We start from the raw sequence: 113,870 nt of genomic DNA on the forward strand, positions 1-113,870 counted from the left end.
GCTGCGCAGGCGCCGCAGCACCATCAATGATGCGGCCAGATAGAGAGTGAATGCGGCCAGGCCGGTCCAGCTTGCAAGGTCCATAAGTGTCTGTTTTTGGCGAAGAACCGCCGAAGTGTGTCACAAGGTCTGGCGGTTTTGAAGCGGGACCGATTCGCAATCGCGAACAGTTCGCCGTAGCGTAGTGGCCGCAGCCCGGTGATCAGGGTGTGTGATCGGGCACGGAATGCCTGCACAGAATGCGAGTGCCACGCTATACTGCGCGGCCGCGACAGCTAAGCCGGAACCGGAGACAGTCATGTTCGAGAATCTCACAGAGCGCCTTGGCGACTCCCTGCGTGGCCTGGCGGGCCAGACGCAGCTCACCGAGGACAACATCCGCGACACCCTGCGTGAAGTGCGCAAGGCGCTGCTGGAGGCGGATGTGGCGCTGCCTGTGGTCAAGGACTTCACCGAGCAGGTGAAGGAGCTGGCCATGGGGCAGGACGTGCTGAAGAGCCTGAATCCGGGCCAGGCGTTCGTGAAGATCGTCAACGATCAGCTGATACATGTGATGGGTGACGAAAATGTCGGCCTGAACCTGGCGACCAAGCCCCCGGCCATCATCATGATGGCGGGCCTGCAGGGCGCGGGTAAAACCACCTCGGTGGCCAAGCTGTCCCGCCACCTGAAAGAGCGGGAAAAGAAGAAGGTCATGGTGGTGTCTGCCGACGTCTACCGTCCGGCGGCGATCGAGCAGCTGCGCACCCTGGCCGCCGAGGTGGGCGCGGAATTCTTCCCGTCCACAGCGGATCAGGACCCGGTGACCATCGCCAATGACGCCCTGGCCGAGGCGCGCCGTCGCTTCGTGGACGTGCTGATTGTCGATACTGCCGGCCGTCTCGCCATCGATGACGCCATGATGGACGAGATTCGCCGTCTGCACAGCGCCATCAGCCCGGTAGAAACCCTGTTCGTGGTCGATGCCATGACAGGTCAGGATGCCGCCAATACCGCCCGCGCCTTCAATGACGCCCTGCCGCTGACCGGTGTCATTCTGACCAAGGCCGACGGTGACTCGCGCGGTGGTGCGGCGCTGTCAGTGCGCGCCATCACCGGCAAACCGATCAAGTTTATCGGTATTGGTGAGAAGACCGATGCCCTGGAGCTGTTCCACCCGGAGCGGATTGCCTCCCGTATTCTCGGCATGGGCGACGTGCTGTCGCTGGTCGAGGAAGCCGAGCGCAACCTGGACAAGACCAAAGCAGAGAAAATCGCCAAGAAGTTCAAGAAAGGCAAGGCGATGGACTTTGAGGATCTCAAGGACCAGTTCCAGCAGATGCGCAATATGGGTGGCATGACCTCCCTGCTGGACAAGCTGCCCGGCATGGGCGGCCTGGCCAAGATGACCGAAGATCAGGTGGCCATGAAGCAATTCAAGCACATGGAAGCCCTGATCGACTCCATGACCCCGGTCGAGCGCCGCAACCCGGATCTGATCAAGGGCTCCCGCAAGCGCCGGATCGCCGCCGGTGCGGGCCTGGAAATGCAGGATCTCAACCGCCTCATCAAGCAGCAGAAGATGATGGGCAAGATGATGAAGAAGATGAAAGGCAAGGGTGGCATGCAGAAGATGATGCGTGGCATGGGCGGCATGATGGGCGGGCAGGGCGGCCCCGGTGGCATGGGCGGTGGCGGCATGGGTGGCCCCGGCGGAATGCCTCCGGGCGGTTTCCCCGGGCTGTAAGGCTTGCGGGGTGAAAAACCCCTTTCAAATGGACGGCGAGGTCGCTACAATCTGCGGCCTTTCCAGATCGGGTATGTCCTACCGGCATGCTGGATCAGGGCCCGAACGCCCGTCGGCGCGGGGCCACGAGCAGATTGACAAGGCAGAGAAACCGTATGGTAACCATTCGTCTGGCCCGTGGTGGGTCTAAAAAGCGTCCGTTTTACCACGTTGTCGTCACCGACAGCCGCAATGCACGCGATGGCCGTTTCATCGAGCGCCTGGGCTACTTCAACCCGATCGCCCGTGGCGGCGAAGTGCGTCTGAAGCTGGATCAGGAGCGCGTTGCTCACTGGGTTTCCCAGGGTGCTGGCACCTCCGATCGCGTTCAGACGCTGCTCAAGGAGCACCGCAAGCAGTCAGCCTGATGCTTGCCGAAGAAGATGCGTTGATCATAGGCCGCGTTGTCGCGGCCTATGGCATTAAGGGATGGGTGAAGGTGCACTCCTTCACAGACCCCAAAGACAACATCTTCAGCTATCAGCCATGGTACTTGCGCAGCCCCACCGGCTGGCAGCAGGTCAAGGTGACCAGCTGGCGTATCCAGGGCAAGAGCCTGGTGGCCTGCATTGATGGTTGCGCCGACCGTACCCTGGCCGAGAGCAGTCTGCTGGGGCGCGATATCGCCATGCCCCGCTCGGCGCTGCCGGCGCCGCAAGCAGGCGAATATTACTGGCGAGACCTGATCGGATTGCGGGTCAGTCTTGCCGACGGTCGGGTACTCGGCGTGATACGCCAGATGCTGGAGACCGGCGCCAACGATGTGATGGTGGTGCAGGGCGACAGCGAGAGTATCGACCGCCAGGAACGTCTGATCCCCTGGCTGCCCGATCGCGTGGTGGGCAAGGTGGATCTGGTCGCAGGCACTGTGGAAGTGGACTGGGATCCGGAGTTCTGATGAACATAGCCGTGCTCACGCTGTTTCCGGAAATGCTGGCGGCGATCACGGATTACGGCGTCACGCGCCGTGCGGTGGAAACCGGATTGTTGTCGGTTTCTGCGGTGAATCCCCGGGATTTTGCCCGGGATCGTCACCGCACCGTGGATGATCGCCCGTTTGGCGGTGGTCCGGGGATGCTGATGAAAGTCGAGCCGCTGCTTGCGGCCCTGGCAGATGCCCGGGCCCGGGTCGGTGACCAGGCCAGGGTGGTGTATCTTTCCCCCCAGGGCCGGCGCCTTGACCAGCAAGCGGTGGAACGGTTGGCCAGTGAGCCGGCCATGATATTGATCGCAGGCCGCTACGAAGGTATCGACGAGCGGTTTGTGGAAGCGGAAGTTGATGAGCAGTGGTCCATTGGTGACTACGTGCTCAGCGGCGGTGAGCTGCCGGCCATGGTGATGATAGATGCCATGGCACGTCGGTTGCCCGGGGTACTCGGGCATCAGGATTCGGCAGAGCAGGATTCGTTCAGCGGTGAGCTGACCAACCTCCTGGACTGCCCGCACTACACCCGCCCGGTGGAATTCGCCGGCGAGCGGGTGCCGGATGTACTGCTCAGTGGTCACCACGAGGCAGTGCGCCGCTGGCGTCTCAAGCAGGCTTTGGGACGCACCTGGCAACGCCGGCCTGATTTGCTGGCGGAGCGCAAGGCCTCGCCGGGATTGAGTGAGGAAGAACAAGAGCTGTTGGCGGAATTCATTCGCGAGCAGGCAACCGGATCTGGCAGCGATCATCAATGATGCGCGACCAGCAAGCTTGAGATTACAGGAGCAGGCAGTCATGAGCGGCAAGAAACCACTGGTGCAGGACATCGAACAGGCTCAGCTGAAAAGCGACGTGCCGGACTTTGCAGCGGGCGACACCGTCACCGTGCAGGTAAAAGTGAAAGAAGGCACCCGTGAGCGGCTGCAGGCTTTCCAGGGCGTCGTGATTGCACGTCGTAACCGCGGCCTCAACTCTGCATTCACCGTGCGCAAGATGTCCCACGGCGTTGGCGTTGAGCGTGTGTTCCAGATGCACAGCCCGCTGATCGACAGCATCAAGGTCGAGCGTCGCGGCGATGTACGTCGTGCCAAGCTGTACTTCCTGCGCGATCGTTCAGGCAAGTCTGCGCGCATCAAGGAAAAGGTCCGCACCAACGCCAAATAAGGCGTTGTTGCTGATCTGCTTCCGGCACCGCCGGGAAGCACTGCAAACGGCCACCCGCGAGTGGCCGTTTTGCGTGGGTGCCTGAGCGGATTTGCCGCTGCCCGCCGTGATGCGTCAGTGCGCGCAGTCAGGCGTTCTTCAGCCCCCGGTACAGCGCCAGCAGCACGATGGCACCCAGTGTTGCCGTGACGATGCCGGCCAGGCTGAAGGTGTTGACCGGGCCTGCCAGGCCAGTCACCGAGCCCAGCCAGCCCCCGACAAAAGCCCCGGCAATACCGATCAGAATGGTGATGATGACCCCACCCGGGTCCTTGCCCGGCATGATCCACTTGGCCAGCAGGCCGGCAATCAGCCCCAGTACAATCCACGAAATAATGCCCATATGCAGTCACTCCCTGGTGATGTGGTGAGTCCCCATGGCAGCATGAACCATGGCGCGTTATCGCCGCAACTGCGATGATGCCCGCCATGACGGATTCAGTTAGCGCCCAGCAGACAGCACAGCGCGCGCTCATCGAGCAGTGGCTGGATGCCAGCTGGATGGAAAAAGGCCTCAGCGATCACAGCCTGAGTAATTACGGCCGTGATCTGCAGCAATTCGCGGACTGGTTGTGGGCCAGCCGCGAGCAGGGGCTGTTGTCCTGTGGCCGCGGTGATCTGTACGAGTACCTGACCCACCAGCATCAGCGTAATATCAGCCCGCGGTCTGTGGCGCGGCAACTGTCTGCATTGCGCGGCTTTTATCGCTGGTTGCTGCGAGAGGGCCGGATCGATGAGGACCCGACGCTGCGGGTGGAGCGCCCGAAGTTGGGCCGCCCTCTGCCGAAAACGCTGACCGAGGCGGATGTGGAGGCCTTGCTGGCCGCCCCGGATGTCGCCACGCCCCTGGGGCTGCGGGATCGCGCCATGCTGGAAGTGCTGTATGCAGCGGGGTTGCGTGTATCGGAACTGGTCGGCCTGACCCTCACACAGCTGAGTCTGCGTCAGGGGCTGGTGCGGATTGTCGGCAAGGGCAACAAGGAGCGTCTGGTGCCGCTGGGCGAGGAAGCGCTGGCCTGGGTGGAACGCTATCTGCGCGAAGGACGCCCGCTGTTGCTGGGCACCGCTACCAGCGGGCAGGTATTTCCGGGGCGGAGTGGCGCCGTCATGACGCGCCAGACCTTCTGGTACCGCCTGCGGCAGATGGCGCAACAGGGCGGGGTGCACAAGCCCCTGTCGCCGCACACGTTGCGCCATGCCTTTGCGACGCACCTGCTCAATCATGGCGCGGATCTGCGCGTGGTGCAGCTGCTGCTCGGGCACAGTGACCTGTCCACGACGCAGATCTATACCCATGTCGCGCAACAGCGACTGAAGAGCCTGCACGGCATGCATCACCCTCGTGCAGGAAACCAACTGCCGGCCCCGGAGTCTGAGCAGTAATGAGGAGCACGACGGGGGCAGGAATCAGGAGGCGTTGACGCCCGGACTGTCAGAATCAGAGTTCAGAAAATCAATGACACCATCCGGTTTCGGGGATGGCGTCCAGTGGAGAAAATGATGAAACAGCTGTTTGGGGTATTGCTGGCGTTGACCGTGGCGGGTCTGGCATTCGCCGGAGAGGATGATGCCAGGGCGCGCATTGAAGCGAGCCTCGGGGCGACCGGCCAGCCGGTGCGGGTGACGGCGATGACGCCCTCCGATACGTTCCCCGGCCTGATGAATGTTGTGGTCAACGGGCAGGAGCGTTTTCTGGCGTCCAGTGATGGTCGCTACCTGATCGCGGGCGATGTCTATGCGATGTCCGAGACAGGCCCGGTCAATGTGGAAGATCAGCGGCTCGAGGGCGTTCGCCGGGAGCTGTTCCGCGATCTGGATGAAGCGCAGATGGTGACGTTCAAGGCCGCGGAAGAGAAAACCCGCCTGATCGTCTTCACCGACCCCAGCTGTGGTTACTGCAGGCAGATGCACAAGGACATGGCGACCCTGAATGCGGCCGGTATTACCGTGCAGTATATGGCCTATCCCCGGGCAGGCGCCCAATCCGAGCCCGGCGTGCTGATGCAGCAGATCTGGTGCGCCAGCGATCGCCAGAAGGCCATGGACGACGCCAAGCTGCGCGGTGCGGTACGTGAAAACGTGAAGCTGGAAGACGGTGCAGCCTGTGCCGCCGTGGTGGCCGAGCAATACGCCCTGGGAAGTCGCGCCGGGGTGCGCGGCACGCCTGCAGTGTACACCCTTGAAGGCCGCCAGATGGGCGGCTACATGCCGCCAGAGCGGCTTGTGGAAGCCCTCGGGCTGGGCGGCTGAAACCGCCGGAAAAGCCGCTGAAAGCCGCGCCACGACTGGCGCTGGCGGATTGACGCCAGCCGGGCACCCAAGTAAGGTGTCCGGCTTTGCTGATCCTGCATCTTGCCCTGAAATCCACCTGTGGAAGTGAGTCGTGGAAGCTGAATTCCAGCGCATCCGGCGCCTGCCGCCTTATGTCTTCAACATCGTCGGTGAGTTGAAGAAAGCGGCGCGTGCGCGCGGCGAAGATATTATCGATTTCGGCATGGGCAATCCCGACCAGCCCACGCCGCCGCATATCGTGGCCAAGCTCACCGAAGCGGTGCAGCGTGGCGACACGCATCGCTATTCCCAGTCCAAGGGGATTCCGCGTCTGCGCAAGGCAATCTGTGACTGGTACCAGCGCCGTTATGACGTGACCCTGGATCCGGAAACGGAAGCCATTGTCACCATCGGTTCCAAGGAAGGCCTCTCGCATCTGGCGTTGGCCACCATGGGGCCGGGCGATACGGTCATGGTGCCGAATCCGAGCTATCCGATACATCCGTATGGCTTCGTGATCGCCAATGCGGATATCCGTCACGTGCCCATGGTCGAGGGCATGGATTTCTTCGAGGAGCTGGAACGGGCGTTACGGGAGTCCTGGCCGAAACCGAAGATGCTGGTGCTGAATTTTCCGGGCAACCCGACAGCGCAGTGCGTTGATCTTTCCTTCTTCGAGCGTGTGGTGGCGATTGCCCGCGAGCACGGCATCTGGGTGGTGCAGGATATCGCTTACGCCGATATCGTTTTTGATGGCTATCAGGCGCCTTCCATTCTGCAGGTGCCGGGCGCCCGGGACGTGGCAGTGGAATTCTTCTCGCTGTCCAAGAGCTACAACATGCCGGGCTGGCGCGTGGGTTTCTGCTGCGGCAACGCCGAGCTGGTTGGCGCCCTGGCGCGCATCAAGTCCTACATGGACTATGGCACCTTCACCCCCATTCAGGTGGCAGCCATTGCTGCACTGGAAGGCGATCAGCAGTGTGTGTCGGATATTCGTGACATGTACCAGCGGCGTCGCGATGTGTTGTGCCAGGGATTGTGTGATCTGGGCTGGCCGGTCAATACCCCGAAAGCCACCATGTTTGTCTGGGCAAAAATTCCCGAGCACTATCGCGCCATGGGATCGCTGGAGTTCAGCAAGAAGCTGCTTCAGGAGGCGCAGGTTGCTGTATCACCGGGCGTGGGGTTCGGTGAATACGGGGACGATCATGTGCGCTTTGCACTGATTGAAAATGAACATCGCACCCGTCAGGCGCTGCGCGGCATTCGGCGGATGTTCCGCCAGGATGGTCTGCTCAGCGAGTGACGGCACCAATGAATGGCACCAACGATGATGGTACGGGTGAAGGCGCATGAGTGAAGTCAGAATAGTGAAACCGGTCAAAGTGGGCATCGCGGGCCTGGGCACCGTTGGCAGTGGCACCGTCAATGTACTCAAGCGCAATGCGCAGGAAATCGCACGCCGCGTCGGGCGTCCGATTGAAATTGCGCACATCGGTGCACGTCGTGACAACCCGGCCTGCAACATCGAAGGCATCCGCGTGTCCCGGGATATTTTCGCCCTGGCGGCCGATCCGGAACTGGATATTCTGGTGGAACTGATTGGTGGTGTGGACACCGCCCGTGAGCTGGTGCTGGCCGCCATCGGCAATGGCAAGCACATTGTTACCGCCAACAAGGCGCTGATCGCCGAGCACGGCAACGAAATCTTCCGTGCCGCGCATGAGCGCGGCGTGGATGTGGCGTTCGAGGCATCCGTCGCCGGCGGCATACCGATTCTCAAGGCGCTGGGTGAAGGCCTGGCTGCCAACCATATCAAATGGGTGGCCGGTATCATCAACGGCACCGGTAACTTCATTCTGACTGAGATGCGCGACAAGGGCCGCAGCTTTGATGACGTGCTCAAGGAAGCCCAGGCGCTGGGTTATGCCGAAGCTGACCCGACCTTTGATGTGGAAGGGATTGATGCCGCGCACAAGCTGACCATCCTGGCCTCCATCGCCTTTGGTATTCCGCTGCAGTTCAGCAAGGTCTACACCGAGGGCATCAGCCGGATTACCTCTGAAGATATCAAGGCAGCGGATTACTTCGGTTACTGCATCAAGCACCTGGGCATCGCCAAGGATACCGGCACCGGCGTGGAGCTGCGTGTGCACCCGACACTGATCCCCAAGGAAGTGTTGCTGGCTTCCGTGAACGGCGTTATGAACGCGGTCATGGTGGATGGCGATGCCGTGGGCCCGACGCTGTTTTACGGCGCGGGCGCGGGCGCAGAACCGACCGCGTCGGCGGTGGTGGCAGATATCATCGAGTTGGGCCGTGCGCTGACCGTGGATCACGATGAGCGTGCTCCCTATCTGGGCTTCCACGCAGAGGCCATGTCTGAAGCGCCGGTGTTGTCCATGGACGATGTGGAGTGCTCCTTCTACATCCGCCTGCATGTCCAGGACCGTACCGGGGTGCTGGCCGACATTACCCGCATCCTCAGCGCCAAGGGTGTCAGCATCGAAGCCATGTACCAGAAAGACGTGGTGGAGGACGACGAGCGTGTCTCCATCGTGCTGATGACCCACAGCATCCGCGAGAGCGCGCTGCGGGAAGCACTGGAAGAGATCGCTGCCCTGGAGGCAGTAGTTGACGATATAATGCGCATTCGCGTCGAAATGCTGGACGCCTGAAACGGATGTGTATGTGACTGGCCTCGCATGGCGGGGCCGTCAGGACTGAAACAGGGGCGCCGATTGCGCTCCGGAAACCGGGAAAGACAATGCCTTTTCGTGACCGCTACACCGGCCTGATCAATCGCTACCGCGACCACCTGCCGGTCAATGATGATACGCCGGTGATCAGCCTGGGTGAGGGCAACACGCCCCTGATCCGGCTCAAGAACATTCCTCGCCTGCTCGGCAAGGACGTGGACATCTACGTCAAGTACGAGGGGCTGAACCCCACCGGGTCATTCAAGGACCGGGGCATGACCATGGCGGTGACCAAGGCCGTGGAAGAGGGCAGCAACGCCATCATCTGTGCCTCCACCGGCAATACCTCGGCGGCGGCAGCGGCCTACGCGGCACGCGCGGGCATTACCGCCTTCGTGATCATTCCGGAAGGCAAGATCGCCATGGGTAAGCTGGCCCAGGCAATGATGTATGGTGCGGTCATCATGCAGATTCGTGGCAACTTCGACGAAGGCATGGAACTGGTCAAGCAGGTGGCCAAAGAGGCACCGGTCACCATCGTCAATTCCGTTAACCCGTATCGCCTCCAGGGCCAGAAAACGGCCGCCTTTGAAATCATTGAAGAACTGGGCCGGGCACCGGATTACCACTGCCTGCCGGTGGGCAACGCGGGCAATATTACCGCGCACTGGATCGGCTACTGCGAGTACTCAGCGGCGACCAAGGGTGAATGCCTCACCGAGTCCTGCGCCTTCTGCGGTGGCAAGTGCCGCTTTGCCGGTGGCCCCGTGGTCGGCAGCCGCCCGGTGATGGTTGGCTATCAGGCCGCCGGTTCTGCGCCGTTCATGCGCGGCGAAGCCGTCAAGCAGCCGGAAACCGTTGCCACAGCTATCCGCATCGGCAATCCGCAAAGCTGGGATTACGCTTGGAAAGTGAAAGAAGAATCGGGCGGCTGGTTCGACGAGCTGTCTGACGACGAGATTCTGGCGGCGCAGAAATTGCTCGCAGAGAAAGAAGGCGTTTTCTGTGAGCCCGCCTCTGCGGCGTCCATCGGCGGTGCCATGCGCGACATTCTCAGTGGCCGCATTCCCGAGGGCTCAACGGTGGTCTGCACCCTGACCGGCAACGGTCTCAAGGACCCGGATACCGCCATCGCCCAGTGCCGCGACGCACGCATGGTTACCATTGATGCAGAATTGACCTCGGTCAAGGATGCCATCCTGTCACATATGTAAGATCGTGCCCGACCTCGGGAGAGGTCGGGCGTTCTTCACACCGCCCGCACCTTGCCCGGTCCCTTCAATAAGCCAGCGGGCAGGCAATGCACTCTCTTTCCTCATCCGATACCGACGCGGTCTTTCAGAGTTACGGCCGTTGCTGCCGGCACGATGCGTTCTTTGCCGATTTCTACGATCTGTTCATGGCGAAGTCTTCCGAGGTGCGTCAGGTGTTCCGCAATACCGATATGGTGGAGCAGCGGCGTCTGCTGCGGGCGGGCATCATGTGGCTGATCCTGTTTGCGCGCGGTGCCTCCGGTAACAAGCTGCGGGATCTCGGGCGAAGTCACAGTCGTCACGGCTACAATATTGACCCGGCCTGGTATGGTCTCTGGGTTGATGCGCTCATGGATGCGGTTGCTCGCCATGACCCATACCAGTCGCCCCAGCTTCTGGTTCAGTGGCGCCAGGTGCTGGCCCCCGGCATCAGCCTGATACGTGATGCACACTGATCCGTTGACGCGCCTGTGATGTGGATTTGTTAAGAAGACTTGCCAACCGTCCTCCCAGGCAAGAGACTCGAGTGACAGGGGATATTCTGAATAACATATCCTGACGATCGACTCGGAGCATCGGGGGCGCAATGTTGCATCGGCAAAATCCGCATCCTCTCCTCACGGCACGCGCCGTCCTTCATGTGGTGAAATACGGGGCGACATTCGCGCTGCTATCCATGCTGACACCTCCGGTCAATGCCCAGCCTGCACCACTGATCAGTGGTGGCGTATGGTTCAACCACGTCTTCGATGACAACAATGCGCTGGATCGCCGCACCGGCGGAGAGACCGGCGATGTGGCATTGATACTCTATGCCAGTGACAACGATCAGTATGATGACTGGCGTTTCGGTGTCGAGTTTCGGCTCGGCGATGGTTCCTTCACCCAGCCAGACAACAATCACACCGGCAATAACTTCGGCTTCAAATATGCCTGGGCAGGCAAGGACCTCAACGACAGCGCCCGTGTCAGGCTGGGCAAGCTGGATGTGCCGTTTGGTGTGCCGCGACTGAATTTCTGGCCGGGTGAAATGCTGCGCGGTGGCTACGGGGATACCCAGGATGTGGGTATTCGTCTGGATGATCGTGTGGGCAACATCAGTTACGCGATAGGCTACTTTCACGCGGATGATTTTGGTGGCACCAGCACCGACACCATGGATGACAATGGTCACTGGGGGCAATCTGTCTGTGATGACACTGTGCCGGGTGACTGCGCACTGGCCTATCGTAAAGTGCAAACGCTGGCGGGCAGTGTCGACTGGCATCTCAGTGAGCACCACACCCTGGGCCTGAGCGCACAACGCGGCCGATTGCAGGATCTGGCCCCCCTGGTGGACGAGTCGGGCAGCATCGGCGGTGAATCCCGTATCAATGGCGATCATTATGCCGCCGAAGTGAATTACCGCTACACACGCGGCGCCTGGCAAATGGCCGCGCAATACTTCACAGTGGAGCGGGAGCTGCCCCGTGTGGCAGAGACGGTACGCAATGATCGCCAGGTACTCACGCTGGGTTATGAGCAGAATCGCTGGTTCTTTTTTGTTGAGGGAACGTCGGCGAAAAGCCGCACGCGTGGCGCCAGTACCGGTAGCGTGTATGGTGTGTCCCCGGGCGCCCGCTATCACTATGGTCCGGGCTGGATTTATCTGGAGTATCTCAGGCAGAACGGCGACATCGATCGGGCCGGTGACATCGTTGAAGGGGACTTTGATGCGGTGTACCTGACCCTGGATTTCTATTTCTGACAGGAGAAAGTGTTGAAGACCTCGAAGCTGACCATTCAGCCGATTGTTTTCGGAGCGTCTGCCGCGCTGATCGTGCTGTTTGTCGTGCTGAGTTTTCTTTATACCCAGGAAATGGGCGAAACCTTCGAGACCGCTCAGGCCGCCTTCGCGACCTACGCTGGCTGGTTCTACGTCATAAGCGTCAATATCTTCCTGATTTTTGTTGTCAGCCTGCTGTTCAGTCGTTACGGGCGGATCAGGCTTGGCGGGCAGGATGCCACACCGGAATTCACCACGCGCGGTTGGCTGGCCATGCTGTTCTCGGCCGGGATGGGCATCGGTCTGGTGTTCTGGGCCGTCGCAGAGCCGGTTTATCACTTCGCCGCGCCACCGCAGGGCGTCGCGGGCGAGACCGTGGAGGCGGCCAAGCGTGCGATGACCATCACGCTGTTCCACTGGGGTTTTCATGCCTGGGCCATCTACGCGGTGGTCGGTTTGTCTCTGGCCTTCTTTGCTTACAACCGTGGTCTGCCGCTGACGGTGCGCTCTGCTTTTTACCCGATACTGGGTGAGCGAATATACGGACCGATCGGCCATGCCATCGACATCATGGCCGTCGTCGCCACCATGTTCGGGCTGGCCACATCGCTGGGGTTGGGCGCACAGCAGGTCAACGCCGGGCTGGGTGTGTTGCTGGGCGTTGAACAGGGCGTCAATGTGCAGATAGTCATTATTGCCGTGATTACCCTGATCGCGCTGTGGTCGGTGCTCAATGGTCTGGATGGCGGTGTGCGCCGGCTTTCCGAACTGAACATGGGCCTGGCCGCACTGTTGATGATTTTCGTGTTTCTGCTGGGGCCGACGCTCTTCATTCTCAATTCGGTGATCCAGAATTTTGGTGGCTACCTGCGCGAACTCATCGAGTTGAGTACCTGGACCGAATCCTACGGCAACACCCAATGGCAACATAGCTGGACGATTTTCTACTGGGCCTGGTGGATCGCCTGGAGCCCGTTCGTCGGCATGTTTATCGCGCGCATCTCCCGCGGCCGCACGATTCGGGAATTTGTTACGGCGGTACTGCTCGTGCCCGCACTCATCACCGCCGTGTGGATGACGGTGTTTGGCGGGTCTGCATTGCATGAAGAGCTGTTCGGGGCAGGCGGCATTACAGAGGTGGTGCGCGAAGATTACGCGTTGGCCCTGTTCGCCTTGCTGGAGCGCTACCCGGCAATGATGCTGACCTCCGGTGTCGCGGTGGTCGTGATCGTCAGCTTCTTTGTAACCTCGTCGGATTCCGGCTCGCTGGTGGTGGATGCCATTACCTCCGGCGGTGCTGAGAACTCCCCGGTGGTGCAGCGCGTTTTCTGGGTGACCGCAGAGGGCATTGTGGCGGCAGCGCTGCTGTTGGCTGGCGGGCTGGATGCGCTGCAAGCGGGCTCGGTGCTGACCGGGCTGCCGTTCGCGGTGGTGCTGCTGGTGATGTGCTACAGCTTGCGGCGCGGTTTGCATGAAGAGTGGCGTGAACTGCGTGATGCGGGCAAAGCGCCTGCGGAAGAACCGCTCTGGCAGCGCGGCCGGTTGTCCCGGCTGACCAAAGGCAACTCTGACGAATGAGCGCGCTGCTAGCGCTTGATTGACGGATCTGTCGTTGATGAGTGTGTGAATCGCTGGCCGTCAGCAGGCATATCCTGAGATGCCGGATCGTTGGCGGATTGATGCTGGGGCGGTTTGCCAAACAGGGTGTTGAGAGCGCCGCCGACGGAGCCCGCCCGGCGCGCATCACGAAACATGGCCTGCCACTCGTGCAATGTCAGTGTGATCGGGTTGTGGCTGTGAATCTGCCGGGTGATGCCGTACTCACAGGGATCATCATCCCGCTCAGCAACGAAGGTGCCGAACAGTCGATCCCAGATGATCAATACGCCACCGAAATTCCGGTCGATATAGCGCGGGTTGCGGGCATGGTGTACCCGGTGATGGGACGGCGTATTGAGCAGCCACTCCAGCGGCCGAGGCAGCCGCCGCACCACTTCGGTGTGCACGAAAAACTGATAAGCCAGATTCAGACTGACCACGAGAATTACCTGCGACGGCGTAAAGCCAACCCATGCGATGGGCACCCAGAACAGCCACATGCCGGAAATCGGGTAGGTGAAACTCTGACGGAACGCAGTGGAAAGATTCAGCCGCTCAGAGGAGTGGTGCGTGACGTGGGAGGCCCACATCCAGCGAATCATGTGGCTGCCACGGTGAAACCAGTAATAGAAAAAATCCTGCAGCAGAAACAACAGCAGGATGGTCCAGGCATTTAAAGACAGGTCAAACAGCCGGTACTCATACAACAGGGCAAACGCGGCGGTGGCCACCAGAATATTGAATACGCCATCGCTGACCTGATGCAACAACGCCAGCGACGCATTGGAGGCGGTGTCCACCAGCGTATATTTGCCCTGGCCGCGCAGATGCCAGGCTTCCCAGCCGACGCAGATGAGAAAGACCGGTGCCAGTGCCAGCAGTATCAGTTCGGCCATCGTTGTCTCACGATTGGTGTGCTCAGCCGAGCATCTGTTTGTTGATCGTGTGTTGCAGTCTCAGCAGCGCCGGCAGGTGCGTGCCCAGTACCGCCTTGCCGGTTGTCAGCAGCGCGCCGGACAGGGCGCGGTCCGGGTCGGCCCAGCAGTAGATGCTGATGAATCCGAGGTGCCCGAATGCGTTCTGTGTGCCGGGGCCGTACAGGCTGATGGCCCGCGCGCCCAGCATGAAGCCGGGTGAGAACTCCAGCGGCAACATCAATGTGCGGTCCAGGCGACCGCCGCGCCCCGTGCGGCCAACGGCCCGGGCAACGGTGTCCGGATGAAACAGCTGTTTGTCGCCATAGCGCCCACCATCCAGCAACATCTGAAAAAAGCGGCTGGCCTCCTCAGCGGTGGCAAACAGGTTGCCCGCCGGAATCGTCACATCCAGAAAGCGCGGATCGTTGGAGACATCGACCACTTCCTGCAAGCCGGCGCCAACGGCATGGCGCAAAAACGTGTCCACGGGTTTCAGCTGCAGACCCGTGGCGACATTCTTCGCCGGGGCCGTCACCGGGGCGTTCTGATCGTTGACGACGCCGAAGCTGAAGTGGCGCATCCCCATGGGCTTGCGGATCACCCGATCCAGCAGCTGGTTGACGCTTTCGCCTGTTACCCGGGTGATGATCTCGCCCAGGACAAAACCGGCGGTAATGGCGTGGTAGGCCTGCTGACGGCCCGGCTTTTCCGGGGCCGCGCGGCTCATCAGCGTCATGATGCGTTCGTAATCAAACAGATCTTCCGGAGACACCGGCTCACGAATACGCGGTACGCCAGCGCGGTGGGTCAGCACATGCATCAGCGTCGTGCGATGCTTGCCCGCCTGGCCGTACTCCGGCAGGTAATGGCTGACCCGCTGCTGCAGATCGAGCACGCCCTGTTCCACCAGATGATGGATCAGCATGGCGGTGACAGCCTTGGAGGCCGAGAACAGACACACCGGCGTATCCACGGTCAGCGGAATGCCGGCGCCGGTATCAGCATGGCCCAGGGCGCGATCGAAGACACTGTGCCCGTGGCGGCGCAGGTGCAATGCGATACCCGGGCTCATGCCGCTGGCATAGAGGCGCTCCAGCCCCTGATCAATGGCAGCGATGCTGTTGGCCGTCAGGCCAGCGGTGCGAGGGTCTGCTTCGGCCCCGATATCCCGGGCGTCACTGAGTGATGCAGCGGCATAGGTGGCGTTCAGCAGAGGCGGCAACAGGGCCATGGGCGGCGTGTCTCCATTGATTAAGCGGCGTTCCGAGGCCTGTATTGTGATGGCACGCCACCTGCGGTCAATGGCGGCCCGCGCCAGCCTCGATGAATCTGGCGCCAATGCACAACCGATGACGCGCAAGCACGCCATCTGCCTGCAGCAGCGGTTGCGTACAAGTCGCCCCGGCAGTCATGCTTGATACTGATCCGTTGAATCGGCAACAGAATCGGTAACAGGAGCCTCCCATGACCACCATCAAGCAATCCGGCTTCGAGAGTTTTGCGGAGTTCTATCCGTATTATTTGCAGGAACACAGTGACAACACCTGTCGGCGCCTGCATTTCGTCGGCACCAGCCTGGTGATCGCCCTGCTGGTGGCGGTGATTGTGGGGCCGCTGGGCGCCTGGTGGCTGCTCGCCGTGCCGCTGATCGGCTACGGCTTCGCCTGGGTCGGGCATTTCTTCTTCGAGAAAAACCGCCCGGCGACCTTCAAGCACCCCTGGTACAGCCTGGCGGGTGACTTCGTCATGTGGAAGGACATCCTCACCCGTCGCATCGACTGGTAAGGTCTTTTCTCCGGTCAGTCTCCGCTACCGACGACGCCTGCCTGGCGGAGCGCCTGCCAGGTGGTGTCGTCCAGCCCCAGACCATCACGCAGCACTTCGTCATTGTGAGCGCCCACATCCGGCCCCGGCCAATTGGTGCGTCCCGGCGTGCCCGTCAGGCGCGGCAGGATGGCCGGAATCTTCAAGGGCTTGCCGTTGATTTCCACCTGCTCGAAAAGCCCGCGTGCCTGAAAATGCGGATCGCGCATCATGTCCGCCGCAGAGTAGATCGGGCCAGCGGGAACGCGTGCCTCTTCCAGAACCGCCAGCACCTGCGCACTGTCGAGGCCGGCACACCAGGCTGACAGGGCGTCATCAATCGCAGCTTCCTGCTCGACGCGCCCGGCGTTGCTGGCCAGTGCCGGATCGTCTGCCATGTCGGCCCGCCCGGCCGCCGTCATCAGGCGGCGAAAGATCGAATCCCCATTGCCGCCGATAATGACGTAGCGGCCATCGGCACACAGATACGTGTTGGTGGGTACGATTCCCGTGACGGTGGAGCCGGACGGTCCCCGGACCAGGTCGGCGCCATCGTATTCGGGAATGATCGCCTCAAGCAGATTGAAGACAGATTCGAACAGGGCGACATCCACGACCTGACCATTGCCGCTGCGCTCGCGTTCGAACAGCGCCAGCATGATGCCCAGGGCGGCATGGATACCGGCCAGCGTGTCACCCATGGACAGGTTGGGGCGCACCGGGCGCTCACCGGGAAACCCGTTGACGTGACGAAAGCCACCGACTCCCTCGCACACGGAGGCATACCCGGGCTTGTGCGCCCAGGGGCCGGTCTGGCCATAGCCGGAAATGCGCGCATAGATGAGGCCGGGATGGGTGTCGCGGAAATGCTCGGGGCCCAGTCCCCAGTTTTCCAGCGTGCCGGGGCGAAAGTTCTCGATCACGACATCGGCGCTTTCCATCAACTGGCGCGCCAGCGCGACGCCCTGTGGCTGCTTGAGGTCCAGGGTCACGCATTTCTTGTTGCGGCCCAGGCTGCGCCACCAGAACGACGTGCCGCCCTCGTCGAGTTTGCGCCAGCCGCGAATCGGGTCGCCGCCGGGGGGCTCCACCTTGATCACCTCCGCGCCAAAATACGCCAGCAAGGTGCCGGTAAAGGGGCCCGCCAGCAGTTGGCCGAGCTCGATGACGCGGATCCCGGCAAGGGGCAGGCGCGGGGCTGATGTCATGGCAGAACTCCTGATGTGGCGGACAGCGTTCGACGCTGCGGCGGACGCTGGTATGCTGCGTCGCACCGTCTGGTGATGGCGAAGCGTTTATCTTAGCGCAGTGCCCGGCTGAAATTGAGGACAGGTTATGACAGGCGATTATGGAAAGGTAGCGCTGGCGACATTGCATGCGCATCTGCAGCAACTGCTGCCGCGCGCCTCGCTGGTGCCCACACTATTGCCTCAGGTGCCATCGCTGTCGCTGTGGTTGTTGCAGGATACGCTGGGTGCCGAACCGCTGGCGCCGGAGACCATCAATGCACTCATGGAGGCGCCGCCGTACTGGTCTTTCTGCTGGGCGTCGGGGCAGGTGCTGGCGCAGCAGTTGCTTGCCCGCCCCGAGTGGGTGGCGGGCAAGACGGTGCTGGATGTGGGCAGCGGCTCGGGCGTCGTGGCGATTGCGGCAGCCCGTGCCGGGGCAAAACGGGTGCTGGCGTGTGACCTTGATCCGGTGGCGCGCACGGCCATCGCGTTGAATGCCCGGCACAATGATGTGGTGCTGGAAATCGTTGCCGATATGCAGGAAGCATTGCCGGTGGCGGAGGTGATCACGGCAGCGGATATTCTCTACGATCGGGACAATCTGTCGTTGCTTGAGACGTTTCAGTCTGCCCCCACTATTGTGCTGGCGGACTCCCGTATCCCGGATCTTGATCCACCGGGTTATCAGCGGCTGGGGGAATTTACGGCCACCACCTGGCCGGATCTGGGGGAGTCACAGCAGTACAATCGGGTGCGCCTGTTTGCCGTGCTGCCCGAGGCTGCCGCCGTGTGACCGGAACCTTGCTGCGGCAAGACAGGTCACACACATGTTATCCAGAATTGATGGTCAGAGAAGTCGTACTGAGGAGGCTCGATCTTGCGTACCGCAATGCTTCGGCGTGCTCCGGCGCCGGTAAGGGGGATGTTCCAGAGCAAAATTTCCGGCCTGATGTCGGCCATGGTGCTGAGCATGGCGCTGGCAGTGCCAGCGCAGGCCCTGTTGCCGCAGGCCACCGGGGACGGCCAGCCGCTGCCGTCGCTGGCGCCCATGCTGGAGGAGGTGTCGCCGGCAGTGGTGAATATCGCCACCCACACCCGGGTGCGCAGCCATCAGAACCCGTTGATGGAAGACCCGTTCTTCCGTCGTTTCTTCAATATGCCGGACCAGCGCGGGCCGATGCCCGAGCGGCGTGCCACCAGCGCGGGTTCCGGCGTGATTGTCGATGCGGATAACGGCTATGTGCTGACCAACGCCCATGTCGTCCGCAATGCCGATGAGGTGGAAGTCACGCTCGTGGATGGCCGCACTGTCACCGCGGAGGTGGTCGGCATGGATTCCGGGGTGGACTTGGCGGTGCTGAAGGTCGATGCCGACAAGCTTATCCAGATCGACATTGCCGACTCCACCCGGTTGCGTGTGGGGGATTTCGTCATTGCCATCGGCAATCCTTTCGGGCTCGGCCAGACCGTGACCTCCGGCATCGTTTCTGCGCTGGGCCGCACCGGGCTGCGGCTGGACGGCTACGAGAATTTCATTCAGACCGACGCCTCCATCAACCCCGGCAACTCCGGCGGTGCACTGGTGAACCTGCGCGGTGAACTGGTGGGTATCAATACCGCCATTATCGCGCCGGCCGGTGGCAATGTGGGCATCGGCTTTGCCATTCCCACCGAGATGGCCGTGAATGTCATGGCGCAGCTGATCGAGCACGGTGAAGTGCGCCGTGGTGTGCTGGGGGTCAGCATTCAGGACCTTACCGCGGAGTTGGCGGAAGCCTTTGATGTGGCCGAAAAGCGGGGCGTGGTGATTACCGGCGTGCTCGAGGACAGCGCGGCGGCGGAAGCCGGCTTGCAGCCCGGTGATATCGTCACGGCAGTGGATGGCCGGCCGGTGAACCGGGCGGCAGATCTGCGTAATCGCGTGGGCCTGTCGCCGGTGGGAGAAAAGGTGCAGTTGAGCATATTGCGCGACAGCCAACCCCGTGAGGTGGTGGCCGTCATTCGTGAAACGGGTGGCAAGAGCGCAGACGGTGCAGCACTGTCCCGCCACCTCAAGGGCGCATCAATGCGTGACCTGCGCGATGGCGAGCTCAACCATGCCGAGCGGGGCGTGCTGGTGGAAGATGTGGAGCGCAATGCCGCAGCATGGCGCGCCGGCCTGCGCAGCGGTGATGTGATCATCAACGCGAATCGTCGCGATATTGAAACCCTGGACCAGTTGCGCGAGTCTGTCAGTGACCCGGAGGCGCCGCTGTTGCTGCGCGTCAATCGCGGCGGTGGGGTGTTTTTCGTGGTGATACGCTGATCACTGGCGCTACACGACGCTCGCGATGGTCCGGATGACCGGGAGGGCAGGCAATGCACGACAGCAGAGTTGGCGCTGCAGCCGGGCTGCCCCTGTGGGGCATTGCCCTGGCTGCCGGACTGATTCCCCTGCTCACCATACACGTGACTTTCGTGACGTCGGTGGTGGAAGGGCACGTGCCATGGTGCGTGCCTTACTGGGATGCGTGTACGAGTATCAGCCGTACCGGGCGACACGGCAGTAGCTATTTCATCTTCAAGGGCGCGATGCTGCCGGCAGCCTTGCTGGGTATCTTCTTCTGGTGGCTGAGTGCTGGCTGGTTGCGGCAACTGGGTGTGCAGAATGCCATGCCCGCCTGGTTGCCCTGGCTGGGGCTGGTGGGTTGCGTATTTCTGGCGGCTTACACCCTGGCGCTGGGCCACTCCGGCGATACATTTCGCATGATCCGCCGTACCGGCGTGATTCTTTATTTCTCACTCACGTTTATCGCGCAGCTGCTGCTCAGCGCGGCGCTGCTGACAGTGCCGGCCTGGCAGTCATGGGGGCGTCGTCTGTTGCGGCTGTGCCAGACGGCGCTGGCCATCGGCATTCTGTCCGTGATCCTCACGGTGGTGGCTTATCCGCTGTACAGTCAGATTGATGATGCGTTCGAGTGGGTGCTGGCATTGCTGCTCAACACCCATGGTCTCGCTGTGGCCTGGCTCTGGTGGAAGAGCGGCTTCCGCGCCAGCCTGCATACAGACGACTGACGCGCGGCCACGGACTCGGCGGTGAGCCGTGCCCGACGTGAGGCGATTCAGCCGAGCATCATGTCCGCTGCTTTCTCGGCAATCATCACCGTCGGCGCGTTGGTATTGCCGCCAATCAGCGTTGGCATGATCGACGCATCCACGACCCGCAACCCTTCCAGCCCGTGCACGCGCAGACTGTCCGGCGCGACCACCGCCATATCGTCAACACCCATCTTGCAGGTGCCCACCGGGTGATAGATGTTGTCGCACTTGCGCCGCAGGAAGTCGCGATAATCGTCGTCAGTCTGCAGCTCCCGCTCCGGGAACGCGGCAGCACCGCGCCAGCGCGCGAGCCCCTCCTGTTTCATGGCTTCGCCGAGCAGCTTCATGCCGCGAATCATCCCCTGGACATCGTCTTCATGGGTCATGAAACGCGGATCGATCCGTGCATTGTCTGACGGATCAGCACTGTTCAGCGTGACCCGGCCACGGCTCTTGGGGCGCAGGATGCAGACGTGGGCGGAGTAACCCCAGCCCATGGCAAACAGGGTATTCAGGCCGTGGTTGTCGAGCATGGCCGCAGTCAGGTGCAGCTGCAGATCCGGAATGGGCTCTTCCGGACGCGACTTGATGAAGCCGCCGGCTTCGGCCACGTTCGAGGTCAGCGGGCCACTGCGGTCGCGGAAGTATTGCCACAACGCCTTGATATGTTTCGGCAATGCCGCAGGCGAGAGGCTCAGCGTGTCGCGCAGCAAGGAGCGCTGCACCAGCAGGATGTCAGGGTGGTCTTGCAGGTTCTCGCCCACACCGGGCAATTCGTGGCGCACGGCAATCCCGTGCCGGGCCAGCTCTTCGCGGGGGCCAATGCCTGACAACAACAGCGTTTGCGGTGAGTTGATGGCGCCACCGCACAGCACCGTCTCGCTTGCCTCGACCTTTTCATGACGGCCGCGACGGGTATATTCGGCACCGATCACGCGCGTGCCATCCATCAACAGACGGCTGACGCGGGCCTCGGTAATCACGGTCAGGTTTTCCCGCTCCAGGGCCGGGTGCAGATAGGCCTTGGCAACGCCCCAGCGTTCACCGCCTTTCTGAGTGACCTGATAGAACCCCACACCTTCCTGCTCGGCGCTGTTGAAGTCGTCCGTGGCCGGCATACCCGCCTGCACACAGGCGTCAATAAAGCCCTGGCTGACCGGGTGCTGGTAGCGCAAATCCGCCACATTCAACGGACCACCGGTGCCATGCAGCGCACTGGCGCCACGCTCCTGGTTCTGACTGCGCTTGAAGATGGGCAGCACGTCTTCCCATGCCCAGCCTTTATTGCCCAGCTCGGCCCAGTGGTCGTAGTCCCAGCTGTGGCCGCGGGTGTAGATCATGGCGTTGACGGCACTGGACCCGCCCAGGGTCTTGCCGCGGGGGATATACAGCTCCCGGTTGTTCAGCGCTTCCTGCGGCACGGTGTAATAGCGCCAGTTGCGCTTGTTGGAGCGCATCAGCGCGATAATGCCAGCCGGCATGCTGATCAGCAGGCTGTTGTCAGCGGGGCCGGCTTCCAGCAGGCAAACCCGGTTGCCGGGATTCTCGGAGAGTCGGTTGGCCATCACGCAGCCGGCGGAGCCGCCGCCGATAATCAGATAATCAAAGGACATAAAGACCGCCCTGCAGCGTTGTTGTCATTGATGAATGGTGAGATTGTCACAATTGTAGGGCACCTCAGGTCAAGGCCGGAGGAAATTTGTGACTTTCCGGTCATTTAATTTCGCTTATCGGTCTGCGGCGGCCAGCGGCCTCGGCCGGCCGCCGCCATGCCCGCAGGCTTGTGGTTGTGTCGTTGCGGTGGTTATTATCTGAGCAGCCCGGCGGCCAAGGGGGCGGCCTGAATCGGGCAAACGCCTGTGCTGCCTGCCACATTCCGGTCATGGTTTTGCTCAAAGCTGGTCGGGGTGGTGCATGTTCGGATGGGCCATCGCATCAGTTGAGCGGGAGCGGCTATGTCAGAACGTATTCTCAGGCTCGATATTGCCGGCAAGCCGGTGGAATGGCTGTCCTGGCAGGACGCGGCCTGTCTGTACGCGCGCGGGTTGGTCACCTGGACGCTGGGTGATGTCATCTATCAGATTCAGGGCGGTATTTCCCGCTGTACCGGGCTGCGGTCTGAGATGCAGCTGCACTCCATCATTGCCTGTAACGGGCGCATCAATCCGCACCCTCGCACACGGCCACCGCTGACCAACCGGGCGTTGTTCCGGCGTGATCAGAATATCTGTCTCTACTGTGGCGGGCATTTCCACGACCATGAGCTGACGCGGGACCATATCGTGCCGACGTCTCGGGGTGGGCGGGATCACTGGCTGAATGTGGTGGCGGCGTGCCGGCGCTGTAACCAGCACAAGGGCAATCGTCTGCTGGAGGAGTCCAGCCTGGAATTGCTGGCACTGCCGTTCGTGCCCAACATGGCGGAGTATCTGGCGCTGATCAACAGCCACCGTATCCGGGGCGACCAGATGGCGTTCCTGAGCGGGCAATTCTCCCGTCACAGCAAAGGGCGGCTTGATGTGCCTTCTGCGGCGTTGGTGGTGTAAGGCGCTCGTCGCGGATTGACGTGAGTGTCTGTCTCCAATGGTGATTGCGTGTCAATCGGATAGCGGGGCGCTCTCCAGCGCGGTTGGTCACCCTCCATCAAGTACGCGTTGAGCCGGGGCATGCCCTTCCGGGACCGCTCAAGCCGTCCCTGGTCGCTCGCGCTTTGGCCATCCATGGCCAAAGAGGTCCCTCCAGGGCATGCCCCGGCTCAACGCTGGCAGTAGATTCTGAGTCCGGTGGCTACATCAACTTTCTGGAAGAACAAAACCACCAGTTGGCTCGCGGCTTCTTAACTGGGCTGCGCGTGACGGCCCTCGGGGGGCGGGTACAGGTTTTCAGGACTGTGTGAGACAAGGATGTCGAACACAAGCCCCCAGGGATGGGTTTACGGCGGGTCCTGAAAACCTGTACCCGCCCCCCGAGGGCCACAACCACCAAACCAGCCCAGAATGGAAAACTCCCCAAACGAGGGATTCTCGTCAATTAGCGATGAGCCAAAAAAAACGGCGCCCAGAGGGCGCCGCAGGTTTTTGCTCGGGAGAGCTTGTCCGGAGAAGAATCTCCAGGCCCGGAAGGGACAAATTTCCGCGCCCTCAGCCATGCTGAAGCTGAGGCGCCAGTGTACCGCCCTCGGGCTGATTGGCGTTTGCCAGCCTGACGCCGGAAATGCGCCGGGCAGCCAATAGCGATGTAAACCCACCCCGAATCAGACACCTGCCTGACCGTTGAGGATATCCAGGAACGTTTCGGCAAAGGCCCAGGCGCCCTCGCGGCTGAACTGCTGGCGGTGGTAGCGGAACGACAGGTGCAGATGATCATTCAGCGTCACCGCCCCCAGCGACAGGCCCATGGGCATGCGGCACGGCGGCGAGAACCAGAGCTCTTTCAGAGCCAGCGCGCTGTCCCCCGGCAGCGGCATACGGGCATGGCCCAGATTGCCGAGTACCGTGGTGCTGGCGATGCGGTTGCCGGTCAGCGGCAGCAGGCCGGGGACTGCCTGGCGAATCCAGGCGGGCAGGCCGCGCACCTCGCGCATCAGGTCCACCAGCAGCCCCATGGTGCCGCTTTCCTTGAGGCCGGCCGTCTGCCGGGTGAGCACATTGAGCAGATGCTCGAAGTCGGTGCGGTCATTGGCGCGCGAGATGACGTTGACCCACACGGACAGATTGCTGGCGACATCGTTGCGGAAGCTCGGGTCACGGGTATTCATCGGCATGATCATGCTGATGCGCCCCGTGCTCTGGTCGTGCTCCGTATTCCAGCGGTCAATCGCCAGATGCAGCGCGGTGGCCAGCAGGTCGTTGATGGTGGCGCCGTTGTGGCGCAGGGTCTGCAGGCGCCGGGTCTGGGCGGCGCTGAAGCGCACCGGCATGAAGGACAGGCCGGTATCGTCTTCCATGCCGTCAGCGGCAATGCGTGCTGGTGGTTTGAGTGTTGTGCCAATGACTTCCAGCAAGCGGCTGATTCGTGCCAGATGATCGGAAAATTTCGCCGGGATCGTCTCCGGTGCGCCATTGCGAGCGCGAATGAAATCGACGCCGGAGACCGGGTCGGCGACGCCGGCGTAGGCGCGCAGGATCGAGACCATGAAGCTGTACAGGCCCACACTGTCGCAGACGGTGTGGTTCATGTTGATCATGAAGAAATCGCCTTGCTCGCCGCAATGCGCCAGTGCGCAGCGGAACGGCGGTGCCTCGGCCAGTGGCACGGAGAGGCTGTGCAGGGCGGTGCGCGCTTCATGCAGGGCTTCTTCGTCGCAGCACTCGATGATGCGCAGCGGCACTTGTTCGAGGGCGTCCTGGATTTGCCAGAACAACTGGGTGTCGCTGGCTTTGTGCGGGGCGAGGGTGGCGCGCATCATGGGATGATGGGTCGCTGCACTGCGGATGGCGCTGGCCAGACGCTCCTCGTCCAGGTGCCCGCTGACGCGCACCTCCATCTGCAGGCTCAGTGGTGAGCCGGGCTTGTCGAGGTGCAACAGCAACTCGTCATAGATGTTCAAGGGTATGCGCTCTGGCAGGAACTCGGTCATCCGCTACCTCCCTGGTAAGTCATACCATTATGCGGTGTCATGCCGGGTACCGATAGTCCGGGACCGGAATTCAGTGGCGCTCGGGCGCCGCATCAAGGCCGGTGCCGCCCTCGGTGCTGCGAGGCTGGAGACCGCAGCCCGCCAGCAGGTTTTGCCAGGCGAGGGTATGCCGGGCCATGGCGGTGCGAAAACGGTGATGCAAGCCTGCCTCATCCGAGAAATGTGCTGCATGCCAGGCGTCAAAGGCGGGGCTGTCGGCGGGGAGGCTGACGGCGAGCTGTTGCATGGTGTCCTGCAATTGCCGAGCGGCCTGGTCCAGCCGGGACAGCCAGGGCTGGATCTGCCCGCCATACACGTCGATGAAGACATTCTGGAAGTAGCGAGCTTGCTGGCTGCTGCGCTGGCGCGGGCACAAGGATGTGGTGTCGACTTGTTCCAGCATGGCAGCGGCGCGGTGTAATTCGCGGGTGGCCAACGCCAGGCCTTGCAATATGCTGCCGCCGGTGTCGCTGCGGGACAGGGTGGCGATGTCCTGCTCGAGCAGGCCCGCGTTGGTGGGCAGAGGGGCATCGCCGCGCAGTTGACTGCCCAGCCGGGCGATGCGGCCCAGCGCTGTCTCCAGCGTTGTCATGGCGACGAGGTCGGCAGTTTCCGCCGGGCGCGCCGTGGTGCTGAAAAAGCCGGCCATTTCCTGCGAGCCCAGTGTGGCATTGAAATACAGTGCCGGCAGGGACTCGCGCTTGAGTGTGTAAATCTCCGACAGCCAGAGGTTGAAGGCCTCGTCATCAGCAAGCCGTTCCCCGGCCAGGCAGGTTTCGCTGCGCTGGATAAAATCCAGTTCATAAGCAAAGCGCAGGGAGGCCGTCTGCAGCCGTCCGAGGCTGCTGTTGCGTTCGCTGACCAGCGCCATCATGTCGCATTCGGCGAGGCCAAAATAGCGCCGCATACCGGTGCGCAGGTCGGGAACGTCCTGGCGCAGATCCCGGCTGCGCGGGTAGCGTTGCACGGTGATATTCACCGTGTCGGCAGGTACTTCTGTCGCGGCCAGTCGCGCGAGACGTTGCTGATAGTCATGCCAGAGATCTTCCGGCCCTGTGGGCTGACAGGCAGACAAAAGCACGCACAGGCATACCGATGGCCACCAGCGCCAGCGGCGTGTTCGGTGTTGTCGCTGTTGCTGCTGGTGCTGCTGCCTCGTCATAAACGCTCACAGGGGGTCGCAGGGCGCCTGCCAGCACTGGGGCACGCGCTGTATATCACTGATGGTGTAGCCCTCATCCTCGAGCAAATCAAGCAGTGCGGCGTAGTCGGCATCGTCCATGTGTGGTTCGCGCGCCATGATCCACACGTAGTCGCGTTTTTGCCGGCCGATGATGGTCTGGCTGTAATCGTCGTCAACATGGACGATGCGGAAGTCAGCCTTGAACGGCCACAGGAACTGCATGCCCCAGACGGCGTTGCCGGTGTCTTCGCGCACTGTGGCGACCGGGTTCATGCGCCGTTCTTTGCCGTCGTAGGCGCCGCGCCGGAAGATGAAGGTGGTATCAATGCGGCCATCGTCTTTCAGGGCATATCGTTCTACCGCATTGTAGGCGTCGCGTTCGAACACGGTGGGTATGCTGGCGATGACAAACCAGTCTCCCATAAAGCGTTCCAGATCTACTGGCGCGGCGTCGCGGATTTCGGGAAGTCGGGTGCTCTGGCAGCCGCCAAGCAGGAGTAGCAGCAGGCTCAACGGCGCCAGCAGGCGCAGAGCACGGGAGGGGTGGGAAGGCATGGCTCGCTCCGCAGTGATGTCTGACCGACATGCAGTATGCGGCGTGGCCTGTAATGGTCTGTGAAGATGCTCTGTCTACCAGGAGCTATTCGTTACGATGCTCTTCGGCGTCATCCTCTTCGACAACGGGGGCGTCCGGTTCCTGACGTGCGGGCTCGGACGGTGCGGCCGGTTCGCGAGTTTCTTTTTCCCGTGCTTCTTCCCGCGCCTCTTCCTGCACCTCTTCCGGCGCCTTCTCGATACCGATGTGGTAAGCCGCGAAACCGGTGTGCACGACCTGGTTTTCTGCCATGCCCAGCACGCGCCCGGCGAAAGGCGCGATGATGGCGCTGCCGGTGTTGGTGATCGGGTCTGTGACGGTGCCCAGCACCTGGCCACGGCGCACATTTTCGTCCAGCTTTACTTTGGACATCAGGATGCCGCCCTGATTGGCGCGCAACCACCGGGACTCGTAAAACACGGGTTGCGGGGTGCCCCAGAAGCGCCGTGCCTTACGCATGCCGAGATTGTCGAGCATGGTTTCGATGGCCTGGACGCCGCTGTCCACGGCGCTTTCTTCCAGTCGGTTGGGCCCGCCGGCTTCCATGGTCACGGTGGGGATGCCCGCATCAGAGGCGGCGCGGCGCAGGGTGCCGGTGGGCGCTGCGCTGTGCAGCACGGTAATGCCACCGAACTTGCGCGCAAATTCGACGATATTCGGGTCAGTCATGTCACCGCGCAGTTGGGTCAGATTGACGCGCCGCAGGGACCCGGTGTGCAGGTCGGCGAGAAACTGGCAATGGGAGACAATTTCGGCGAACAGGGAATAGGCGATGCGGGCTGCTGAACTGCCCTGGGGATTGCCGGGGAAATAACGATTCAGATCCCGGCGATCTGCCAGATAACGTTCGCCGCGACGAAAGCCGTCAAGATTGACGATCGGCACACCCACGACGGTCCCGCTCAATTTTTCCGGTTCCAGTTGGTACATGACCCGCCGCACCATCTCGATGCCGTTGAGTTCATCACCGTGGACAGCCGCGGTCATGCAGACGATCGGGCCCGGGCGTGCGCCATGGGCTACCAGTACGGGGACGGGGGTGGCAATGGAAGCGAAGGATTGTTCCGGTGACCAGTAGAGCGTGTTGATGGCGCCGGGTTTGACTTCGCCGCCCAGCAGATGGAAGGGGACGGGGGAGCCGTCCTCATGTGGCACAGCGGTGGCGTCACCAGCTTCTTCTGCTGCGGGCGAAGGGGAGACGGGGAGGATGTGGACCTGATCAGGTTGTGGCAGGTCCTCGTCTTCAAGCTCGGTGGCCTGCAGCGGCTGGGCCACGCACGCCAGTAGCAGGCTGGTGGCCAGCAGCCAGCCGGTTTTCGAACAGGGTGTCGAGCTTGTCGGTCCTGTCATTCCCCTCAGGGCGAACATACCACCTTCCTCCGTATTGTCTTGATTATCCCGGTTCGAGTGGCAGTAAGCCTGCTTGTTCCCCGGAAAACCGGATGCCGGTCATGATTCTGCGTTGTCCAGCGCTTCCCAGCGAGCGAAACGGACTTCGGCTTTTGCCTGCAGTGCCGCCAGTCGCTGGTTAAAATCTGCGATATCCGCCGGTGTTTGCTGGTAAAAGCCCGGATCAGCCATCGCTTGTTGCATGGCATCGATCTGTGCTTCCAGTGCTTCCAGTTCGGCGGGCAGTTTTTCCAGTTCCAGCTTCTCAGCATAAGACAGTTTTTTTACATTTTTTTGTGCCGTGTCTTTCTTTTGCGCTGTTTTCTTTGCGCTCTGGCCCGGGTTCTGAAGCCCGGAAGCGGATGCCGCGCCGCCGGTATTGCGCTGGCGCAACCAGTCCTGATAGCCGCCGACGTATTCGTTCACTGTGCCGTCTTCGAAGACCAGCGTGCTGGTCACAACGTTGTCGATGAATTCCCGATCATGGCTCACCAGCAGCAGGGTGCCTTCGAACGCCATCAACTGCTCTTCCAGCAGGTCCAGGGTTTCTGCGTCCAGATCGTTGGTCGGTTCATCCAGTACCAGCAGGTTGAACGGACGGGTGAACAGCTTGGCCAGCAGCAGGCGGTTGCGCTCGCCGCCGGACAGGGCGCTCACCGGCTGCCGCGCCCGTTGGGGTTCGAACAGAAAATCCTGCAGGTAACCAATGGCATGCCGGGGCTGGCCGTTGATGGTGAGAATGTCGCTGCCTTCCGTGACGTTCTCGATCACGGATTTATTGTCATCCAGGGTGTTACGCAGCTGGTCGAAGTACGCCACGTCCAGTTTTGTGCCCAGCTGAACACTGCCGGCGTCCGGTTGCAGATGGCCGAGCAGGATCTTCAACAGTGTCGATTTGCCACAGCCGTTGGGGCCGATCACACCGATACGGTCGCCGCGCATTACCGTGAGCGAAAAATCGCGCAGGATGGATTGCTCGCCGTAAGCCTGATACAGCCCTTCGGCTTCGATCACCAGCTTGCCCGAGCGGTTGGCATCCTGTGCGGCAAGCTGCACGTTGCCCTGGCGTTGACGACGTTCTGCATGGGCCTGGCGTAGCGCCTTGAGCGCGCGCACGCGGCCTTCGTTTCGGGTGCGGCGCGCCTTGATGCCCTGGCGAATCCAGGTTTCTTCGCGCGACAGTTTCTTGTCGAATTCGGCGTTGGCTTTTTCTTCTGCATCCAGTGCCGCCTGTTTGCCTTCCAGGTAACGTTCGTAATTGCCCGGCCAGCTGGTCAGGCTGCCCCGATCAATCTCGATGATGCGGGTCGCCAGGGCGCGGATAAAGGCACGGTCGTGCGTAATGAAAACGAGTGTTGCTTCGTACTGCCGCAGGAAGTCTTCCAGCCAGCGAATGGCCTCGATGTCCAGGTGGTTGGTGGGTTCGTCCAGCAGCAGGATGTCCGGCGCCTGCACCAGTGACTGGGCCAGCAGCACGCGCCGCTTCATGCCGCCGGACAGGCCGGCAAAATCGGTGTCACCATCCAGATTCAATCGTGAGAGCACCGTTTCCACCCGCTGGGAAATATCCCAGGCGCCGCGATCGTCGATTGCCGCCTGGACTTTTTCGAAGCGCTGCATGACGGCGTCACCGCCGTCCATCAATTCGCGCGTCAGATGTTGGTACTCGGACAGCAGGCGGCCCTCTTCACCGAGGCCGGCGGCGACCACGTCGAACACGCTGCCGTCGGTGTCGTGGGGGACTTCCTGTACCAGACGTGCCACACGCAGACCCTGAGCCTGCTCAATGCTGCCGTCGTCGGCCTGAATTTCACCGGCGATGATCTTCATCAGCGTGGACTTGCCCGCGCCATTGCGCCCTACCAGACACAGGCGCTCGCCCTTGTCGATGCTGAGTTCCACGTCACTGAGCAGGGGGGCAGCGCCAAAGCTGAGCTGGATATTGCGCAAGGTAAGCAGGGGCATGACAGGTCCACGGTGTAAATCAGGACGCGCAGTGTACCACCGGCCATCGCCGGTCGTCTGTCACTGCCAGTCAGGAGGGCCAGTCAAGACGGCAGGGCCATGCCAGTGGAGCGCCTCTCGCCTTCTTGCTATTGTTCAGAAGCTTGCTCGCCTCCCTCAAAATGAAGAATAACGGCCCGGATGCCCGCCCATGAAATCTGCCCTGATGCTGTCCTGTCTGCTGTCTGCCCTGTTGTGTCTCAGTGGCTGTGATTCCGGCCCTGACAAGGCATCGGAGGGGCCGATGAGCGAGGCGGAGAAAGACGCCTGGGCTGATTACATCGTCAGCCATTCTCCGGCGCGCGTGCCGGCCAGTGATGCCCTGCGGGTGCGTTTTTCCCGGTCCGTAGTGGGCAGCGACATGCTGGACACGCCGGTCCCCGGACTGGTGAGCCTGTCGCCGTCGATGGAGGTCACCGCCCGCTTTGTGCGTGAGAACGAGTTGCTGATCGAGCCCCGTGCACCGCTGTCGCCCGCGCAGGTTTACACCGTCTCTCTGGACGGCAAGGCCCTGCCCGGCGTGCCCCTCACCAGTCGCTGGCAATTCACCGTGACGGCGCTGCCGCAGAGTATGGACTTGCGTTTGCAGGGGCTGGCGCCGGGGGCTGAGCCGCATACGATGACGCTTGCCGGGGAACTGGCGACCATCGACCGTGCGGCATCGGCGGTTATCGAGCAGGTGCTGGTTGCCCGCCAGGGGGATCGCAGGCTGCCGATGCACTGGCAGCAGGATGGTAGCGGGCGCCTCAACAGTTTCACCATCAGCGATATTGCTCAGGGTGACCGGGCGGGCGAGGTGACGCTGGTCTGGGATGCGGCGGTACTCGGCGCGCAACAGAAAGGCGAGCGCAGTGTGCGTGTGCCGGCACGCAATGAGTTCAGTGTGACGGACGTGCGTATCGCGGCCGCAGAACGCCAGTACATCGCCGTGAGTTTCAGTGCGCCCCTGGCCAGAAACCAGAACCTGGCCGGGCTGGTGCGCCTGAATGGCAACGACACCAGCGCACGGATTGAAGGCAGTGTGTTGCATGTCTATCCCCCGGAGCGGCACAGCGGCGAAACCGTGCTGCGACTTGAGCCCGGTCTGCGCAGCGAGGCGGGTGGCAGGCTGGCCGAACCGGTGGAGCAGACACTGACGTTTGTCAGTTTGCGTCCGGGCGTGCGGTTTGTGGGCAAGGGCGTCGTGTTGCCGGACAGCGATAATCTCACCGTGCCGTTCGAAGCGGTGAATGTGCGTGCGGTGACGGTCACGGCGCTGCAGGTCTACCGCAACAATATCGGTCAGTTCCTGCAGAGCAACGATGTCAGCCAGGGCTATGGCATGGAGCATGTCGGCCGCTACCTCTGGCGCCGTGAAATTCCCCTCAATGATTTGCCCCGTGATCGATGGCAGCGTTACTTGCTGGATGTCAGCGATCTGGTGCAAGGGGAGCCCGGTGCCTTGTTCCAGGTCAGCCTGAGCATTGACCGGGATCAGGTGCTGTTCGGCTGTGATGATCTGTCGCCGGTCAACGACCCGGATCGTCCGCTGGGCAACTGGGACGGTCGCGGCGAAATGGAGGGCAGTGGCTGGGACGGTATCGAGCAGTGGTACAACAACAGCGGCTATGTCGCCTGGAGCGAGCGCCACAATCCGTGCAGCAGCGCCTATTACATCTATGGCAGCGACAACAATATCGAAGATAGCCGCAATCTGCTGGCCTCGAATCTGGGCCTGATGGCCAAGCAGGGCGACGACAACCGCTTGCATGTGGCAGCAACGCAATTGCGTAACGGGCAGGCGGCGGCAGGCACCGAGATCGAGGTGTTCAATTACCAGCAGCAACGCATCGGTCGGGGGACCACGGACGCCTCGGGCCTGTTGGTGGCGACACTGGACGGCACACCATTTTATCTCACGGCGCGGCGCGGGGATGACCGGGGCTATCTGAAGTTGTCCCGTGGGCTGGCGCTGCCGGTGAGTCAGTATGATGTCGGTGGCGTGGAAGTGCGTAATGCCATCAAGGGGCATATCTACGGGGAGCGTGATGTCTGGCGCCCCGGTGATGCGCTGTTTCTGACGTTTGTTCTGGAAGACCGGGAAGCCGTATTGCCCGCCGGCCACCCGGTGACGCTGGAGTTGCTGGACCCGCGAGGCAACATCGTGCAGCGGCGCACCAACAGTGCACCGGTGGGCAACTTCTATCCCTTCACCTTGCGCACCGCCGAAGATGCGCCCACGGGCGTCTGGCGTATTGTCGCCCGGGTCGGCGGCATGACCTTTGACCGGGCCGTGCGTATTGAAACCGTGGTCCCCAACCGGCTGAGTCTGGATCTGGCTCTTGGCGACGAGGCGCTGCGCGTGGACGCATTGCCGGCTCAGGTGACGCTTGCCGCGCAATGGCTCAGTGGTGCCACAGCCAGCGCGCTGCGTGCGGACGTCAAGGCACGGTTGACCCCCACGAGCACGCGCTTCGAACGGTTCACGGATTTCAACTTTGATGACCCGGCGCGCAGCTTCAGCAGCGGAGAGCAGACCGTCTTCGAAGGGCGCCTGGACCAACAGGGGCAAGTGCGTTTTCCGATCAAACTGGTTCACGATGCCGCGGCGCCGGGCATGCTGCGCGCGACCTTTACCAGCCGTGTCTTCGAGGAAGGCGGCCAGTTCAGCGTGCAGAGCCAGCGTCAGGATTATCATCCGTGGCCGCACTATGTGGGCCTGCGGCTGCCCGCTGGCGATGAGGCACGTAACATGCTGCTGACTGACACGGATCACCGTATTCGCATCGCAGCACTGGACAACACCGGTGAGCCGGCGGCGCTGCAGAATCTGGAAGTGTCCCTGTACAAGATCGAATGGCGCTGGTGGTGGGATCAGAGCGGCGAGTCCCTGGCGCGCTATGCCAGCGGTGCCGGCCATCAGGCGCTGCAACGCGGTACGGTCAGCACCAACGCCGAGGGTGAAGGCGAATGGTCGCTGCGTATCAATCACCCGGAGTGGGGCCGTTATCTCTTGCGTGTCTGTGACAACAACGGCGGTCACTGTACCGGTGAAGTCTTCTATATGGACTGGCCTGGCTGGGCGGGCCGCGCGCGGGAAGACCGTGGCGAAGGGCCTGCGCGACTGACGCTCTACACCGACCGTGACCAATACAAGGTGGGCGAGACAGCCACGGTGCAATTGCCGGAAAGTGAAGGTGGCCGGGCGCTCGTCAGTATCGAGAATGGCAGTCGGGTACTCCGGCAATACTGGCTGGACGTGGCTGCGGGCGAAACACAATTCGAGGTGCCCATTACGGCCGCCATGGCGCCGAATGTGTATGTCAGCGTCAGCCTGATCCAGCCTCACAGCGGCCGCGAGAACGACAGGCCGTTGCGCCTGTTCGGTATCGTACCGTTGCTGGTATCTGATCCGGCGACGCATCTGGAACCGCATCTGACGGTGGCGGATGAAGTGCAACCGCAAACACCTTTCACGGTGCAGGTGCGCGAAACCAATGGCCAGCCGATGACCTACACACTGGCTATCGTGGACGAGGGCTTGCTCGGCCTGACCGGCTTCCGCACACCGGATCTGCACCGGGAATTTTTCCGGCGTGAGGCGCTGGGCGTGCGCACCTGGGATCTGTATGACGAGGTGGCCGGTGCTTTCGCCGGCGCGCTGGAGCGCCTGGTCGCCATCGGCGGCAGTGATGCGGCGGACGATGATGACGAAGCCAATCGGCGCAGACGCTTCCCCCCGGTGGTAAAGTTTGTCGGGGCCTTTGAGCTGGACGCCAATGGTCGTCGCGAGCACGAGATTATCTTGCCGCAGTATCTGGGTGCAGTGCGGGTCATGGTGGTGGCCGGCGACCAGGGCCGCTACGGGCGCGCCGACAAGACCGTGCGGGTGCGTGAGCCGCTGTCGCTGCTGACCACCTTGCCGCGCGTACTCGGTCCGGATGAAACCGTCACCGTGCCGGTGAACCTGTTCCTGCAAGCACCGTCCGTGCGCGAGGTGACGGTCACGCTGGAGGCGGATGCGCTGTTCCGCATCATCGACAGTGAAAGCAAGGTCGCCTTCTCCGGCCCCGGTGAAACGATTACCCGGCTGCAGATGGCGGTGGGCGACCAGGTTGGCACCGGTACCGTGACCGTGCGTGCGCAGGGCGGTGATGCCAGCGCTCGCGAGGATATTTACATGACGGTGCGTAGCCCGAACCCGCCGTCAACGGATCGGGTGGTGGCGCGGGTCGCCCCTGGCGATACCTGGCGCTATGATTTTGCGCCCCATGGTTTGCCGGGCACCAATGTCACCAGCCTGGAAGTCAGCAGCGTGCCGCCGCTGAATCTGTCGCAACGCTTGAGCTATCTGGTGCGTTATCCCCATGGCTGTCTGGAGCAGGTTACCTCGGCGGCCTTTCCGCAGTTGTATCTGCCGCGCCTGCTGGTGCTCGACGATGCCACGCAGACCGCCACGGCCGCCAATATCCAGCGCGCGGTGGATCGCCTGCGCGGTTACCAGATGGCGGATGGCGGTTTTGCCTACTGGCCCGGTGCTGCGGATATCAACGACTGGAGCAGCAGCTACGCCGGGCATTTTCTGCTGGAAGCCCGGCGCCTGGGGCACGCGGTACCGGCGGAGGTACTGGCGCGCTGGCGCCAGCATCAGCAACAACTGGCGCGCGCCTATGTGGCCTCGGATGGCACCGGACAATTGAATCAGGCCTATCGGTTGTACACCCTCGCACTGGCCGGCCAACCGGAGACCGGCGCCATGAACCGGCTGCGGGAAGAGGCCGGGCTGACTTTGATGGCCCGCTGGCAACTGGCGGCGGCCTATCAGGCCATGGGCATGACCGATGTGGCGGCGGCGTTGACTGTGGATGCGCGCACCGACGTGGCGGCTCCGGCGCAGCCCGATGCGACCTTTGCTTCAGCGCTGCGGGACCAGTCCCTGATCCTGCCGGTACTGGCGGCGCGTGGCCGTCATGACGAGGCCCAGGCGCTGGCACAGCAGATCGCCGATACGCTGTCTGGCGAGCAATGGCACAGCACGCAGTCGGTGGCGTGGGCGCTGATGGCGCTGGCCCGCTTCCACGGTACTGATGGTGACGTGGCGGCGGATGACAGGCTGGCCTTTGCCTGGCGGCAACGCGATGAGGCCTGGACATCGGTGTCCGAAGCCGCTCGCATGACCCGGCTGGCTCCGGCCTCCGAGGCGGGGGAAGTGGCACTGCGCAACGACAGTGAGCGGCCGTTGTATCTGGTGCTGGGCAACGAGGGCGTGCCTGCCGCCGGGCAGGAAAGCGCGCTTCAGTCCGGCCTGCGCCTGCAGACCCGCTTCCTCGGCCTGGACGGTCAGGCCTTGAATATCGCTGCACTGCCCCAGGGCACCGATATCCGTGCCAGTGTGACCGTGACCAATACCTCGGGCCGTCGCCAGGAGCAGTTGGCACTGACCCAGGTATTGCCCAGCGGCTGGCAGGTCAACAATACGCGCATGGCCGGTGAGGACACGGTGGCAACACTGGATTATCAGGACATTCGTGATGACCGGGTGCTCAGCTATATGAGCCTGGATGCCGGCGAGAGCCGGACACTGGAGATTTCCCTGAATGCTTCCTTTGCCGGGCGCTTCTACCTGCCTGGCTGGCAGGTGGAAAACATGTACGACGCCAGTGTCCAGGCGCGCAGCGCCGGGCGCTGGGTCGAGGTCTCTGCACGGTAGCGCCGGTAAGGGTAGCGCCGGTAAAGACAGTGGTGACAGGCATGGCGCGTGAAGCGAATCGCAGGAGCGGGTACAGACGTGGCCGGTGGCTGCTGGCCTGCCTGCTGGCGGTCGGGCTGGTGACGCTGCTGGCCTGGCCGTTGCCGCGCCCGTTGTTTGATGTGCCTTACGCGAACGCACTGCTGGATCGTGATGGCCGTCTGCTGGGGGCCACCATTGCTGCCGATGAGCAGTGGCGCTTTGCGCCGGTGGCCGAGGTGCCGCCGCGCTTTGCCCGCGCACTGATGCAGTTCGAGGATCGTCGCTTTTACTATCACCCCGGCATTGATCCGCTGGCTATTGCCCGGGCTACCCGCGATAACCTGCAGCAGGGGCGGGTGGTCAGCGGGGGCAGCACCCTGACCATGCAGCTGGCGCGCCAACTGGCGCGGCAGCACGGCGCGGTGCGCGCCCGCACCTTGCCCACCAAAGTGTATGAAGCCTGGCTGGCGCTGCGCCTGGAGCTGCGCTACAGCAAGGATGAATTGCTCGCGTTGTACGCCAGCCACGCGCCATTCGGTGGCAACGTCGTGGGGCTCAATGCAGCCAGCTGGCGCTACTTCGACCGGCCGCCGGATGATCTCAGCTGGGCCGAGGCCGCTGTGCTGGCGGTGCTGCCGAATAATCCTGCCTTGCTGCACCCGGGGCGTAACCGGGATGCCCTGGCCCGGCGTCGTGACGCCTTGCTGGCGGCGCTGTTCGAGGCCGGTGATCTGGATGCCCTGAGCTACCGGCTGGCGCTGGCCGAGCCGCTGCCGGAGGCGCCGCGGCCACTGCCGCGGCTTGCGCCACATCTGATGGCCACCCTGCAGCGTGGCGATGCCTCGCGCACGGCGGGGTTTTATGTCTCGGAGTTGGACGGTCGCCTGCAGCGCAGTGTCAGTGCGATTGCCGATCGCCACGGTCGACAGTTGAGCCAGCGCGGCATCCACGATCTGGCCGTGCTGGTGGTGGATCACCGGGATCTGACGGTGCGTGCCTATGTGGGTAACCACGATGCGGGCGATGCCGAGCGCGCCGGCGCCAGCATGGATCTGATTCGCAGACCGCGCAGCAACGGCAGCCTGCTGAAGCCGTTTCTTTATGCGCTGATGCTGGAAGATGGCCTGCTGCTGCCGGAAACACTGGTGGCCGATATTCCCACGCAGTTTGCCGGTTACAGCCCGGAGAATTTTGATCGCCTGCATCGCGGCGCGGTGCCTGCGCGGGATGCACTGACGCGGTCGCTGAATGTGCCCATGGTGCGCATGTTGCGCGATTACGGCGTCGAACGTTTCCATGACCAGCTGCAACAGCTGGGCCTGAGCACCTTGTTTCGGGCACCGGAGGACTATGGTCTGACGCTGATTCTGGGGGGCTCCGAAGCCAGCCTCTGGGAGCTGACCGGCCTCTATGCGAACCTGGTTGCCGGTGCCCGGGACGGCATTGCCCACCAGCAACGCATGCCGGCATTGCTGCGTGACGCGCCCGGGGCTGCCGGTCGGATGTCGCCCATCGGGCAGGGGGCAAGCTGGTTGACGCTGGAAGCGATGCTGGAGGTGGCGCGCCCCGGCCAGGACAGTGTCTGGCGGCAATATGGCTCCAGCCAGCCGATTGCCTGGAAAACCGGCACCAGCTTCGGCCTCCGCGATGGCTGGGCGATTGGCAGCAATGGTCGCTACACGGTGGGGGTGTGGGTAGGCAATGCGCAAGGGCAGGGCGTGCCGGATCTCACCGGTACCCTGGCGGCTGCACCGCTGATGCTGGAAGTATTCAGCCTGCTGGGGACGGCGCCCTGGCTGAATGCGCCGCACTGGGCCTTGCAGGCGGTCAGCGTGTGTGCGGCGGATGGCTATCTGGCGTCCCGTGATTGCCCGGCCCGCGCCGCGCTGGCACCGCGCGGGAGTCACTTCAGCCGCGTTTCACCCCATTATCGCACCCTGCATCTGGATGCCGACGGCTATCGGGTACATGCCGGGTGCGAGTCCCCCCTGCGCATGACGTCACAGCCGCGTTTTCAATTGCCGCCGTCCCAGGAGTTCTTCTGGCGCAGTCATCAGCCAGGTTACGCGCCGCCACCGCCCTGGCGGCAGGACTGTCTCGCGGGGCTTGCGGACTATTCGGACGATAAACCCATGGCGTTGCTGTACCCGCAGGACGGCACACGCGTCATGGTGCCGGTGGATCTGGACGGCCGGCTGGGGCGCGTGCTGTTTCGCGCCGTGCACCGTGACGCCCGGGCGCGGGTGCAGTGGCATATCAACAATGACTATCAGGGGGAAACCCGTCATTTTCATGAACAGGCTCTGCTGTTGTCGCCCGGCTGGCACCAGATCGTGCTGGTGGACCAGCACGGGCAACGGCTGGTGCAGTGGGTCAATGTGCTGGCGCGAGATTAGCGGTCTGTCCCGGGGGGCGGATCGTCGCTTGCGTTCTCGTCCCCGTTCTCGTCTTTGCCGGCGCGCGCGTCCTTGATGTACAGCTCCTTGCCTTCGCCACTCTTGATGTGCACATCCAGCTGACTGAAGGCAATCTCCAGGCCGTTTTCCTTGCACAGCCTGTCAATGTGCCGGTTGAGCTCATCCTGTACCGGCAGGCGGTCGGCCAACTCACCGACATGCACGCGCAGTTCGTGATCCAGCGTGCTGGCGCCGAAGCCGAGGAAAAAGGCGGTCGGCACCGGGTCCGCGAGCACGCGCGGATTTTCTGCGGCAGCCTGTAGCAGCACATCCTTGGCGCGCGCCAGGTCGCTGCCATAGGCAAAGCCCACTTTCAGCACCAGGCGTGTGACATTGTCACTCAACGACCAGTTGATCAGCCGGTCCGTCACAAACGCCTTGTTGGGAATGATGATCTCCTTGCGATCGAAATCGCGGATCGTGGTGGCGCGAATGCGAATGCGCGTCACTGTGCCGGAGAGATCGCCAATGGTAATGACATCGCCGATGCGGATCGGTCGCTCGAACAGGATGATCAGGCCCGAGACGAAGTTGGCAAAGATTTCCTGCAGACCAAAGCCCAACCCGACACCGAGTGCGGCGACCAGCCATTGCAGTTTGCTCCAGGACACCCCCATCGCGCCCAGTGCCACCACCAGACCGATTGCCGTGATGATATAGGCCAGCAGCGAGGTAATGGCGTAGGCGCTACCCGGTCGTAACGACAACCGGGAAAGCACCAGCACTTCCAGCAAGCCGGGCAGGTTACGTGCCATCATCAAACTGATCAGGATGGTGGCGAAGGCAAAGATCATGTCACGCAGACTGGTACTGACGAAGGTGGCTTGCTCACCTTCGCCGATGACTTGCTGCCAGAGCACAACGTTTTCCAGATAGGCCATGGCGCCAAGCAGATCGGACCAGATCAGATAGATGACAACGGTGAAACTGATCAGCAGGAACAGATTGGTCAGCCGCAGGGACTGATGGCTGACACGATCGAGGTCCAGCGGCGGTTCTTCCACCGCTTCGCCCGCCTCCGCATCGCTGCGGGGCTCCTGGTGTTTCTGTTCTTCTTCCCGTTTGGCCACGGCGCGACGGTAAGCCAGGCGCCGCGCAGCAACGGCGAGGCCGCGACGTGCGGTGGCGGCTACCAGTACCCACAGCAGCAGAATGTAGAAGGTGTCCACCAATCTGCCGCCCAGGCGAATGGCCGTGTAGTGGTAGCCCAGCACGCTGAGCACCGACAACACCAGCGGTATGGCCGCGACGGTCAGGGCGGTAGTGCCACGCACCAGCTTTACCTGGTCACGGGAGTAAGGGTAGTGCTGGGTTGCACGCCACATCAGCACGCCCAGCATCGGTCCGGTAAACAACATGACCAGCAGACCGAGGCGATCATTGGCGAGTAACTCTGGTGCTTGTTCGCCAATGGCGATAACCATGGCCATCGGCACAAACACCAGCGCGATGACCATCAGGCTGCGGCGCAAGCGCTGGACATTCTCTTCAGGCCAGCGGAAATGTTTCACCGCGATGCCCTGTTTGCCGAGCATGCGGTAAAGCAGGCCAAACACCAGCCAGATCATGGCGACTTTGATCAGCACCGCGCCGATCAGTGTGGCGCCGAGGGTATCACCGGTGCGCAGCACCAGCCCCAGCGTTGCCAGCAGCAATGGCACTGGCCCCACACGTAACAATTCCAGTAGCAGTGCCTTGGGTGTGTGTTCTTGCGTGTCGTGTCGCAAATAGCCGACCTGATCATTGATCTCGGCGAGTCGCCGACTCATGGCGGGCCGGCGTAGCAGCAGCACGACGCTGAGCAGCAGGGCGGCAGCCGGGATGGGCCAGCGTGCCATCAGGCGCTCGCCGGCTTGCTGCCAGGGTGTCAGGCTGCCCATTCGGGAAAATTGTGATACCAACTCGCGGGGCAGAACGCGCAAGGTGTCCAGATTCAGGGGGCGGGTGCTGGGCATCCAGAAAAGCTGCTCGCTGATGGTTGCCCGCGCGATGCGATTGGCGGATTGAAGCTGTTGCCGGGTGGCCTGGTTATTGATGGCCAGGTTCAACAAGCGGCTCATTTCCGGGTCCAGCTGCTCAAGCAATTCGCGCCGGCTGCGCAGTATCTGCGTCAAGGCTTCCAGCACTGCCGGATCGTCCGCATCGCTGCTGTCTTGCAGCAGCTGTCTGGCAGCGGCCGAGAGACTGGTGAGCTGGTTGCGCTGCTCGGTGAGCTGGAACTGCTCCAGGCGCAGGTCGGCAATATCAATCTGCAGGCTGCTGCCGGGCGCCAGCCGGGGCAGCATCTGCTGTTGCTGATACAGCATGCGCGACAGGAGCAAGCTGCCCTGCAGGGCAGCGACCTGCTCCACCAGGGAGCGCTCCAGCTGATGAACACGTTCCAGTTGGGAGTTCAGCGCCAGGTTCTGACGCAGCAGCACACCCACCTGGTCGGTGACGACCATGATGCGCTCAGCGATGCGCGTATTGCGCTGCAGTTCGGCGCTGAGCAGCGCGCTGTCGGGCAGGTCCGCCATCGGCGCCCGCGCGGCGTCGATCAGGGCGCGGGTGCGTTCACTGCGCTTCTCGTCGAGCAGGGCCTGAATGACATCCAGTTGCGCCTCCGTGTCGCTGATCTGGCGTTGCAACAGTGTGTGTTGGCGATTGGCAAGGGTTTGCAGTGATGAAGTGGACTGCAGCTCTGCGCGATGCCAGGTCAGCCGGCTCTCCAGGGCAGCAATTTCGCTGCGCAGCCGGTCGATAGCCGCCAGTTGCTCCGGCGCGTCATCGTTGACATTGAAGCGGATCAGTTCGGCGCGGGCGCGTTCCATCTGGGAAAGGGTGGTGGCGATAGCGGCCTGGGTTCGCTCGGGCAGCAATTGCGCGCTGGCGAGTTCGGCACTGACGCGGGATTGCTGTTCCTGTTGTTGCTGCAGTGTGCCAAGGCGCTCGAACAGCGTCTCGACCAGCGTGCGTATGTCAACAGCGGCGAGACGTTCCCGCAATGCGCTCGTATCTTCGGGGGCAAAGTTCTCCAGTGACTGCTCAGCCTGCAGCGTTTTGACAGGCACCTCTTCAACGCGTTCGCGCAGTTGCCGGAGGCGTTGGCGATTGCGTTCGTACTCGTCCAGGTGCGCCAGTGTCTGTTCCAGGTCCTGTCTGATCAGGCGCTGGCGGGCGGCGGGCATATTACGATCGGCGAGACCATCAAGTTGCTCCTGGACGGCCTCGCGCTCTGGCAGCTCTGCGGCCTGTATGGCAGGCACAAGGACTGGCAGACACAGCAGCATCAGCAGTGCGCAGGTGGTCCGGGTCGCGCGGTAGATAGGTGCCATAAAGATCCCTGATGATGTACCTCGATAATTGCCAATCATCGCAGAATACAGGCGGGACGACAGCATGGGCGGGCATAAAAAAACCGGCAGCCGCTGATGCGGTCTGCCGGTTTGTTCTATCTGGTACTGGCTACATTACAGCGGCAGCGAGAACTCAGCGATCAGGCCGACATCGTCGAACAGGCTGTCTTCGGTGCCGACAACCAGTGCGCCACGTACCCGTGCGGCACCGATGTTATGGTCCAGACCTGCGCTCAAGGCGCCGCCAAAGGCGTTGCCGGCGGTGGGGGTGCCGCTGATCACACGAGTGGGGCCCGCAGCAGCTTCGACTACCAGATGCGTGTCAGCGCTGAAACCGTAGAGCATGCCCGCGCCCAGTTGCAGACCGCTGTAGCGGCTGTCGTCTGCCGGGTTGACCGGATTGCCATCAAACAGATGGAATGAGGCATTACCGGTCAGGGTGACGCGCGGTGATACGGCGTAGCGGCTGGCGGCATAAACACCTACATCAAAACGGTCCTGGAAAACTTCTTCCTTGCCGATGGGAAGCGTGACATAGGAGCCAATGGCGATATCGACGGGGCTGTCCACGTCGAGCATGTAGCGGCCGGTCACGAACGCATCCTTGAGACCGGATTCGCTGGTGCCGTTGGAGCCACGACGATGGCCGATCTGCGCTTCGATTTCCAGATCCGGGTTCAGGGTGATGCCACCGAAGATATCAAGATCGGTGACATCCAGACCACTGTCATAGTCGGCATAGGAAACCCGGCCGCCAATGTAAGGCGTACCCGTGATTACGGCATCGAAGTAGTAATTCTGGAACAGGCGCACATTGTTGGTGCCTGACTGCGCGTGTGCGCCGGAGAATGTGATGGCAGCTGCGGTGCCGATGGCCAAGGCCGAAATGCGGTAACCCTTCATAGCGTGTGTACCCTAGGTGGTTTCTTTATAGTGTGTACTTTAATGGTGCAGTGTAGTGCAAACAGGTGAGCTAGTTCACACTCAGTGTAAAGCTATGCAAAAAAACGATTTACAGGTTGTCTGGCGGGCATGTGGCAGTGGCTGGGACCGTTGCGTCAAGGCGTTCGCGTAATTGTGCGAGGCGTTCACGGGAGGCGTCGGTCTGGTTGGCGTGCTGCCAGGCCCCTTCCGCCAGATCGTTGCAACCCTGCCCGGCGTAAGCCAGTGCGAGATTGTGCCAGGGCGCAAAAGCCTCCGGCCGGGCGCGGGCGGCGCGCTCCCAGGCCTGGATGGCAGATGCGGTATCCTCCCGCCCCCACAGGTGATTGCCCAGGGCAAATTGCAGCAGATAATCCTGCGGCCATTGCGTGGCAGCCTGCTGCCAGTAGGGAGCGGCGGCGGCTGGCCCGGCGCTACCGGTCAGCTCTTCCAGTGCCTGAACCAGATGCAACGGTCGGGCGTGAGGGGGCAGCTGGCCGGGGGGGAGTATTACCCAGCCCTGATAGTCGGCCCGTGCCCAGGTGCGGACGAAGCGATTCCAGCGCATGGTTGCCGCTTCTCGCGTATCGGTGTTGAGGATCACGGTGTTGCCCCGGTTTTCAAAACCGGTGACCACGGCAAAGTGCCAGCGTGGCCGTATCGGCAGCGCCAGATTCTGCATCACCAGCACGGGCAAATCTGCCTCCAGTGACTGGAAGAGTTGATCCTGATTGCGCACCGGGTACACAAGGCGCTCCCGAGCGCGCGCGGCGGCCACCATTTCGATAGCCAGGCTGCCCTGACGTTCGGGCAGCCAGACTTCGTCTACCAGGGTCTGATCGGAAACCTGCACCCCGGCACTGCCCAGTACCGTGGCCAGTGCGGCGGGGCCACACTGATAATCCTCTTGCGGGAAGAAAGGCACATCACTGACCTGGTGAGCGGTGCTGTCCGTGGCGGGTAGCGGTGCCCGGCTCTGACAGCCGGTCAGTGCCAGCAGTGTTAACGCAGCCAGAAGTGTAACGGCGCGCCATGCCGTGCGTGTCAGACACAACAAGGCAGCCCGGGGGCTGCCTTGTCGTCGTGCAGGGATTGTAGACGTTGCCGCCAACGTTAGCGGCCGCTCTGAATGGCCGGGAAGACGTTGGTGACACCCAGCAGGTCCAGCAGAATCAGCAGTACCAGCAGGAACACCAGGACACCCAGGGCGCCTTCACCTGCCGGCAGGTCTTCGGCTTGCTGGGCAAGCTGTGCCAGCTCGGCGTCACTGAGGCGGTCCATACGTTCCTGCAATCTGTCCTGGTCCACACCAAAGCGGCTCAGGGCATCGGCGGCATCCTGCCGTTCCAGAACGCTGGCGATACGTGCTTGATGATCTGCTCTGCTTTCTTCCGCGAGAATCTGATCCGTACCGATCATGGCCGCGTGTGCCGCAGGTACGAGCAAGGTTTGCACGGACATGAAGATGACGAGCAGTGAGCGAATGATGATGCGTTGTGATCTGGATCGTGATCCGGGATGTGACGTGCTCATTGTCGGAGTCCTCTATCGTCAGTGATGAGAAGACGATAGCACAGCTCATGAACAAGAAAGCCGGGCAAGCCGTTTGTTTTTCACTATTTTAGGTGTGGTCTTTCTTCGTGGGCTTTTCTGTCGGAGCTTCCTGCCCGAGCTTCTTGCCAGAGTAAGACGTTAGCTGGACAGCGCCACTACCTGACCATTGAGTTTGATGATCTGTCGGGCCATGTCTGTGAGCAGGCCGTGAATCATGGAGGGGTTGGAGCGGATCAGCTGTTTGAACTGATCCTTGGGCACCTTCACCACGGCACAGCGCGTGCGGGCCTTCACCGTGGCGCTGCGGGGTGAGTGCGTGAGCAGGGCCAGTGCGCCAAGCACTTCGCCTTCGCCAACGCTGCCCACCGGCACGTTGTCCACCAGCACCTCTGCTTCGCCCTCGAAAAGGCTGTACACATGGCGGGGCTGGTCGCCCTGACGAATGATGATGTCGCCGGGCTGGAAGTAGGCGAAGCCGGGCGTGGTTTGCAGGTCTTCATCGATATAGGCCGCCAGCAGGCGCGTCATGATGCCGTGTTGCGTCATCAGCAGCTGGGTCCACAGACGCGCGGTCTCCGTGTCGGCCAGCAGGGTACGCACCAGCGTCAGCGTGTCGAAACCCACCAGCAGCACAGCGGCGTCAGCGTGAAACTCGATGCCGTCCCCGGAGACGTCCGGGAGGATCAGATCGCCTTCGTCCCACGTGAAGAGTTTGCGTTGCTGGCAGCTCATGCTGAGCATGCCGCCTTTTACCAGCCAGGTTTTTGTCGGGTCCATACCTGCTGCGATAGCATCATCGGTCGGTCCCAGATGCAGCGGTGTGCCTGTGAGGTCGATGCGGCCGGTCAGTTCGATGACCTGTCGCTTGTACTGGCGCACCAGTGCGGAAAATCCGTGGGCAGGTTCGGCAAGCGTGATCATTGCTGTGGGCTCCAGTAGGCCGCAAGAAATGTGCTGCAAAAAACGGTGTCGCTAAACGGTGTAGCAAGAACTATGCCGTAGAAAGAAGCGTGGAGTCAGTTGCCGCGAGGGCCGTACTCCGGCGCCTCCTTCTTCATTGCTGCGCGCATGGCCCGGCGTTGGTTTTTGCCCATCATCAAACGCATCTGCAGGCGACGTTCGTTGCGGAAGGCCGTGCGTTCGGAGGCGACCCAGTTGCGCTGGAACAACTGTTTGGTGGCTGCCAGGGCATCCGGTGAGCGTGTCACCAGTTGCGCGGCCAGTTTCTGCGCCTCGATCAACGGCGTGTCACTGATGCCGGTGACGAGATTCAGCACTTTTGCCTCCTGCCCGTCAATGATACGGCCCGTCATGGTGAGTTCCTTGGCAACATCCAGAGGCAGCAGTTCGCGCAGGCTGACAGTGCCGCTCATGTCAGGGATCAGCCCCCATTTGATTTCCATGACCGAGAATTGGCAGTCGGGCGTGCTGAAACGGAAATCGGCGGCCAGTGCAATCTGCAGACCGCCGCCAAAGCAGTGCCCCTGAGTGACGGCGATGACCGGCACGGGCAGCTCGCGCCAGGCCCAGCAGCACTGCTGGAATACATTGGCCCGACGAAGCCCCAGATGGCTGAAAAACGCGCGCAGGATACGGCCGGGCTGACGGGTCACGGTGGCGAAATCGAGGCCCGCGCAAAACGAATTGCCTTCACCCTGCAGGATGACGGCGCGCAAGGTGCGATCCTTGCGCAGGTAGCGTGCGGCGTCGATGAGCGCCTCCAGCATGTCCAGATCCAGCGCGTTGTATTTCTTCGGCCGGTTCAGGCTCACATAGGCAATGCCGTCTTCCGTGTGCACGGAAACCCGTTCGCGAAACTGCATGTCATCAGCCATCAGACGTCTACTCCCGTGTGCGCCTCAGGGCGCGAGTTTTTGCTGCAGCAGTGCGTTGATCTGCTGCGGATTGGCCTTGCCTTGCGTCAGCTTCATGGCCTGGCCGACAAAGAAGCCGAACATTTTCTTCTGTTTGCCGCCCTCGGCAGCCTGATACGCCGCGACCTGTTCTGCATTGTCGGCAATGATCTGGTCGACGATCTTTTCCAGTTCGCCGGTATCCGACATCTGCTTCAGACCTTTGGCAGCAATCACCTCGTCCGGGCTGCCTTCGCCCTGCCAGCAGGCGTCGAACACCTGCCGGGCAATTTTCGACGACACGGTGCCATCCTTGATGCGCTGGATAAGCTGGCCCAGATTTTCGGCGCTGACAGGGCATTGCTCAATGGCGATGTCTTCTGCATTCAGGCGTGCGCTGATATCGCCGATGACCCAGTTGGCGGCCAGCTTGGCGTCGCCACTGTGCTGTGCCGCCGTTTCGAAATACGCCGCAGCAAAGCGGTTCCCGGCGAGCAGGCCGGCATCGTAGGCAGACAACTGATAGCTGTCGATAAAGCGGGCTTCCCGCGCGTCCGGCAGTTCCGGCAGGGTGGCGCGCAGTGCCGCGATATCGGCATCGGTGACCACTACGGGCAACAGGTCAGGGCAGGGGAAGTAGCGATAGTCGTTGGCGTCTTCCTTGCTGCGCATGGACCGTGATGCCTGGGTGTCGCCGTTGTACAGGCGGGTTTCCTGTATCACGGTGCCGCCGTCTTCGATCAGCTCGATCTGGCGCTGCACTTCCTGACGAATCGCGGCATCCATGAAGCGGAAAGAGTTGAGGTTCTTGGTTTCGGTGCGGGTGCCGAGTGTTTCATCGCCTTTGCGGCGCACCGAGACGTTGACATCAAAACGCATGGAGCCCTGGGACATCTCGCCATCGCAGATCCCCAGGCTGGTCACGATGCCGTGCAGCTTGCGGGCAAAGGCGACGGCTTCTTCCGGCGAGCGCATATCCGGTTCTGTGACCACTTCGATCAGCGGCGTGCCGGCGCGATTGAGATCAATGCCGCTCATGCCCCGGCCCTGTGCATCGGAGAATTCTTCATGCAGGGATTTGCCCGCATCTTCTTCCAGGTGGGCATGGTGAATGCGCACGACTTTTTTCTCGCCGTTTTCCAGCTGGATGTCCACTTTGCCGGGGCCGACGATGGGCGCTTCAAGCTGTGTGGTCTGATAGCCCTTGGGCAAATCCGGATAGAAATAATTCTTGCGCTCGAAAACCGAGCGCTGGCAGATTTCTGCATTGACGGCGAGGCCGAACAGAATGGCCTTCTCGACCGCGCCCCGGTTCAGCACCGGCAGGGTGCCGGGCATGGCCAGGTCTACCAGGCTCGCCTGGCTGTTAGGTTCTGCGCCGACCGCCGTGCTGCTGCCGGAGAAAATTTTCGAGGCGGTGGAAAGTTGCACATGAATTTCCAGCCCGATGACGGTTTCCCATTCCGTTATTTTTTCCATCATGCGTCTCCTTTCGCGGTTGCTGTTTCGCCGAAAGAAGGCGCCTTCTGATGCCAGTTCGTGGCTTGCTGGAAGCGATGTGCCACATTGAGAATCTGCGCTTCGCGAAAATAGTTGCCAATCACCTGGATGCCCACCGGCAGGCCATCAATCATGCCAGCCGGCATGGACAGCGCGGGCAGGCCCGCAAGGTTCACCGCAATGGTGAATACATCGGCCATATACATGGTCACGGGATCATCTTTCTTGGCGCCCAGTTCGAACGCTTGCTCCGGTGATGTCGGGCCCATGATCACATCCACGTTGTCGAACGCGGCGGCAAAATCATTGCTGATCAGGCGACGGACTTTCTGTGCGCGCAAGTAATACGCGTCGTAATAACCATGGGACAGTGCGTAGGTGCCCACCAGGATGCGGCGTTTCACTTCAGCACCGAAGCCTTCCGAGCGGGAACGTTTGTACATGTCTTCCAGATCGGCGGGGTCGTCGCAGCGATAGCCGTAACGCACACCGTCAAAACGGGACAGGTTGGAAGACGCCTCTGCCGGTGCGATGACGTAATAGGCCGGCACGGACAGGTCGACACTGGGCAAGCGCACCGACACCAGCGTGGCACCCTGTTTTTCCAGTTCGGCCAGTGCGGCGCGCGTGGTGCTGGCGATGCGGTCGTCCAGCGTTGCCGGGAAGAACTCTTCGGGCACGCCGATGCGCAGGCCGGTCAGGGGCTTGTCCAGCGTCGCGCTGTAGTTGTCCACCGGCTGATTGACACTGGTGGAATCGCGCGGGTCATGGCCGGACATGGCCTGCAACAGCAGGGCGCAGTCGGCGGCGCTGGTGGCCATCGGGCCGGCCTGGTCCAGGCTGGAGGCAAAGGCGATCATGCCCCAGCGGGAGACGCGGCCATAGGTGGGCTTGAGGCCGGTGATGCCGGTCAACGCCGCGGGCTGGCGAATCGAGCCGCCGGTATCGGTGCCGGTGGCGGCTGGCACCAGCCTGGCGGCCACGGCAGCGGCTGAACCGCCGGAAGAGCCGCCGGGGACGCGGCCGGTGTCCCAGGGGTTCCTGACCGGGCCATACCAGCTGGTTTCGTTGGACGAGCCCATGGCGAACTCGTCCATATTGGTTTTGCCCAGCATGACCGCGCCCGCGGCCTGCAGCCGCTCTACCACGGTGGCGTCGTAGGGCGAGATGAAGTTGTCGAGCATCCGTGAGCCGCAGCTGGTGCGCACGCCGCGAGTGCAGAAGATGTCCTTGTGGGCCAGCGGCAGGCCATTCAGGGGGCCAGCTTGCCCGGCGGCGCGGGCCTGGTCTGCGGCATCTGCCTGCGCCAGCGCCTGCTCCGGGGTGAGCGTGATAAAGCTGTTCAGTTCGCCGTCAAGTGACTGAATTCTTTTGAGAAAGTGCTCGGTCAGCTCACGAGCAGAAAAATCGCCGGCGGCCAGGCCAGCTTGCAGTTCTGTCAGGGTTTTACGGTGCATGCGTGTATCCGGCGCTGGGTGGTCGGGCCCGGGCAGATGCCGGGGCAGGATTCAATGGCGCTCATTCAATGGCCTTTATTCAATAACCTTGGGCACCAGATAGCAGCTGCCTTCACTGGCCGGGGCCAGCGCCTGCACCTGGTCGCGGATGTCCTGTTCGGTGACGGCATCGGGGCGCAGGGGCTGGGAAGCGTCCAGCGGGTGGGCGAGCGGCTGCACGGCGTCGACGTCGGCCTCCTGGAGGCGGTCTACCATGCCGAGAATGCTGTTGAGGCGGTCTGTCAGGGCATCGCTGTCTGCGGCGTCCAGATGCAGCCGTGCCAGATGAGCCACCCCTGCAAGTGCCTGCGGGTCGAGGGCCATGTGCGTCTCCAGGGCCATTGAGAAGGGAAGCCGCAAAAGCTACCACAACAGGCCCTCTCTGGGCCATATATAGCGCCGTCTGCGGGCCATGACAGCGGTTGCCGGTGCGGTAAAGACTGCATGGCCAGTTGCCCAAACCCCCCGCCGTTGCTAGAGTTGCGCCTCAATATCGTTGCGAGTGCTGTCGCCCGCGGCGGCTATCTCTCGCACCAAAATTCAGGAAGCTGGCCAGAATGTCCTTGATCAAGCGTATTCGGGGGATGTTTTCCACCGATCTCTCCATTGACCTGGGGACCGCAAACACCCTTATTTATGTACGTGGGCGCGGCATTGTGCTTGACGAACCCTCGGTGGTGGCGATCCGTCATCACGGGGCGCAGAAGAGCGTGGCGGCGGTCGGTATGGACGCCAAACGGATGCTGGGCCGGACGCCGGGCAATATTACCGCTATTCGTCCGATGAAAGACGGCGTGATTGCCGACTTTGAAGTTACCGAGAAAATGTTGCAGTACTTCATCAAGAAGGTCCACGAGAGTGGCTTTTTCCCGCCTGCGCCGCGTGTGCTGGTGTGCGTACCCTGCAAATCCACTCAGGTAGAGCGTCGCGCGATTCAGGATTCCGCCTACGGCGCAGGTGCCCGGGAAGTGTTTCTGATCGAAGAGCCCATGGCGGCCGCTATCGGCGCCGGCCTGCCGGTGGATGAGCCCAACGGTTCCATGGTGGTGGATATCGGTGGTGGTACCACCGAGATCGCCATTATTTCGCTTAACGGTATCGTCTACGCCGAGTCTGTGCGTGTCGGCGGCGACCGTTTCGACGAAGCCATCGTTTCTTTTGTGCGCAAGGAATACGGCAGCCTGATCGGTGAATCCACCGCAGAGCGCATCAAGCAGGAAATCGGCACAGCCTATCTGGGCGGTGAGATTCTCGAGATTGATGTGCGTGGCCGTAACCTGGCAGAAGGCGTGCCGCGCAGCTTTACCCTGAACAGCGAAGAAATCCTCGAAGCACTGAAAGATCCGCTCAACAGCATCGTCAATGCCGTGAAAAATGCCCTGGAAGCCTCGCCGCCCGAACTGGCTTCGGACATCGCCGAGCGCGGTCTGGTGGTGACCGGCGGTGGCGCCCTGCTGCGCGATATCGATCGCCTGCTGAGTGAAGAGACCGGCTTGCCCGTGATCGTTGCCGATGATCCGCTGACCTGTGTTGCCCGGGGGGGCGGCAAGGCACTGGAGCTGATGGATACCCGGGGTTTTGATACGCTCGCTTTGTAAGCTGCGTGCGCAAGGGTAAATGAGGTAAACCATTAAAGGTCTGTTTGCAGACACACCCAATCCCGGTTACCGGCTGGTTCTTGCGCTGGTGCTGGGTGCTGCCCTGATGTTGCTGGATCAGCGCAGCGATCACGTGCAGCCGCTGCGTTTCGCCATCGGTTATCTGACCGCCCCGGTACATTATCTGGCCCATGTGCCTTCGGCCATGGGTCAGTGGGCGTCCAGCCAGGCGGTGTCCCGCGCCGACCTCCAGTCTGAAAACAATCACCTCGAACGTCAGATCATGATCCTGCAGCAGCGCGTGCAGCGTCTTGCCGTGCTTGAGGCCGAGAACGTGCGGTTGCGCGAACTCCTCAATTCGTCGGCGGAGCTGGATGCCAGAGTGCTCGCGGCCGAAATCATCGGGATCGAACCGGACCCCAGTCGGCAGGAATTCGTTATCAACAAGGGGGGCCATGCGGGGGTCTATCGTGGCCAGGCCGTACTGGACGCCGGTGGGCTGCTGGGCCAGGTGGTCGACATCGGGCCACTCACAGCGCGGGTGCTGTTGATCACCGATGCGAGTCATGCCCTGTCCGTACAGGTGAACCGCAACGGTGTGCGCGCCATTCTGGCGGGCATCGGCCAGCCGGATCGGGTCAGGCTGCTGTTTGTCCCGGATACGGCAGACATCATCGAAGGCGACCTGCTGGTGAGCACCGGTCTGGATCAGCGCTTCCCGCGCGGTTACCCGGTGGCAGAGGTGATTCGCGTCGCCCATGATCCCGGTGCGCCGTTTGCCATTGTGGAAGCCCGTCCGACTGCCAATATTGATCGCGCCAGCCATGTATTGCTGGTCGAACGCGCCGCCCCCCGTCGCGAACGCGAAGGAGGGGCACAATGAGAGAGCGCGAGTCCCGTGGCACGCCTGCTGTCATTGCTACCTTTTTCATCGCGGCGCTGCTGACGGTGCTGCCGTTGCCGGAAGCGGCCTCCCTGGGGCGCCCTGAGTGGCTTTCCCTGGTGCTGATTTACTGGGTCATTGCGTTGCCGCATCGCGTCGGCGTGCTCTGGGGGTTTGCCGTCGGTCTGTTTCAGGACGTGCTGACCGGTGCAGTGCTCGGTCAGCACGCTGTTGCCCTGGCGCTGGTGGCCTATGTGGCGATTGCGGCCCACAAACGCATACGTGTGTTTCCACCGCTGCAGCAGTCCGTGGTCATCTTTCTGCTGGTGGGCACTGGCGCCCTGATGTCCTACACGGTGCAGAATGCAGTAGGGCGCGTACTGGTGCCGCCGGTGTGGGTATTGTTGCCCGCACTGGTGTCGGCCTTGCTCTGGCGTCCGACCTTCAGCCTGCTGCGCTGGACGCGTCGGCGTTTCCTGGTGCGCTGATGTCCGCGCCGTCCCTGTTTCTGGCGTCCGCCTCACCCCGGCGCACGGCACTGCTGCACCAGATTGGTGTGCCGCATACCGTCCTGGCTTTTCCCGGTATTGATGAAACGCCCCGCAGCGATGAGTCTGCGGCCGGGTACGTGCAGCGTATGGCACAGGAAAAAGCGCGAGCCGGATACCGGATGCTGGCGCCCGGACAATCGGATGATGCGGTGGTGATGGGGGCCGACACTGCCGTGATATCAGGTGATGTCATCCTGGGCAAACCGGCGGATGATGAAGAAGCGGTTGCCATGCTGACGCGGCTTTCCGGGGCCACCCATCAGGTCCTGTCAGCAGTGTGTCTTCACAGCCGGAACGCCTCCGTGGTGAAACTGTCCACGACGCAGGTGCAGTTTCGCGCGCTCGATAAAGCTGAGATCACTGCCTATGTGGCGTCCGGTGAACCCCGTGGCAAGGCCGGTGCCTACGCCATTCAGGGCTTCGGCGCGGTGCTGGTCGCGAATTTGCATGGCAGCTACAGTGGTGTGGTGGGGCTGCCGCTGGCGGAAACCCGGCAGTTGCTGCATGGGGCGGGCATCGCTTTGTGGCAGGGCGTACCGCAAGGGCAGGCGTAATGACAATGCGCAGGCTCACCCGCAAGGCAGGCCAGCGTACGCGCTATGCCGCTGCAGCGCATTCCTGAGGAGCACACAGTGACAGAAGCTGCTGGAACAGAGACTTCTGCCTCCGGACGTAAGTCAGGTGGGTTTGCTCGCCTTCGTCTGCATTTATGGTGGATCGCCGCCACCGTCCTGTTGTTGCTTGCCCTGTACATTGTGCTGGCCCGGCAATTGATGAGCATGGCGCCGGATTTCCGTGTGCCGTTACAGGATCTGCTCAGTGAGCGCTTTGATACGCCGGTGACCATCGGCGCCCTGCATGGACACATGGACGGCATGAGCCCGGTGTTCGTGTTCGACGATGTAGCGCTGTCGCCCGGGGAAGATGATGCCGCTGCGCCGCTGGTCCTGGAACGTGTCGAGTTGAGTATTTCCCCTTGGGCGTCGCTGATGGCCCGCAGCGTGCGGTTGCGGCAGCTGTGGATCAGCGGCGTCGAACTTCATCTGGTGCGCAGCGAAGACGGGGATATGCGTTTCCGTGGCCTGGAAGCCTTTCGCGGTGATCAGGTTGACAGTATGGAAGACCTGCGGGGCGTGCTGGAACAGGTTTATTTGCAGCGCCGCATCGTCCTGGATGATGTGCGGGCTCGCATAGACTGGCCCGGCATGCCGCCCCTGCGCACCGAAGACCTGTCCATCGCGCTGGTGCGTGAAGGCAAGGCGCATCAGCTCGCCGTGCGCCTCTCCGCTATTGATCGTCCTTTCGAACTGGATATGCGCCTGCATCTGCGCAGTGATGTCTACGCGCTGTCAGATATTGATGGCAGTGCCTACCTGCGTTTGCGCGGCGAAGATCTGCAGTATTGGCTGCCCGAGCAGTGGCCACTGCCGCTGCAGCCGGTCTCCGCCAACGGTCAGGTTGAGGTATGGGGGGCACTGCGCAGGGGCGAGGTAGAGAGCGCTGACGTGCTGCTGGCGACGCGGGACGTCATGTTGCGCCACCGTGAGGCCGGCGAAAGCTGGGCGCTGGACAGCCTGAACGCCAGCCTGGCAGTGCGTCGTGAGACAGACGGGTATGTGCTGCTGCTGGATGAAGTGCGGGCGCGCACAGAAAATGCCGGTGCCTTGCGTGCCGGGCCCCTGGCACTGCGCTGGGACGGCCAGCGGACCAGCGATACCCGCTGGGCCATGCGCGCCGAACAGATCAACGCAACGCGTTTGCGCGAGCAGCTGGAAGCCTGGCCTTTCCCGCTCCCGGACAATCTGCGCGCGCTGCGCCAGCGGCTGGTGGCGCTGGCGCCGTCAGGGGAGCTGGTGTCGTTGTACGTTGCCGGGCAAGGCACGCGTATCGGCGAGTTCAGCAGCCGTTTCCGGGATCTGGCGGTGGCGGCCGATGAGGGGCAGCCTGGCGTGCGGGGCGTCAGTGGCTGGTTGGCAGGTTCCCCGGACAGTGGTGTCGTGAATCTGGTCAGTCCGGCGCTGGTGCTGGATATGGGGGCGTTTTTCGAGGAGCCCATGGCGGCTTCCATCGGTGGCGCGCTGCGCTGGCAGCGCGAGATACCGAGTGCGGCCCGCACCGATGCGGACCAGAACGATGCGGACCAGAACGACGCTGATCCGGCGCCCATCGAAACTGCCCCTTCGCTGGTGATTCAGAGTGGCCTGCTGCGCGCCAGCAATGCTGATGCCTCTGCCCAGGCGATGCTGGAACTGGCACTGACCGCGCAACAGGTCCCGCACCTGAGACTGCTGGGCGAACTGACCCAGGGTGAGGCCAGCAGGGCCAGCAGTTATGTTCCGCTGGCGCGCATGGCCAGCCCCCTGCGTGACTGGTTCGCGCAGGCGTTCACCGGTGGCACCGTGGAGCGTGGCCGGTTCTTGTACGAAGGGCCGGTGAAGATCGATCCGGCACGGCAGCAAGATCGGACATTCCAGATGAGTTTTGCGGTGTCGGATTTTGATCTGCGCTTCTTGCCGGACTGGCCGCAGGTTGAGCAGATTGAGGGGACGGTGCTGGTGGACGGCGTGACAGTGCATGCCCGCGATCTGTCGGCGCGCTATCTGGGTACCCGGGTGAGCGGCGCGGATGTCGACGTGGTGGGTACGGCGCCCGGCGGTCAGCCGCGGCTGCTGCTGGATGGCGCCGTGGCGGGGCCGGCGAGCGCGCTGCAAACCCTGTTGCGTGGCACGCCAGTGAGCGCGGTGCTGCCGGCCGAGGTCGCCGACTGGGAGATTCGTGGTGGTGAGTTGGCGGGTGATCTGTCACTGCGTATTCCGCTGTCAGACCAGGGGCCGCCGTTGCAGGTCGAGGCCGAGGCGACGGTGCGGGGCGTGGGGCTGCATTCCGCCGCCCGTCGTCTCAGCGCCACGGATCTGACCGGCACGGGAGGCTTCAGCCTTGCCAATGGCCTGACCTTCTCCACGCTGACAGGCCAATTGTTTGATGCCCCGGTAACGGCCTCAGTCAGCAGCGACGGCGCGTATACCACCGTCAATGCGACCGGCAACGTGCCGGTGCCGGCCTTGCAGGATTGGCTGCAGATCAGGGCATTGGCGCCGCTGGACGGGCGCATGGCATATCGCGCTTCGTTGCGACTGCCGCGCCGTGAAGGGGGCGACGCCCCCCGCCTCCAGGTGACGAGCGATATGGAGGGTGTGTCCGTGGCGTTGCCACCGCCGCTGGGCAAGGCGGCGGCGGATTCCCTGCCCATGCAACTGACGCTGGATACCGGTGATACCAACCTGCTGACGCTCAGCCTGGCGTCGCTGGGCTCTGCCCGGCTTGAGTATGGCGATGAGGGGCTGCAGCGTGGCGCTGTCCGTCTGGGGGAGCGCATCGCTGGACTGCCGCCCTCGGGATTGCTGATAGACGGGCATACCCCGGTACTGGATCTGGCGGCCTGGCTGGGCGTGTTGCTGGGGCAGGACACCGATGGCGCAGCCCCGTTGCCGCCGTTGCGGCTGGCGCTGGATACCGACCAGCTGTTGCTGCTCAGCGAGCCGGTCGGGCCTGCCAGTTTCAGCGCCCGGCAGAATGACACTGGCTGGGAGTTGGCCCTGTTCAGCGATGCGCTGGTCGGGGAGGTGCGGGTGCCGAGCGGCTATACCCTGCGTGGTGAGCGCCCGATGGAGGTGGATATCGAGCGGCTGCGCTGGCCGCTCGCGTCGTCGGAGGCGTCGGCCGATGGTGAGGCGGCTGCTGAAGGCTCCACCGCTGAACGCGTGGTTGAGGTGGCCGTGGAGCTGGCCGGCGATGGCGCCGGTGAGTTCGTCTCGGGACTGGTATTGCAGCCCGACCCGGCAAACATGCCGGTGGCGGATTTGCGGCTGGCGAATATCACGTTGCACGGTCGTCATTTCGGTCAGTGGCAGGCGCAACTGCGGCCCCGTGCGAATGGCTTCACTGCGTCGGGCGTCCGCGGCCGCTGGCGCGAGACATCGGTCACCGGCGATCTGGACTGGGACGAGGATGACAACGGTGTGCAGCACACCCGCTTTGCCGGCAGCTTTGACAGCGGCCAGTCTGCGGATCTGTTATCGCTGTTTGACCTGACCTCGTTTCTGGAAAGCCGTGATGCCAGCGGCACCCTGGATATCGGCTGGCAGGGGTCACCGCTGGAGTTCGATTATCGACAGCTGCAGGGCACCGTATCGCTGAACGTCCGTGATGCGTTGCTGCCCAGCGCCGACCGCCGCACCTCAGCGTTGCGCTTGCTGGGGCTGGTCAATGTGGGCAATACGCTGAGCCGACGCCTGCGGCTGGATTTTTCCGATGTGGTCAGTCAGGGGCTGCTCACTGACAGTATTCGCGGCACCTTTACGCTGGATGGCTCACAGATTGATACTGACAATCTGCGCATCCGGTCACCCTCGGCGGAATTTCTGATCGCGGGCGGGTTGAATCTGGCGGACCAGACCATGGACTATGACATCGAGGTCACGCTGCCGCTGTCCAGTAACCTGTATGCCGGGTGTCTGGCGGGGCCGGCGGCCTGTGCCGGTATTTTCGTGGTGGAGCGTCTGTGGGGCGACCGCCTGGAGAAAATGACGTCCATGGATTACCGCGTATCGGGCGACTGGGATGATGCCCGCGTGGAAGAGCGAGGCCCCTGATGCGTATTGCTGCAATACAATTGTGTGCCGGCGACGATCTGCCCGCTAACCTGACGCAGGCCGCCGTCATGATCTCGGAAGCGGCGTCGGCCGGTGCCAGACTGGTGGCGTTGCCGGAGAATTTTGCCTGCTATGGTGGCGATTACCGGGCGCTGGCGATGGAGCAGGGCAGCGCACTGCCGCAGTGGCTTGCGCAGCAGGCGCGTGAGCATGACGTCTGGCTGCTGGGCGGCACCGTGCCGCTGGCAACGCGCCCGGACGGTGCACCGGTGCCCGCCCCGCGCGTCCGTACGGCATCGCTGTTACACACACCGGACGGGCAACTGGCCGCGCGCTATGACAAACTGCACCTGTTCGATGCGAATGTGCCGGACGCCCAGGGGGCCTACCGTGAGTCGGCTGTTTTCGAGCCCGGTGGCGCGCTGGTGACGGCCCGGGTGGACGACGTCGTGCTGGGCATGGCCGTCTGCTACGACCTGCGCTTTGCGGGGTTATCACGGGCCTTGGCGGATCGTGGCGCGAACCTGCTGGTGTATCCCAGCGCCTTCACAGCCGTTACCGGCGCGGCGCACTGGGAAATACTGCTGCGTGCACGGGCCATCGAGAGCGGCTGCTACGTGCTGGGCATCAACCAGTGCGGCCAGCATGGCCCGCGCCGCGCCAGCTTCGGCCATAGCATGCTGATTGATCCCTGGGGTGAGATCGTGGCAACACTCGCCGAGGCGCCGGGCGTATTGTGCGCTGACATTGATTCCGCGCGGGTGCAGGAAGTCCGGCAACGTCTGCCGGTACACCTGCACCAGCGTCTTCTGACAAGGCTTCCTGATGACATCCGTGACGACACCTGCAATGACTGATTCTCTCGCCATGGCGGAGTCCATCCTGCTGACGCCCGCCGGGCTGACCGGCACCGGGCTGGGCAGCCTGCTGGATGCTGCTCTGGCGCCCGGCGTGGATTATGCCGATCTCTATTTCCAGCACAGCCGCCATGAAGGCTGGGTGCTGGAAGACGGTGTCGTGCGTGACGCCAGCTACAATCTCGAACGCGGCACCGGGGTGCGCGTGATCAGCGGTGAGCGCACCGGGTTTGCCTACAGCGATGAAATTGCCTTGCCAGCGCTGACCCAGGCCACGCGTGCTGCCCGCGCTATCGTGCGGCAAGGCAGCCAGGGCGCCGCCCCGGCACTGCGTGCGGTGTCGCAGCCGGTGTTGTACGAGGCGTTTGATCCGCTGGCCACCTGGGCTGCGCCGCGCAAGGTGGCGTTGCTGGAGAAGCTGGACAAGCTGGCCCGCAGCCTGGATACCGCTGTGTCTGAAGTGACCGTTTCCCTGAATGCCGTGCACGATGTGGTGCTGGTGGCGGCGACCGATGGCACCTTGGCCGCCGACGTGCGGCCGCTGGTGCGGCTGAATATTTCTGTTATCGCCGAGCGTCACGGGCGCCGCGAGCGTGGCAGTGCCGGTGGCGGTGGTCGGGTCAGCTACGACTGGCTCGAAGCCGAGGGCCGCGCCGAGCACTGGACACGGGAAGCCGTGCGCCAGGCGCTGGTGAATCTGGAGGCGCAACCGGCACCGGCGGGCACTATGCCCGTGGTGCTGGGGCCGGGCTGGCCCGGCGTGCTGCTGCACGAGGCCGTGGGCCATGGCCTGGAAGGCGACTTCAATCGCAAAGGGACATCCATGTTTGCCCGGCGTATGGGCGAACAGGTTGCTTCGCCGTTGTGTACGGTAGTGGATGACGGCACCTTGCCCGGGCGGCGCGGTTCGCTGAATGTTGATGACGAAGGCACGCCGACACACTGCACGACGCTGATCGAAAAAGGGCGTCTGGTGGGCTTTATGCAGGACAAGCTCAATGCCCGATTGAGTGGCCAGGCACCCACGGGTAACGGGCGGCGCGAATCCTACGCGCACTTGCCGATGCCGCGCATGACCAATACCTATATGCTGCCCGGAGAGCATGACCCGGCGGAAATTGTCGCCTCCCTGGAGCGCGGCATCTATGCCGTCAATTTTGGTGGCGGGCAGGTGGATATCACCTCCGGCCGCTTTGTGTTTTCCACCAGCGAGGCTTACCTGGTGGAGAAGGGCAAGATCGTGGCACCGGTGCGTGGCGCAACGCTGATTGGCAGCGGCGCAGAAGTGATGCAGCAGATTTCCATGGTCGGCAACGACCTGGCGCTGGATTCCGGCATCGGTGTCTGCGGCAAGGAAGGGCAATCGGTGCCGGTGGGCGTCGGCCAGCCGACCTTGCGTGTTGATGCACTGACGGTAGGCGGCACTGCCTGAACAGGCAGATCACAGCATCAGAGTTGAAACGGGGAACCGCTGATATGTCCAATGTGGCGGAAGTGCTGGCAAGAATGCGTTTGTTTGACGGCATGATGGCGGCGGACCTGCAACAGGTCGCCAAGCTGGTGTTCGTCAATCGGTTCAGCACCGGCGACGTGGTCTGCCGCGAAGGGGATCACAGCGATTTCATGTGTTTTGTCGTGCGTGGTCGGCTGGATATCATCAAACGCGGGCAGGACGACAAGGACGTGGTCATTGCGCATTTGCATGCGGGTGATTCGCTGGGCGAGATGGCGTTGATTGATCATGAGCCGCGCTCTGCATCGGCGCTGGCAAGCGAAGAAAGCACGGTGATCGTGCTCACGCGCAAGGGCTTCGAGCAGCTGCGCAAACGCTCGCCGCAGGCTGCCCATGTGATCCTGATGAATATTGCCCGGTTGCTCAGCGGCAATTTGCGCCGCACCTCCGCACAGCTGGCGCAGTACATGTTGCCCCTGAACTAGTCCTGAACTGGTCCTGAACTGGGCTGACGGTTGATGTCAGAGGGGCGCGTTACGCTCCAGCATATTGAAGTAGTCGTAGACCTTGCGTCGTTCGCGCTGCAATTTATCCAGGGCGGCGCGGTCTTCGGGCAAGTCCGGATCAGGTTGCTTGCCTGCGGGCAGGCGGCTGGCAAAGTAGTTGCGCAGCAGATTGCGCAGATGCTGGCGGTCTGCGGCGGCATAGGTCTGCATGACCTCATCGACAATGACCTGGGCGGCCTTGCTGTTGTCGCTGCGGTCCAGACGCTCCATCCAGTCGAGCAGGCGCTTGTGGCGCAGCGGATCGTCCAGCGCGGCCAGCGCCAGTTCGATGGCATCACCGTCGGCGGCGCGCATCAGCTTGCCCACGTACTGGGCGTGGCGACGGCGCGCTTCGTGAGCGGTGATGCGCTTGCTCTCGTCGATGGCTCGTACCAGAGCATCGGTGAGGGGCAGCCGCGCACGATCGGCGGCCTTGAGATTCATGAGTTTTTCGCCGACCTCCTGCAGGGCAGACACCTCGCGCTTGAGGGCTGATTTGCTGGGCAGGTCGTCGTCGTTATACTCGTCCATACGCTATCTACTGTGGCAATTAGCCGCCAAGTTTACTCGCCCATGCCAACAAACGAAAAGACAAGTCACGAAAAGCCTCTGATATCCGCCAATATGCCGGCCAATACGCAGGTCGACAGCGCAGCACGTCCCGGTGCAGGTGCGCCCGGCGCGATAGTCGCGCTGGATGACAGCGTGCTCGAGACGCTCCGCGAGCGCGCACGCTTCGTCATTGAGGAGGCAGCAAGACAGGGCGCCACGGCGGCGGAGGTGGGCATCAGCGCCGGTGAAGGGCTGTCGGTCACGGTGCGCCTCGGTGAAGTCGAGACATTGGAATTCAATCGTGATCGTGGGGTCTCGGTGACTGTCTACGCAGGGCAGCGCAAGGGCACGGCCAGCAGCAGCGATGATGCCCCGGACAGTCTGCGTGAGACGGTCGCTGCGGCGCTGGCGATAGCGCAGCAGACGGGCCTGGATGAGCACAACGGGCTGGCGCCGCCGGAGTGGCTGGCCACCGAGGTCCCGGATCTGGATCTGTATCATCCCTGGACGCTGACGCCGGAGCAGGCCATTGCCGAGGCACAGGCCTGCGAAGCCGCCGGGCGCCGTGACCCGCGCATCATCAACTCCGAAGGCGCCACCGTGGGCAGCCATGTCAGCGCACGGGTTTACGCCAACAGCCATGGCTTTATCGGTGGCTGGCGTGGCTCGCACCACAGCCGTTCCTGCGTGCTGGTGGCGGAGCAGGATGGCGCCATGCAGCGGGATTACTGGTATGACACCCAGCGCGATGCGAGTCGGCTGGCGACGCCGGAGGCTATTGGCGCGCGGGCCGCTGAGCGCACGCTGGCGCGACTGGGCGCGACCCGGCTGGACACCGGCGAGATGCCGGTGCTGTTTGCGCCGGAAGTGGCCAAGGGGCTCATCGGACATTTCATTTCGGCCATCAGTGGCGGCGCGCTCTATCGCAATGCCTCTTTTTTGCGTGACCGGATCGACAGCCAGGTATTTCCGGAATGGGTGACAATCAGCGAGCGCCCGCATTTGCGTGGCGGCAGTGCCTCGGCACCGTTTGATACCGATGGTATTGCCACGCGTGATCAGGATTTTGTGCGCCAGGGTGTCCTGTCGCAGTATGCGCTGGGTCTTTATGCCGCACGTCGGCTGGCGCGTACGCCGACCGGCAACGGCGGTGGGGTGCGTAATCTCACCATCAGTCATGGTGCTGAGGATCAGGCGGCACTGTGCCGGCGCATGGGGCATGGTGTGCTGATCACGGAAGTCATGGGGCAAGGGGTCAATCTGGTCAGTGGCGATTACTCCCGTGGCGCGTCCGGTTTTCGGGTGGAAAATGGCGAGATCGCCGGCCCGGTGGAGGAGTTCACCATCGCCGGGCACCTGGGGGACATGTTTGCCGGCCTTCAGGCGGCAGGCTGTGATGTGGATGAAAGAGGGAATATTCACTGCGGCAGCTTGCTGCTGTCGCCGATGAAAATAGCGGGGGTATGAGTAGCATGCAGGATTATCAAGGGAATAACGGGCAACCGAACGACAGCAATCCCTACCAACAGCCGCAGGCAGATGTCATGCCGCCGCGCCCGGAGAGCACGCTGGTGATCAATGCGCCCCGCGGTCGTGATGTGGGTGCGGGCTGGCGCTGGATCAGTGATGGCTGGCGTATTTTCTGTAACGCAAAGGCGGTGGTGTTTTTCGGGGCCGTGTTGCTGTGGCTGATTTCCGGGGCGATTCAGCAGGTGCCCTTGCTGGGGATACTGGCGTCGTTCATTCTGGCGCCCGTTTTCAGCGCCGGGTTGTTGATGCTGGCGTACAACGCCGATGAGCAGCAGTCGCCACGCATCGGCAACATCTTCCGCGGCTTCCAGGAGCAGTTCACCCCGCTGTTGTTGCTGGGTCTGAGCTATCTGGGCCTGTTTCTCGGGGCGTTGATCGTCGGCGGTATCATTGGTTATCTGCTGTTTGCCGATATGTTCTCCGCCATGCTGAACATGGCAATGTCAGAGCAACCGGGTTTCCCTGGTGGTGAAGGCGTGCTGTTGCGTATGGTCCTGCTGGCACTGATTATGGCAGCGCTGTTCATTCCTGCCATGGCACTGTACTGGTTCGCGCCCGCGCTGGTGTTTTTCGGCAAGCGGCCTGTGGGCGAAGCGCTGATGATGAGTTTGCGTGGTTGCCTGAGCAACATCATGCCGATGCTCTGGTACGGCATTGCGGTGGTGCTGCTTGTCATCCTGCTGATGCTGCCGTCGCTGGTGCTGATGTTGGTAGCCGCCGCGCTGGGTGCTGGCGTGGCGGCTTATATTCTGGCCTGGCTGCCGTCGCTGGGGTTCTTTCTGGTGTTGTTTCCGGTGCTGGCGGTGAGTTACTACAGCTCCTTCCGGGATATTTATACCGACTCACTGTGAGAGCAGCGCCGGTTCTTCCTGGCGCTTATTCTTCTTCGTCGAAACGACGTGCGAACAGGTCTGTCAGCTCCGCCAGTGCGGCGCTGGCCTGTTCGCCTTCGACGCTGACCTGAACGCTGCTGCCCTTGGCGGCAGCGAGGGTCATGACGCCCATCATGTTACGCGCTTCCACTTCGCGGCCGTTGCAACGCAGCAAAATCTTTACGTCATGGCGGCAAGCGATGCTGACCACCTTGGCGGCGGCCCGCGCATGCAGTCCGAGCTTGTTGATGACCGGTAGCTCACTGTGCAGCATGGTGTGTTATTCCAGTTCCAGATGGCGTATCTGAGCGTCCCAGCCGGCTTTGCACAGACGGGCTGACAGCGCTTCCACCATATACACAGATCTGTGGCGGCCGCCGGTGCAGCCGATGGCTACCGTCATGTAAGTGCGATCATTCGCTTCATAGCGCGGCAGCCAGCGCAGTAACAGTTGTTCGATGTCATGCAGCAGGGCCGGTGTGTCGTCCTGGCTGTCGAGAAAATCGCGAATCGGTTGCTGGCGACCGTCGTAGGCGCGCAGGGTGGGGTCCCAGTGCGGGTTGGGCAGCATGCGCACGTCAAAGACCAGATCCGCATCTGGTGGCACGCCGTTCTTGAAGCCGAAAGATTCCACCAGCAAGGACAGGCGTCCGCCGCGCTGCACGACCCGGTCACGGATCATGTTGCGCAGGGTGTGCGGGTCCATGCTGCTGGTATCGATGGTCAGATCAGCATGGTTCTGAATGCTGCCAAGCAGCTCACCTTCATGGCGGATTGCCTCTGAGAGCGACATGTCCTGAGCGCTGAGCGGGTGGCGTCGCCGCGTGGCGCTGAAGCGCTTGAGCAGGGTGTCGTGATCCGCATCCAGATAGATGACCTCGCACTTGATGCCCTGCTCGCGTACCGCTTCCAGAAGCTCCGTGAAACGGGGCAACTGGCTGCGCAGGTTACGGGCATCAATACCAACGGCAATACGCTGTATTTCAGCGTTCTCTTCCTGCAGCTGCTTTGCCAGGACGGGCAGCAGGCCAAGGGGAAGGTTGTCGACGCAATAAAAACCCAGATCCTCCAGCGCCTGGAGGGCGGTGCTTTTACCGGAGCCGGAGCGGCCGCTGAGGATAACCAGTTTCATGTGTGCTGCGCCGGTATCGGCGCCCTCATTCATGTTTCGGGGCTGGGACAGGGCGGCTCAGGAGGCGAGCTGCAACTCGGCTTCGGAATCAATGGCCGTCCGGAACAGCTGCTCTGCGGAGGTAGCTTTGCGCAGGTCATTGCGGAAGCTGGGCTCATTGAACAGTGCGGCAAGGTGGCTGAGTGTCTTGAGGTGCTGCTCGGGATTCTCCTCCGGCACCAGCAGGACAAAGACCAGATCCACGGGCCGTGCATCCACGGCATCAAAGTCGATGGCCTCATCCAGACTGACCAGCAGCCCGATGGGTTTGTCGCATGATGACAGCCGGCAGTGGGGGATGGCGATGCCTTCCCCGATGCCGGTACTGCCCAGGCGTTCACGCGCAATCAGGGCTTCGAAGACTTCCTGTTCCTGCAGGCCGACGTTGCCCTGGCTGGCCAGTTCGGCGACCTGATCAAGCAGGCGCTTCTTGCTGACGCCCTGCAGGTGATGGTGGGTTCTCTCCGGTGTAAGTAATTCCCTGACGCGCATGATTGATGCCTGATGTGTGCAGTGACTGATGTGTGCAATGAAGTCAGTGGCCGTGATTCCGGTTGACCGACTTTTCCTTGTGCTTGAGGATCTGTCGGTCCAGTTTGTCCGTCAGCATATCAATGGCGGCATACATGTCACCGGCTTCTGCGGTGGCGAACACCTCGCCCCCGGCAATGCGAACTGTCGATTCGGCCTTGTGTGTCTTGGGCTCCGGCGAAAGGATCACCTGGATGCTGGTAATGTGTTCGAAGTGGCGTTCAAGGCGGGTGAATTTCTCATTGACGTACTCGCGCAGGGCGTCCGTGATATCCAGGTGATGACCGCTGATATTGATCTGCATGGCTGACTCCTGTACCTGGTTCAGTTAACCGGCTTCTGCGTCGTGTCTCGCGCTGACTCAGATCAGACGTTTACGCTCGCTGGATGCCGGAATACGCATCGCTTCTCTGTACTTGGCGACGGTGCGCCGCGCCACCTGAATGCCCTGTTCATTGAGCAGGCTGGCCAGTCTGCTGTCGCTCAATGGTTTTTTCGGGCTCTCGGCAGCGATCAGCTTCTTTATGATGGCACGAATAGCAGTGCTTGAACATTCACCGCCGCCGTCTGTACCCACATGACTTGAGAAGAAAAACTTGAGCTCGAACATGCCCCGCGGCGTGAACATGTATTTCTGGCTGGTGACCCGGGAAATGGTCGATTCGTGCATCTCCACCGCGCTGGCGATTTCCGCCAGTACCAGGGGTTTCATGGCCTCTTCGCCGTACTCGAAGAAGCCCTGTTGCACCTCGACAATGCGGGTGGCGACGCGCAGCAGCGTATCGTTGCGGCTTTGCAGGCTTTTCAGGAACCAGCGGGCTTCCTGTAGCTGGTTGCGCAGGTAACTGCTGTCGTCATCGCGCAGCCCCTTGCTGCCGGCCAGGGCGGCGTACTGGCTGTTCAGACGCACTCGGGGCAGGGCCTCCCCGTTGAGCTCCACGCGCCAACGGCGGCCGCTGCGTCGCACGATCACGTCCGGGACGATGTATTCCTGCTGGCGCTGCACGATGCTGTCACCGGGATGGGGATTCAGGCTGCGCAGCAGCTGGATCACCGCCACCAGATCCTGCTCATCAACAGCCAGCGCACGCCGCAACTGGGCGTAGTCGCGGCTTTCCAGCAGGGGCAGGTGGGCGGTCAGTGTCAGCGCCTGGGCCCGCCAGGGCGTGTCCTCGGGAAGCTGGCGCAACTGGATGGCCAGGGATTCGGCCAGATCCCGGGCGGCAACACCCGGCGGATCAAAGTGCTGCAGCCGGTGCAGCACTGCCAGCACCTCGTCCTCTTCCGGCCAGAGCTCATCGGGCAGCGCGTCGGCCATCTCCTGGCGCGCCGCAATGGCGATGTCTTCCAGTGAACAGGTCAGGTAACCCCGGTCGTTGAGGGATTCGATGATGGCAAACGCAATGATCCGATCGGCATCGGTCATCGGCGTCAGGTTGAGCTGCCAGAGCAGGTGCTGGTCGAGGGAGGTGGTGGCGGCGGTGCGCTCCTCCCAGGCGTCCATGTCGTCGTCGCTGGCGGCGCCGGCGGAAGGGGCTTCGGTATAGGGGTCGTCCCAGTCGGTATCCACGCCGCTGTCCTGGTCGGCCAGCGCGGCATCATCGCCGGCGACTTCGGCCAGGTCGACGTCGTCACTGTCGGGCAGGTCCAGCGGCTCGCCTTCTTCCAGCTCCAGCAGCGGGTTGGCTTCGATGGCCTCCTGGATCTCCTGACGCAGGTCGAGCGTCGACAGCTGCAGCAGGCGGATAGCCTGCTGCAGCTGCGGCGTCATGGTCAGGTGCTGACCAATCTGAATCTGCAGGCCCGGTTTCATGCTTGTCTGTTGTCCCCCGTGAGCATGATGGCGCCGCTATCCTACGGGGTTAGCCCGTGGGGTGCGGCGCTGCTCTTGATCACTCAACAAGCCTGCAGCATAGCAAGAAGCAATTTTCGTGCCCATTCTTGAAATTCGGGGCTGATTCAGATAGCGCCGTGCTCTCTGTGCAGGGAGTCAGCGCCGGGAGTCAGAGCCGGAAGTCGGCCCCCAGGTAGACGTCGCGCACCTGTTGGTTGGCGAGGATGATGTCGGCGTTGCCCGCCGCGATGATGTGGCCGCCGCTGACGATGTAGGCGGTGTCGCAGATATCCAGGGTTTCACGCACATTGTGATCGGTGATCAGCACGCCGATGCCGCGATCGCGCAGGTGGGTGATGATCGCCTTGATGTCTTTCACGGAGATCGGATCGACCCCGGCGAAGGGTTCATCCAGCAGAATGAAGGCCGGGTCCGTGGCCAGCCCCCGGGCAATTTCGGCGCGGCGCCGCTCACCGCCGGAGAGGCTCATGCCCAGGCTGTCGCGGATATGCGTGATGTTGAACTCCTGCAACAGCTTTTCCAGGCGCTCCTCGCGCTCCGGGCGGGTCAGCTCCTTGCGGGTTTCCAGGATCGCCATGATGTTGTCGGCCACCGTCAGGCGCCGGAAAATACTGGCTTCCTGGGGCAGGTAACCGATGCCACGGCGAGCCCGGCCGTGCATCGGCAGGGCGGTGATGTTGTCACCATCAATGCTGATATACCCGGCATCTGGTGGCACCAGGCCGACGATCATGTAGAAACAGGTGGTCTTGCCGGCGCCATTGGGGCCAAGCAGGCCGACAACCTGGCCCGCCTCGACTTGCAGTGATACGTCTTCAATGACCCGGCGACCTTTGTAGCTCTTGGCCAGGTTGTGTGCGCTGAGCAGACTCACTGTGCTGCATCCTTCTGATCTTCTGCGGGGATCACCAGGCGTACGCGCTGGCTGGCGCCGTCGCCACTGGCCTCGATGTCCCGTGTGCTGAGGTTATAGACCACGCGGGCGCCCTCAAAACTGCGGCCCTGGTATTCAATGTGGGCATCATCCATCAGTGTGATGGTCTGCTGGTCCACATCATAGACAAGGCGCCGGGCGCGGGCATTGATCTCTGTACCGTCGCGCAGCCGCACCGGGTTGCCGGTGGCTTCCACACGGCGGAGGTCGCCGTCCTGCAGCTGCAGTTCGATGCGCTCGGCATTCACCTGCCGCTGGCCCTGGACCAGCTCCGCATTGCCCTCATAGACGCCGGTGCCGGCGGCCTGTTTGAAGGTGGCCCGATCGGCGCTGATGATGGTGTCTTCCGTTATCGGCTCGGCACCCAGGCTGGTGCTGCCACACAGCAAGGCCAGCGCAAGCAGGGCGCTCAGTGAGCCCGACAGACGTCCCGGGGCTCTGAGGTGGTAATCAGCTCGCGTCATAACGGCTTTCCACTCGTTGTTCCAGATACAGGGTTTCTTCACCCATGTCGGCTTGCATCGCGCCCGCCTCGGTGGTGCCGGAGGGGTGGGTGATGCGCACTCTGCCGGGGCTGCGCAGTTGCTCCAGGCGGGACTCATAGATCAGTTCCCCGCTCTCCATCAGTATTTCGTCGGGACCATGATCTCTGGCCTCCACCGCGCCACGTAGCACCACATGCCGGCCCTTGTCGCTGATCTCACCCTCATCGGCTGTCACTTCCCAGGCAAGCGCCGGGTTGAACATGGACAGGTGAGGGTGTGCGACCAGGGTCTGGCCCGTCTCATCCAGTTCAGTGATGCTTTCGGCGCGCAGGTCATATTGCAGCGCGCCTTCCGGACTGAAGGCGCGCGCCTGCACCCCGTGAACGATCAGTGCGGGCGGCAGGGCACGCTCATCATCGGTGAGCGCGGGCATGTCGCGCCACTCATGCAGCACCAGCAGCACGACGGCGGCCATCAGTGTGACACCGATCGCGCTGAGAACGCCCTGGCTGTTCACGTGAGGCTACTCTTTAATCGGCACATCAATGGGCATGTCATTGGCTTGTGTCCACCGTGCGCGTGGGCAACGCGCTGAGGATGAAATCACAGATCTCCCGCACCGCCCCCTGGCCACCTGACTGACGGGTGACGATGTCTGCGGCCTGTTGCGCGCAGGCATGGCCGTTGGGCACAGAAAAGGCGAGGTGCGCCCAGGCCAGCGCCGGGACGTCGGGTTCATCATCGCCCGCATAGCCGACCTGCTGTGGCGCCAGTTGCAGCGATTCAGCCAGTGCCTGCAACACAGCGCCCTTGTCTTCGCGCCCCTGAATGACATGCGCGATACCCAGGTCTGATGCGCGCCGCGCCACCATGTCGGAGTTGCGGCCGGTGATGATCGCCAGTACGACACCGGCCTGCGCCAGCTGCTTGAGGCCGTGGCCGTCGAGGCTGTTGAACACCTTGAAGGCTTCGCCGTCGGGGCCGTAATAAAGGCGGCCGTCGGTCATCACGCCGTCGACGTCAAAGGCCATCAGTTTCAGGCCCCGGGCCCGGGCCCGCAATGCGGCGTTGCCCATGCCGTGTGTGCCTGTGTCGTGTGAAGCCATGTGTTGTCTCGTGTTGTCTGGTGTTGGATAAAGTATTCAGACCACGCCCGCACGCAAAAGATCGTGCATGTTTAGCGCACCAGCGGGCCGGTGTTGGGCATCAACGACGATCAGGCCGTTGATCTTGCGCTGTTCCATGATCTTGACGGCTTCGGCAGCCAGATGCCCGCTTTCGATCACCACCGGGTCTCGTGTCATGACCTGCTCAATGGGGCACTGGCGTATGTCCAGCTCGGGCAGGTCGAGCACGCGGCGCAGGTCACCGTCTGTGAAAATGCCCGCCAGCGTGCCATCTGCGGCGGTGACGGCGGTCATGCCCAGGCCCTTGCGGCTGATTTCCAGCAGTGCCTCGCTGAGCGTCGTGCCTGCCGGGACGCTGGGCAGCCGCTCACCGCCGTGCATGATGTCGTCCACGGTGAGCAGCAGGCGACGGCCCAGGCTGCCGCCGGGATGTGACAGGGCAAAATCCTCGGCAGAAAAGCCTCGGGCTTCCAGCAGCGCAATCGCCAGCGCGTCACCCATGGCCAGCGCAGCCGTGGTGCTGGAAGTCGGTGCCAGGTTATGCGGGCAGGCCTCGATGCTGACCACCACCGGAATATGCACGTCGGATTGTCGCGCCAGCGTGGAGTCGGGGCGTCCGGTGATGCTGATCAGGGGAATGCCCCGGCGCTTGAGCACCGGCAGGATAGCCAGCACTTCGGCGGTTTCGCCGGAATTGGACAGCGCCAGCACTGCGTCGCCGGGCGTGATCATGCCCAGGTCGCCGTGGGAGGCCTCCGCCGGATGCACAAAAAAGGATGGCGTGCCGGTGCTGGCCAGCGTGGCCGCGATCTTGTTGCCGATATGCCCGGACTTGCCCATGCCGGTCACGATGATGCGACCACTGCAGGCCAGCATCAGTGAGCAGGCCTGGTCCGTGTGACCGCCAATGGCGTCAATCAGCTCGGCCACCGCATCTGCCTCGAGCCGCAACACCCGGCGGGCGCTGGCCTGGAAACCCTGATCAGAAGGGGCTTGTCTGGAATCCTGACTCATGCGTTTTCTCGATGACGGTTCTCGATGACGGCCTGTCAGCCGGCCGGGGCGGGCCGACGTGGCGATGAGTGAGCGGAGTATACAGGGCGGCGGGTGTGGCCTGCGAGTCCGGTCTGCCTGTCCGGGGCGCCGCCGGACAGGCCATCTCAGGCATTACAGGCTTTGCGCGGCCAGCAGCGTCAGGTAGCCGGTGTACCCGGCCAGTAGCACCAATCCGGCACCGCGTCCCAGCCGGCGCCGTCCGGCAATCAGCACCAGGATCAGCAATACTGCGGAAAGGGCCAGCATGGCGGGGAAATCGCGGCTGACCAGTGCCGGGTCCATCAGACCCGGCGCCAGCAAGGCCGGCACCGGCAGCACAGCGACCAGATTCATGATGTTGGAGCCGACAATATTGCCGATGGCCAGATCGGCATGGCCGCGCAGGGCGGCGGCCACGGAGGCCGCCAGTTCCGGCAGACTCGTGCCCGCGGCCACCAGCGTCAAGCCGATGACGGTCTCACTGACACCCAGGGACAGGGCCAGCTCCACCGCGCCCCAGACCAGCAGACGCGCACTCACCAGCAGCATGACCAGGCCGCTGATGAACAGCCCCCAGTCCTTCAGGGCGCTGCTGCCGTGGGCGGGCAGCTCCGGGTCTTCGATGGCATCGCGCTGACGGAATTGCCATAGCAGCCAGCCCATGATGCACAGCATACCCAGCAGTAGCGTGCCCTCGCGGCGTGTGAGCACGCCGTCCAGCAGTATCAGGCCGGTCACTGCCGCCACCAGCAGGTAGGCGGGCAGGTCGCGCTGACGTGTGCCTGGCGTAATCAGAATGGGACGTACCAGCAGCGTGACGGCCAGCACCATGCCGATATTGGCGATATTTGAGCCCAGCGCATTGCCAATCGCCAGATCGCTGCTGCCGGTCAGGGAGGCGGTGGCGGAAACCAGAATTTCCGGCGCAGAGGTACCGAAGGCCACCAGTGTCAGGCCAATGGTCATGGGCGTCATGCCCAGGCGCAGGGCGAGGCCTGCGGCGCCCCCGACGAAGCGGTCGGCACTCCAGACCAGAATCACCAGGCCGAATACACAGGCCAGCAGAGCGGGCAACATTGAACCTCCGGAGGGCATCCTGTTCCAAGTAAGTCAGGGTAGTGTGTCAGAGTAGCGTGTCAGGCAGTGACACAGGTGCAAGGCGCCATTAAATCGGTGTTCACGGTAGAACAGCAAGCATCTCGTGCACACTGTCAGGTGACTGGACAAGCCCCGCTCTGGCCGGTTAGATAGCCGATCGAGGGCACGGGCCGATTCTGGCAGGCAGTTGCCGGACTTTTAAAGCAGATGTACTGGCACTGATGCCAGTACAACGATGGCAGGAGAAATACATGAGAGCACTTGGGCTGAAAGCAGGTTTCCCCGAAGCGCTGTGGCAACGGATGGCGGCGATCGTTGTACTGGCGCTGGGCGCGATGATGACCTCGTTGCCCGCTCAGGCAGCCACGGCGCCAGACGAGGTGATTCGCAGCGCCGTGGAACGCATGACCCAGCGCATTGATGCCGAGCGTGACAAGCTGGCCGGTGATCCGGCGTATGCCCGCAAGGTGGTGGATGAGGAGCTGGATGAGCTGGTGGATTTTCGGCGTATTACCCGGTTGGTCATGGGCGATCATTTCGGCGCGGCATCGCGGGATCAGCGCAACCGCTTCATGGAGCGCTTCCGGCGCAGCATGGTGCAGACCTATGCCGCCGGCGTGACCATGTATGAGGGGCAGCCGATCAGCGTGTTGCCACTGGAGGAAGGTGATGTACGCGGTGACCGGGCCCGGGTGCAGATGGAGTTTGTGACGGACAGCGGCCGCCCCATGCCCATTGCTTACACCATGTTCAAGGACGGTGAGGCCTGGAAAGTGGATAACGTGATCGTCAATGGCCTCAACCTGGGGCGGGTGTTCCGCATGCAGTTTGATCAGGCCATGCGCCAGCACGGCGGCGATATCGACAAGGTGATCGCCGGTTGGTCCACTGAGGTGGATATCGAAGAGGCTGCAGCAGGCGGCAGCTGAGCCTTCGCGAAGCCCCCTCCAGCCCCTCTCCGCGAACCCTCGGCCGGGGCCTGCGCGCCCCGGCAGATGAAAAATATCTGTTTAAGCCCTATCATGGCGCTCCCGTGAACCCGCTGCGGGGGCGCCCTTGCGCCCGCCGTATGCGCCCGACTGTATGCGACAGGAGAGCCAATGACCCCGGATCAGATCAAGACATTGATAGAAGCGGGTATCGACGACGCCCGTGTTGCGGTGCAGGGCGAGGGTGGCAAATACGAGATTCTGGTGATCGCCGATGCCTTCGAGGGCCTGAGCCCGGTGAAGCGGCAGCAGCGGGTGTACAGCTGCATCAACGCTGAAATCGCCGATGGCAGCATCCACGCTGTTACGATTCGCGCCCATACGTCGGCACAATGGGATGAAGCGCAGCGTCGCGGCCTTGCCTGAAGCACATGCAGGGCACACGCAAAACACACATTACGCACGTACATTGAAAGCCCCAAACCAGGAACCTGTCTCATGGACAAACTGATCATCACCGGCGGCGCACGGCTGGACGGCGAAATACGCATTTCCGGCTCGAAGAACTCGTCGCTGCCCATCATTGCCGCGACGCTGCTCGCCGATGAGCCGGTGACCGTGGGCAACCTGCCGCATCTGCAGGATGTCACCACCCTGATCGAACTGATCGGCCGCATGGGTGTGCGCGTGGTGATTGACGACCGCATGAATGTCGAGGTCGACGCCTCCACCATCAGCGATTTCCAGGCGCCTTATGAGCTGGTCCGCACCATGCGTGCCTCGATCCTGGTGCTGGGCCCGCTGGTGGCGCATTTCGGCAAGGCGATAGTGTCCCTGCCCGGCGGCTGTGCCATCGGCAGTCGCCCGGTGGATCTGCATTTACGTGGTCTGGAAGCCATGGGTGCGAACATCGAGGTGATCAACGGTTACGTTCACGCCAGTGTTGACGGTCGCCTGCGTGGCGCCCGGCTGGTAATGGACGTCGTTACCGTGACCGGCACCGAAAACCTGATGATGGCGGCCACGCTCGCCGACGGCACTACCGTGATCGAGAACGCTGCCCGCGAACCGGAAGTAGTGGACCTGGCAGAGTGCCTGATGGCCATGGGCGCACGCATCAGCGGCGCCGGCACCGACACCATCACCATTGAAGGGGTCGAGCGGTTGCACGGCTGCCACCACAACGTGATTCCGGACCGCATCGAAACCGGCACCTATCTGATTGCGGCGGCTGCCACCGGCGGGCGTATCAAGGTCAAGGATACGGCGCCGAAATTGCTCGACGCGGTACTGCAGAAGCTGGAAGAGGCGGGCGCAAAGATCGAGGTGGGCGACGACTGGATCAGCCTGGATATGGAAGGCCGCCGGCCACGCTCCGTGTCCCTGCGCACCGCGCCCTATCCAGCCATGCCGACAGACATGCAGGCACAGTTTGCGGCCATGAATACCATCGCCGAAGGCACCGGCACCATTGTGGAAACGGTGTTTGAAAACCGCTTCATGCATGTTCAGGAAATGAACCGCATGGGTGCGGATATCCAGGTGGAAGGCAACACTGCCATCATTCGTGGCGTGCCGCATCTGACCGGCGCCCCGGTGATGGCGACCGACCTGCGCGCCTCCGCGTCGCTGGTGATTGCCGCGCTGGTGGCCAACGGTGACACGACCGTGGACCGCATTTACCACATTGATCGCGGTTATGAATGTATTGAAGAGAAACTGCAGATGCTGGGCGCGACCATTCGTCGTGTCCCGGGCTGACGGTATCAGGGTGAACCAACATGGCAACTGATCGGCCACTGATCATCGCGCTCTCCAAGGGCCGGATTCTTCAGGAAACGCTGCCGCTGCTGGAAAACGCCGGCATTCGTCTGCTGGAAGATCCGGACAAGTCGCGCAAGCTGATCTTTGAAACCAGCCGCGATGATGTGCGCATCATTATTCTGCGCGCCACGGATGTGCCGCCTTATGTGCAGCATGGCGCGGCCGATATCGGCGTGGCGGGCAAGGACGTGCTGATGGAGCATGGTGCGGCGGGTATTTTCGAACCGCTGGATCTGGAAATTGCACGCTGCAAACTGATGGTTGCCGCACCGAAGGATGCCGAGCCGGTGGTCGGGCGCCTGCGGGTGGCCACCAAGTTCGTGAACATCGCGCGTCAATATTTCGCCAGCTGTGGCCGCCAGGCCGATGTGATCAAGCTTTACGGCGCCATGGAACTGGCGCCAATCGTGGGGCTGGCGGACCGCATCGTGGATATCGTCGATACCGGCAACACGCTGCGCGCCAATGGCCTGGAGCCGACCGAGCTGATTGCGCATGTGTCCAGCCGGCTGATCGTCAATCAGGCCAGCATGAAAACCCGTCACACGGACATTCAACGCATTATTGATTGTCTGGCAGAGGCAGTGGCCGCGCGTCGGGACGGCACAGACGACAAGGCAGGTGAGCGCGCATGAAAACCACTCGCCTCAGCAGCACACAGGCGGATTTTGATAGCAGGCTGGATCAACTGACGGCCTGGAGCGAAGAGCGCGACAGCGAAGTCAGCGCCCGCGTCAGTGAGATCATTCGTGCCGTGCGTGAGCAGGGTGACGCGGCGGTGGTGACCTACACCAACCGCTTTGACCGCCGCCAGGTCACGCACATCGACGAGCTGATTGTGGGCCAGGATCAGTTGCAGGCGGCGCTGGCACGCATTCCCGCCGCACAACGCGAGGCGCTGGAAGCGGCGGCGGAACGTGTGCGCAGTTACCACGTGCGGCAGCGTCAGGATTCCTGGCACTACGAAGATGCGGATGGCCATTTGCTGGGCCAGCAGGTCACGCCCCTCGACCGCGCCGGCCTGTACGTGCCCGGCGGCAAGGCAGCCTACCCCAGCTCGGTGTTGATGAGCGCCATCCCGGCCAAAGTGGCTGGCGTTGGTGAGGTGGTCATGGTGTCCCCGTCTCCCGGTGGTGAGCTCAACGACATGGTGCTTGCCGCCGCGGCCATTGTCGGCATTGACCGCGTGCTCACCGTGGGTGGCGCCCAGGCAGTTGCCGCACTGGCCTGGGGCACAGAAACCATTCCCGCCGTCGACAAGATTGTCGGCCCCGGCAATATTTATGTGGCAGAAGCCAAGCGCCAGGTATTCGGCAAGGTCGGCATCGACATGATCGCCGGGCCGTCGGAAATTCTCGTGGTTTGCGATGGCAAGACCAATCCGGACTGGATTGCCATGGACCTATTTTCCCAGGCGGAGCACGACGAGGAAGCCCAGGCCATCCTGATCTCGCCCGATGCGGCCTTCCTGGATCAGGTGGCGGAAAGCATGGCGCGCCTTGTCGTCACACTGGAGCGCGAAGACATTATCCGCACCTCCATGGCCAATCGTGGCGCACTGATACAGGTGCGTGATCTGGATGAGGCCATGGTGCTGGTTAATCGGCTGGCCCCGGAGCACCTGGAATTGTCACTGGATGATCCCATGACCTGGGCGCGCCAGGTACGGCATGCCGGCGCCATTTTTCTGGGGCGTCATACCTCGGAAGCGGTCGGCGATTATTGTGCCGGGCCCAGCCACGTGTTGCCGACCTCCGCCACGGCCCGTTTCTCGTCGCCGCTGGGGGTCTATGACTTCGAGAAACGCAGTTCGCTGATCGGTTGCTCGCCGCAGGGTGCCAGCTTGCTGGGCCGCATCGCCTCACCGTTGGCACGCAGCGAAGGGCTGACCGCCCATGCGCGCAGTGCCGAATACAGAATTGATGACCAGATTGACGGCAACATTGACGGCAGTGGGTCTGCGCAATGAGCAAATACTGGAGCGACTTTGTTCACCAACTGGTGCCCTATGTGCCCGGTGAACAGCCGAAACTGGCGCGGCTGGTCAAACTCAACACCAACGAAAATCCCTTTGGTCCTTCGCCCAGGGCGCTGGCGGCGATCGCGGCGGCCAGCGGCGATGCGCTGCGCCTTTATCCGGACCCGGATGCTACGGCGCTGAAGACAGCGATTGCGGAATATTACGGTGTGCAGAACGATCAGGTCTTTGTCGGCAATGGTTCCGACGAAGTGCTGGCGCACCTGTTCCTCGGGTTTTTCCGCCAGAATGCGCCGCTGTTGTTTCCGGATATCACCTACAGTTTTTACAAGGTCTACTGCGGCCTGTACCAGATTGATTACCGCACTGTGCCCTTGCGCGATGATTTCAGCATTGATCTGACCGATTACATATCTGGCAACACGTCCGGCAAGCATGCACACAATGGCGGCATTATTTTCCCCAATCCCAACGCGCCCACCGGGCGGCCGTTGCCGCTGGCAGACATCGAGGCACTGCTGCAACGCAACACCGATTCTCTGGTGGTTGTGGATGAGGCCTATGTGGATTTTGGCGGTGAGACGGCGATTGCGCTGGTGGATCGCTACCCGAATCTGCTGGTGACCCAGACGTTGTCCAAATCCCGTTCGCTGGCCGGATTGCGCATCGGTCTGGCGGTGGGGCAGCGACCGCTGATTGAAGGGCTGGAGCGCATCAAGAACAGCTTCAATTCCTACCCGCTGGATCGCCTGGCCATCGCTGCCGGGACTGCCGCGTTTGAAGATCGGGAATGGTTCGAGCAGTGCCGTGATGCCATTGTTGCCGGTCGCGAAGCACTGGCGGCGGCATTGCGTGCGCGGGGATTCGAGGTGCTGCCCTCGGCGGCGAACTTCCTGTTTGCCCGCCATCCGCAGCACAAGGGCGAGCAACTCGCGGCGGGGCTGCGTGCCGAGGGCGTTATTGTGCGGCATTTTCCGCGCCCGGAACGCATTGCCGATTTTCTGCGCATCACCATCGGCACCGAGGCGCAGCACGAAGCGCTGCTCAGCGCCCTGGACCCGCTACTCTCGGACGCCTGATCCGCTCTGACACTGATCTGACACCCATCAAACACCGATGGCGTGTCAGTTTTCTTCAGCGGGCGGGCGTGTGCCGATCAGCACCGACAAGGTCAGCGGTTCCCGGTTGCGAATCACGTTCAGCTCAAGCTCGGTGTCGGGGCGCGTGCCGGCAATGATGTTCATGGCCTGAAAACCGTCGCGCACCCGGTTGCCGTTGATACCGCTGAGCACATCGCCGGGACGCAATCCGCCTTGATGGGCCGGACCATTGCGCACGACTTCCGATACCAGCCCGCCACGGGCCTCTTCCAGCCCGAACGACGCCGCCAGATTCGGCGTGATGTCCTGCACCGTGACACCCAGCCAGCCACGAATCACCCGGCCATGTTCGATCAGATCCGTCATGACCTTGCTGGCGGTGGAGGCGGGCGAGGCGAAGCCCATGCCCTCCCAGCTCCCGCCGGCAGACAGGATGGCCGTGTTGATGCCGATCAGGTTGCCGCGGGTATCAATCAGCGCACCACCGGAATTGCCCCGGTTGATGGCCGCATCCGTCTGGATGAAATTCTCGAAAGTGGCAATGCCGAGGTTGCGGCCGGTGGCGCTGACAATCCCCATGGAGACGGTCTGGCCCACGCCCAGCGGGTTGCCGATGGCCAGCACCACATCACCGACATTCGGCGCACTGTTGTCCAGCCGGATGACCGGCAGGTTATCCAGCGAAATCTGCAACAATGCCAGGTCGGTTTCCGGGTCGGTGCCGACCACCTGGGCTCTCGCCTCGCGGCCATCATGCAATGCCACCAGAATTTCATCGGCATCGCGGATGACGTGATAACTGGTCAGCATGTATCCGGCGCTGGAGACGATGACCGCAGAGCCGAGGCTGGACAGAATGCGCTCCCGGCGCGGCTCTCCCATGAACTGCTGAAAGAAGGGATCGTCCGGCTCGTCACGGCGGGTGATGACCTGCGTCGTGTAGATATTGGCCACCGCCGGGGCGGCACGAGACACGGCTTCGGAATAAGAGGTCACCAGCTGTCCCATGCTGGCGGGCGCGCCGCCGTTGGGTGCCCCCGGGCCGGACTGGTGCCACCAGAGCACACCCATGCCCACAATCACGCCGGTCAGGGCCGGGCCGGCGAGGAATTTCAGCAGCTTCATCGCATTTTTTTCCGCTGAGGTACAATTGGCGGCAGTGTATCAGATGAACCCGTGCCACCGTGATGCTGATAGCGCAAAAGCGCGCCCTGGCTCACGGGGAACACACCTGACGGAGGCTCCATGCTCAAACGCGACGACATGCTGCACGCTCTGGACGAGCTGCTGGCTCCCGGGTCCTATCGGGATTACTGCCCCAATGGCCTGCAAGTGGAGGGGCGCGAGCAGATTCGTCGTGTGGTGACCGGCGTAACCGCCTGCCAGGCCTTGCTGGATGCGGCGGTGATTGAAGAAGCGGATGCGGTGCTGGTGCACCACGGCTACTTCTGGAAAAACGAAGACGCACGGGTGCGCGGCATGAAGAAGCAGCGCCTGCAGACCCTGCTGCGCCACGATCTGAACCTGTTTGCGTACCACCTGCCGCTGGATTGCCACCCGCGCCTGGGGAATAACGCTGAATTGGGGCGCCGCCTCGGTCTCAGTGTGACGGGCCCGCTGGGGGACGACGGCATTGGTCTGGTGGGACGCTTGCCAGAGCCGATGACGGCACTGGAATTTGCCCGCCTGGTCGAGGACGTGGTGGGCCGCGAAGCCCTGCATATCGGTGAGACAGAAGACGAGATCGAAACCATCGCCTGGTGTACTGGTGCGGCGCAGGGCTTTATCGAACAGGCCCAGGCCCAGGGGGTGGACGCCTATCTCAGCGGCGAAATCTCCGAACCGACGGTGCATTTCGCCCGCGAAACCGGCATCCATTATTTCGCAGCCGGGCACCACGCCACCGAGCGTTACGGGGTGCAGGCGGTGGGCCAGTGGCTGGCGGACACCTTCGGCATCGAACACGTCTTCATTGATATCGACAACCCGGTCTGAGGGCACCGGGTTGTTGTGGTGCGGTCAGTGTTGAACGGCTGTCAGGCGCGCTTCTCGTCTGCCGTCGAGCAGCCCTGGTCCTCACACCCTTCGGCATAGTCCCGGGGCGGTTCGACGCCCGCTGTGGCGGCATCATCTTTCGGCCGGGCAAAGTCATCCAGAGGGGAGAAAGGCCCCTCGGCCTTGAGGCGCAGACCAAAGTCCTCCGACAGCGTGCCCTGGGCGGATGGCGCATAGTCCAGCGGCTGGCTGACATCACCGCTGCTGCCCGGTTGCTCGCCGGGGTAGCCCGGCAGGCTGTCCAGTGACTTGGCCATGGCCAGGCGCCGGCCCTGCTCGCTGCACAGGCCACGGGCCCCCTCGGACAGGTGATCGTGCACGGCCCGGTAGGATGCGGTCATCTGGTTGACCAACTCGGCGGTGCGCAGGAAATGGTGGTCCACCTCTTCCCGATGTCGCGCCAGTGTGCTCAGCGCCTCATCGCGCTCCTGCTCGAATTGCTTGCGCTGGCGTCGGGCGGGCATCAGCAGGACGGTGGCTGCGCCGCCGACGATCAGGCCGGCAAAAAACGTGAGCAGAACGGCGGTCAGGTTTTCCATGCGTTACTCCCATGGGGTATCAAGAACGGAGTGTCAGGGATCGTTACAGACGATCCTATTGCAGCACAGCTGTTCCTCCAGCGCCAAGCAGAGTGGCCGGGTAATTGTTAGAATTCGTGCTACCGCATGGTCCACCATCAGAAGGAGCCACCGATGACAGCCAGCGATACCCGCCAAACCTGCGACTTGCAGGGGCCTGAAGGGCGCCTGGAGGCGGTGCTGGAGAAGGGGGAAGGCACCCCGACTTTCTGCGCCATTGTCTGTCATCCGCACCCGTTGTTCGGCGGCACCATGGGCAACAAGGTGGTGACCACCCTCAGCCGGACCTGCCGCGAGGCCGGTGGCGCTGTGTTGCGCTTCAATTTCCGTGGCGTGGGCAAGAGCCAGGGCGCCTACAGCGACGGCCTGGGTGAGACCGAGGACCTGCTGGCCGCCGAAGCATGGTTGTCCCACGCCTGGCCAGGTCTGCCACTGTGGCTGGCGGGCTTCTCCTTCGGCAGCTTCGTGGCGGCGCGCGGCGCGCGCATCCTGGCGGACAACGGCCGCCCGGCCAGACACCTGTTCCTGGTAGCGCCGCCGGTGCACCACTACGATTTCAACAGCATCGACAATACCGCCTGCCCGGTCACCGTGGTGCAAAGCGAAGACGATGAAGTGGTGCCCGCTGAGGACGTCTTCCAATGGGCGGCGCAGACCCCGCTGGCGCCGGATCTGATTCGCGTACCGGACGCCGGGCATTTCTTCCACGGGCGCCTGATCCCGCTGGCCGAGGTGGCCCGCAGCCGCCTGCCCGGCGCACTTTAACGACAGGACTCTAACGACAGGACTCCAGCGACAGGCAGCTCGTGGCGGCGGGCGCCACAACCACGACGGGCTGAATTGCCATCCGTGCGCCCCGGCGCTACATTGGCCGCCCCGAATAGACAGTGCGGGCCCATGACTCCTCTTGAGCACTACCAGCGCGACCTGACCCGCCCGGAGTTCTTCCATGACCCGGCGCAGCAGCGTGCCGTTGAGCAGCTGGATGCCGTGTATCACGCGCTGATGGCCGGCACCGGCCGCCGTGGTGGCCTGTTTCGCCGGCGCCGCCCGCAGGCCATACAGGGCCTGTATATGTGGGGCGGCGTGGGCCGCGGCAAGACCTACCTGATGGACGTCTTCTTCGAGTCCCTGCCGTTTCCGGAGAAGCGGCGCATGCACTTCCACCGCTTCATGCAGCACGTGCACCAGGAGATGCGTGCGCGTCAAGGACAGAAAAATCCACTGGTAAACATTGCCCGTGATTTTGCCCGGGCCACGCGAGTGCTATGTTTTGACGAGTTCTTCGTCACGGACATCACCGATGCCATGATTCTGGCGGGCCTGCTCGAGGTGCTGCTGGAAGAGGGCGTGACGCTGGTGGCAACGTCGAACATCGAGCCCGACGGCCTCTACCGCGACGGGCTGCAGCGGGCGCGCTTCTTGCCCGCCATCGCGCTGATCAAGGCGCACACGCATGTGCTCAACGTCGATGGCGGCACCGACTACCGGCTGCGACTGCTGGAGCAGGCAGAGCTGTATCACTGCCCCCTGGGCGACAATTCGGAAGCCTTCCTGACAGAGCGGTTTGCCACCCTGGAAACAGAACACGGCAACCACCGTGAACAGGTCGACCTGAATGTGGAAGGCCGTGTGATTCACGCCCGCAAAGTCAGTGACGATGTTGCCTGGTTCGACTTCCGCGCCCTGTGCGACGGCCCGCGCAGCCAGAACGATTACATCGAGCTGGCCCGTGAATTTCACACGGTGCTGCTGGGCAATGTGGAACGGATGGGCGGCGCCACCGATGATCTGGCGCGCCGCTTCATCAATATGGTGGACGAGTTCTACGACCGCAGCGTCAAGCTGATCCTGACTGCGGAAGTGCCGATCGAAGACCTTTATGCCGGCGGCCGGCTGGAGTTCGAATTTGACCGCACCCGCAGCCGCTTGCTGGAGATGCAGTCACACGAGTACCTGGCGCGCGCACACAAGGCGTGACAGACCGGAAAAACCTGAAAATTTGACAATGACGTACAAGCGCTGAGGTGTTCACAGCTGGTTGACTAGGCTGTGCGAGCATGAGGCGTCATCAACAGGAGAAAACACCATGATCCCCCGTACTTTGTTCTCGTCTGACCACGAAACCTTCCGCGACACCGTGCGCAAGTTTCTGGAAAACGAAGCGACCCCGCATCATGAAGAGTGGGAAAAAACCGGCCAGGTACCCAAGGAACTGTGGCGCAAGGCAGGCGAGCAAGGCTTCCTCTGCCCGATGGTATCGGAAGAGTACGGCGGCCTGGGCACCGACTTCCTGTACAGCGTTGTCGTCAGCGAAGAGATTTCCCGCGCTGGCCTGACCGGTATCGGCTGGGGCCTGCACACCGAAATCGTGGCGCCCTATGTGGAGCACTACGGCAGCGAAGAGCAGAAGCAGCGCATCCTGCCGAAGATGGTCAGCGGCGAAATGATTGGCGCCATCGCCATGTCCGAGCCCGCTGCCGGGTCTGACCTGCAGGGCATCAAGACAACCGCCGTCAAGGATGGCGACGGCTATATCCTCAACGGCTCCAAAACCTTCATCACCAACGGCCAGAATGCCGACCTGGTGATCGTGGTGGCCAAAACTGACCCGACCAAGGGCGCCAAAGGCATCAGCCTGTTCCTGCTTGAAGCCGGCACCCCGGGCTTCGAGAAAGGCAAGAACCTGAAAAAAGTGGGCATGAAAGCCCAGGACACCTCCGAGCTGTTTTTCCAGGACGTGCGCCTGCCGAAAGAAGCCCTGCTGGGTGAAGAAGGCAAAGGCTTCATCTACTTGATGGAAGAACTGCCCCAGGAACGCCTCGGCATCGCCATCAACGGCCTGGCCATGGCAGAAAGCGCTTTCGAGCAGACCGTGGCATACGTCAAGGACCGCAAGGCCTTCGGCAAATCCATCGCCGAATTCCAGAACACCCAGTTCAAACTGGCCGAGATGCACACCGAACTCGAAGTGGGCCGCGCCTACGTTGATCGCTGCCTCGAACTGCACCTCAAGGGCGAGCTGGATATCCCCACTGCCGCAGCGTCCAAGTACTACATCACCGACCTGCAGTGCAAAGTGATCGACGAGTGCCTTCAGCTGCACGGCGGCTACGGCTACATGTGGGAATACCCCATCGCCCGCATGTTCGCCGACGCCCGCGTACAGCGCATCTACGGCGGCACCAACGAGATCATGAAAACCATCATCGCCAAAAAAATCCTGGCCGACTGATACATGATCCCGATAAAAAAGGCGGCCCGAAACGGCCGCCTTTTTTTATCCCCACCGCATGACACTGCATTCACCATCACTCCCAGCACACCGCCCTCCTCCTACGCCGCATTCGCCAGGAATCCCACCCGCGCCTCCGTCGTCCGGGACGGTTGGCTGCCGCACAGACAGCTTGTAAAAAGACCCGCATACAGAAGCGACAAAAAGATCGGCAGGGCGGGAGTTGCGCCTGTCTTTGACCCAGATCAGTGCCCACCCACATTCCCGCGCTGATCATGTTCCAATGACTACAAGGAGACACCGCCATGCGCTTTCGTCGGATCAAGGATGTACTGGAATGGACACGCCGCTTTCATAATACCCTCGCCAATGATTATGACGGGCTGGCCAGGGGGCAGGAGCAGGAGCGGGTTGGCATGTTGCTGCAGTATCTGGCGGAGCATGAACGGGCGCTGAGTGAGGCATTGCAGCATTATGAGGAGGACGCTGGTGCAGAAGTGCTGAACACCTGGTACGACCAGGCGCCGGAGATCGCGCTGCCGCCGGATCTCGACAGCTTGTCTGAAACGCTGGAAAGGGTCGACACGCAATCCGTGCTGGCGTTGGCGCTCGATTTCCATGATGTGCTGATCGACATGTACGAAACCTTTGCCGCGAAGGCGCCCACCCCCGGGGTGCAGCGCCTGTTTGACAGCCTGTCGAGTCAGGAAACCCGCGAGAAGCTGCGCACGGCGCGGGATGCGTTGCGGCTGGAAGATCTCTGACCCGCTACCGTGCTGGTCGCTAGCCCAGCATCAATCAAACACATACCGCCTGATCGTCTCCACATCCTCCCCGGCCAGATTTTTCTGGATGGTCTTGTCCACCATCTTGCCCAGGTGCCCGTTCAGGGTGTGGCGCAGGGCGCCGAGAAAGGCGGGGGGTGAAATGATCACCAGCTTGTCGAATTTGCCTTTTATGCGGCCTTTTTCCAGGGCCTCGGTAATGGTGCGGGCGAAGGTGTGGTGTTGCTGGTCGCGCACGTCCGGTGGCTCCATGGCGCTACGGCTTTCGTTGGCGCTTTCGAAGGTGCGGCCGGGGCGGTCGCTGTAGATGTCCTGGTCTTTCAGTCGGCTTTCGGGGAAGGCGAAGCTTTCGATTTCCTGTGGGGGTTGTACCCGGTTGAGGGCAGAGAAAATACGAGCGCGGGAGCTTTCGGCGACAACGATCCAGGTCTTGTCCATGGGGCGCCTCCTGTACGGGATGACGAAATGGCCATGTGTCATGGTCTCTGTCTAGTCAGACTGACTCAGATCAGAAAGTTTCTCAATCGCCTGTCGGGCGAGGCGCTCGCCCATGGCGCTAAAGCCTGCGGCGGAGGGGTGGTAGCCGTCTTCGGCCAGCAGTGCCGGGTCGCTGAGGTCGCCGTAATCCAGCACCGGGCAGCCCCGGGCGGCGCTCACCTGGCGCAGGCCGTGATCCAGCAGGCGTGCGCGCAGGCCGATGACGGCGCGCAGGGGCTGGGGCAGGGCGCTGAAGCGATGCATCGGTGGCACCGGCGCAAAGGCGATCCGGGCGGCAGGCTGCAGGTGTTGCAGGGTGTTGATGAGGGTATGCAGCTGTGTACGCCAGTGTCGCAGCGTTGTCAGGCCGGTGGTGTCGTTCACGCCCATCATCACCAGCAGGAGATCTGCGCCAGGTTCATGCGCGGGTACGGAATCGGGCAACGGCTGCGCGAGCAGCGCGGCCAGTCGCAGCCCATTGCGGCCGTGGCACTGCCAGCGCACGCTGCGGCCGGTGAGGGCGGCCAGGGGCTTCGCCAGGGCCGGTCCGGCGCCGTCGGCCTGGGTCTGTACGCCGACGCCGGCCACCGGGGATTCGCCAATGATCAGGCAATGCAGTGGCGGGCCGGTGGGGCCGCCGGGCGGGTGGCACTGGTCTGTCCGGGGACCGTCCGCCTCGGGCAGGCGCAGGGCGGTGCGTCGGGTGCGGCGCGCTTGCACGGCCAGCACTGGCAGTAACACCAGTGCCAGCAGCCAGAACAGCAGCCACAACAGCAGCCACAACAGCAGCGTGCGCACTCAGGGCGCCGGGTAAGGGTGTTCGGCGTGGATCGCCTCCAGTGCTTTTTCCAGTGTCTTGTCCAGGGGGACCTCGATGCTGCGCAGGTTGGTTTCCAGCTGGGTGAGGTCGGTGGCGCCGATGATGTTGCTGGTCACGAACGGGCGGCTGGTCACGTATTGCAGGGCCAGTTGCGCCGGGTTGAGGCCGTGGGCTTCGGCCAGTTGGCAGTACTTCTCTGTGGCGGCGGCAGCCTGCGGGTTGGTGTAGCGCGAGAACTGCTTGAACAGTGTCAGACGGGCCGCCTCCGGCCAGGTGTCGTTGCGGTATTTGCCGGAGAGCATGCCGAAGGCCAGCGGGGAGTAGGCCAGCAGGCCGATGTCTTCGCGGTGGGCCACTTCGGCCAGGCCGACTTCGAAGCTGCGGTTGAGCAAGGAGTAGGGGTTCTGGATCGACACCGGGCGGGGCGCGCCCAGGCGTTCGGCTTCCATGACGTACTTCATGGTGCCCCAGGCGGTTTCGTTGGAGAGGCCGTAGTGGCGAATCTTGCCGGCCTTGACCAGGCCGTCCAGCACTTCGATGGTCTCTTCAATCGGCACGGCGGCGTCGTCCTGGCGGTGCTTGTAGCCCAGGCGGCCGAAGAAGTTGGTGCTGCGTTCGGGCCAGTGCAGTTGATACAGGTCGATGACGTCGGTCTGCAGGCGGCGCAGGCTGCCTTCTACGGCTTCCTCCAGGTGCTGGCGGTTGAGGCGCGGGCCGCCGCGGATATGGCTGATCCAGTCGCCGGGGCCGGCGGCCTTGGTGGCCAGAATGATGTCCTGGCGGCGTCCGCTGCGGGCAAACCAGTTACCGATGATCTCTTCCGTCTTGCCAGCAGTGTCTGCGGACGTGGGCACGGCGTACATCTCGGCGGTATCGAAGAAGTTGATGCCGTGCTCTACCGCCAGGTCCATCTGCGCAAAGCCTTCCTCCTGGGTGTTCTGCTTGCCCCAGGTCATGGTGCCCAGGCACAGGGCGCTGACGTTCAGGTCGGTGCGGCCAAGACGGCGGTATTCCATGGTGTGCTCCAGTGACGGTTGGGTTCTTGCGTGGCCCCGATGATAACGAGGCTGTGCCGTTGCCGGTAGGGCAGCAATCGGTGGTGATTGACGCGGATATACATGGCGCAGGTCTGTATAGGCTTGTCTGCGCGGGCGGATCGCTTTATACCAGAGGGTTCTGATGGATTGGAACCGGCCGGTTCCCCGGGAGTGTTCATGGCGTTGGCAGGCAGGTCTTCAGATGATCCGCGTATGGCGCATGTGGGTGGATTCGAGGCGCTGGAGCAGGAGTTCAGCTACACGATTCCCAACAGCGCGGTGCGCGGTCGTATTCCGCCGACAGTGCGGGGCACCTTCCTGCGTATCGGTCCCGGGCGCAATCGCATTGGTGAGGACACCTTCGGCCACTGGTTCGACGGCGATGGCATGGTGCATGCGCTGACCTTCACCGATGACGGGGCCTGGTACCGAAACCGCTATGTGCGCACCCCCAAGTACCTCAAGGAAACGGCGGCGGGCAGGATTGTGTGCCGCAGTTTCGGCCACAACGCGCCCGGTGGGCAGCTGAAGAATATCGGTCGGCCGCCGGCCAATGCGGCGAATACCAGTATTGCCAACCATGGCGGGCGCTTGCTGGCGCTGTGGGAAGGGGGGCGGCCCTGGGCGCTGGACCCGCAAACGCTCGAAACTCTCGGAGAATGCAACTTCGATGGCGCGCTGGGGCTGGCTGATCCGTTCAGCGCCCACGGTCATACTCACCCGCAGACCGGCTACTACTATAACCACGGCGTCACGATAGGGCCGGGCGGGCCGCGCATCAATCTGTACGAGATCAATCCCGCCGGGCGGCTGACGCGCAAGCGGCACTTCAATATCGATCATCTGGCCTTTGTGCACGGGTCGGGGCTGTCGGGGCGGCATCTGGTGCTGCTGGTGCATCCGCTGGGCATGGCCAGCGTCTGGCCGTTCGTGTTCGGGCGCAAGGCGTTCGATGAGGCCATCGAATATCGCCCTGAATGGGGCATGAAGGCGTATGTCGTCAGCCTGGAGACCCTGAAGGTGGAGCGGGTGTTCGAGCTCGCACCTTTTGTGTTGTTCCACTACGGGAATTGCCGGGAGGAAGGCGAGGAACTGGTGGTGGACCTGATTCGCTTCGAGGACTTCGCCGTGGCGGGGCAGTTGCGGGATGTGTTCGGCAGCAGTGCGGCGGAGGGCGGCAAGCCCTGGCAGTATCGCTTCAATCTGCGTACCGGCGCAGTGCGTGAGGCGGCACTGCCGACCCGGCTGGGGTGTGAGTTCCCGCAGTTTGATCTGCGCTACAGCGGCCGTGAAAGCCGCTATCTGTACACTGCGGCCATCGCGGACAACGGCACGCCCGGCTTCTTCAATGCCATCCAGCGGCTGGATACCCGCAGTGGCGAGGTGGTGGTGCATGATCTGGGGCCGGGGCGCTTCACGTCCGAGGCGATGTTTGTGCCCGAGGGAGACGCGGAGGGGGATGGTTACCTGTGTGCGGTGGTGTATGATGCGGCCACGCACCGCAGTGAAGTGGTGCTGCTGGATGCCCGCAGTGACACACTGGGCGAAGTGGCCGCCGTGCCACTGCGCAACCCTGTGCCATTCGGATTTCACTGCGGCTACATTCAATGAATGGCCCAATGAGCAAGACAGTGAGCGAGCAGGCGCTATTGGCGCTTGTCTTGATTGACCCCCTTGGGTACAATCCGCGCTCTCTTATTCGCAGGTGGTGCTGTGTCGCCGCCTCCGATGGGTCCAATTACCCGTAAATTCCTGATTTTGGGGCAGATTCATGAAAACCTTCAGCGCCAAACCGGACAGCGTCAAGCGCGACTGGTATGTGGTAGACGCTTCCGGCAAGACGCTGGGTCGTCTGGCCAGCGAGATCGCAACGCGTCTGCGTGGCAAGCACAAGCCTGAGTTCACACCGCACGTCGACACCGGTGACTACATCGTTGTCGTCAATGCAGAGAAAGTGCACGTGACCGGCAAGAAAGCCAGTGACAAGATGTACTATCGCCACAGCGGTTTTCCGGGTGGTATCAAGCAAGCCAATTTCGAAACCCTGATCGCGAAGAAGCCTGAGCAGGTGCTTGAACTGGCCGTGAAGGGCATGATGCCGCGTAACCCGCTGGGCCGCGCCATGTTGAGCAAATTGAAAGTGTATGCTGGCGCTGAGCATCCGCACACCGCGCAGCAGCCGCAAGCACTGGAAATCTAAGGGGTATTTGATGGCAACGGTAGCATCCAATTACGGCACTGGCCGACGCAAGACCTCTGCAGCACGCGTATTCCTGCGTCAGGGCAGCGGCAAGATCATCGTTAATGGTCGTCCTCTGGACGAGTACTTCGGTCGTGAAACCGCCCGTATGGTGGTGCGTCAGCCGCTCGAGCTGGCTGAAATGACTGACCGCTTCGACGTGCTCGTCACTGTCAGCGGTGGCGGCACTACCGGCCAGGCCGGTGCCATTCGCCACGGTATCACCCGTGCACTGATGGATTATGACGAAGCGCTGCGTCCGCCGCTGCGTCGTGCCGGTTACGTGACCCGTGATGCCCGTGAAGTCGAGCGTAAGAAGATCGGTCTTCACAAGGCGCGCAAGCGTCCGCAGTTCTCCAAGCGTTAATTCACGCTGGACGCATCAGAGCCCAGTCATTATGGCTGGGCTTTTTTGTGCGTAAATCAGCGACATATCGGCGCCTAAAAGCAGTCAAGCCGGTTGTCAGTCATGGTCTTTTTCTTTACTATTTGCCGCGCCTTATTCCGCCCGGTTTGTGGGGTTATGCCCGCACAAACCGTACCACCCGAGCCCGGGATGGGGAGTAGCCTCCAGGGGAGATCATCTCGATGAGTAAAGACGGCGTAAACACCAGCCGGCGTACCTTTCTGATTGGCCTGACATCTGCTGTCGGTGCTGTAGGTGCGGTCGGTGTGGCAGTGCCCTTCGTAAAATCATGGCAGCCCAGTGCCCGTGCAGAAAATGCCGGCGCCCCGGTCACCATTGATATCAGCAAGCTTGAAGCCGGACAGCGCGTGGTGCGTGAATGGCGCGGCCAGCCCGTCTGGATTGTACGCCGCACGCCGGAAATGCTGGCGGGCCTGGATGAGCTGAGTGACACCGCGACGCTGCGCGACCCGCAGTCGGAAGTGGGCACACAGCAGCCTGCCTACGCGCAGAACGTGTATCGTTCCATCAAGCCGGAAGTGCTGGTGCTGATCGGCACCTGTACGCACCTGGGTTGTTCGCCGACCTACATTCCGCGGCCGACGGTGCAGTTGCAGCATGGTGGCTTCTTCTGCCCCTGCCACAACTCCACGTTCGACTTTGCCGGCCGTGTGTATCGCGGCGTGCCAGCGCCCACCAACCTGGTGGTGCCGCCTCACTCCTACCTGGATGATGCTGTCATCATCGTCGGTTCTGAAGAAGGAGAGACCGCATAATGGCTATCGTAAAGGGTCTCGTTAACTGGGTGGACGCGCGTCTGCCGGTGGTCGAAGCGTTTCGCAAGCATATGTCCGAGTACTATGCGCCGAAAAACTTCAACTTCTGGTACTACTTCGGTGTTTTCTCTCTGGTGGTGCTGGTCAACCAGCTGCTCACCGGTATCTGGCTGACCATGTTCTATTCCCCCACGGATGCCTTTGCATCGGTGGAGTACATCATGCGTGATGTGCAATTCGGCTGGCTGATTCGCTACATGCACGCCGTAGGCGCCTCGGCCTTCTTCGCGGTGGTCTATCTGCACATGTTCCGCGGTCTGCTGTATGGCTCCTACAAGCCGCCGCGTGAGCTGGTGTGGATCTTCGGCATGATGATCTACCTGGCACTGATGGCAGAAGGCTTCCTGGGTTATGTGCTGCCCTGGGGCAACATGTCCTACTGGGGTGCGCAGGTGATCATCTCGCTGGCGGAAGCGATTCCGTTCCAGATCATCCCGTTTGTGGATGGTGCGCAATCAGCCGCCATGGGTGAAGCGCTGACCACCTGGGTGCGTGGTGACTATCTGCTCTCCGACGCCACAGTGAACAAGTTCTTCGCGCTGCACGTTGTGGCCATTCCGCTGGTGCTGGTTGCACTGGTGGTGCTGCACATCCTGGCGCTCCACGAAGTGGGGTCCAACAACCCGGATGGCGTGGAGATCAAGAAGCACAAGGACGAGAACGGCATTCCCAAAGATGGCATCCCGTTCCACCCTTACTACACCGTGAAGGATCTGGCGGGCATCGTAGTGTTCCTGATGGTCTTCGCCGTGGTGGTGTTCTTCTTCCCGGAGGGCGGCGGCTACTTCATCGAGCGTCCGAACTTCGAGCCTGCAAACCCGCTGGCGACGCCTGACCATATTGCGCCGGTCTGGTACTACGGCCCTTACTACGCCATGTTGCGTGCTACCACCTTCAGCATCCTGCTGGACGCCAAGTCCTGGGGCCTGATTGTGATGGGCGGTGCTATCGCTATCCTGTTTGTGGTGCCGTGGCTGGACCGTCATCCGGTCAAGTCGATCCGCTACAAGGGTATGTTCAGCAAAGTGACGCTGATGCTGTTTGCCTTTGTCTTCGTGGTGCTGGGCTACTTTGGCACCCAGCCGGATCAGGTGGCCTTCTCCATGCCGTTCATGGAAGGTGGGGATGTGACTTACACCCATCTGGCTGGCCTGGGTACGGTCTACTACTTCTTCTTTTTCCTGTTCGTCCTGCCGTTCGGGCACCGCTTCGAGAAATCCAAGCCGGTACCTGACCGTGTGACCGGAGGCCACTGATGAAAAAGCTTGCTGTTGTGCTACTCAGCTGTCTTCCAATGCTGGCCATGGCGGCCGGTGGTTACAATGAGCACGTCGAGCGTGCGCCGGTCAATCTGAAGGACAAGGCGTCCATGCAGCGCGGTGCGCAGCTGTTCATGAACTACTGCATGGGCTGCCATTCGCTGGAATACGAGCGTTACGTGCGTGTGGGCACCGGTCTCAACATTCCGGAAGAGCTGGTGTTGAAGCACCTGAACTTCACCAGCGACCGGATTGGTGACACCATGCAGATCGCGATGCCGAAAGACGAGGCGGCGGCCTGGTTCGGTGCAGCACCGCCGGATCTGACCAACACCGCACGTCTGCGCACGCCAGACTGGGTTTATTCTTACCTCATCAACTTCTATGAGGATGAAGAGCAGCCTTACGGATACAACAACAGAGTGTTCGAGAATGTGGGCATGCCCCACGTGATGGCCGCTGTTGAAGAAGAGCTGGGCGAGCAGGAATTCCGTCGCGCCATGCTTGATATCACCAACTTCCTCACCTACGTAGGTGAGCCGGTGCGCGTCCAGGCTGAGCGCATTGGTGTGTATGTGCTGGCGTTCCTGTTTCTGTTGTGGATTCCGGCCTACCTGCTGAAGAAGGAATACTGGAAAGACGTGGAGTAATATCCCCGATTTTCAGCGCCGAACAGGGTAGCCGTATTGCGGCTGCCCTGTTTCTGTCTGTACCTTTACTGTCTGCACAAGCCGCGGGAGATGACATACCATGGGCGTTGTGACCAAACGTTCTTCGATGACCTTTTTTTCCAGTCCGAAGGATCATTACAGCCATCGCGTGCGTATCGTGCTGGCGGAAAAAGGGGTGACCGTCGATATCGTTGATGTGGACGATAACGACAAGCCGGAAGATCTGGCGTCACTGAATCCCTACAACGAAGTGCCGACACTGGTGGATCGTGAACTGACGCTGTTCCAGTCCAATGTCATCATGGAATACCTTGATGAGCGCTTCCCGCATCCGCCCCTGTTGCCGGTCTACCCGGTAGCCCGTGCGCACAGCCGTTTGCTGATCCATCGCATCGAGCGCGACTGGTGCGGGCATGTGGATGCGATTCTGGCCGGCACCGAGAAAGAAGCCGAACTGAACAAGCGCCGCAAGGCCCTGCGTGACGGATTGACCAGCATCGCACCGGTGTTTGCGGAAAAGCCGTTCTTCATGAATGAAGAGTTCACGCTGGTGGATTGCACCATTGTGCCGATCCTGTGGCGCCTGAATCATCTGGGTGTCGAGTTGCCGGGCAAGCAGTGCAAGCCGCTGATTGATTATGCCGAACGCATCTTCAATCGTGACAGCTTCCAGGCCAGCCTGTCCGAACAGGAACGGGAAATCCGCAATCCGCTGTAAGGGCTCGCCCTGAGCAGAGAAAGGAGTTGATGTGCCAGAGATGACGCCGAACCGGCCCTATCTGATTCGGGCCGTGTACGAGTGGATCTGTGATAACGGATTGACGACACATCTGCTGGTGGATGCGAACTACCCCGGGGTGACTGTGCCCCGGGAGTTCGTCAACGACGGTCAGATCATCCTGAACATCACGCCTTCGGCAGTCCAGCATATTGATGCCGGCAACGAAGCCATCACGTTTTCTGCCCGCTTTGGCGGGCGGGCCATGAATATCTTCGTGCCTGTTGAAGCCGTGCTTGCCGTGTTTGCGCGGGAGAACGGCGAGGGCATGGCGTTTGAGCCCACCCTGCAGCCACCTGAGCCAACGCCACCAGACACTTCACCAGACAGCCCTTCTGACAATGCGTCAGACAGTGCTTCCAATAGCTCCCGGGGCAGCGCCAAAAGCAGCCGCCCGACGCTCAAGGTCGTCAAATAGGCGGCTGATCCGGCGATTGAGTCAGGGCGTTTCGATATATTCGATGATCTTGACGATTTTCTGCGTGCCGTAGACTTTCTGTGCCTGCGCGACCGCCGCGTCCGCCTCTGCGCGGGTCAACAACCCCATCAGATAAATCACGCCATTGGCGGTGATCACCTTGGTGCGCCGTCCCGGCGCATCGCCATCAAACAGCAAGCGGGTTTTGGTCTTGGTGGTAATCCAGGTGTCGCTGGTGCGTGACAGCCAGGAACGATTGGCGCTGACCTGCAGTTCGTTGTGCACATTGCGGACATGGCGAATGCGGCCGGCAATATCGCTGGCGCGGGTTTTCAGTGCGGCATCCGGCACCTGGCCCACCAGTAATACATTGCCATTGAAGCTGATCACTTTCATCGGCGCCTGACGAAAACGCTCGTCAGCGCGATACAAATTGATGCGTGTCTTGCGCGCGATGCTGCGATCTTCCACCCGCGCACCGGAGGTGCGTTTGCCGTGGTTCTGGTCCACCGGCTCATCGGAGAAACTGGCCACCATACGTGCGCAGCCGGTGGTTGCCGGCACGACAGAGATGATCAAGGCTGCACACAGCAGCGCTTTCAGATAGCGGACCATTATTCCCCTCCAAAAAGTTGCTGATCGATATAATCACACAGAGTCTGTATGACCAGCAGATGTATTTCATGAATGCGTGCGGTGACGGATGACGGGATACGAATTTCCACGTCGCCGGCGCCGTACAGGTTGGCCATGTCGCCGCCTTCGTGGCCGGTGAGTGCGATGACGTTCATGTCCCGGTCATGGGCTGCCTGCACGGCCTGAATGACATTGCCGCAGTGGCCCAGCGGCGATATTGCCAGCAACAGGTCGCCGCCATTGCCCAGCGCGCGAATCTGTTTGGAGAAGGTTTCGTTGTAGCTGTAGTCGTTGGCAATTGCACTGAGCGTGGTGGCATCCGTGCCGATGGCCATGGCGGGCAGGGCAGGGCGCTCGCGCTCGAAGCGATTCAGCAACGCGCTGGCAAAATGCTGCGCATGGCTGGCGCTGCCGCCGTTGCCGCAGCTGAGCATCTTGCCGCCGCTCAGCAAGCACTCGACCATACGCTGGCCGGCCACGACCAGTACATCCGGGAGGACTTCCGCGGCCTTGACCTGGGTTTCGATGCTGTCGACAAAGGTCTGCCGTACGCGCTCTACACTCATGATGTAGCCCCGGTGTGGGCCGGGCTCCGTGTCGTCATGGTCATTCGTCGATCACCTGTCAGAAATCATTTACTGTGCTATTCAGCGTAGAAGGCGCCCGTCACCCAGTCGAAGTGAAAGCCCTCGCCGTCCGGCGCCATGCCCAGCACATCGAAGCGGCAGTCCATATCGTGGCATGACGGATAGCGCGCCAGATAATAGCGCGCGGCATGGATCAGCCGCCGCTGCTTGCGCGGTGTGACTGACGCCAGCGCGCCGCCGTATTCGCCGGAGCCCCGCAGTCGCACCTCGACAAAGATCAGCGTATTGCCGGTGCGCATGATGAGGTCGATCTCACCCTGCCGGCAATGAAAATTGCGCTGCACAGTGCGTAGGCCCTGTTGTTGCAGCCAGCGTTCCGCTGCCCGCTCTGCGGCGCTTCCCTGCTGCCGCCGGTTGAGATATTGCGTCACGCGTTCCATGCGTTCGTTCCCTGAAAATGGGCGCCTTGTTGAAAAAAGTGTTCAGTTACCCTGGCGCGGCAGCGCACGCTGTTGCTGTACCACCGGCAGGCGCTGTGGCGTGCCGCGGCGGAAGTGCGCCCAGTCCAGGCGCCGTTCCACCCGGTTGTCGTCGGTCAGGCTCAACGCACCGGTGGCACCGGGCATGCTGCTGCCCGGCGCCGAGCGCAGCAGCGCCAGGCGCGCTTGCAGTCGATAGGCATCCACGCCCATGGCAAACAGACGCTCATAACGGCCGTGGCCTTGTGGCCAGGCCTGCGCCGCCGCAGCGTGGAGCGTGGAGTCCCGGTCCAGCAGCCAGGGCAGATCGACAAAGCGGATGCCATTGAGGTCATTGTCGCGGTCCGGCTCCGGCTGGCCGCTGTAAATATTGGAGATACTGTAGACCGGCAGATTGCCAGCGTAGTGGAAATTCAGTGCCGGTTTCAGCTGGCGCCCCTGGGCCGGATTGGCGGCCATGAAGAGAAAGTCCAGATCCTGGCGCCGACGCGGTTCGAACTCCAGACTGCTTGGCGCATAGCGGCGCAGCGACCGGGCGCGCGCTTCGCTCTGGCCGAGGGAGAGCATGCCCTTTACTGTTTCGCTGGCGTTGTCGTCGTAGGTGGCCTCGGTGCTGATCACGCCGCCCAGGCGTTGCCATTCGGTAATGAAGGCGCCCGCCACGCGCTGGCCCCAGTCGGTGCGCGGATAGAGCACACCGGCAAGTCGCGCGCCTTCCTCGTAGGCCTGCCGGGCGACTTGTCGTGCTTCGTCTTCCGGCGCCAGACCGAATTGATACAGCTGCTCTGCCAATGGCGGTTGGTCGGTATAGTTCAGTGTGAGTGTGGTGACCGGCAACTGGGCTACTTCGGCAAGCTGCTCGGCCTTGTCCCGCTCCAGCGGGCCAATGATGAAGTCTGCGCCTTCTACCAGCGCCTGGTTGTACAGGGTGGCGACATCCTCGTGCTGGCTGTCGATGAAGCGCAGCTCCGGCACCGGATGGCCTTGCTCCAGGGCGCTGTAGTAGGCGGTCAGCATGCCGTCGCGAATGGCTTGCGCGGCGTCAGCCAAAGGCCCGTTGAAAGGCAACAGTACAGCGACGCGCCGCGGTCTTTCCCTGACGGCTTGCTGCAGTGCCTGCACCATCTGCGGCTTGTCGAGGGCTGCCGGGTGGCTGAACCATTGCCGCTCCCAGTCTTCCAGTGCGGCCACCTGGCTGTCGAGATCGGCCATCGGGTCGCGATACAGTTGCGCCAACTCGGCCCAGCCCCGCAGGTCTTCCTGGCTGTCACTGACGAGGATTTCCAGTTCGTTGCGCGGCAGGTGCATCAGCAGCGCCCAGATCATCTGGCGGTTGTAGTGCTGCGCGTCGCGCTCCAGTTGTGCGTCCATGGCGACACGTCCGCGCAGGCTGCCGCTCAGATCACCCTGCAGTGCCAGTGCATCGGAGCGCAGCAGCAGATACCGGTTCTGCAGTGCCAGTGGTGCTTCATTGGCCAGCCGCTCGGCTTGCAGTGTCTCGTCGTCCAGCAGCGCCAGCGCCCCATCGGCGTCCTGACGCGTCAGCCGCACCCGGGCGCTGAGCAGGATCCATTCCAGTCGCTGATCGCCTTGCAGGCGTCGCACGTCGATATTCTCGAGCAGGACGTCAGCGTCCTGGACGCGCTCTGCGGTGAGATACTCTTCTGCCCAGACCAGTGCCTGCGCGTTGCGGTCGGCGGCGCGCATCTCCTGCAGCGCATTGAGGGCACTGTCCAGACGCTCCGGTGCCGTGGCGGGCGCTGGCGGCTGGCTGGAGGATGTCGCCGGCGTGGTGGTGCAGGCGCTGACACAGCACAACACCAGCAGGCTCAGGCAGAAACGTTGGAAGAAGGGCATGATCACCTGCGGTCGAATTGTTGAGACGAAGCGACTATTGTATGCGCTTCGTCTATAGCCCTCCACAGAGGTTCCCGAATGACCGGTACTTTATACATTGTCAGTACGCCGATTGGTCATCTCGGGGACATTACCCGTCGCGCATTACAGGTCCTCGGTGAGGTGGATGTGGTCGCTGCGGAGGACACGCGTCGCAGTGGCCAGCTTCTGGATGCGCTGGATATCCGTGCGCGGCTGGTGAGCTGTCACGACCACAATGAGACGGAGCGCAGCCCGAAGCTGGTGGCACAGTTGCTGGCAGGGCAGTCCGTGGCGCTGATTTCCGATGCGGGCACACCGCTGGTGAGCGATCCGGGCTATCGGCTGGTGCGCGCTTGCCAGGAGGCGGGCATCACCGTGGTGCCGATCCCGGGCGCCAGTGCTGTGCTGGCCGCGCTGGCGGTGGCCGGGTTACCGACGGACCGCTTTGTGTTTGAAGGCTTCCTGCCCAGCAAGGGCGGGCCGCGGGCGCAGGCGTTGCAGCGCATTCTGGCCAACAGCGCCACCTCGGTGCTGTTCGAGGCGCCGCATCGGGTGCTGGCACTGCTGGAAAGCCTGGTGGCGGCGGGCGCGGCCGAGCGCGAGATAGCGCTGTGCCGTGAGTTGACCAAGAAATTCGAAACTGTGCGCCGGGCAACGGTGGCGGAGTTGCTGGCCTGGGTTGCCGCCGACAGCGATCAGCAGCGCGGCGAGATCGTGCTGGTGCTGGCGGGTGCCGATGACAGTGCCCGCGAGAACGCCGAATTGCTGCCCCTGGCCAAAGCGCTGCTTGAGGAACTGCCGGCCTCTCGTGCGGCCCGCGTGCTGGCCGCCGTGACGCCGCGCAAACGCCAGGAGCTGTACGCCTGGCTGGAAACGCTATAGCCGCCAGCCGGGGCGGGCTGTACACTCCCGCCCGGATCAACCAGACAGTCGCTGGCAATCTCGTATTGCTGGAGGAAAGTCCGGGCTCCACAGGGCAGGGTGCCAGGTAACGCCTGGGGGCCATACTGGTGACGGTATGGCTACGGCCAGTGCCGCAGAGAATATACCGCCGATGGCCTGTTTCTTCGGAAACGGTGCACAGGTAAGGGTGAAAAGGTGCGGTAAGAGCGCACCGCGCCGCTGGCAACAGCGGTGGCAGGGTAAACCCCACTCGGAGCAAGACCAAATAGGGATCCGTTGGCGTGGCCCGCGCTGGATCCGGGTAGGTCGCTAGAGGCCGGCGGCGACGCCGGTCCCAGATGAATGACTGTCCACGACAGAACCCGGCTTATCGGTTGATCCACCTTATTCCCGGCAGTGCTTTTGATAGCGCGACGCACAGCTCCCTGGTCAGGGGAGCTGTGCGGCCTTTCAATAGTGGTGTCGTTATTTCTTTTTTGCTTTATTTGTATGTTTCATATTCGAAATTGATCTAGCTCTTAATGTAAGTTCTCAGAAGCGCTCGCCACCTCGCTGATTAGCCTGAGAGTCCCATGGCACTGTGCCACCCCCACTTGTCTCCACTTCCTGCTCATATGCCCTAACCACCTGATTCGTAAAAGCTTTCTTTTACATTCGGCTACTCACGCCAGCTTGACTTTGAATTCGCTGCGGCCATAGAGTGTCGCAATGTGGAGAAAAGTGGGAATTAGTGGGATTATCACTGACTAATTCAGGGGCTAAAGGATGGAATCCGGCGGCCTGCACACGGACCTCCGGCCAGGCTGCACGCAGGCTCGGCCGGATGGGATGGAACCGACAGCGGGGTAAGCATCGTGTTTAGTGGGCGCAGTGCCCTCAATCTGGATGCCAAAGGGCGTCTTGCGATACCGACCAGGCACCGTGATGAGCTGCAGAGCTCTTGCGGTGGTCGTGTCGTTGTGACGCACCATCCCTATGACGCCTGTCTGGCGCTCTACCCCGAGCAGCAATGGAATGACGTGGCGCGCCAGGTGGCGAGCCTCAGTGATGCCGATCCCGTGGTGCGCTATCTCAAGCGCCGCTTCCTTGGCCAGGCCGTTGAGCTGGACATGGATGGCAGCGGTCGCTACCTGATCCCGGTGGAATTGCGAGAGCTTATCGGGTTGGAAAAGCGCGCCATGCTGGTGGGGCAGATTCACCGCTTCGAAATCTGGAGCGAAACGGCATGGCAAGCCGAGCAGGCGCAATACGACCAGCTCGATCACGCCGCCATGCCGGAAAGCGTTCAGAAGCTGGCGTTCTGATATCTGTCGAGGCCACGCATGACGCAAACGCAGCAGTACGCACACCAGCCGGTAATGCTGGAGGAGGTGCTGGAGTTGTTGCCTACCCGGACCAACGGCTTTTATGTCGACGGCACCTTCGGGCGCGGCGGCCACAGCCGTGCCCTGCTGGCACAGCTCGGTCCTGATGCGCGTCTGATCGGCATTGATCGTGATCCGCAAGCGGTGGCAACCGGCGCACAGCTGGCTGCGGAAGATGCGCGTTTCAGCATTCATGCCGGTCGCTTTGATTGCCTGGCGGAGGTCGTCGCGCAGGCGGGCCGGCCGCTGGACGGATTGCTGCTGGATCTGGGGGTGTCTTCTCCGCAACTGGATGATCCGTCACGCGGCTTCAGCTTCATGCGTGACGGGCCGCTGGATATGCGCATGGACCCGACCTCGGATGAAAGCGCCGCCGAGTGGCTGGCGCGGGCCGAGCAGGAAGATATCGCCAATGTGCTCTACCGCTATGGCGAAGAGCGCCGCTCGCGCGCCATCGCACGCAAGATCTGCGAAACACGTGAAGCGCAGCCGCTGCGTACCACAACGCAGCTGGCGGCATTGATTGAAGGGGTGCTGGGCCGCGGGCAACCGGGCAAGCACCCGGCGACGCGCAGCTTTCAGGCCATCCGGATTCATATCAATCAGGAACTGGCGGCCCTTGAGGCAGTGCTGGATCAGGCGTTGGCCAGCCTGGCGCCGGGCGGCCGTCTGGTGGTGATCAGTTTTCATTCGCTGGAAGACCGGCTGGTGAAGCTGTTCTTGCGTGATGCGGCCGGGCGCACACCGCAGCCCCGTGGTTTGCCGGTGCCGGCACCGCCGGTGTTGCTGAAGCCGGTGGGCAAGGCGCGCCAGGCCAGTGATGCGGAAGTGGCGGTGAATGCGCGCTCGCGCAGTGCGGTGCTGCGAGCGGCCGAGAAAGTGGGCGCGGAGTCCGGGAAGGTGCCGTCGTGAAGGGCGCTGCGGCCTCCTCAGCGCCAGCGCGCGGCAAGGTGCTGCTGGTACTGGCGTTGACGGTGGCCCTGGTGGGGTCGGCACTGTCTGTGAGCTACAGCGTGCACCAGGCCCGCAAACTCACGGCGGCGTCGCAGCAATTGCAGCGTGAGCATGACCGGTTGCACACGGAATGGGGGCAGCTGCTCCTGGAACAGAGTACCTGGGGTTCTTACGCCCGCGTGGAAAGCGTGGCGCGGGAACAACTGAACATGAAACAGCCCACGGGCAACGAGCGAGTGGTGGTAAGGCCATGACGGCACGGCGCAAGACACAGCAGCCTCACAGCCCCCGGCGACTTTATGTCGTCATGACGGTGCTGGGCCTGTGTGTGCTTGCGCTGGGCTGGCGTGCGGTAGATCTGCACGTGGGGCAGCATGAGTACCTGTCCCGCCAGGGCGATCTGCGCAATCTGCGCATCGAGCCGCTGGCGGCGCATCGCGGCGTGATCACGGATCGCGAAGGGCGTCCGCTGGCGGTCAGCACTCCGGTGACTACCTTGTGGGCCAATCCCCGCGAAGTGCTGGCAGCTCGGGAAACCTGGACACGCCTGCGCGACAATCCGGTGCTCAATAGCCGCACACTGGCCGCACGGGTCGAGCCTTTCAGTAATCGCGAATTCATTTACCTCGCTCGCCACCTTGCGCCGGAAGATGCCGAGCAGGTGCTGGCGCTGCGCGTGCCCGGTATTTATTCGCTGACGGAATACCGCCGCTACTATCCGGCCGGTGAAGTGGCCAGCCATCTGGTGGGCTTCACCAATATCGACGAAGTCGGTCAGGAAGGCATCGAGCTGGCGATGGAGTCGCGGTTGCGTGGCCAGCCGGGCCGCAAAAAAGTCGTGCGCGACCTGCACGGCCGGGTGATTCAGGATATCGAAGTGCTGCAGGATGCCAGCCCGGGACAGGATGTTGTGTTGAGCATCGACCTGCGCCTGCAGTATCTGGCCTACCGTGAACTGATGAGCACCGTGACGCGACATCGGGCCGCCGGGGGCAGTGCGGTGGTGCTGGATGCCCGCACCGGTGAAGTGCTGGCGATGGTGAACCAGCCTGGCTATAACCCGAACAATCGCAGCGGCGTCAGCGTCGCCGCGTTGCGTAATCGGGCGGTGACGGACGTGTTCGAGCCGGGCTCCACCCTCAAGCCGTTCACCGTTGCGGCGGCGCTGGAGAGCGGTATGGTGACGCCGACCACCAGTATCGATACGCGCCCCGGCACCATGCGTGTGGCCAACAAGACCATTCGCGATCACCGCAATTACGGCGTCATTGATGTCGCCACCGTGTTGACCAAATCCTCCAACGTCGGCACCACCAAATTGTCCCTGGCGATGGACGACCAGTTGCTGCCGGGCTTCCTGGAGCAGGTCGGCCTGGGTGTCAGAACCGGCGTTGTGTTCCCCGGTGAAAGCGTCGGCATGTTGCCGATTCGGCAGCGCTGGCGCGATATCGAAAAAGCGTCCCTGTCTTACGGCTACGGCGTGTCGGTCACTGCGCTGCAACTGGCCCGCTCCTACGCGGTGATGGCCAACGAAGGGCGCCGTTTGCCGGTGACACTGCAGCGCCTTGATGCGAAACAGATTGCGGACAATGAGCGTTTCGCCGAGCAGGTCATCAGCCCGGGGTACGCCCGCGCGCTGGTGGACATGATGGAAACGGTGGTCAGCGAAGAGGGCACCGCGCGTCGCGCTGGCGTGCCCGGCTATCGTGTGGCGGGCAAGACCGGCACGGTGCACAAACTGATGGCCACCGGTTACGCGGATGATCGTTATGTCGCGCTGTTCGCCGGCGTGGCACCGGCGGAAGATCCGCGCTTCGTGACGGTGGTGGTGGTTGATGATCCGCGTGGTCAGGATTATTTCGGTGGCCTGGTCGCGGCGCCCGCATTTGCCAACATCATGGCCGGCGTGCTGCGCACGCTGGATATCGAACCACCGGAAGACTTGTTGCCCCCGGCGATCTACGCCGGCGGCCGCAGCGGGGAGGGGCGCATATGAGCCTGCCGCTGCACCAGCTTCTGGATCAGTTTCTCCCCGACGTAACGCTGCCTCCGCATCTGGCAGCGTTACCGGTTAATGCGCTGTGCCTGGACAGCCGCAAGGTGTCCGCAGGTGATACGTTTGTGGCGCTTGCCGGGCAGGATCACGACGGCCGCGCCTACATGGCGGATGCCGTTCGCGCGGGCGCCACACTGGTGCTGGCCGAGGGGGAGCAGGGTGATGTGTCTCCGTCCGGCTTGCAGGACGTCCCGGTCGTCACCGTACCGGCGCTGCGTCACCAGCTGGGGTATCTGGCGGCGCGCCTGCACGGCGAGCCGGGCCGGGCCATGACGGTGATCGGCATTACCGGCACCAACGGCAAGACCAGCACCACCTGGTTCCTGGCGGATGCGTTGAATGCGGCCGGCCATGCCAGTGCATTGATCGGCACCCTGGGCGTGCGCTTCAAGGATCTGATGGAAGACCTGGGCCACACCACGCCGGACCCGATCAGTCTGCAACGCACGCTGGCGGCATGCCGTGATCGCGGTGCGCGCTCGGTGGTGATGGAAGTGTCCTCCCACGCGCTGGATCAGGGGCGCCTCAATGGCACCCCGGTTGCCGTGGCGGTATTCACCAATCTGAGCCGTGATCATCTGGACTACCACGGCGACATGGATCGCTATTTCGAAGCCAAGGCGCGCCTGTTTGCCGATCCGGCGCTGAGTCTGGCGGTGATCAATCTGGATGATGCGGCGGGCCGGCATTTGCGTGCGCGCCTGCCGGCCCGTTTGCCCTGCATCACCTTCGGTGATCATGCGGAGGCGCTGGTGCGTTGCACCGACCTCTCCACCCATGCGGCGGGTATGTCGTTTGTCCTCGCCGTGGCGGGTGAGGCCATCACGGTGCGGGTACCGCTGTACGGTCGCTTCAATCTGGAAAATCTCATGGCGGTGGCCGCTGTGCTGTACGGCATGGGTCTGGATGCCGAGGCCATCGCCCGTGGCCTGAATGCCGTGACGCCGGTGCCGGGTCGCATGCAGCCCGTGCAGCTGGCCGACGCGACGACGCAGGCGAAACCGCCGGTGGTGCTGGTGGATTATGCCCACACCCCTGACGGTCTTGAGAAAGCCTTGAGCGCAGTGCGCGCCCATTTCAGCGGTGCGCTGCACTGCGTGGTGGGATGCGGTGGCAATCGCGATACCGGCAAGCGTGCCGAGATGGCCGCTATCGCCGAGCGCATGGCGGATCACCGTGTCTTTACCAGCGACAACCCGCGCTTCGAGGCGCCGGAAAAAATTCTGGCTGACATGCAGGCGGGGCTGACGGATCAGGCTGCTGCACAGGTCATTGTTGATCGCGCTGAGGCGATCAATCAGGCCATTCGGCAGGCGGGCAGTGATGACGTGGTGCTGATCGCCGGGAAAGGCCATGAAACGTATCAGGACATCTGTGGTCATCGTTACCCGCAAGACGACCGTGAACTGGCGCTTGCGGCGTTGACTGCCTGGAGGCCGCTATGAGCGCAGATGCCATGACTACCACGATGACCCTTTCCGCCGTTGCCGCGCTGACCCACGGCCACCGCGTGGGTGCTGAGCAATCTTTCCAGCGTGTCAGTACGGATACCCGCAGCATCGCGCCGGGTGATCTGTTCGTGGCACTGCGCGGCGAGCGCTTTGATGCCCACGATTATCTCGAGCAGGCCGCCAGTGCCGGTGCCTGTGCCGCCGTTGTGGAACGCCCGACCACCGCCTTCGCCGACTACGTGCAGGTGGCGGACAGCCGCCGTGCGCTGGGCGAACTCGCCGCAGGCTGGGCTGACCGCCATGCGCTGACACGCGTCGCCGTCACCGGCAACGCGGGCAAGACCACCGTCAAGGAAATGATCGCGGTGATGCTGGGTGAAGGCACGCTGGCGACACGCGGCAATCTCAATAACGACATTGGTGTGCCGCTGACGTTGCTGTCGCTGAAGCCGGAACACCGCTACGGGGTGTTCGAGCTGGGTGCCAATGCGCCGGGCGAAATCGCCTGGACCAGCAGCCTGGTCAAGGCGCAGGTCGGTTTGATCACCAATGTCACCGGTGCCCATCTTGAAGGCTTCGGTACCTTGCAGGGCATTGCCGATGCCAAGGCAGAATTATTCGCCGGGCTTGCCGACGGGGCCACCGCCATCATCAATCTGGATGACAGTTTTGCGCCTTACTTTACCGAGCAGGCTGTGGCAGCGGGCTTGCGCATCTGTCGAGTCGGGCAGGCAGAAAATGCCGGCGACGACGCGGACTTTATTGCCAGCGATGTCCATGCCGATGAGGCGGGCGTCAGCTTTCAGCTTTATCACGGTGGCGAGCAATGGCCGGTGCGTGTGCCGTTGCCGGGGCGCCATCAGGTCAGCAATGCCTTGCTCGCCATCGCGGCGGTAGTTGCCTGTGGTGAAGGGCTGGGGTCAGCGCTTCAGCGTCTGGCGCAGCTGCAGCCGGTGCCCGGGCGCATGAATCGCGGTGCTTGCCTCGGCGGCACCTTGATTGACGACAGCTATAACGCCAACCCGGGATCGGTCCGTGTGGCCATCGAGTTGCTGGCCACCTGTCCTGCTCCTCGCGTGCTGGTGCTGGGCGATCTGGGAGAGCTGGGCGTGCAGGCCACCGATATTCATACCAGCCTCGGCGTTGCGGCGCGCGAAGCCGGGCTGGATGCGCTGGTGACCGTCGGGGGGCTGGCAGCATCCGCTGCGGCCGGTTTCGGTCACGGTGCCATATCAGTGACATCACACGACGCGGCGGCGCAGGAAGCGCAACCGGTATTGGCGGCTGGCGGAACAGTGCTCGTCAAAGGGTCACGCAGTGCGCGCATGGATGTAGTGGTTGCAGCGTTGCGGGCAATGGGGGAGACGAACTGATGCTGCTGTGGGTAGCGGAACGACTGGCAGAATTACATCCCGGGTTTCTGGTGCTGCAATACCAGACCCTGCGGGCCATTCTCAGTGTGCTGACTGCGCTGATCATCTGCTTTGTGGTCGGGCCGACCATGATTCGCAAACTGAACCAGTACCAGGTCGGGCAGGCAATTCGTGATGACGGTCCCAAGAGCCATCTGAGCAAGGCCGGCACGCCGACCATGGGCGGCGCATTGATTCTGGTGTCCATCGCTTTCTCCACGCTGTTGTGGGCCGACCTGGGCAATCGCTTTGTCTGGATCACCCTGGGCGTGCTGGTCATTTTCGGCGCGGTGGGCTGGGTCGATGACTGGCGCAAGGTTGTGGAAAAAAATCCGCGGGGCTTGCCCGCACGCTGGAAATACCTGTGGCAATCCGTGGGCGCGCTGGCAGCGGCCTGCGCCCTGTACTTTACCGCGCAGTCGCCGGTGGAAACGCAGTTGATCGTGCCCTTCTTCAAGGATGTGGCCATCAACCTCGGCCTGTTCTATCTGGTGCTGACCTATTTCGTCATCAACGGCACCAGCAATGCGGTCAATCTCACTGATGGCCTGGATGGTCTGGCCATCATGCCGACCGTCCTGGTGGCCGGCGCCCTGGGCGTCTTCGCCTATGTCAGCGGGCATGCCGAGTTTGCCAACTATCTGCATATCCCGTTTGTGGCGGGCAGTGGTGAGCTGGTGGTGATTTGCGCGGCCATCTGTGGCGCCGGGTTGGGCTTCCTGTGGTTCAACGCCTATCCCGCTCAGGTGTTCATGGGCGATGTGGGCGCGCTGTCCCTGGGCGCGGTGCTGGGTGTCATGGCGGTGATCGTGCGCCAGGAAATCGTGCTGTTCATCATGGGCGGCGTGTTCGTGATGGAAACCGTCTCGGTGATGTTGCAGGTGGCGTCCTACAAATTGACCGGGCGCCGCATTTTCCGCATGGCACCGATTCATCACCACTTTGAACTCAAGGGCTGGCCGGAGCCCAAGATTATTGTCCGGTTCTGGATCATTACGGTGATTCTGGTTTTGGTGGGTCTCGCGACCCTGAAGATTCGTTGATTGAAGGCGGCATGACGACGCAATGAGTAACGAAGCGTTCGATCTGGTCATTGGTCTGGGCATCACGGGCAAAGCCTGTGTCCGCTATCTGGCGGCGCAGGGGATGCCGGTGCGTGTGCTGGATACCCGTGCCCAGCCGCCGGGGCTGGATGCCTGGCGCGCCGAATTTCCGGATCTGCCACTGCACACCGGTGGCTGGCGCGAAGACTGGATGGGTGCTGCCCGCCGTCTGATCGTGAGCCCCGGCATTGCCATTGGTACGCCGGAAATTGCCCGTCTGATTGCAGAGGGCAAGGAAGTGGTCGGCGACATCGAACTGTTTGCCCGCGCTGCCAGCGTACCGGTTGCCGCGATTACCGGCTCCAACGCCAAGAGCACCGTCACCATGCTGCTCGGCGATATGGCCCATGCCGCATCCCGTCAGGCGCTGGTGGGTGGCAATCTGGGCACGCCCGCGCTGGAACTGCTGGAAGCGGATGCGCATCTGTATGTGCTGGAGCTGTCCAGCTTCCAGTTGGAAACAACCTTCAGCCTGGGCGCGCAAGCGGCCGTAATTCTCAATGTCTCTGAAGATCACATGGATCGCTACCACAGGCTGAGCGATTACATTGCGGCCAAGCAGCGCATTTACGACGGCTGTGAAGTCGCCGTCTGGAATCGCGATGATGAGGCAACGCGTCCGCAGGGCCCGGTGCCCCGCGACATCACGTTCGGCAGCCACGAGCAATCCGATTACCGGCTGGACGCGGCACGCCAGATGCTGATGTGTCGCGGTGTGGATCTGTTGCCGGCCAGCGCGCTGGCCATGCGCGGCAATCACAATGCACTGAATGTGCTGGCGGCACTGGCCATGGCCGAAGCGCTGGATATTCCCCGCGAACCGGCGCTGGCCGCCGCTGCACGATTTGCCGGGCTGCCTCACCGTTGCCAACTGGTGGCAGAGCAGGGTGGTGTGCAGTGGTTCAACGATTCCAAAGGCACCAATGTCGGCGCCACGCTGGCGGCGCTGGCCGGCATCGGCCCGGCGATCACGGGCAAAGTGATTCTTGTCGCTGGCGGGCAGGGTAAAGGGCAGGATTTCTCGCCGCTGGCCGCCGCCGCAGCGCAGCATGTGCGCGCTGCGCTGTTGCTGGGTGAAGACGCGGACAAGCTGGCCTCGGTGCTGGATGGCGTGGCATGCGAGCAGGTTGCTGACATGGCGGCTGCGGTGGCGCGCGCCGCTGCGCTGGCCGAACCGGGTGACGCCGTATTGCTGTCACCGGCCTGTGCCAGTTTCGATATGTACTCCGGGTATGTGGCCCGGGGTGAAGATTTCATGCGGCAAGTGCGGGAGGTGACACGTGAGTGCTGACGTGCGCGCCGGAACCCCCCGGTTTGCTCTGCCGTTGACGCCACTGCGCCCGTCGCTGGCACAGATCGACGTGCCCATGCTGCTGGCCGCACTGGGGCTGGCACTGGTTGGTCTGGTGATGGTGTCGTCCGCCTCCTTGCAGATCGCGGAAACGCGTCTCGGCGCGCCTTTCTATTTTGCAACACGGCATGCGATTTACCTGGGCATGGGCATCGCCCTGGGTCTGGGTGTGTACATGCTGGTGTCGTTGTCCTGGCTGGAAAAATTGCGCTTCCTGGCGCTGCCCGCCTCGGTGGCGGTGCTGTTGATGTTGTTCATTCCCGGCTTGGGCCGCGAAGTAAATGGTTCTCTGCGCTGGATCAATCTGGCCGGTTTCACCGTGCAGCCCTCCGAGATCGCCAAGCTCGGTTTCGTGATGTATCTGGCGGGCTATATCTCGGTGCGCAAGGCAGAGCTGGAAAGCACCTGGAAAGCCTTCCTGATGCCACTCGTGGTGTTGGGCATGCTGGCCGTGCTGTTGCTGATGCAGCCGGACTTCGGTGCGGTCATGGTGCTCGGCGTTGCCGCCATGGGCATGTTGTTCCTTTCCGGTGTGCCGACGCGGCGGTTTCTGCTGCTGGCGTTGTTGCTGAGTTTGCTGGCTGCGCTGATCGCCTTTGCGCAGCCTTATCGGGTCGCGCGCCTGATGTCGTTCATGGATCCCTGGGCTGATCAGTACGGCAGTGGCTATCAGTTGACCCAGAGCCTGATCGCGTTTGGCCGGGGCCACTGGTTCGGTGTCGGCATGGGTAACAGCGTGCAAAAACTGTTCTACCTGCCGGAAGCGCATACCGACTTTGTCTACGCGGTACTGGCGGAAGAGCTCGGGCTGTTTGGCAACCTGTTGTTGATCGCGGCGTTCACCTTGCTGATCAGCCGCATCTTCCTGCTTGGCGCAAAACTGGCGGCGCGTGGTTGGCATTATCACTCGCAGCTGGTCTACGGCATTGCCTTGATTTTCAGCACCCAGGTGGTGATCAACCTGGGTGTGAACATGGGTTTGCTGCCCACCAAAGGGCTGACGCTTCCGTTCGTCAGCTACGGCGGCAGCAGCTTGCTGATTTCCGCCGTGATGATCGCGCTGGTATTGCGTGCCGGCACGGAACTCAAAGGCTACGAAGCACGTCAGCGCGGGAGGGTGAGCGGATGAGCAACCCGACCGGCAAGACCATTCTGATGATGGCAGGCGGCACGGGCGGCCACGTTTTCCCGGCGCTGGCCGTGGCAGACGAATTGAGCCGTCGCGGTTATGGCATTCAGTGGCTCGGCGCAGAGCAGGGCATCGAGAACCGTCTGGTGCCAGCTGCGGGCTATCCGCTGCACGCCTTGAAAGTACGCGGTGTGCGCAGTGGCGGCCTGCTGCGCAAGTTGCAGATGCCGTTCCTGCTGTTGCGCGCCGTGCTGGCCGCACGACGTATCGTGCGCGGCACTTCTGCCGTGCTGGCCGTGGGCTTCGGCGGTTTTGCCAGCGGCCCTGGCGGGTTGGCGGCACGCCTGGCGGGCGTGCCACTGCTGGTGCACGAACAGAATGCGGTGCCCGGCCTGACCAACCGTGTCTTGTCCCGGCTGGCGCAACAGACGCTGGAAGGTTTCGAAGGCGCGTTTGCCTCCGGTAGCGCAACGGCAGTGGGCAATCCGGTGCGGGACAGCATCGTGGCATTGGCGCCGCCAGCACAACGGTATGCCGAGCGCCAGGGCGCGTTGCGCATTCTGGTACTGGGTGGCAGCCAGGGCGCACTGGCGCTGAACCGTCAGTTGCCCGCAGCGCTGTCCGGATTATTGCAGGCGCAACCGGCGGTGATTCGCCACCAGGCGGGGCGTGAGCGCACTGCCGAAGCGGCCAGTGCTTACGCCAGCGTGGCGCTGGAAGCCGCCGTTGAAGAATTTATTGGCGATATGGCAGCGGCCTATGCCTGGGCCGATCTGGTGATCTGCCGGGCGGGCGCGCTGACGGTATCGGAACTGGCGGCGGCCGGTGTGCCGGCGGTATTCGTACCGCTGCCCACGGCCGCAGACGATCACCAGCGTCGTAACGCCGAATGGCTGGCGTCCCAGGGCGCGGCGTTTGTCGTGGCTCAGGATCAGCTCAGTGCGGGGACGCTGGCCGCCTGCCTGCGCCCGGTGGTGGAAGACGGCGAAATCAGCCGCCCCCGACTGGCGGCCATGGCGGAGAACGCACGCCGGGTAGCGCAACCGAACAGCGCCACACGAGTAGCCGATATATGCGAGGAGGTGCTGCATGGCTGACAAGGAATTGATGACCGGCCACGTGGTTCCGGAAATGCGCCGTATACGCGCTATTCATTTCGTTGGCATCGGCGGTGTCGGCATGTGCGGCATTGCCGAAGTGCTGAGCAACCAGGGCTATGACGTCAGCGGCTCCGACCTGCGCGAGTCGCCGGTGGTCGAGCGACTGCGCAGCCTGGGTGTGCGCGTGGATATCGGGCATCTGGCAGCCAACGTACACGGTGCGGATGTCGTCGTGACCTCCACGGCGGTCAGTGGCGATAACCCGGAAGTGCTGGCGGCCCACGAGCAGCGCATCCCGGTGGTGCCACGGGCAGAAATGCTGGCAGAGCTGATGCGCTTCCGTCACGGCATTGCTGTAGCCGGTACCCATGGCAAGACCACGACCACCTCGATGATTGCGGCGATGATGGCAGAAGCGGGCATGGACCCGACCTTTGTGATCGGCGGTCGTCTGACCAGCGCCGGCACCAACGCGCGACTCGGCCAGAGTCGTTTTCTGGTGGCCGAAGCCGACGAGTCCGATGCGTCCTTCCTGCATCTGCAGCCGATGGTGGCCGTCGTGACCAATATCGACGCCGACCATATGCACACATACGGCGGCGACTTTGCCCGGCTGGAAAATACCTTTATCGAGTTTCTGCACAACCTGCCGTTCTATGGCATCGCCGTGATGTGTGTGGACGATCCGGTGGTGCGCAAACTGTTGCCGCGGGTCAATCGCCAGGTGATTCGTTACGGCTTCAGCCAGGACGCGGATATCCGCGCCCAGGTGTTGTCCCAGAGCGGCATGACCACCACCTTCCGCGTGCTGCGTCAGGGCTCGCGGGATCTGGATATCACCTTGAACATGCCGGGTCGGCACAACGTGCTCAACGCACTGGCCGCCATTGCGGTGGCGGCGGATGAGGGCGCCAGTGATGAGGCCATCGTGCGCGGCCTGGTGAAGTTTACCGGCGTCGGCCGACGCTTCGATGTACTTGGCGACTACGGTTTCGGTGCCGGTGAGCACAGTGGCGCCGCCATGCTGGTCGACGATTACGGTCACCATCCGCGGGAAGTCAAAGTCACCATCGACGCGATTCGTGATGGCTGGCCGAACAAACGTCTGGTGATGCTGTTCCAGCCGCATCGCTACACCCGCACCCGGGATCTTTATGAAGATTTCGTGGAAACGCTTTCCGGCGTCGATGTGTTGCTGATGCTGGATGTCTACGCCGCAGGCGAGGACGCGATTCCCGGCGCTGACGCGCGCGCGCTGTGCCGCAGTATTCGCCAGCGCGGTCAGGTGGAGCCGGTGTTCGTGGATGATCCTGAAAAGCTGCCGGCGTTGCTGGACAAGCTGTTGCAGGACGGTGATCTGCTGGTCACCCAGGGCGCCGGCAATGTCGGCAGTATCGCCCGACAGCTGGCCAGTCTGGGTGTGAAGAAAGATGTAAAGAAAGACGTGGAGAAAAAAGCAGGTGAGCGACATGAGTGAAGCGCGCAACCGCTTGAAGAAAAGACTGACGCGGGTCGGCCGGGTGGCTGTGCTGGCTGGCGGGCAGTCTGCCGAGCGCGAGATCTCGCTGAAAAGCGGCAAGGCGGTTCATGCCGCCCTGCGCGGTCTGGGCGTGCTGGCTGAGCTGGTGGACCCCAGTGATGTGTCAGTGGATACCCTGGCGGGATTTGAGCGGGTATTTATCGCCCTGCACGGTCGTGGCGGCGAAGACGGTGTGATCCAGGGCGTGCTGGAACATCTGGAAGTGCCCTACACCGGCAGCGGCGTCATGGCGTCTGCCATCGGCATGGACAAGGTGCGCACCAAACTGTTGTGGGCGGGCGCGGGTCTGCCGACACCAGGGTTTTATGTGGCGGGCCAGGATGAACTGGCGCTGGGTTTCCCGCTGATGGTGAAACCGGCCCGGGAAGGTTCTTCCATCGGCATGCGCAAGGTGGGCACCAGCGCGGAGCTGGCGGAGGCCATCGCCGAGGCGCGCAAGTACGACACCGATGTATTGGTGGAGCAGTGGGTGGAAGGTCGCGAGTTTACCGTTGCCGTGCTGGACGATCGCGCATTGCCGGCGATCCGGCTGGAAACGCCGAACAGTTTTTATGATTTTGAAGCCAAGTACCGCGCCGATACCACGCGCTACCTGTGCCCGTGCGGGCTGGATGAGCAGGAAGAAACGAAACTGAAAAATCTGGCGCTGCGGGCGTTCCGCCTGGTTGGCGCCAGCGGCTGGGGCCGGGTGGATGTGATGCAGGATGCCAGCGGCCAGTTTCAGCTGCTGGAAATCAACACCGTACCTGGCATGACGGATCACTCGCTGGTGCCCATGGCGGCGAAAGCCGATGGCATGGCCTTTGATGAACTGGTGGCAGAGATTCTGCTGAGCGCAACGCTGGATGCAGGGGCGCAACATGGTTGAACGGCGACAGGCAAGCCCGCGGCGCAGCAACAAGCCCGGGCCGGACAGCAACCGGCGCAAGCCGTCGCGGGGCGCAGTGCGCAAACCCGTGGCGCGCTCGCGCAAGGCAAAGGTGGCGAAGCAGCCATCGGTGCCGTTGGCCGCGCGGATTTCCCGTTTGCTGCCCTGGTTGCTGGCCAGTGTCGCCTTGCTGGGTGTCGGCGCCGGGCTGGGGCATTTGCCGACGGTGCTGGAGAGTTATCCATTGAAGCAGGTGCGTGTTGAAGGGGTGCAGGATCAACGCCGGCAACAGGAAGTGCAGGCGTCGGTAGCGACCCTGGTACGCAATGAAAATTTCTTCTCGGTACCGCTGGCGACGGTGTACCGGGAGGTCAGCACGCTGGCCTGGGTGGATGATGCCGAAGTGCGTCGTCAGTGGCCGGACCAGCTGGTGCTGAAAATTGCCGAGCGTGTGCCGGTGGCGGTATGGAACAACGAAATGCTGGTGGCCAGCAGTGGCGAACCTTTCCATGCCCTGGAGCAGTACAGCGTGGAAGCCTTGCCGAGACTGTCCGGGCCGGCAGCGCGGCTGGAGGATGTCATGAGCTATTACCACAGCATGAGCGGCATTCTCGGCCAGGCGGACCTGTCCATCCGGCGCATGCAGGTGGATGCCCGGCTTGGAGCAGAAGTGGAACTGGAAGATGGCGTGGTGCTGCTGGTAGACCGCGAGCATTACGCCGCCAAACTGCATCGCTTTGTGCAGTTGTATCAAGGCGTGCTGGGTGATGATCAACGTCGCCTGGCACGGGTAGATCTGCGTTATGCCAATGGCATGGCGGTGACCTGGGCGGACACGGTCCCCCAAAACGAAACGCGTAGCGACGAGAGAGTCTGAAGCCATGGCGAATTCAGCACAGGACCGGATGATCGTTGGTCTGGATATAGGTACCTCGAAAGTGGTGGCCATTGTCGGGCAGGTAAATGTCGACGGCACCATGGAGGTTATCGGTATCGGCTCACAGCCCTCGAAAGGCATGAAGAAAGGTGTCGTCGTGGATATCGAAGCCACGGTGCGCTCGATTCAGCGTGCCGTGGAAGAGGCGGAGCTGATGGCGGGCTGCCAGATCCACTCTGTGTATGCGGGCATTGCCGGCAGCCACGTGCGCAGCCTCAACAGCCACGGCATTGTCGCGATTCGTGATCGTGAAGTGTTGCTGGCGGATATCGACCGAGTGATCGACGCCGCACAGGCGGTCGCGATCCCGGCGGACCAGAAAACCCTGCATGTGCTGCCGCAGGAATACGTGGTGGACAACCAGGAAGGCGTGCGCGAGCCGGTGGGCATGAGCGGGGTGCGCCTGGAAGCCAAGGTGCACCTGGTGACCTGCGCCGTGAACGCGGCCCAGAACATCGAGAAGTGTGTGCGCCGCTGCGGCCTGGAAGTGGAAGACATCATTCTCGAGCAGTTGGCCTCCAGCTATGCGGTGCTGACCGAAGACGAGCGCGAGCTGGGTGTGTGCATGGTGGACATCGGTGGCGGGACCACGGATATCGCGATCTTCACCGAAGGCGCGATCCGGCACACCGCAAACATCCCTATTGCCGGTGACCAGGTGACCAACGACATCGCGATGGCGTTGCGGACGCCGAAACAGCACGCCGACGAAATCAAGATCAAGTATGCCTGCGCGCTGACCCAGTTGGCGGGCGCAGACGAAACCATTCAGGTGCCGTCAGTGGGCGATCGCCCGCCGCGCACGCTCAGCCGCCAGAACCTGGCCGAAGTGGTGGAGCCGCGTTACGACGAGTTGTTCACCCTGATCCAGGCGGAGCTGCGCCGCAGCGGTTTCGAGGATCTGATTCCCGGCGGCGTGGTGCTGACAGGCGGATCATCGCGTATCGAAGGCGCCGTGGACCTTGCTGAAGAAATCTTTCACATGCCGGTGCGGCTGGGCCTGCCGCAGGGCGTCGCCGGGCTGACCGATGTGGTGCGCAACCCGATTTATTCCACAGCGGTGGGCCTGCTGCTCTACGGGCAGCGCATTGAGGCGGAGGGCCGCTCGGCGCGTCGCGAGGCAGGTGGCGGTTCGGTGGACTGGATCGAGCGCTTCAAGAGCTGGTTCAAAGGCAATTTCTAGTATTTTCCGGTGATCCAGGTGGGTCACCGGCACAGGGTTCCCGGCGGGGCAGGTGCCGCGCCGGGGCAGTTCGACAACACAGGGAAGCAAAACCGGGAGATCCATCATGCAATTCAAACTCGAAGATAGCGTACCTCATGGTGCGGTGATCAAGGTGGTGGGCGTAGGCGGTGGCGGCGGCAATGCCGTGGACCACATGGTGCGCTCCAACGTGGACGGTGTGGAATTCATCTGCGCCAATACCGATGCCCAGGCGCTGCGTAACGCCTCGGCACGAACTGTTATTCAACTCGGCAACCAGGTCACTAAAGGTCTGGGCGCCGGTGCCAATCCGGATGTGGGTCGCCAGTCCGCGATCGAAGACCGCGAGCGTCTGGCCGAACTGCTGGAAGGTGCGGACATGGTCTTCGTCACGGCCGGCATGGGCGGCGGCACCGGTACCGGTGCGGCACCCATCGTGGCAGAAGTAGCCCGGGAAATGGGTATCCTGACGGTGGCGGTAGTGACCAAGCCATTCCCGTTCGAAGGCCGCAAGCGCATGAAAGTGGCGGAACAGGGCATCGAGGCACTGCGTGAGCATGTGGATTCGTTGATCACCATTCCCAACGAGAAACTGCAAGCGGTACTGGGCGGCTCCACAAGCCTGCTGGATGCCTTCAAGGCA

Annotated in this window: 106 protein-coding genes and 1 other RNA gene (2 of these 107 running past the window's edge); 66 read left to right on the forward strand and 41 right to left on the reverse strand. The window is 62.5% G+C overall.

Features of this window, described 5'->3' with window-relative positions:
* On the reverse strand, positions 1-84 hold the start of the coding sequence (locus K8B33_RS10690; protein WP_223426293.1) for a cytochrome C assembly family protein. Its footprint begins 717 nt before the window's first position; 84 of the gene's 801 nt are visible here — the first part of the coding sequence; the start codon lies at positions 82-84; its stop codon lies off the left edge, out of view.
* Positions 85-298: 214 nt separating this feature from the next.
* Between K8B33_RS10690 and ffh the strand changes: the two genes are divergently transcribed.
* The 5 genes from ffh to rplS all read left to right on the forward strand — a co-directional run bounded on the left by ffh (position 299) and on the right by rplS (position 3,854).
* A complete protein-coding gene (ffh, locus tag K8B33_RS10695; protein WP_223426295.1) occupies positions 299-1,726 on the forward strand; it encodes a signal recognition particle protein in 1,428 nt (475 codons plus the stop codon).
* Between the two features lie 155 nt (positions 1,727-1,881).
* Positions 1,882-2,133 (forward strand): 30S ribosomal protein S16, encoded by a 252-nt coding sequence (rpsP, locus tag K8B33_RS10700; RefSeq protein ID WP_223426296.1) that lies wholly within the window; start codon positions 1,882-1,884, stop codon positions 2,131-2,133.
* Positions 2,133-2,663 (forward strand): ribosome maturation factor RimM, encoded by a 531-nt coding sequence (gene rimM, locus K8B33_RS10705; protein ID WP_223426297.1) that lies wholly within the window; start codon positions 2,133-2,135, stop codon positions 2,661-2,663. Before rpsP ends, rimM begins: the two co-directional genes overlap by 1 nt.
* Entirely contained in the window at positions 2,663-3,445 is a 783-nt protein-coding gene (trmD, locus tag K8B33_RS10710) for a tRNA (guanosine(37)-N1)-methyltransferase TrmD (RefSeq protein ID WP_396020979.1), read from the forward strand. Before rimM ends, trmD begins: the two co-directional genes overlap by 1 nt.
* A 40-nt stretch (positions 3,446-3,485) precedes the next feature.
* The gene (gene rplS, locus K8B33_RS10715) at positions 3,486-3,854 is read left to right on the forward strand and encodes a 50S ribosomal protein L19 (RefSeq protein WP_223426298.1); all 369 of its coding nucleotides are present in this window, start codon (positions 3,486-3,488) and stop codon (positions 3,852-3,854) included.
* A 127-nt stretch (positions 3,855-3,981) separates the two neighbouring features.
* Here rplS and K8B33_RS10720 read toward each other — a convergent pair whose 3' ends face one another.
* A complete protein-coding gene (locus K8B33_RS10720; protein WP_223426299.1) occupies positions 3,982-4,236 on the reverse strand; it encodes a GlsB/YeaQ/YmgE family stress response membrane protein in 255 nt (84 codons plus the stop codon).
* 86 nt (positions 4,237-4,322) lie between these two features.
* Here K8B33_RS10720 and xerD point away from each other — a divergent pair, with 86 nt between their 5' ends.
* The 8 genes from xerD (at position 4,323) to K8B33_RS10760 (ending at position 13,459) form a co-directional block, all read left to right on the forward strand.
* Complete coding sequence (gene xerD / locus K8B33_RS10725; protein WP_223426300.1) at positions 4,323-5,276, forward strand: site-specific tyrosine recombinase XerD; 954 nt, start codon at positions 4,323-4,325, stop codon at positions 5,274-5,276.
* 117 nt (positions 5,277-5,393) lie between these two features.
* Positions 5,394-6,143 carry a thioredoxin fold domain-containing protein gene (locus tag K8B33_RS10730; protein ID WP_223426303.1) on the forward strand — a complete coding sequence of 250 codons (750 nt, stop codon included), beginning with the start codon at positions 5,394-5,396 and terminating at the stop codon, positions 6,141-6,143.
* Positions 6,144-6,276: 133 nt separating this feature from the next.
* On the forward strand, positions 6,277-7,470 hold the full coding sequence (gene alaC / locus K8B33_RS10735) for an alanine transaminase (RefSeq protein WP_223426305.1): 1,194 nt from the start codon (positions 6,277-6,279) through the stop codon (positions 7,468-7,470).
* 64 nt (positions 7,471-7,534) lie between these two features.
* Positions 7,535-8,842 (forward strand): homoserine dehydrogenase, encoded by a 1,308-nt coding sequence (locus tag K8B33_RS10740; RefSeq protein ID WP_223427113.1) that lies wholly within the window; start codon positions 7,535-7,537, stop codon positions 8,840-8,842.
* Between the two features lie 89 nt (positions 8,843-8,931).
* Positions 8,932-10,077 (forward strand): threonine synthase, encoded by a 1,146-nt coding sequence (gene thrC / locus K8B33_RS10745; protein ID WP_223426308.1) that lies wholly within the window; start codon positions 8,932-8,934, stop codon positions 10,075-10,077.
* An 86-nt stretch (positions 10,078-10,163) separates the two neighbouring features.
* The gene (locus K8B33_RS10750) at positions 10,164-10,571 is read left to right on the forward strand and encodes a globin (protein WP_223426310.1); all 408 of its coding nucleotides are present in this window, start codon (positions 10,164-10,166) and stop codon (positions 10,569-10,571) included.
* Positions 10,572-10,792: 221 nt separating this feature from the next.
* On the forward strand, positions 10,793-11,863 hold the full coding sequence (locus K8B33_RS10755) for an OprO/OprP family phosphate-selective porin (RefSeq protein WP_223426312.1): 1,071 nt from the start codon (positions 10,793-10,795) through the stop codon (positions 11,861-11,863).
* 12 nt (positions 11,864-11,875) lie between these two features.
* A complete protein-coding gene (locus K8B33_RS10760) occupies positions 11,876-13,459 on the forward strand; it encodes a BCCT family transporter (RefSeq protein WP_223426313.1) in 1,584 nt (527 codons plus the stop codon).
* Between the two features lie 8 nt (positions 13,460-13,467).
* Here the strand turns inward: K8B33_RS10760 and K8B33_RS10765 are convergent, their stop codons facing one another.
* Positions 13,468-14,376 carry a sterol desaturase family protein gene (locus K8B33_RS10765; protein WP_223426314.1) on the reverse strand — a complete coding sequence of 303 codons (909 nt, stop codon included), beginning with the start codon at positions 14,374-14,376 and terminating at the stop codon, positions 13,468-13,470.
* Between the two features lie 22 nt (positions 14,377-14,398).
* Positions 14,399-15,628: a serine hydrolase domain-containing protein gene (locus tag K8B33_RS10770; protein ID WP_223426315.1), complete on the reverse strand. Its 1,230-nt coding sequence runs from the start codon at positions 15,626-15,628 to the stop codon at positions 14,399-14,401.
* Between the two features lie 233 nt (positions 15,629-15,861).
* Between K8B33_RS10770 and K8B33_RS10775 the strand changes: the two genes are divergently transcribed.
* Positions 15,862-16,182: a DUF962 domain-containing protein gene (locus K8B33_RS10775; protein ID WP_223426316.1), complete on the forward strand. Its 321-nt coding sequence runs from the start codon at positions 15,862-15,864 to the stop codon at positions 16,180-16,182.
* Positions 16,183-16,196: 14 nt separating this feature from the next.
* Here the strand turns inward: K8B33_RS10775 and K8B33_RS10780 are convergent, their stop codons facing one another.
* Entirely contained in the window at positions 16,197-17,408 is a 1,212-nt protein-coding gene (locus K8B33_RS10780) for a CaiB/BaiF CoA transferase family protein (protein WP_223426319.1), read from the reverse strand.
* Positions 17,409-17,535: 127 nt separating this feature from the next.
* Between K8B33_RS10780 and K8B33_RS10785 the strand changes: the two genes are divergently transcribed.
* The 3 genes from K8B33_RS10785 to K8B33_RS10795 all read left to right on the forward strand — a co-directional run bounded on the left by K8B33_RS10785 (position 17,536) and on the right by K8B33_RS10795 (position 20,483).
* Positions 17,536-18,222 carry a class I SAM-dependent methyltransferase gene (locus K8B33_RS10785; protein WP_317846219.1) on the forward strand — a complete coding sequence of 229 codons (687 nt, stop codon included), beginning with the start codon at positions 17,536-17,538 and terminating at the stop codon, positions 18,220-18,222.
* A gap of 129 nt (positions 18,223-18,351) precedes the next feature.
* Positions 18,352-19,734 carry a DegQ family serine endoprotease gene (locus K8B33_RS10790; protein WP_223426321.1) on the forward strand — a complete coding sequence of 461 codons (1,383 nt, stop codon included), beginning with the start codon at positions 18,352-18,354 and terminating at the stop codon, positions 19,732-19,734.
* Between the two features lie 53 nt (positions 19,735-19,787).
* Positions 19,788-20,483 (forward strand): hypothetical protein, encoded by a 696-nt coding sequence (locus K8B33_RS10795; protein WP_223426323.1) that lies wholly within the window; start codon positions 19,788-19,790, stop codon positions 20,481-20,483.
* 47 nt (positions 20,484-20,530) lie between these two features.
* Here the strand turns inward: K8B33_RS10795 and K8B33_RS10800 are convergent, their stop codons facing one another.
* Positions 20,531-22,120, reverse strand: coding sequence for a GMC family oxidoreductase (locus K8B33_RS10800; protein WP_223426326.1), 1,590 nt, complete (start codon positions 22,118-22,120; stop codon positions 20,531-20,533).
* A 342-nt stretch (positions 22,121-22,462) separates the two neighbouring features.
* On the opposite strand from K8B33_RS10800, the gene K8B33_RS10805 reads away from it, so the two are divergent.
* The gene (locus K8B33_RS10805; protein ID WP_223426329.1) at positions 22,463-23,053 is read left to right on the forward strand and encodes an HNH endonuclease; all 591 of its coding nucleotides are present in this window, start codon (positions 22,463-22,465) and stop codon (positions 23,051-23,053) included.
* 707 nt (positions 23,054-23,760) lie between these two features.
* On the opposite strand, the gene K8B33_RS10810 is transcribed toward K8B33_RS10805, so the two are convergent.
* From K8B33_RS10810 to K8B33_RS10830, 5 genes are all read right to left on the reverse strand, one after another.
* On the reverse strand, positions 23,761-25,086 hold the full coding sequence (locus K8B33_RS10810) for a condensation domain-containing protein (protein WP_223426331.1): 1,326 nt from the start codon (positions 25,084-25,086) through the stop codon (positions 23,761-23,763).
* A 70-nt stretch (positions 25,087-25,156) separates the two neighbouring features.
* Positions 25,157-26,287 (reverse strand): DUF3080 family protein, encoded by a 1,131-nt coding sequence (locus K8B33_RS10815; protein WP_223426332.1) that lies wholly within the window; start codon positions 26,285-26,287, stop codon positions 25,157-25,159.
* Between the two features lie 6 nt (positions 26,288-26,293).
* A complete protein-coding gene (locus K8B33_RS10820; protein WP_223426333.1) occupies positions 26,294-26,863 on the reverse strand; it encodes a lipocalin family protein in 570 nt (189 codons plus the stop codon).
* A gap of 85 nt (positions 26,864-26,948) precedes the next feature.
* Entirely contained in the window at positions 26,949-28,253 is a 1,305-nt protein-coding gene (locus tag K8B33_RS10825; protein ID WP_223426334.1) for a succinylglutamate desuccinylase/aspartoacylase family protein, read from the reverse strand.
* A gap of 99 nt (positions 28,254-28,352) precedes the next feature.
* Positions 28,353-30,257, reverse strand: a complete 1,905-nt coding sequence (locus tag K8B33_RS10830; RefSeq protein ID WP_223426335.1) for an ATP-binding cassette domain-containing protein — start codon at positions 30,255-30,257, stop codon at positions 28,353-28,355.
* A 190-nt stretch (positions 30,258-30,447) separates the two neighbouring features.
* Here K8B33_RS10830 and K8B33_RS10835 point away from each other — a divergent pair, with 190 nt between their 5' ends.
* Together K8B33_RS10835 and pbpC are read left to right on the forward strand one after the other, a co-directional pair.
* A complete protein-coding gene (locus K8B33_RS10835; RefSeq protein ID WP_223426337.1) occupies positions 30,448-35,985 on the forward strand; it encodes an alpha-2-macroglobulin family protein in 5,538 nt (1,845 codons plus the stop codon).
* Positions 35,986-36,026: 41 nt separating this feature from the next.
* A complete protein-coding gene (gene pbpC, locus K8B33_RS10840; protein WP_223426339.1) occupies positions 36,027-38,402 on the forward strand; it encodes a penicillin-binding protein 1C in 2,376 nt (791 codons plus the stop codon).
* Here pbpC and mscK read toward each other — a convergent pair.
* From mscK to gatC, 9 genes are all read right to left on the reverse strand, one after another.
* Positions 38,399-41,776, reverse strand: a complete 3,378-nt coding sequence (mscK, locus tag K8B33_RS10845) for a mechanosensitive channel MscK (protein ID WP_223426342.1) — start codon at positions 41,774-41,776, stop codon at positions 38,399-38,401. The genes pbpC and mscK overlap by 4 nt on opposite strands.
* 135 nt (positions 41,777-41,911) lie before the next feature.
* Positions 41,912-42,700: a hypothetical protein gene (locus K8B33_RS10850; protein ID WP_223426344.1), complete on the reverse strand. Its 789-nt coding sequence runs from the start codon at positions 42,698-42,700 to the stop codon at positions 41,912-41,914.
* A 109-nt stretch (positions 42,701-42,809) separates the two neighbouring features.
* Positions 42,810-43,775, reverse strand: a complete 966-nt coding sequence (locus tag K8B33_RS10855) for a PA2778 family cysteine peptidase (protein WP_223426345.1) — start codon at positions 43,773-43,775, stop codon at positions 42,810-42,812.
* A gap of 56 nt (positions 43,776-43,831) precedes the next feature.
* Positions 43,832-44,251: a PA2779 family protein gene (locus K8B33_RS10860; protein WP_223426346.1), complete on the reverse strand. Its 420-nt coding sequence runs from the start codon at positions 44,249-44,251 to the stop codon at positions 43,832-43,834.
* A 159-nt stretch (positions 44,252-44,410) separates the two neighbouring features.
* Positions 44,411-45,193, reverse strand: a complete 783-nt coding sequence (locus K8B33_RS10865; protein WP_223426347.1) for a cyclic nucleotide-binding domain-containing protein — start codon at positions 45,191-45,193, stop codon at positions 44,411-44,413.
* A gap of 95 nt (positions 45,194-45,288) precedes the next feature.
* Positions 45,289-46,107: a crotonase/enoyl-CoA hydratase family protein gene (locus K8B33_RS10870; protein ID WP_223426348.1), complete on the reverse strand. Its 819-nt coding sequence runs from the start codon at positions 46,105-46,107 to the stop codon at positions 45,289-45,291.
* 24 nt (positions 46,108-46,131) lie between these two features.
* Entirely contained in the window at positions 46,132-47,604 is a 1,473-nt protein-coding gene (gene gatB, locus K8B33_RS10875; RefSeq protein ID WP_223426351.1) for an Asp-tRNA(Asn)/Glu-tRNA(Gln) amidotransferase subunit GatB, read from the reverse strand.
* Positions 47,604-49,082: an Asp-tRNA(Asn)/Glu-tRNA(Gln) amidotransferase subunit GatA gene (gene gatA / locus K8B33_RS10880; RefSeq protein WP_223426352.1), complete on the reverse strand. Its 1,479-nt coding sequence runs from the start codon at positions 49,080-49,082 to the stop codon at positions 47,604-47,606. The genes gatB and gatA overlap by 1 nt, the downstream gene beginning before the upstream one ends.
* A 75-nt stretch (positions 49,083-49,157) precedes the next feature.
* Positions 49,158-49,445 carry an Asp-tRNA(Asn)/Glu-tRNA(Gln) amidotransferase subunit GatC gene (gatC, locus tag K8B33_RS10885; protein ID WP_223426353.1) on the reverse strand — a complete coding sequence of 96 codons (288 nt, stop codon included), beginning with the start codon at positions 49,443-49,445 and terminating at the stop codon, positions 49,158-49,160.
* Between the two features lie 239 nt (positions 49,446-49,684).
* Here gatC and K8B33_RS10890 point away from each other — a divergent pair, with 239 nt between their 5' ends.
* The 8 genes from K8B33_RS10890 to K8B33_RS10925 all read left to right on the forward strand — a co-directional run bounded on the left by K8B33_RS10890 (position 49,685) and on the right by K8B33_RS10925 (position 59,600).
* Positions 49,685-50,719 carry a rod shape-determining protein gene (locus tag K8B33_RS10890; protein WP_223427118.1) on the forward strand — a complete coding sequence of 345 codons (1,035 nt, stop codon included), beginning with the start codon at positions 49,685-49,687 and terminating at the stop codon, positions 50,717-50,719.
* 40 nt (positions 50,720-50,759) lie between these two features.
* Complete coding sequence (gene mreC, locus K8B33_RS10895; RefSeq protein WP_223427120.1) at positions 50,760-51,602, forward strand: rod shape-determining protein MreC; 843 nt, start codon at positions 50,760-50,762, stop codon at positions 51,600-51,602.
* Entirely contained in the window at positions 51,599-52,090 is a 492-nt protein-coding gene (gene mreD / locus K8B33_RS10900) for a rod shape-determining protein MreD (protein ID WP_223426354.1), read from the forward strand. Before mreC ends, mreD begins: the two co-directional genes overlap by 4 nt.
* Positions 52,090-52,707 carry a Maf family protein gene (locus tag K8B33_RS10905; protein WP_223426355.1) on the forward strand — a complete coding sequence of 206 codons (618 nt, stop codon included), beginning with the start codon at positions 52,090-52,092 and terminating at the stop codon, positions 52,705-52,707. Before mreD ends, K8B33_RS10905 begins: the two co-directional genes overlap by 1 nt.
* A gap of 78 nt (positions 52,708-52,785) precedes the next feature.
* Positions 52,786-56,805 carry a YhdP family phospholipid transporter gene (locus K8B33_RS16225; RefSeq protein WP_223426357.1) on the forward strand — a complete coding sequence of 1,340 codons (4,020 nt, stop codon included), beginning with the start codon at positions 52,786-52,788 and terminating at the stop codon, positions 56,803-56,805.
* Positions 56,805-57,662 (forward strand): carbon-nitrogen hydrolase family protein, encoded by an 858-nt coding sequence (locus K8B33_RS10915; RefSeq protein WP_223426358.1) that lies wholly within the window; start codon positions 56,805-56,807, stop codon positions 57,660-57,662. Before K8B33_RS16225 ends, K8B33_RS10915 begins: the two co-directional genes overlap by 1 nt.
* Positions 57,655-59,094, forward strand: coding sequence for a metalloprotease TldD (gene tldD / locus K8B33_RS10920; protein WP_223426359.1), 1,440 nt, complete (start codon positions 57,655-57,657; stop codon positions 59,092-59,094). The genes K8B33_RS10915 and tldD overlap by 8 nt, the downstream gene beginning before the upstream one ends.
* Before the next feature lie 44 nt (positions 59,095-59,138).
* Complete coding sequence (locus tag K8B33_RS10925) at positions 59,139-59,600, forward strand: cyclic nucleotide-binding domain-containing protein (protein WP_223426360.1); 462 nt, start codon at positions 59,139-59,141, stop codon at positions 59,598-59,600.
* A 36-nt stretch (positions 59,601-59,636) separates the two neighbouring features.
* Here K8B33_RS10925 and yjgA read toward each other — a convergent pair whose 3' ends face one another.
* Positions 59,637-60,191 (reverse strand): ribosome biogenesis factor YjgA, encoded by a 555-nt coding sequence (gene yjgA, locus K8B33_RS10930; protein WP_223426362.1) that lies wholly within the window; start codon positions 60,189-60,191, stop codon positions 59,637-59,639.
* 93 nt (positions 60,192-60,284) lie between these two features.
* On the opposite strand from yjgA, the gene pmbA reads away from it, so the two are divergent.
* Positions 60,285-61,679, forward strand: a complete 1,395-nt coding sequence (gene pmbA / locus K8B33_RS10935) for a metalloprotease PmbA (RefSeq protein WP_223426364.1) — start codon at positions 60,285-60,287, stop codon at positions 61,677-61,679.
* 5 nt (positions 61,680-61,684) lie between these two features.
* Positions 61,685-62,593, forward strand: coding sequence for a BPSS1780 family membrane protein (locus K8B33_RS10940; RefSeq protein ID WP_223426366.1), 909 nt, complete (start codon positions 61,685-61,687; stop codon positions 62,591-62,593).
* Positions 62,594-62,618: 25 nt separating this feature from the next.
* On the opposite strand, the gene K8B33_RS10945 is transcribed toward K8B33_RS10940, so the two are convergent.
* The 11 genes from K8B33_RS10945 to K8B33_RS10995 form a co-directional block, all read right to left on the reverse strand.
* The gene (locus tag K8B33_RS10945) at positions 62,619-62,888 is read right to left on the reverse strand and encodes an HPr family phosphocarrier protein (protein ID WP_223426367.1); all 270 of its coding nucleotides are present in this window, start codon (positions 62,886-62,888) and stop codon (positions 62,619-62,621) included.
* A gap of 6 nt (positions 62,889-62,894) precedes the next feature.
* On the reverse strand, positions 62,895-63,746 hold the full coding sequence (rapZ, locus tag K8B33_RS10950) for an RNase adapter RapZ (protein WP_223426368.1): 852 nt from the start codon (positions 63,744-63,746) through the stop codon (positions 62,895-62,897).
* 57 nt (positions 63,747-63,803) lie between these two features.
* On the reverse strand, positions 63,804-64,277 hold the full coding sequence (gene ptsN / locus K8B33_RS10955) for a PTS IIA-like nitrogen regulatory protein PtsN (RefSeq protein WP_223426369.1): 474 nt from the start codon (positions 64,275-64,277) through the stop codon (positions 63,804-63,806).
* Positions 64,278-64,320: 43 nt separating this feature from the next.
* On the reverse strand, positions 64,321-64,620 hold the full coding sequence (hpf, locus tag K8B33_RS10960) for a ribosome hibernation-promoting factor, HPF/YfiA family (RefSeq protein WP_223426370.1): 300 nt from the start codon (positions 64,618-64,620) through the stop codon (positions 64,321-64,323).
* Positions 64,621-64,677: 57 nt separating this feature from the next.
* Positions 64,678-66,129 carry an RNA polymerase factor sigma-54 gene (locus tag K8B33_RS10965; RefSeq protein WP_223426372.1) on the reverse strand — a complete coding sequence of 484 codons (1,452 nt, stop codon included), beginning with the start codon at positions 66,127-66,129 and terminating at the stop codon, positions 64,678-64,680.
* Between the two features lie 190 nt (positions 66,130-66,319).
* On the reverse strand, positions 66,320-67,045 hold the full coding sequence (gene lptB, locus K8B33_RS10970; RefSeq protein WP_223426374.1) for an LPS export ABC transporter ATP-binding protein: 726 nt from the start codon (positions 67,043-67,045) through the stop codon (positions 66,320-66,322).
* Positions 67,042-67,569 carry a lipopolysaccharide transport periplasmic protein LptA gene (gene lptA / locus K8B33_RS10975; RefSeq protein ID WP_223426377.1) on the reverse strand — a complete coding sequence of 176 codons (528 nt, stop codon included), beginning with the start codon at positions 67,567-67,569 and terminating at the stop codon, positions 67,042-67,044. Before lptA ends, lptB begins: the two co-directional genes overlap by 4 nt.
* Positions 67,556-68,107: an LPS export ABC transporter periplasmic protein LptC gene (gene lptC, locus K8B33_RS10980; RefSeq protein WP_223426380.1), complete on the reverse strand. Its 552-nt coding sequence runs from the start codon at positions 68,105-68,107 to the stop codon at positions 67,556-67,558. The genes lptA and lptC overlap by 14 nt, the downstream gene beginning before the upstream one ends.
* A gap of 37 nt (positions 68,108-68,144) precedes the next feature.
* Entirely contained in the window at positions 68,145-68,696 is a 552-nt protein-coding gene (locus tag K8B33_RS10985) for a KdsC family phosphatase (protein ID WP_223426382.1), read from the reverse strand.
* A gap of 36 nt (positions 68,697-68,732) precedes the next feature.
* Complete coding sequence (locus K8B33_RS10990; protein WP_223426385.1) at positions 68,733-69,731, reverse strand: KpsF/GutQ family sugar-phosphate isomerase; 999 nt, start codon at positions 69,729-69,731, stop codon at positions 68,733-68,735.
* Between the two features lie 153 nt (positions 69,732-69,884).
* A complete protein-coding gene (locus K8B33_RS10995) occupies positions 69,885-70,829 on the reverse strand; it encodes a calcium/sodium antiporter (RefSeq protein ID WP_223426387.1) in 945 nt (314 codons plus the stop codon).
* Positions 70,830-71,101: 272 nt separating this feature from the next.
* On the opposite strand from K8B33_RS10995, the gene K8B33_RS11000 reads away from it, so the two are divergent.
* From K8B33_RS11000 to hisC, 6 genes are all read left to right on the forward strand, one after another.
* Positions 71,102-71,779, forward strand: coding sequence for an MlaC/ttg2D family ABC transporter substrate-binding protein (locus tag K8B33_RS11000; protein WP_223426390.1), 678 nt, complete (start codon positions 71,102-71,104; stop codon positions 71,777-71,779).
* A 171-nt stretch (positions 71,780-71,950) separates the two neighbouring features.
* Positions 71,951-72,205: a BolA family protein gene (locus K8B33_RS11005; protein WP_223426392.1), complete on the forward strand. Its 255-nt coding sequence runs from the start codon at positions 71,951-71,953 to the stop codon at positions 72,203-72,205.
* A gap of 72 nt (positions 72,206-72,277) precedes the next feature.
* A complete protein-coding gene (murA, locus tag K8B33_RS11010; protein ID WP_223426394.1) occupies positions 72,278-73,540 on the forward strand; it encodes a UDP-N-acetylglucosamine 1-carboxyvinyltransferase in 1,263 nt (420 codons plus the stop codon).
* A gap of 20 nt (positions 73,541-73,560) precedes the next feature.
* Positions 73,561-74,238 carry an ATP phosphoribosyltransferase gene (gene hisG, locus K8B33_RS11015; protein WP_223426399.1) on the forward strand — a complete coding sequence of 226 codons (678 nt, stop codon included), beginning with the start codon at positions 73,561-73,563 and terminating at the stop codon, positions 74,236-74,238.
* Positions 74,235-75,572 carry a histidinol dehydrogenase gene (hisD, locus tag K8B33_RS11020; RefSeq protein WP_223426401.1) on the forward strand — a complete coding sequence of 446 codons (1,338 nt, stop codon included), beginning with the start codon at positions 74,235-74,237 and terminating at the stop codon, positions 75,570-75,572. The genes hisG and hisD overlap by 4 nt, the downstream gene beginning before the upstream one ends.
* The gene (gene hisC / locus K8B33_RS11025; protein ID WP_223426403.1) at positions 75,569-76,660 is read left to right on the forward strand and encodes a histidinol-phosphate transaminase; all 1,092 of its coding nucleotides are present in this window, start codon (positions 75,569-75,571) and stop codon (positions 76,658-76,660) included. The genes hisD and hisC overlap by 4 nt, the downstream gene beginning before the upstream one ends.
* 45 nt (positions 76,661-76,705) lie before the next feature.
* Here the strand turns inward: hisC and K8B33_RS11030 are convergent, their stop codons facing one another.
* Positions 76,706-77,806 carry a trypsin-like peptidase domain-containing protein gene (locus K8B33_RS11030; RefSeq protein WP_223426405.1) on the reverse strand — a complete coding sequence of 367 codons (1,101 nt, stop codon included), beginning with the start codon at positions 77,804-77,806 and terminating at the stop codon, positions 76,706-76,708.
* Positions 77,807-77,926: 120 nt separating this feature from the next.
* On the opposite strand from K8B33_RS11030, the gene K8B33_RS11035 reads away from it, so the two are divergent.
* Complete coding sequence (locus K8B33_RS11035; RefSeq protein ID WP_317846220.1) at positions 77,927-78,676, forward strand: Nif3-like dinuclear metal center hexameric protein; 750 nt, start codon at positions 77,927-77,929, stop codon at positions 78,674-78,676.
* Between the two features lie 41 nt (positions 78,677-78,717).
* Here K8B33_RS11035 and K8B33_RS11040 read toward each other — a convergent pair whose 3' ends face one another.
* Entirely contained in the window at positions 78,718-79,275 is a 558-nt protein-coding gene (locus K8B33_RS11040) for a YhcB family protein (RefSeq protein ID WP_223426408.1), read from the reverse strand.
* Between the two features lie 153 nt (positions 79,276-79,428).
* Between K8B33_RS11040 and K8B33_RS11045 the strand changes: the two genes are divergently transcribed.
* From K8B33_RS11045 to K8B33_RS11060, 4 genes are all read left to right on the forward strand, one after another.
* Positions 79,429-80,079: an alpha/beta hydrolase gene (locus K8B33_RS11045; protein WP_223426409.1), complete on the forward strand. Its 651-nt coding sequence runs from the start codon at positions 79,429-79,431 to the stop codon at positions 80,077-80,079.
* A gap of 132 nt (positions 80,080-80,211) precedes the next feature.
* Entirely contained in the window at positions 80,212-81,294 is a 1,083-nt protein-coding gene (gene zapE / locus K8B33_RS11050) for a cell division protein ZapE (protein WP_223426410.1), read from the forward strand.
* A 109-nt stretch (positions 81,295-81,403) separates the two neighbouring features.
* Positions 81,404-82,549 carry an acyl-CoA dehydrogenase family protein gene (locus K8B33_RS11055; protein WP_223426411.1) on the forward strand — a complete coding sequence of 382 codons (1,146 nt, stop codon included), beginning with the start codon at positions 81,404-81,406 and terminating at the stop codon, positions 82,547-82,549.
* 305 nt (positions 82,550-82,854) lie between these two features.
* Entirely contained in the window at positions 82,855-83,313 is a 459-nt protein-coding gene (locus tag K8B33_RS11060; protein ID WP_223426412.1) for a ferritin family protein, read from the forward strand.
* A gap of 30 nt (positions 83,314-83,343) precedes the next feature.
* Here the strand turns inward: K8B33_RS11060 and K8B33_RS11065 are convergent, their stop codons facing one another.
* From K8B33_RS11065 to K8B33_RS11075, 3 genes are read right to left on the reverse strand one after another with little or no spacing between them, the layout of a single operon-like run.
* A complete protein-coding gene (locus K8B33_RS11065) occupies positions 83,344-83,772 on the reverse strand; it encodes a host attachment protein (protein WP_223426413.1) in 429 nt (142 codons plus the stop codon).
* Positions 83,773-83,823: 51 nt separating this feature from the next.
* Positions 83,824-84,609, reverse strand: a complete 786-nt coding sequence (locus tag K8B33_RS11070; RefSeq protein ID WP_223426415.1) for an SGNH/GDSL hydrolase family protein — start codon at positions 84,607-84,609, stop codon at positions 83,824-83,826.
* Positions 84,610-85,647, reverse strand: coding sequence for an aldo/keto reductase (locus K8B33_RS11075; protein ID WP_223426418.1), 1,038 nt, complete (start codon positions 85,645-85,647; stop codon positions 84,610-84,612).
* A 234-nt stretch (positions 85,648-85,881) separates the two neighbouring features.
* Here K8B33_RS11075 and K8B33_RS11080 point away from each other — a divergent pair, with 234 nt between their 5' ends.
* The 8 genes from K8B33_RS11080 to K8B33_RS11115 all read left to right on the forward strand — a co-directional run bounded on the left by K8B33_RS11080 (position 85,882) and on the right by K8B33_RS11115 (position 92,275).
* Positions 85,882-87,279 (forward strand): carotenoid oxygenase family protein, encoded by a 1,398-nt coding sequence (locus tag K8B33_RS11080; RefSeq protein WP_223426420.1) that lies wholly within the window; start codon positions 85,882-85,884, stop codon positions 87,277-87,279.
* 160 nt (positions 87,280-87,439) lie between these two features.
* Positions 87,440-87,868 (forward strand): 50S ribosomal protein L13, encoded by a 429-nt coding sequence (gene rplM, locus K8B33_RS11085; RefSeq protein ID WP_223426423.1) that lies wholly within the window; start codon positions 87,440-87,442, stop codon positions 87,866-87,868.
* Positions 87,869-87,878: 10 nt separating this feature from the next.
* On the forward strand, positions 87,879-88,274 hold the full coding sequence (gene rpsI / locus K8B33_RS11090) for a 30S ribosomal protein S9 (protein WP_223426425.1): 396 nt from the start codon (positions 87,879-87,881) through the stop codon (positions 88,272-88,274).
* A gap of 221 nt (positions 88,275-88,495) precedes the next feature.
* Positions 88,496-89,089, forward strand: coding sequence for a ubiquinol-cytochrome c reductase iron-sulfur subunit (petA, locus tag K8B33_RS11095; protein WP_223426426.1), 594 nt, complete (start codon positions 88,496-88,498; stop codon positions 89,087-89,089).
* Positions 89,089-90,405: a cytochrome b gene (locus tag K8B33_RS11100; protein ID WP_223426427.1), complete on the forward strand. Its 1,317-nt coding sequence runs from the start codon at positions 89,089-89,091 to the stop codon at positions 90,403-90,405. Before petA ends, K8B33_RS11100 begins: the two co-directional genes overlap by 1 nt.
* The gene (locus K8B33_RS11105) at positions 90,405-91,058 is read left to right on the forward strand and encodes a cytochrome c1 (RefSeq protein WP_223426428.1); all 654 of its coding nucleotides are present in this window, start codon (positions 90,405-90,407) and stop codon (positions 91,056-91,058) included. Before K8B33_RS11100 ends, K8B33_RS11105 begins: the two co-directional genes overlap by 1 nt.
* A gap of 100 nt (positions 91,059-91,158) precedes the next feature.
* Positions 91,159-91,797, forward strand: a complete 639-nt coding sequence (locus K8B33_RS11110; RefSeq protein ID WP_223426429.1) for a glutathione S-transferase N-terminal domain-containing protein — start codon at positions 91,159-91,161, stop codon at positions 91,795-91,797.
* Between the two features lie 40 nt (positions 91,798-91,837).
* The gene (locus K8B33_RS11115) at positions 91,838-92,275 is read left to right on the forward strand and encodes a ClpXP protease specificity-enhancing factor (RefSeq protein ID WP_223427129.1); all 438 of its coding nucleotides are present in this window, start codon (positions 91,838-91,840) and stop codon (positions 92,273-92,275) included.
* 21 nt (positions 92,276-92,296) lie between these two features.
* Here K8B33_RS11115 and K8B33_RS11120 read toward each other — a convergent pair whose 3' ends face one another.
* The 4 genes from K8B33_RS11120 to K8B33_RS11135 all read right to left on the reverse strand — a co-directional run bounded on the left by K8B33_RS11120 (position 92,297) and on the right by K8B33_RS11135 (position 95,834).
* Positions 92,297-92,890, reverse strand: a complete 594-nt coding sequence (locus K8B33_RS11120; RefSeq protein WP_223426430.1) for a BON domain-containing protein — start codon at positions 92,888-92,890, stop codon at positions 92,297-92,299.
* Positions 92,890-93,477 carry a phosphoheptose isomerase gene (locus K8B33_RS11125; RefSeq protein WP_223426432.1) on the reverse strand — a complete coding sequence of 196 codons (588 nt, stop codon included), beginning with the start codon at positions 93,475-93,477 and terminating at the stop codon, positions 92,890-92,892. Before K8B33_RS11125 ends, K8B33_RS11120 begins: the two co-directional genes overlap by 1 nt.
* Before the next feature lie 77 nt (positions 93,478-93,554).
* A complete protein-coding gene (locus tag K8B33_RS11130; RefSeq protein WP_223426433.1) occupies positions 93,555-93,938 on the reverse strand; it encodes a YraN family protein in 384 nt (127 codons plus the stop codon).
* Between the two features lie 42 nt (positions 93,939-93,980).
* Positions 93,981-95,834 carry a penicillin-binding protein activator gene (locus K8B33_RS11135; protein ID WP_223426434.1) on the reverse strand — a complete coding sequence of 618 codons (1,854 nt, stop codon included), beginning with the start codon at positions 95,832-95,834 and terminating at the stop codon, positions 93,981-93,983.
* A 78-nt stretch (positions 95,835-95,912) separates the two neighbouring features.
* Here K8B33_RS11135 and rsmI point away from each other — a divergent pair, with 78 nt between their 5' ends.
* The 17 genes from rsmI to ftsZ form a co-directional block, all read left to right on the forward strand.
* Complete coding sequence (rsmI, locus tag K8B33_RS11140; RefSeq protein ID WP_223426435.1) at positions 95,913-96,737, forward strand: 16S rRNA (cytidine(1402)-2'-O)-methyltransferase; 825 nt, start codon at positions 95,913-95,915, stop codon at positions 96,735-96,737.
* A gap of 32 nt (positions 96,738-96,769) precedes the next feature.
* An RNA gene (gene rnpB / locus K8B33_RS11145) (RNase P RNA component class A) lies at positions 96,770-97,144 on the forward strand.
* 468 nt (positions 97,145-97,612) lie between these two features.
* Complete coding sequence (mraZ, locus tag K8B33_RS11150; RefSeq protein ID WP_223426436.1) at positions 97,613-98,062, forward strand: division/cell wall cluster transcriptional repressor MraZ; 450 nt, start codon at positions 97,613-97,615, stop codon at positions 98,060-98,062.
* An 18-nt stretch (positions 98,063-98,080) separates the two neighbouring features.
* On the forward strand, positions 98,081-99,034 hold the full coding sequence (gene rsmH / locus K8B33_RS11155) for a 16S rRNA (cytosine(1402)-N(4))-methyltransferase RsmH (protein ID WP_223426437.1): 954 nt from the start codon (positions 98,081-98,083) through the stop codon (positions 99,032-99,034).
* A complete protein-coding gene (gene ftsL / locus K8B33_RS11160; protein WP_223426440.1) occupies positions 99,031-99,330 on the forward strand; it encodes a cell division protein FtsL in 300 nt (99 codons plus the stop codon). Before rsmH ends, ftsL begins: the two co-directional genes overlap by 4 nt.
* Positions 99,327-101,072 carry a peptidoglycan D,D-transpeptidase FtsI family protein gene (locus tag K8B33_RS11165; RefSeq protein ID WP_223426442.1) on the forward strand — a complete coding sequence of 582 codons (1,746 nt, stop codon included), beginning with the start codon at positions 99,327-99,329 and terminating at the stop codon, positions 101,070-101,072. The genes ftsL and K8B33_RS11165 overlap by 4 nt, the downstream gene beginning before the upstream one ends.
* Positions 101,069-102,577, forward strand: coding sequence for a UDP-N-acetylmuramoyl-L-alanyl-D-glutamate--2,6-diaminopimelate ligase (locus tag K8B33_RS11170; protein ID WP_223426444.1), 1,509 nt, complete (start codon positions 101,069-101,071; stop codon positions 102,575-102,577). Before K8B33_RS11165 ends, K8B33_RS11170 begins: the two co-directional genes overlap by 4 nt.
* Positions 102,574-103,956, forward strand: a complete 1,383-nt coding sequence (locus tag K8B33_RS11175) for a UDP-N-acetylmuramoyl-tripeptide--D-alanyl-D-alanine ligase (RefSeq protein ID WP_223426446.1) — start codon at positions 102,574-102,576, stop codon at positions 103,954-103,956. Before K8B33_RS11170 ends, K8B33_RS11175 begins: the two co-directional genes overlap by 4 nt.
* Positions 103,956-105,038, forward strand: a complete 1,083-nt coding sequence (gene mraY / locus K8B33_RS11180; protein ID WP_223426449.1) for a phospho-N-acetylmuramoyl-pentapeptide-transferase — start codon at positions 103,956-103,958, stop codon at positions 105,036-105,038. Before K8B33_RS11175 ends, mraY begins: the two co-directional genes overlap by 1 nt.
* A gap of 22 nt (positions 105,039-105,060) precedes the next feature.
* Positions 105,061-106,389 carry a UDP-N-acetylmuramoyl-L-alanine--D-glutamate ligase gene (gene murD / locus K8B33_RS11185; RefSeq protein WP_223426452.1) on the forward strand — a complete coding sequence of 443 codons (1,329 nt, stop codon included), beginning with the start codon at positions 105,061-105,063 and terminating at the stop codon, positions 106,387-106,389.
* On the forward strand, positions 106,379-107,578 hold the full coding sequence (gene ftsW, locus K8B33_RS11190; protein WP_223426454.1) for a putative lipid II flippase FtsW: 1,200 nt from the start codon (positions 106,379-106,381) through the stop codon (positions 107,576-107,578). The genes murD and ftsW overlap by 11 nt, the downstream gene beginning before the upstream one ends.
* On the forward strand, positions 107,575-108,675 hold the full coding sequence (gene murG / locus K8B33_RS11195; protein WP_223426457.1) for an undecaprenyldiphospho-muramoylpentapeptide beta-N-acetylglucosaminyltransferase: 1,101 nt from the start codon (positions 107,575-107,577) through the stop codon (positions 108,673-108,675). The genes ftsW and murG overlap by 4 nt, the downstream gene beginning before the upstream one ends.
* On the forward strand, positions 108,668-110,155 hold the full coding sequence (murC, locus tag K8B33_RS11200; protein WP_223426459.1) for a UDP-N-acetylmuramate--L-alanine ligase: 1,488 nt from the start codon (positions 108,668-108,670) through the stop codon (positions 110,153-110,155). Before murG ends, murC begins: the two co-directional genes overlap by 8 nt.
* Positions 110,148-111,086 (forward strand): D-alanine--D-alanine ligase, encoded by a 939-nt coding sequence (locus tag K8B33_RS11205; RefSeq protein WP_223426461.1) that lies wholly within the window; start codon positions 110,148-110,150, stop codon positions 111,084-111,086. Before murC ends, K8B33_RS11205 begins: the two co-directional genes overlap by 8 nt.
* Entirely contained in the window at positions 111,079-111,963 is an 885-nt protein-coding gene (locus K8B33_RS11210; RefSeq protein ID WP_223426463.1) for a cell division protein FtsQ/DivIB, read from the forward strand. Before K8B33_RS11205 ends, K8B33_RS11210 begins: the two co-directional genes overlap by 8 nt.
* Before the next feature lie 4 nt (positions 111,964-111,967).
* Positions 111,968-113,206: a cell division protein FtsA gene (ftsA, locus tag K8B33_RS11215; protein ID WP_223426466.1), complete on the forward strand. Its 1,239-nt coding sequence runs from the start codon at positions 111,968-111,970 to the stop codon at positions 113,204-113,206.
* 106 nt (positions 113,207-113,312) lie between these two features.
* Positions 113,313-113,870 carry the 5' portion of a cell division protein FtsZ gene (gene ftsZ / locus K8B33_RS11220; RefSeq protein WP_223426468.1) on the forward strand. It continues 606 nt past the right edge of the window, so the window shows 558 of its 1,164 coding nt (coding positions 1-558); its start codon is at positions 113,313-113,315; its stop codon lies off the right edge, out of view.

The organism is Alcanivorax limicola, assembly GCF_019931215.1.
In the GTDB taxonomy this organism is placed as follows: domain Bacteria; phylum Pseudomonadota; class Gammaproteobacteria; order Pseudomonadales; family Alcanivoracaceae; genus Isoalcanivorax; species Isoalcanivorax limicola.

What these genes read in the sequence shown, in the direction of transcription:
- rsmH (WP_223426437.1), top strand. Translation starts at nt 98,081, where the DNA reads ATGACGCAAACGCAGCAGTACGCACACCAGCCGGTAATGCTGGAGGAG.
- K8B33_RS10940 (WP_223426366.1), top strand. Translation starts at nt 61,685, where the DNA reads ATGCAGGATTATCAAGGGAATAACGGGCAACCGAACGACAGCAATCCC.
- K8B33_RS11125 (WP_223426432.1), bottom strand. Translation starts at nt 93,477, where the DNA reads ATGAGTGTAGAGCGCGTACGGCAGACCTTTGTCGACAGCATCGAAACC.
- K8B33_RS10815 (WP_223426332.1), bottom strand. Translation starts at nt 26,287, where the DNA reads ATGACGAGGCAGCAGCACCAGCAGCAACAGCGACAACACCGAACACGC.
- gatA (WP_223426352.1), bottom strand. Translation starts at nt 49,082, where the DNA reads ATGCACCGTAAAACCCTGACAGAACTGCAAGCTGGCCTGGCCGCCGGC.
- K8B33_RS11055 (WP_223426411.1), top strand. Translation starts at nt 81,404, where the DNA reads ATGATCCCCCGTACTTTGTTCTCGTCTGACCACGAAACCTTCCGCGAC.
- K8B33_RS10925 (WP_223426360.1), top strand. Translation starts at nt 59,139, where the DNA reads ATGTCCAATGTGGCGGAAGTGCTGGCAAGAATGCGTTTGTTTGACGGC.
- K8B33_RS11000 (WP_223426390.1), top strand. Translation starts at nt 71,102, where the DNA reads ATGAGAGCACTTGGGCTGAAAGCAGGTTTCCCCGAAGCGCTGTGGCAA.
- K8B33_RS11210 (WP_223426463.1), top strand. Translation starts at nt 111,079, where the DNA reads ATGGTTGAACGGCGACAGGCAAGCCCGCGGCGCAGCAACAAGCCCGGG.
- K8B33_RS10965 (WP_223426372.1), bottom strand. Translation starts at nt 66,129, where the DNA reads ATGAAACCGGGCCTGCAGATTCAGATTGGTCAGCACCTGACCATGACG.
- K8B33_RS10730 (WP_223426303.1), top strand. Translation starts at nt 5,394, where the DNA reads ATGAAACAGCTGTTTGGGGTATTGCTGGCGTTGACCGTGGCGGGTCTG.
- K8B33_RS10780 (WP_223426319.1), bottom strand. Translation starts at nt 17,408, where the DNA reads ATGACATCAGCCCCGCGCCTGCCCCTTGCCGGGATCCGCGTCATCGAG.
- rsmI (WP_223426435.1), top strand. Translation starts at nt 95,913, where the DNA reads ATGACCGGTACTTTATACATTGTCAGTACGCCGATTGGTCATCTCGGG.
- K8B33_RS11100 (WP_223426427.1), top strand. Translation starts at nt 89,089, where the DNA reads ATGGCTATCGTAAAGGGTCTCGTTAACTGGGTGGACGCGCGTCTGCCG.
- K8B33_RS11115 (WP_223427129.1), top strand. Translation starts at nt 91,838, where the DNA reads ATGACGCCGAACCGGCCCTATCTGATTCGGGCCGTGTACGAGTGGATC.
- rplM (WP_223426423.1), top strand. Translation starts at nt 87,440, where the DNA reads ATGAAAACCTTCAGCGCCAAACCGGACAGCGTCAAGCGCGACTGGTAT.
- K8B33_RS10905 (WP_223426355.1), top strand. Translation starts at nt 52,090, where the DNA reads ATGTCCGCGCCGTCCCTGTTTCTGGCGTCCGCCTCACCCCGGCGCACG.
- rimM (WP_223426297.1), top strand. Translation starts at nt 2,133, where the DNA reads ATGCTTGCCGAAGAAGATGCGTTGATCATAGGCCGCGTTGTCGCGGCC.
- murD (WP_223426452.1), top strand. Translation starts at nt 105,061, where the DNA reads ATGAGTAACGAAGCGTTCGATCTGGTCATTGGTCTGGGCATCACGGGC.
- mreD (WP_223426354.1), top strand. Translation starts at nt 51,599, where the DNA reads ATGAGAGAGCGCGAGTCCCGTGGCACGCCTGCTGTCATTGCTACCTTT.
- gatC (WP_223426353.1), bottom strand. Translation starts at nt 49,445, where the DNA reads ATGGCCCTCGACCCGCAGGCACTTGCAGGGGTGGCTCATCTGGCACGG.
- K8B33_RS11120 (WP_223426430.1), bottom strand. Translation starts at nt 92,890, where the DNA reads ATGGTCCGCTATCTGAAAGCGCTGCTGTGTGCAGCCTTGATCATCTCT.
- pmbA (WP_223426364.1), top strand. Translation starts at nt 60,285, where the DNA reads ATGCCGGCCAATACGCAGGTCGACAGCGCAGCACGTCCCGGTGCAGGT.
- K8B33_RS10750 (WP_223426310.1), top strand. Translation starts at nt 10,164, where the DNA reads ATGCACTCTCTTTCCTCATCCGATACCGACGCGGTCTTTCAGAGTTAC.
- K8B33_RS10870 (WP_223426348.1), bottom strand. Translation starts at nt 46,107, where the DNA reads ATGGCTGATGACATGCAGTTTCGCGAACGGGTTTCCGTGCACACGGAA.
- K8B33_RS10785 (WP_317846219.1), top strand. Translation starts at nt 17,536, where the DNA reads ATGACAGGCGATTATGGAAAGGTAGCGCTGGCGACATTGCATGCGCAT.
- hisG (WP_223426399.1), top strand. Translation starts at nt 73,561, where the DNA reads ATGGCAACTGATCGGCCACTGATCATCGCGCTCTCCAAGGGCCGGATT.
- K8B33_RS10805 (WP_223426329.1), top strand. Translation starts at nt 22,463, where the DNA reads ATGTCAGAACGTATTCTCAGGCTCGATATTGCCGGCAAGCCGGTGGAA.
- ptsN (WP_223426369.1), bottom strand. Translation starts at nt 64,277, where the DNA reads ATGCGCGTCAGGGAATTACTTACACCGGAGAGAACCCACCATCACCTG.
- K8B33_RS10795 (WP_223426323.1), top strand. Translation starts at nt 19,788, where the DNA reads ATGCACGACAGCAGAGTTGGCGCTGCAGCCGGGCTGCCCCTGTGGGGC.
- K8B33_RS11175 (WP_223426446.1), top strand. Translation starts at nt 102,574, where the DNA reads ATGAGCGCAGATGCCATGACTACCACGATGACCCTTTCCGCCGTTGCC.
- zapE (WP_223426410.1), top strand. Translation starts at nt 80,212, where the DNA reads ATGACTCCTCTTGAGCACTACCAGCGCGACCTGACCCGCCCGGAGTTC.
- pbpC (WP_223426339.1), top strand. Translation starts at nt 36,027, where the DNA reads ATGGCGCGTGAAGCGAATCGCAGGAGCGGGTACAGACGTGGCCGGTGG.
- rpsI (WP_223426425.1), top strand. Translation starts at nt 87,879, where the DNA reads ATGGCAACGGTAGCATCCAATTACGGCACTGGCCGACGCAAGACCTCT.
- murC (WP_223426459.1), top strand. Translation starts at nt 108,668, where the DNA reads ATGGCTGACAAGGAATTGATGACCGGCCACGTGGTTCCGGAAATGCGC.
- K8B33_RS10995 (WP_223426387.1), bottom strand. Translation starts at nt 70,829, where the DNA reads ATGTTGCCCGCTCTGCTGGCCTGTGTATTCGGCCTGGTGATTCTGGTC.
- K8B33_RS10865 (WP_223426347.1), bottom strand. Translation starts at nt 45,193, where the DNA reads ATGATCACGCTTGCCGAACCTGCCCACGGATTTTCCGCACTGGTGCGC.
- K8B33_RS11035 (WP_317846220.1), top strand. Translation starts at nt 77,927, where the DNA reads ATGCTCAAACGCGACGACATGCTGCACGCTCTGGACGAGCTGCTGGCT.
- thrC (WP_223426308.1), top strand. Translation starts at nt 8,932, where the DNA reads ATGCCTTTTCGTGACCGCTACACCGGCCTGATCAATCGCTACCGCGAC.
- K8B33_RS10770 (WP_223426315.1), bottom strand. Translation starts at nt 15,628, where the DNA reads ATGGCCCTGTTGCCGCCTCTGCTGAACGCCACCTATGCCGCTGCATCA.
- K8B33_RS11135 (WP_223426434.1), bottom strand. Translation starts at nt 95,834, where the DNA reads ATGCCCTTCTTCCAACGTTTCTGCCTGAGCCTGCTGGTGTTGTGCTGT.
- K8B33_RS11130 (WP_223426433.1), bottom strand. Translation starts at nt 93,938, where the DNA reads ATGGAACGCGTGACGCAATATCTCAACCGGCGGCAGCAGGGAAGCGCC.
- K8B33_RS11065 (WP_223426413.1), bottom strand. Translation starts at nt 83,772, where the DNA reads ATGGACAAGACCTGGATCGTTGTCGCCGAAAGCTCCCGCGCTCGTATT.
- lptA (WP_223426377.1), bottom strand. Translation starts at nt 67,569, where the DNA reads ATGACGCGAGCTGATTACCACCTCAGAGCCCCGGGACGTCTGTCGGGC.
- hisC (WP_223426403.1), top strand. Translation starts at nt 75,569, where the DNA reads ATGAGCAAATACTGGAGCGACTTTGTTCACCAACTGGTGCCCTATGTG.
- K8B33_RS10765 (WP_223426314.1), bottom strand. Translation starts at nt 14,376, where the DNA reads ATGGCCGAACTGATACTGCTGGCACTGGCACCGGTCTTTCTCATCTGC.
- K8B33_RS10810 (WP_223426331.1), bottom strand. Translation starts at nt 25,086, where the DNA reads ATGACCGAGTTCCTGCCAGAGCGCATACCCTTGAACATCTATGACGAG.
- K8B33_RS10860 (WP_223426346.1), bottom strand. Translation starts at nt 44,251, where the DNA reads ATGAGCACGTCACATCCCGGATCACGATCCAGATCACAACGCATCATC.
- rapZ (WP_223426368.1), bottom strand. Translation starts at nt 63,746, where the DNA reads ATGAAACTGGTTATCCTCAGCGGCCGCTCCGGCTCCGGTAAAAGCACC.
- K8B33_RS11040 (WP_223426408.1), bottom strand. Translation starts at nt 79,275, where the DNA reads ATGGAAAACCTGACCGCCGTTCTGCTCACGTTTTTTGCCGGCCTGATC.
- K8B33_RS11205 (WP_223426461.1), top strand. Translation starts at nt 110,148, where the DNA reads ATGAGTGAAGCGCGCAACCGCTTGAAGAAAAGACTGACGCGGGTCGGC.
- K8B33_RS10755 (WP_223426312.1), top strand. Translation starts at nt 10,793, where the DNA reads ATGCTGACACCTCCGGTCAATGCCCAGCCTGCACCACTGATCAGTGGT.
- K8B33_RS10945 (WP_223426367.1), bottom strand. Translation starts at nt 62,888, where the DNA reads ATGCTGCACAGTGAGCTACCGGTCATCAACAAGCTCGGACTGCATGCG.
- K8B33_RS11105 (WP_223426428.1), top strand. Translation starts at nt 90,405, where the DNA reads ATGAAAAAGCTTGCTGTTGTGCTACTCAGCTGTCTTCCAATGCTGGCC.
- petA (WP_223426426.1), top strand. Translation starts at nt 88,496, where the DNA reads ATGAGTAAAGACGGCGTAAACACCAGCCGGCGTACCTTTCTGATTGGC.
- ftsA (WP_223426466.1), top strand. Translation starts at nt 111,968, where the DNA reads ATGGCGAATTCAGCACAGGACCGGATGATCGTTGGTCTGGATATAGGT.
- K8B33_RS10915 (WP_223426358.1), top strand. Translation starts at nt 56,805, where the DNA reads ATGCGTATTGCTGCAATACAATTGTGTGCCGGCGACGATCTGCCCGCT.
- K8B33_RS11045 (WP_223426409.1), top strand. Translation starts at nt 79,429, where the DNA reads ATGACAGCCAGCGATACCCGCCAAACCTGCGACTTGCAGGGGCCTGAA.
- K8B33_RS10990 (WP_223426385.1), bottom strand. Translation starts at nt 69,731, where the DNA reads ATGAGTCAGGATTCCAGACAAGCCCCTTCTGATCAGGGTTTCCAGGCC.
- K8B33_RS11005 (WP_223426392.1), top strand. Translation starts at nt 71,951, where the DNA reads ATGACCCCGGATCAGATCAAGACATTGATAGAAGCGGGTATCGACGAC.
- K8B33_RS11170 (WP_223426444.1), top strand. Translation starts at nt 101,069, where the DNA reads ATGAGCCTGCCGCTGCACCAGCTTCTGGATCAGTTTCTCCCCGACGTA.
- mscK (WP_223426342.1), bottom strand. Translation starts at nt 41,776, where the DNA reads ATGGCACCTATCTACCGCGCGACCCGGACCACCTGCGCACTGCTGATG.
- K8B33_RS11075 (WP_223426418.1), bottom strand. Translation starts at nt 85,647, where the DNA reads ATGGAATACCGCCGTCTTGGCCGCACCGACCTGAACGTCAGCGCCCTG.
- rplS (WP_223426298.1), top strand. Translation starts at nt 3,486, where the DNA reads ATGAGCGGCAAGAAACCACTGGTGCAGGACATCGAACAGGCTCAGCTG.
- hisD (WP_223426401.1), top strand. Translation starts at nt 74,235, where the DNA reads ATGAAAACCACTCGCCTCAGCAGCACACAGGCGGATTTTGATAGCAGG.
- hpf (WP_223426370.1), bottom strand. Translation starts at nt 64,620, where the DNA reads ATGCAGATCAATATCAGCGGTCATCACCTGGATATCACGGACGCCCTG.
- mraY (WP_223426449.1), top strand. Translation starts at nt 103,956, where the DNA reads ATGCTGCTGTGGGTAGCGGAACGACTGGCAGAATTACATCCCGGGTTT.
- K8B33_RS10790 (WP_223426321.1), top strand. Translation starts at nt 18,352, where the DNA reads ATGTTCCAGAGCAAAATTTCCGGCCTGATGTCGGCCATGGTGCTGAGC.
- K8B33_RS10800 (WP_223426326.1), bottom strand. Translation starts at nt 22,120, where the DNA reads ATGTCCTTTGATTATCTGATTATCGGCGGCGGCTCCGCCGGCTGCGTG.
- trmD (WP_396020979.1), top strand. Translation starts at nt 2,663, where the DNA reads ATGAACATAGCCGTGCTCACGCTGTTTCCGGAAATGCTGGCGGCGATC.
- K8B33_RS10720 (WP_223426299.1), bottom strand. Translation starts at nt 4,236, where the DNA reads ATGGGCATTATTTCGTGGATTGTACTGGGGCTGATTGCCGGCCTGCTG.
- K8B33_RS10830 (WP_223426335.1), bottom strand. Translation starts at nt 30,257, where the DNA reads ATGCCCCTGCTTACCTTGCGCAATATCCAGCTCAGCTTTGGCGCTGCC.
- rpsP (WP_223426296.1), top strand. Translation starts at nt 1,882, where the DNA reads ATGGTAACCATTCGTCTGGCCCGTGGTGGGTCTAAAAAGCGTCCGTTT.
- K8B33_RS11110 (WP_223426429.1), top strand. Translation starts at nt 91,159, where the DNA reads ATGGGCGTTGTGACCAAACGTTCTTCGATGACCTTTTTTTCCAGTCCG.
- K8B33_RS11030 (WP_223426405.1), bottom strand. Translation starts at nt 77,806, where the DNA reads ATGAAGCTGCTGAAATTCCTCGCCGGCCCGGCCCTGACCGGCGTGATT.
- K8B33_RS10820 (WP_223426333.1), bottom strand. Translation starts at nt 26,863, where the DNA reads ATGCCTTCCCACCCCTCCCGTGCTCTGCGCCTGCTGGCGCCGTTGAGC.
- K8B33_RS11080 (WP_223426420.1), top strand. Translation starts at nt 85,882, where the DNA reads ATGGCGCATGTGGGTGGATTCGAGGCGCTGGAGCAGGAGTTCAGCTAC.
- K8B33_RS10825 (WP_223426334.1), bottom strand. Translation starts at nt 28,253, where the DNA reads ATGACAGGACCGACAAGCTCGACACCCTGTTCGAAAACCGGCTGGCTG.
- K8B33_RS11165 (WP_223426442.1), top strand. Translation starts at nt 99,327, where the DNA reads ATGACGGCACGGCGCAAGACACAGCAGCCTCACAGCCCCCGGCGACTT.
- K8B33_RS10985 (WP_223426382.1), bottom strand. Translation starts at nt 68,696, where the DNA reads ATGGCTTCACACGACACAGGCACACACGGCATGGGCAACGCCGCATTG.
- murG (WP_223426457.1), top strand. Translation starts at nt 107,575, where the DNA reads ATGAGCAACCCGACCGGCAAGACCATTCTGATGATGGCAGGCGGCACG.
- murA (WP_223426394.1), top strand. Translation starts at nt 72,278, where the DNA reads ATGGACAAACTGATCATCACCGGCGGCGCACGGCTGGACGGCGAAATA.
- K8B33_RS10850 (WP_223426344.1), bottom strand. Translation starts at nt 42,700, where the DNA reads ATGAAGGGTTACCGCATTTCGGCCTTGGCCATCGGCACCGCAGCTGCC.
- ffh (WP_223426295.1), top strand. Translation starts at nt 299, where the DNA reads ATGTTCGAGAATCTCACAGAGCGCCTTGGCGACTCCCTGCGTGGCCTG.
- K8B33_RS10775 (WP_223426316.1), top strand. Translation starts at nt 15,862, where the DNA reads ATGACCACCATCAAGCAATCCGGCTTCGAGAGTTTTGCGGAGTTCTAT.
- K8B33_RS11060 (WP_223426412.1), top strand. Translation starts at nt 82,855, where the DNA reads ATGCGCTTTCGTCGGATCAAGGATGTACTGGAATGGACACGCCGCTTT.
- tldD (WP_223426359.1), top strand. Translation starts at nt 57,655, where the DNA reads ATGACTGATTCTCTCGCCATGGCGGAGTCCATCCTGCTGACGCCCGCC.
- yjgA (WP_223426362.1), bottom strand. Translation starts at nt 60,191, where the DNA reads ATGGACGAGTATAACGACGACGACCTGCCCAGCAAATCAGCCCTCAAG.
- xerD (WP_223426300.1), top strand. Translation starts at nt 4,323, where the DNA reads ATGACGGATTCAGTTAGCGCCCAGCAGACAGCACAGCGCGCGCTCATC.
- gatB (WP_223426351.1), bottom strand. Translation starts at nt 47,604, where the DNA reads ATGGAAAAAATAACGGAATGGGAAACCGTCATCGGGCTGGAAATTCAT.
- K8B33_RS10835 (WP_223426337.1), top strand. Translation starts at nt 30,448, where the DNA reads ATGAAATCTGCCCTGATGCTGTCCTGTCTGCTGTCTGCCCTGTTGTGT.